Origin of the sequence: Paenibacillus albicereus, from assembly GCF_012676905.1 — a bacterium.
Classification (GTDB): domain Bacteria; phylum Bacillota; class Bacilli; order Paenibacillales; family Paenibacillaceae; genus Paenibacillus_O; species Paenibacillus_O albicereus.
Window position 1 is genome coordinate 4,275,001 of record NZ_CP051428.1, and the last position, 115,343, is coordinate 4,390,343.

The 115,343-nt window shown below is 64.6% G+C and carries 95 protein-coding genes and 4 pseudogenes (1 of these 99 running past the window's edge); 20 read left to right on the forward strand and 79 right to left on the reverse strand.

All coding sequences use genetic code 11. The features are described 5' to 3' along the window. Nucleotides 1-12 precede the first annotated feature (12 nt). The gene (locus HGI30_RS19305; RefSeq protein ID WP_168909012.1) at nt 13-981 is read left to right on the forward strand and encodes a methyltransferase domain-containing protein; all 969 of its coding nucleotides are present in this window, start codon (nt 13-15) and stop codon (nt 979-981) included. A gap of 88 nt (nt 982-1,069) precedes the next feature. Here HGI30_RS19305 and HGI30_RS19310 read toward each other — a convergent pair whose 3' ends face one another. From HGI30_RS19310 to HGI30_RS19335, 6 genes are all read right to left on the reverse strand, one after another. After that, entirely contained in the window at nt 1,070-8,107 is a 7,038-nt protein-coding gene (locus tag HGI30_RS19310; RefSeq protein ID WP_235680459.1) for a glycoside hydrolase family 3 N-terminal domain-containing protein, read from the reverse strand. A 274-nt stretch (nt 8,108-8,381) separates the two neighbouring features. Next, nucleotides 8,382-9,281 (reverse strand): hypothetical protein, encoded by a 900-nt coding sequence (locus tag HGI30_RS19315; RefSeq protein ID WP_168909013.1) that lies wholly within the window; start codon nt 9,279-9,281, stop codon nt 8,382-8,384. 1,122 nt (nt 9,282-10,403) lie between these two features. After that, nucleotides 10,404-10,973, reverse strand: a complete 570-nt coding sequence (locus tag HGI30_RS19320) for an SLOG family protein (RefSeq protein WP_407944996.1) — start codon at nt 10,971-10,973, stop codon at nt 10,404-10,406. Between the two features lie 102 nt (nt 10,974-11,075). Then, complete coding sequence (gene rmuC / locus HGI30_RS19325; protein ID WP_168909014.1) at nt 11,076-12,404, reverse strand: DNA recombination protein RmuC; 1,329 nt, start codon at nt 12,402-12,404, stop codon at nt 11,076-11,078. Between the two features lie 42 nt (nt 12,405-12,446). Continuing rightward, nucleotides 12,447-13,571 carry an N-acetylmuramoyl-L-alanine amidase family protein gene (locus tag HGI30_RS19330; protein ID WP_168909015.1) on the reverse strand — a complete coding sequence of 375 codons (1,125 nt, stop codon included), beginning with the start codon at nt 13,569-13,571 and terminating at the stop codon, nt 12,447-12,449. Continuing rightward, nucleotides 13,568-13,882 (reverse strand): HesB/YadR/YfhF family protein, encoded by a 315-nt coding sequence (locus HGI30_RS19335; protein ID WP_168909016.1) that lies wholly within the window; start codon nt 13,880-13,882, stop codon nt 13,568-13,570. The genes HGI30_RS19330 and HGI30_RS19335 overlap by 4 nt, the downstream gene beginning before the upstream one ends. A gap of 338 nt (nt 13,883-14,220) precedes the next feature. On the opposite strand from HGI30_RS19335, the gene HGI30_RS19340 reads away from it, so the two are divergent. Beyond that, nucleotides 14,221-14,721, forward strand: a complete 501-nt coding sequence (locus HGI30_RS19340) for a sigma-70 family RNA polymerase sigma factor (RefSeq protein WP_235680460.1) — start codon at nt 14,221-14,223, stop codon at nt 14,719-14,721. Next, the gene (locus tag HGI30_RS19345) at nt 14,711-16,444 is read left to right on the forward strand and encodes a DUF4179 domain-containing protein (RefSeq protein WP_168909018.1); all 1,734 of its coding nucleotides are present in this window, start codon (nt 14,711-14,713) and stop codon (nt 16,442-16,444) included. Before HGI30_RS19340 ends, HGI30_RS19345 begins: the two co-directional genes overlap by 11 nt. 144 nt (nt 16,445-16,588) lie before the next feature. On the opposite strand, the gene HGI30_RS19350 is transcribed toward HGI30_RS19345, so the two are convergent. Continuing rightward, entirely contained in the window at nt 16,589-17,458 is an 870-nt protein-coding gene (locus HGI30_RS19350) for an aminoglycoside 6-adenylyltransferase (protein ID WP_168909019.1), read from the reverse strand. 315 nt (nt 17,459-17,773) lie between these two features. Between HGI30_RS19350 and HGI30_RS19355 the strand changes: the two genes are divergently transcribed. Continuing rightward, a complete protein-coding gene (locus HGI30_RS19355) occupies nt 17,774-18,073 on the forward strand; it encodes a hypothetical protein (protein WP_168909020.1) in 300 nt (99 codons plus the stop codon). Nucleotides 18,074-18,082: 9 nt separating this feature from the next. On the opposite strand, the gene HGI30_RS19360 is transcribed toward HGI30_RS19355, so the two are convergent. The 22 genes from HGI30_RS19360 to HGI30_RS19465 all read right to left on the reverse strand — a co-directional run bounded on the left by HGI30_RS19360 (nt 18,083) and on the right by HGI30_RS19465 (nt 44,875). After that, the gene (locus HGI30_RS19360; protein ID WP_168909021.1) at nt 18,083-18,892 is read right to left on the reverse strand and encodes an inositol monophosphatase family protein; all 810 of its coding nucleotides are present in this window, start codon (nt 18,890-18,892) and stop codon (nt 18,083-18,085) included. Beyond that, a complete protein-coding gene (locus tag HGI30_RS19365; RefSeq protein WP_168909022.1) occupies nt 18,889-19,902 on the reverse strand; it encodes a phosphotransferase family protein in 1,014 nt (337 codons plus the stop codon). The genes HGI30_RS19360 and HGI30_RS19365 overlap by 4 nt, the downstream gene beginning before the upstream one ends. A gap of 257 nt (nt 19,903-20,159) precedes the next feature. Beyond that, a complete protein-coding gene (locus HGI30_RS19370; protein ID WP_168909023.1) occupies nt 20,160-21,275 on the reverse strand; it encodes a C40 family peptidase in 1,116 nt (371 codons plus the stop codon). 143 nt (nt 21,276-21,418) lie between these two features. Beyond that, a complete protein-coding gene (locus HGI30_RS19375; RefSeq protein ID WP_168909024.1) occupies nt 21,419-21,940 on the reverse strand; it encodes a hypothetical protein in 522 nt (173 codons plus the stop codon). 527 nt (nt 21,941-22,467) lie between these two features. Further along, nucleotides 22,468-23,577, reverse strand: a complete 1,110-nt coding sequence (locus tag HGI30_RS19380; protein WP_168909025.1) for a dipeptide epimerase — start codon at nt 23,575-23,577, stop codon at nt 22,468-22,470. Between the two features lie 19 nt (nt 23,578-23,596). Next, nucleotides 23,597-24,595 (reverse strand): S66 peptidase family protein, encoded by a 999-nt coding sequence (locus HGI30_RS19385; protein WP_168909026.1) that lies wholly within the window; start codon nt 24,593-24,595, stop codon nt 23,597-23,599. After that, a complete protein-coding gene (locus tag HGI30_RS19390; RefSeq protein WP_168909987.1) occupies nt 24,592-26,208 on the reverse strand; it encodes a peptide ABC transporter substrate-binding protein in 1,617 nt (538 codons plus the stop codon). The genes HGI30_RS19385 and HGI30_RS19390 overlap by 4 nt, the downstream gene beginning before the upstream one ends. 94 nt (nt 26,209-26,302) lie before the next feature. Next, on the reverse strand, nt 26,303-27,553 hold the full coding sequence (locus HGI30_RS19395) for an ABC transporter ATP-binding protein (RefSeq protein ID WP_168909027.1): 1,251 nt from the start codon (nt 27,551-27,553) through the stop codon (nt 26,303-26,305). 2 nt (nt 27,554-27,555) lie between these two features. Next, entirely contained in the window at nt 27,556-28,446 is an 891-nt protein-coding gene (locus HGI30_RS19400; protein ID WP_168909988.1) for an ABC transporter permease, read from the reverse strand. Between the two features lie 26 nt (nt 28,447-28,472). Then, the gene (locus HGI30_RS19405; RefSeq protein ID WP_168909028.1) at nt 28,473-29,411 is read right to left on the reverse strand and encodes an ABC transporter permease; all 939 of its coding nucleotides are present in this window, start codon (nt 29,409-29,411) and stop codon (nt 28,473-28,475) included. 37 nt (nt 29,412-29,448) lie between these two features. Then, a complete protein-coding gene (locus tag HGI30_RS19410) occupies nt 29,449-30,273 on the reverse strand; it encodes a M55 family metallopeptidase (protein WP_168909029.1) in 825 nt (274 codons plus the stop codon). A gap of 139 nt (nt 30,274-30,412) precedes the next feature. Next, nucleotides 30,413-30,769 carry a DUF3870 domain-containing protein gene (locus tag HGI30_RS19415; RefSeq protein ID WP_168909030.1) on the reverse strand — a complete coding sequence of 119 codons (357 nt, stop codon included), beginning with the start codon at nt 30,767-30,769 and terminating at the stop codon, nt 30,413-30,415. A 128-nt stretch (nt 30,770-30,897) separates the two neighbouring features. Next, nucleotides 30,898-32,091: a serine hydrolase domain-containing protein gene (locus HGI30_RS19420; protein WP_168909031.1), complete on the reverse strand. Its 1,194-nt coding sequence runs from the start codon at nt 32,089-32,091 to the stop codon at nt 30,898-30,900. Between the two features lie 132 nt (nt 32,092-32,223). Beyond that, nucleotides 32,224-33,483 carry a bifunctional diguanylate cyclase/phosphohydrolase gene (locus tag HGI30_RS19425; RefSeq protein ID WP_235680201.1) on the reverse strand — a complete coding sequence of 420 codons (1,260 nt, stop codon included), beginning with the start codon at nt 33,481-33,483 and terminating at the stop codon, nt 32,224-32,226. A gap of 817 nt (nt 33,484-34,300) precedes the next feature. Continuing rightward, the gene (locus tag HGI30_RS19430) at nt 34,301-34,888 is read right to left on the reverse strand and encodes a DUF5317 domain-containing protein (protein ID WP_168909033.1); all 588 of its coding nucleotides are present in this window, start codon (nt 34,886-34,888) and stop codon (nt 34,301-34,303) included. A gap of 297 nt (nt 34,889-35,185) precedes the next feature. Further along, a complete protein-coding gene (locus tag HGI30_RS19435; protein WP_235680461.1) occupies nt 35,186-36,010 on the reverse strand; it encodes a carbohydrate ABC transporter permease in 825 nt (274 codons plus the stop codon). Nucleotides 36,011-36,083: 73 nt separating this feature from the next. Continuing rightward, on the reverse strand, nt 36,084-36,959 hold the full coding sequence (locus HGI30_RS19440; RefSeq protein ID WP_168909034.1) for a carbohydrate ABC transporter permease: 876 nt from the start codon (nt 36,957-36,959) through the stop codon (nt 36,084-36,086). Nucleotides 36,960-37,053: 94 nt separating this feature from the next. Then, nucleotides 37,054-38,391 (reverse strand): extracellular solute-binding protein, encoded by a 1,338-nt coding sequence (locus tag HGI30_RS19445; protein ID WP_235680202.1) that lies wholly within the window; start codon nt 38,389-38,391, stop codon nt 37,054-37,056. An 85-nt stretch (nt 38,392-38,476) separates the two neighbouring features. Continuing rightward, entirely contained in the window at nt 38,477-40,114 is a 1,638-nt protein-coding gene (locus tag HGI30_RS19450) for a helix-turn-helix domain-containing protein (protein ID WP_168909035.1), read from the reverse strand. Continuing rightward, nucleotides 40,111-41,895, reverse strand: coding sequence for a cache domain-containing sensor histidine kinase (locus HGI30_RS19455; RefSeq protein ID WP_168909036.1), 1,785 nt, complete (start codon nt 41,893-41,895; stop codon nt 40,111-40,113). The genes HGI30_RS19450 and HGI30_RS19455 overlap by 4 nt, the downstream gene beginning before the upstream one ends. 1,046 nt (nt 41,896-42,941) lie before the next feature. Beyond that, nucleotides 42,942-44,192 (reverse strand): MGDG synthase family glycosyltransferase, encoded by a 1,251-nt coding sequence (locus HGI30_RS19460; RefSeq protein WP_168909037.1) that lies wholly within the window; start codon nt 44,190-44,192, stop codon nt 42,942-42,944. A 218-nt stretch (nt 44,193-44,410) separates the two neighbouring features. Continuing rightward, a complete protein-coding gene (locus tag HGI30_RS19465) occupies nt 44,411-44,875 on the reverse strand; it encodes an acyl-CoA thioesterase (protein WP_168909038.1) in 465 nt (154 codons plus the stop codon). Nucleotides 44,876-45,078: 203 nt separating this feature from the next. Here HGI30_RS19465 and HGI30_RS19470 point away from each other — a divergent pair, with 203 nt between their 5' ends. From HGI30_RS19470 to HGI30_RS19480, 3 genes and pseudogenes are all read left to right on the forward strand, one after another. Further along, nucleotides 45,079-45,714 carry a DUF1989 domain-containing protein gene (locus HGI30_RS19470; protein WP_168909039.1) on the forward strand — a complete coding sequence of 212 codons (636 nt, stop codon included), beginning with the start codon at nt 45,079-45,081 and terminating at the stop codon, nt 45,712-45,714. A gap of 43 nt (nt 45,715-45,757) precedes the next feature. Continuing rightward, nucleotides 45,758-46,384: a LysE family transporter gene (locus tag HGI30_RS19475; protein WP_168909040.1), complete on the forward strand. Its 627-nt coding sequence runs from the start codon at nt 45,758-45,760 to the stop codon at nt 46,382-46,384. A gap of 189 nt (nt 46,385-46,573) precedes the next feature. After that, nucleotides 46,574-47,293: pseudogene (locus HGI30_RS19480) on the forward strand (YqcI/YcgG family protein); the annotation flags it as partial. A gap of 326 nt (nt 47,294-47,619) precedes the next feature. Here HGI30_RS19480 and HGI30_RS19485 read toward each other — a convergent pair. The 9 genes and pseudogenes from HGI30_RS19485 to HGI30_RS19520 form a co-directional block, all read right to left on the reverse strand. Further along, on the reverse strand, nt 47,620-49,002 hold the full coding sequence (locus tag HGI30_RS19485; protein ID WP_168909042.1) for an amino acid permease: 1,383 nt from the start codon (nt 49,000-49,002) through the stop codon (nt 47,620-47,622). 106 nt (nt 49,003-49,108) lie between these two features. After that, entirely contained in the window at nt 49,109-49,924 is an 816-nt protein-coding gene (locus HGI30_RS19490; RefSeq protein ID WP_168909043.1) for an AAC(3) family N-acetyltransferase, read from the reverse strand. Between the two features lie 100 nt (nt 49,925-50,024). After that, complete coding sequence (locus tag HGI30_RS19495) at nt 50,025-50,561, reverse strand: spore coat protein (RefSeq protein WP_206109951.1); 537 nt, start codon at nt 50,559-50,561, stop codon at nt 50,025-50,027. Nucleotides 50,562-50,705: 144 nt separating this feature from the next. Then, on the reverse strand, nt 50,706-50,912 hold the full coding sequence (locus HGI30_RS19500) for a CLC_0170 family protein (RefSeq protein WP_168909045.1): 207 nt from the start codon (nt 50,910-50,912) through the stop codon (nt 50,706-50,708). A gap of 13 nt (nt 50,913-50,925) precedes the next feature. Then, the gene (locus HGI30_RS19505; RefSeq protein WP_168909046.1) at nt 50,926-52,131 is read right to left on the reverse strand and encodes a Ger(x)C family spore germination protein; all 1,206 of its coding nucleotides are present in this window, start codon (nt 52,129-52,131) and stop codon (nt 50,926-50,928) included. Then, on the reverse strand, nt 52,124-53,242 hold the full coding sequence (locus HGI30_RS19510) for a GerAB/ArcD/ProY family transporter (protein ID WP_168909047.1): 1,119 nt from the start codon (nt 53,240-53,242) through the stop codon (nt 52,124-52,126). Before HGI30_RS19510 ends, HGI30_RS19505 begins: the two co-directional genes overlap by 8 nt. Continuing rightward, on the reverse strand, nt 53,235-54,278 hold the full coding sequence (locus HGI30_RS19515; protein WP_235680203.1) for a spore germination protein: 1,044 nt from the start codon (nt 54,276-54,278) through the stop codon (nt 53,235-53,237). Before HGI30_RS19515 ends, HGI30_RS19510 begins: the two co-directional genes overlap by 8 nt. 61 nt (nt 54,279-54,339) lie before the next feature. Continuing rightward, nucleotides 54,340-54,867 (reverse strand): annotated as a pseudogene (locus HGI30_RS23355) (spore germination protein); the annotation flags it as partial. Between the two features lie 193 nt (nt 54,868-55,060). Next, nucleotides 55,061-55,702 (reverse strand): DUF2087 domain-containing protein, encoded by a 642-nt coding sequence (locus tag HGI30_RS19520; protein WP_168909048.1) that lies wholly within the window; start codon nt 55,700-55,702, stop codon nt 55,061-55,063. A 300-nt stretch (nt 55,703-56,002) separates the two neighbouring features. Between HGI30_RS19520 and HGI30_RS19525 the strand changes: the two genes are divergently transcribed. Beyond that, nucleotides 56,003-56,662: an HAD family hydrolase gene (locus tag HGI30_RS19525; protein WP_168909049.1), complete on the forward strand. Its 660-nt coding sequence runs from the start codon at nt 56,003-56,005 to the stop codon at nt 56,660-56,662. Nucleotides 56,663-56,836: 174 nt separating this feature from the next. Here the strand turns inward: HGI30_RS19525 and HGI30_RS19530 are convergent, their stop codons facing one another. From HGI30_RS19530 to HGI30_RS19560, 7 genes are all read right to left on the reverse strand, one after another. Next, nucleotides 56,837-57,394: a coiled-coil domain-containing protein gene (locus tag HGI30_RS19530; RefSeq protein ID WP_168909050.1), complete on the reverse strand. Its 558-nt coding sequence runs from the start codon at nt 57,392-57,394 to the stop codon at nt 56,837-56,839. Nucleotides 57,395-57,499: 105 nt separating this feature from the next. Then, nucleotides 57,500-58,888: an RsmF rRNA methyltransferase first C-terminal domain-containing protein gene (locus HGI30_RS19535; RefSeq protein WP_168909051.1), complete on the reverse strand. Its 1,389-nt coding sequence runs from the start codon at nt 58,886-58,888 to the stop codon at nt 57,500-57,502. A gap of 116 nt (nt 58,889-59,004) precedes the next feature. After that, nucleotides 59,005-60,090 carry a glycosyltransferase family 4 protein gene (locus HGI30_RS19540; RefSeq protein WP_168909052.1) on the reverse strand — a complete coding sequence of 362 codons (1,086 nt, stop codon included), beginning with the start codon at nt 60,088-60,090 and terminating at the stop codon, nt 59,005-59,007. A 192-nt stretch (nt 60,091-60,282) separates the two neighbouring features. Further along, the gene (locus HGI30_RS19545) at nt 60,283-61,014 is read right to left on the reverse strand and encodes a hypothetical protein (protein ID WP_168909053.1); all 732 of its coding nucleotides are present in this window, start codon (nt 61,012-61,014) and stop codon (nt 60,283-60,285) included. Between the two features lie 18 nt (nt 61,015-61,032). Further along, nucleotides 61,033-61,713: a bactofilin family protein gene (locus tag HGI30_RS19550; RefSeq protein ID WP_168909054.1), complete on the reverse strand. Its 681-nt coding sequence runs from the start codon at nt 61,711-61,713 to the stop codon at nt 61,033-61,035. Nucleotides 61,714-61,824: 111 nt separating this feature from the next. Continuing rightward, a complete protein-coding gene (locus HGI30_RS19555; RefSeq protein ID WP_168909055.1) occupies nt 61,825-61,998 on the reverse strand; it encodes a hypothetical protein in 174 nt (57 codons plus the stop codon). A 210-nt stretch (nt 61,999-62,208) separates the two neighbouring features. Next, nucleotides 62,209-63,309: an ion channel gene (locus HGI30_RS19560; protein ID WP_168909056.1), complete on the reverse strand. Its 1,101-nt coding sequence runs from the start codon at nt 63,307-63,309 to the stop codon at nt 62,209-62,211. A gap of 111 nt (nt 63,310-63,420) precedes the next feature. On the opposite strand from HGI30_RS19560, the gene HGI30_RS19565 reads away from it, so the two are divergent. After that, the gene (locus tag HGI30_RS19565) at nt 63,421-63,567 is read left to right on the forward strand and encodes a hypothetical protein (protein ID WP_168909057.1); all 147 of its coding nucleotides are present in this window, start codon (nt 63,421-63,423) and stop codon (nt 63,565-63,567) included. Nucleotides 63,568-63,788: 221 nt separating this feature from the next. Here the strand turns inward: HGI30_RS19565 and HGI30_RS19570 are convergent, their stop codons facing one another. From HGI30_RS19570 to HGI30_RS19605, 7 genes are all read right to left on the reverse strand, one after another. Then, on the reverse strand, nt 63,789-66,089 hold the full coding sequence (locus tag HGI30_RS19570) for a LamG-like jellyroll fold domain-containing protein (RefSeq protein ID WP_168909058.1): 2,301 nt from the start codon (nt 66,087-66,089) through the stop codon (nt 63,789-63,791). Between the two features lie 240 nt (nt 66,090-66,329). After that, entirely contained in the window at nt 66,330-67,307 is a 978-nt protein-coding gene (locus tag HGI30_RS19575) for an ROK family protein (protein ID WP_168909059.1), read from the reverse strand. Continuing rightward, the gene (locus HGI30_RS19580; protein WP_168909060.1) at nt 67,304-68,215 is read right to left on the reverse strand and encodes an N-acetylmannosamine-6-phosphate 2-epimerase; all 912 of its coding nucleotides are present in this window, start codon (nt 68,213-68,215) and stop codon (nt 67,304-67,306) included. Before HGI30_RS19580 ends, HGI30_RS19575 begins: the two co-directional genes overlap by 4 nt. After that, nucleotides 68,212-69,381: a dihydrodipicolinate synthase family protein gene (locus HGI30_RS19585; protein WP_235680204.1), complete on the reverse strand. Its 1,170-nt coding sequence runs from the start codon at nt 69,379-69,381 to the stop codon at nt 68,212-68,214. The genes HGI30_RS19580 and HGI30_RS19585 overlap by 4 nt, the downstream gene beginning before the upstream one ends. 22 nt (nt 69,382-69,403) lie before the next feature. Next, entirely contained in the window at nt 69,404-70,306 is a 903-nt protein-coding gene (locus tag HGI30_RS19595; RefSeq protein ID WP_235680205.1) for a carbohydrate ABC transporter permease, read from the reverse strand. Between the two features lie 12 nt (nt 70,307-70,318). Next, nucleotides 70,319-71,209, reverse strand: a complete 891-nt coding sequence (locus tag HGI30_RS19600) for a carbohydrate ABC transporter permease (RefSeq protein WP_168909061.1) — start codon at nt 71,207-71,209, stop codon at nt 70,319-70,321. A 78-nt stretch (nt 71,210-71,287) separates the two neighbouring features. Then, a complete protein-coding gene (locus tag HGI30_RS19605; RefSeq protein WP_168909062.1) occupies nt 71,288-72,694 on the reverse strand; it encodes an ABC transporter substrate-binding protein in 1,407 nt (468 codons plus the stop codon). A gap of 232 nt (nt 72,695-72,926) precedes the next feature. On the opposite strand from HGI30_RS19605, the gene HGI30_RS19610 reads away from it, so the two are divergent. The 3 genes and pseudogenes from HGI30_RS19610 (at nt 72,927) to HGI30_RS23695 (ending at nt 75,696) form a co-directional block, all read left to right on the forward strand. Further along, complete coding sequence (locus HGI30_RS19610) at nt 72,927-73,853, forward strand: response regulator transcription factor (protein ID WP_168909063.1); 927 nt, start codon at nt 72,927-72,929, stop codon at nt 73,851-73,853. An 890-nt stretch (nt 73,854-74,743) separates the two neighbouring features. Beyond that, a pseudogene (locus tag HGI30_RS23690) lies at nt 74,744-75,256 on the forward strand (sensor histidine kinase); the annotation flags it as partial. Between the two features lie 173 nt (nt 75,257-75,429). Further along, entirely contained in the window at nt 75,430-75,696 is a 267-nt protein-coding gene (locus HGI30_RS23695; RefSeq protein WP_407945046.1) for a sensor histidine kinase, read from the forward strand. Nucleotides 75,697-75,764: 68 nt separating this feature from the next. Here HGI30_RS23695 and HGI30_RS19620 read toward each other — a convergent pair whose 3' ends face one another. From HGI30_RS19620 to HGI30_RS19675, 12 genes are all read right to left on the reverse strand, one after another. Further along, nucleotides 75,765-76,559: a Nif3-like dinuclear metal center hexameric protein gene (locus tag HGI30_RS19620; protein ID WP_168909065.1), complete on the reverse strand. Its 795-nt coding sequence runs from the start codon at nt 76,557-76,559 to the stop codon at nt 75,765-75,767. Further along, nucleotides 76,556-77,464: a TolB family protein gene (locus HGI30_RS19625; RefSeq protein WP_168909066.1), complete on the reverse strand. Its 909-nt coding sequence runs from the start codon at nt 77,462-77,464 to the stop codon at nt 76,556-76,558. Before HGI30_RS19625 ends, HGI30_RS19620 begins: the two co-directional genes overlap by 4 nt. A gap of 58 nt (nt 77,465-77,522) precedes the next feature. Next, nucleotides 77,523-78,221 (reverse strand): SDR family oxidoreductase, encoded by a 699-nt coding sequence (locus HGI30_RS19630; RefSeq protein ID WP_168909067.1) that lies wholly within the window; start codon nt 78,219-78,221, stop codon nt 77,523-77,525. A 27-nt stretch (nt 78,222-78,248) separates the two neighbouring features. After that, nucleotides 78,249-78,698 carry a VOC family protein gene (locus HGI30_RS19635; protein WP_168909068.1) on the reverse strand — a complete coding sequence of 150 codons (450 nt, stop codon included), beginning with the start codon at nt 78,696-78,698 and terminating at the stop codon, nt 78,249-78,251. A 217-nt stretch (nt 78,699-78,915) separates the two neighbouring features. Next, nucleotides 78,916-79,905: a metallophosphoesterase family protein gene (locus HGI30_RS19640; RefSeq protein WP_168909069.1), complete on the reverse strand. Its 990-nt coding sequence runs from the start codon at nt 79,903-79,905 to the stop codon at nt 78,916-78,918. A 173-nt stretch (nt 79,906-80,078) separates the two neighbouring features. Continuing rightward, nucleotides 80,079-80,723, reverse strand: coding sequence for a hypothetical protein (locus HGI30_RS19645; RefSeq protein WP_168909070.1), 645 nt, complete (start codon nt 80,721-80,723; stop codon nt 80,079-80,081). A gap of 83 nt (nt 80,724-80,806) precedes the next feature. Continuing rightward, nucleotides 80,807-80,986, reverse strand: a complete 180-nt coding sequence (locus HGI30_RS19650) for a hypothetical protein (protein ID WP_168905843.1) — start codon at nt 80,984-80,986, stop codon at nt 80,807-80,809. Between the two features lie 470 nt (nt 80,987-81,456). Further along, nucleotides 81,457-82,206 (reverse strand): ABC transporter permease, encoded by a 750-nt coding sequence (locus HGI30_RS19655; RefSeq protein ID WP_235680462.1) that lies wholly within the window; start codon nt 82,204-82,206, stop codon nt 81,457-81,459. A gap of 522 nt (nt 82,207-82,728) precedes the next feature. Continuing rightward, on the reverse strand, nt 82,729-83,559 hold the full coding sequence (locus HGI30_RS19660; protein ID WP_168909071.1) for an ABC transporter ATP-binding protein: 831 nt from the start codon (nt 83,557-83,559) through the stop codon (nt 82,729-82,731). A 15-nt stretch (nt 83,560-83,574) separates the two neighbouring features. Then, entirely contained in the window at nt 83,575-84,618 is a 1,044-nt protein-coding gene (locus HGI30_RS19665) for an ABC transporter substrate-binding protein (RefSeq protein WP_168909072.1), read from the reverse strand. Next, nucleotides 84,615-86,072 carry an aryl-sulfate sulfotransferase gene (locus HGI30_RS19670; protein WP_168909073.1) on the reverse strand — a complete coding sequence of 486 codons (1,458 nt, stop codon included), beginning with the start codon at nt 86,070-86,072 and terminating at the stop codon, nt 84,615-84,617. Before HGI30_RS19670 ends, HGI30_RS19665 begins: the two co-directional genes overlap by 4 nt. 61 nt (nt 86,073-86,133) lie before the next feature. Next, complete coding sequence (locus HGI30_RS19675; RefSeq protein WP_168909074.1) at nt 86,134-86,895, reverse strand: MarR family winged helix-turn-helix transcriptional regulator; 762 nt, start codon at nt 86,893-86,895, stop codon at nt 86,134-86,136. A gap of 306 nt (nt 86,896-87,201) precedes the next feature. Between HGI30_RS19675 and HGI30_RS19680 the strand changes: the two genes are divergently transcribed. Beyond that, a complete protein-coding gene (locus HGI30_RS19680) occupies nt 87,202-87,642 on the forward strand; it encodes a DUF1284 domain-containing protein (protein ID WP_235680206.1) in 441 nt (146 codons plus the stop codon). A 182-nt stretch (nt 87,643-87,824) separates the two neighbouring features. On the opposite strand, the gene HGI30_RS23485 is transcribed toward HGI30_RS19680, so the two are convergent. Continuing rightward, entirely contained in the window at nt 87,825-87,956 is a 132-nt protein-coding gene (locus HGI30_RS23485; RefSeq protein ID WP_268957813.1) for a hypothetical protein, read from the reverse strand. Between the two features lie 134 nt (nt 87,957-88,090). Here HGI30_RS23485 and HGI30_RS19685 point away from each other — a divergent pair, with 134 nt between their 5' ends. Together HGI30_RS19685 and HGI30_RS19690 are read left to right on the forward strand one after the other, a co-directional pair. Continuing rightward, on the forward strand, nt 88,091-88,912 hold the full coding sequence (locus HGI30_RS19685) for a methyltransferase domain-containing protein (RefSeq protein WP_168909075.1): 822 nt from the start codon (nt 88,091-88,093) through the stop codon (nt 88,910-88,912). 230 nt (nt 88,913-89,142) lie between these two features. Continuing rightward, nucleotides 89,143-90,021, forward strand: coding sequence for a radical SAM/SPASM domain-containing protein (locus tag HGI30_RS19690; RefSeq protein ID WP_168909076.1), 879 nt, complete (start codon nt 89,143-89,145; stop codon nt 90,019-90,021). Nucleotides 90,022-90,402: 381 nt separating this feature from the next. Here HGI30_RS19690 and HGI30_RS19695 read toward each other — a convergent pair whose 3' ends face one another. From HGI30_RS19695 to HGI30_RS19715, 5 genes are read right to left on the reverse strand one after another with little or no spacing between them, the layout of a single operon-like run. After that, nucleotides 90,403-91,464: a BtaManbiosPhlase gene (locus HGI30_RS19695; protein WP_168909077.1), complete on the reverse strand. Its 1,062-nt coding sequence runs from the start codon at nt 91,462-91,464 to the stop codon at nt 90,403-90,405. A gap of 58 nt (nt 91,465-91,522) precedes the next feature. Then, on the reverse strand, nt 91,523-92,461 hold the full coding sequence (locus HGI30_RS19700) for an MTP-1 family protein (protein WP_168909078.1): 939 nt from the start codon (nt 92,459-92,461) through the stop codon (nt 91,523-91,525). Nucleotides 92,462-92,504: 43 nt separating this feature from the next. Then, complete coding sequence (locus HGI30_RS19705; RefSeq protein WP_168909079.1) at nt 92,505-93,344, reverse strand: carbohydrate ABC transporter permease; 840 nt, start codon at nt 93,342-93,344, stop codon at nt 92,505-92,507. Continuing rightward, nucleotides 93,331-94,206: a carbohydrate ABC transporter permease gene (locus HGI30_RS19710; RefSeq protein ID WP_168909080.1), complete on the reverse strand. Its 876-nt coding sequence runs from the start codon at nt 94,204-94,206 to the stop codon at nt 93,331-93,333. Before HGI30_RS19710 ends, HGI30_RS19705 begins: the two co-directional genes overlap by 14 nt. A gap of 15 nt (nt 94,207-94,221) precedes the next feature. Next, on the reverse strand, nt 94,222-95,556 hold the full coding sequence (locus tag HGI30_RS19715; RefSeq protein ID WP_168909081.1) for an ABC transporter substrate-binding protein: 1,335 nt from the start codon (nt 95,554-95,556) through the stop codon (nt 94,222-94,224). Nucleotides 95,557-95,844: 288 nt separating this feature from the next. On the opposite strand from HGI30_RS19715, the gene HGI30_RS19720 reads away from it, so the two are divergent. The 3 genes and pseudogenes from HGI30_RS19720 to HGI30_RS19730 form a co-directional block, all read left to right on the forward strand. Then, a complete protein-coding gene (locus HGI30_RS19720) occupies nt 95,845-96,864 on the forward strand; it encodes a LacI family DNA-binding transcriptional regulator (protein WP_168909082.1) in 1,020 nt (339 codons plus the stop codon). A 348-nt stretch (nt 96,865-97,212) separates the two neighbouring features. Further along, a complete protein-coding gene (locus HGI30_RS23360; RefSeq protein ID WP_235680207.1) occupies nt 97,213-98,991 on the forward strand; it encodes an esterase/lipase family protein in 1,779 nt (592 codons plus the stop codon). A gap of 491 nt (nt 98,992-99,482) precedes the next feature. After that, nucleotides 99,483-100,780: pseudogene (locus tag HGI30_RS19730) on the forward strand (catalase); the annotation flags it as partial. An 82-nt stretch (nt 100,781-100,862) separates the two neighbouring features. Here the strand turns inward: HGI30_RS19730 and HGI30_RS19735 are convergent. After that, on the reverse strand, nt 100,863-101,120 hold the full coding sequence (locus HGI30_RS19735; RefSeq protein ID WP_168909083.1) for a hypothetical protein: 258 nt from the start codon (nt 101,118-101,120) through the stop codon (nt 100,863-100,865). A gap of 316 nt (nt 101,121-101,436) precedes the next feature. After that, nucleotides 101,437-105,276: an AAA domain-containing protein gene (locus HGI30_RS19740; RefSeq protein ID WP_168909084.1), complete on the reverse strand. Its 3,840-nt coding sequence runs from the start codon at nt 105,274-105,276 to the stop codon at nt 101,437-101,439. Between the two features lie 270 nt (nt 105,277-105,546). Between HGI30_RS19740 and HGI30_RS19745 the strand changes: the two genes are divergently transcribed. Beyond that, on the forward strand, nt 105,547-107,133 hold the full coding sequence (locus HGI30_RS19745) for an SIR2 family protein (RefSeq protein WP_168909085.1): 1,587 nt from the start codon (nt 105,547-105,549) through the stop codon (nt 107,131-107,133). A 263-nt stretch (nt 107,134-107,396) separates the two neighbouring features. On the opposite strand, the gene rlmD is transcribed toward HGI30_RS19745, so the two are convergent. The 4 genes from rlmD to HGI30_RS19765 form a co-directional block, all read right to left on the reverse strand. Further along, a complete protein-coding gene (gene rlmD, locus HGI30_RS19750) occupies nt 107,397-108,980 on the reverse strand; it encodes a 23S rRNA (uracil(1939)-C(5))-methyltransferase RlmD (RefSeq protein ID WP_168909086.1) in 1,584 nt (527 codons plus the stop codon). A 703-nt stretch (nt 108,981-109,683) separates the two neighbouring features. Continuing rightward, on the reverse strand, nt 109,684-110,601 hold the full coding sequence (locus HGI30_RS19755; RefSeq protein ID WP_168909087.1) for a diacylglycerol kinase: 918 nt from the start codon (nt 110,599-110,601) through the stop codon (nt 109,684-109,686). Between the two features lie 8 nt (nt 110,602-110,609). Continuing rightward, nucleotides 110,610-111,413, reverse strand: a complete 804-nt coding sequence (locus HGI30_RS19760; RefSeq protein ID WP_168909088.1) for a sirohydrochlorin chelatase — start codon at nt 111,411-111,413, stop codon at nt 110,610-110,612. After that, a complete protein-coding gene (locus tag HGI30_RS19765) occupies nt 111,413-111,703 on the reverse strand; it encodes a YerC/YecD family TrpR-related protein (protein WP_028598701.1) in 291 nt (96 codons plus the stop codon). The genes HGI30_RS19760 and HGI30_RS19765 overlap by 1 nt, the downstream gene beginning before the upstream one ends. A gap of 672 nt (nt 111,704-112,375) precedes the next feature. Here HGI30_RS19765 and HGI30_RS19770 point away from each other — a divergent pair. Continuing rightward, complete coding sequence (locus HGI30_RS19770) at nt 112,376-112,987, forward strand: hypothetical protein (RefSeq protein WP_168909089.1); 612 nt, start codon at nt 112,376-112,378, stop codon at nt 112,985-112,987. A 194-nt stretch (nt 112,988-113,181) separates the two neighbouring features. Here the strand turns inward: HGI30_RS19770 and HGI30_RS19775 are convergent, their stop codons facing one another. The 3 genes from HGI30_RS19775 to HGI30_RS19785 form a co-directional block, all read right to left on the reverse strand. Further along, nucleotides 113,182-114,183, reverse strand: coding sequence for an inorganic phosphate transporter (locus HGI30_RS19775; protein ID WP_168909090.1), 1,002 nt, complete (start codon nt 114,181-114,183; stop codon nt 113,182-113,184). A gap of 21 nt (nt 114,184-114,204) precedes the next feature. After that, the gene (locus HGI30_RS19780) at nt 114,205-114,813 is read right to left on the reverse strand and encodes a DUF47 domain-containing protein (protein ID WP_168909091.1); all 609 of its coding nucleotides are present in this window, start codon (nt 114,811-114,813) and stop codon (nt 114,205-114,207) included. A 209-nt stretch (nt 114,814-115,022) separates the two neighbouring features. Beyond that, nucleotides 115,023-115,343, reverse strand: partial view of a DUF3048 domain-containing protein gene (locus HGI30_RS19785; protein ID WP_168909092.1) — the end only. Its footprint extends 759 nt past the window's final position; the window shows 321 of its 1,080 coding nt (coding positions 760-1,080); the start codon falls outside the window, past its right edge; its stop codon occupies nt 115,023-115,025.

A 115,343-nucleotide genomic window follows, 5' to 3' on the forward strand; every position in this document is an offset into this window, starting at 1 on the left:
GGATGAGATGATGTGAGGATCGATCTGGGCTGCGGCGAGGCCAAGCACCCGGGCTGCCGGGGAATCGACAGGCTGGAGCTGCCGGACGTCGATCTCGTGCACGACTTCGACGCTCCGCTGCCCTTCCAAGACAATTCCGTCGAATTCGCGATGCTGTCGGACAGCCTGCAATATTCGTCAAATCCGTCGCGGCTGATGGAAGAGCTGTACCGCGTCTGCCGCCACGGAGCTGTCATCTGCGTGTCGGCTCCCTACGCGCACGCCTCGGCGCATCTGGCCAACCCGTCCTATCGCTCGCTGCTGAGCGAGCAGTCCCCCCGCTACTGGACGTCCCATCCGGCCTGTTACGTAGACCGCGAAGAATACCGCTTCTGCGCGGAGCGGAGCTGGTCGCTGGATGCCGGGGGCGGTCTCGACCTGCGGCTCGTGCGGCTGGAGTTCTTCTACTTCCCGCAGTATGAAGGCATGTATGAGCCGCATGAGCTGTCGCTGCTGCGGCAAAGCCAGATGAACGTCGCCCATCACTTCATGATGCACCTGATCGTCGTCAAGCAGGAAGTATCCGAGGACGAAATGCAGTGGCTCGCCGTTCAGCCGATGGAGGAGCCCTCCTACGTCGAGGAGCTTCGGTTCCCGATTCGCGGAGGGAGCGATGAGCCGTTCCTGTATCCGGGTCCCATGGAGCCGATGATGGCGGCTGCCGCAGCCGCAGCGAACGAGGCGGAAGCGGAACTGGACCCGGATGAGGGAGCTGCGGAAGGCGCGATCGCCGACGACGTCCGCTCGGAAATCGACGCCGAGGCCGCCGGCGGGGAAAGCGAGGCTTGGAGCGAGCCGCGACGCGACGAAGCGGCCGCACCGGCCGCGACGCGCCCCTCGCGGGCGGGAGCCCCGTCCCGCTCGAGCCAGCGGAAAGGGAAGCGGGCCGGAAGCAAGCCGGCGCCCCCCAAGCGCAAGCGCCTTTCCTCCAAGCGAGTCTAAGCGGTTCGCCCGCTCGATGCCGAGTCTGACGCGGCCATAAAAAAGAGCCCATTCCCGAACCAACGGGAATGGGCTCTTGGCGTTGCGGTCAGCCGATGCGGCCGAGCAGGCGATGGAGCATCGCCGCCGTCTCCGCGCGGCTGGCCGTGCCTTGCGGCTTCAGCGCGCCGCTGTCGCCGCCGACGATGCCGGCCTGGACGAGAGCCGCCGCGCTATCGGCCGCGTACGGAGCGACGGAGCCGCTGTCGCGGAAGGCCGACAGGCTGGAGAGCGGAGCCTGCTCAAGCGGCTCTCCGGCCAGGGAGGCCGCGCGGGCGATGAGCGTCATCAGCTCCTGGCGGCTGACGGGAGCGAGCGGATCGAAGCGTCCGTCCTCGCGTCCTTGGGCCAGCCCCAGAAGCTTGGCGATGCGCGCCGCCTCCTCATAGTAGGCTCCCGCCGGGATGTCGCGGAAGGATGCCTCTCCGTCGGCGGAGAACTCGAACGCGCGCACGAGCAGCAGCAGCAGATCGCCGCGGCGGAGTTCAGCCGCCGGCTGGAAGCGCTGCTCGTCCACGCCCTGGACGATGCCGCGGGCAGCCAGCGCTTCGATCGCCCGCAGCGCCCAGGCGTGCTTAGTCAGGTCGCGGAACTCGGTCGCGGAGAAGACGGCCGCATACGTTCCGGACGCCCGGACATCGAATTCCATGCTGCCGCTGCCGGCGACGGCCCCGGCGGCGTAGCGGCCGCTCGGAACCGGGATGGACCGGCTGGCGTCCAGCAGCCGCACTCCGATGCGGTGGGAGGCGGGGATCATCTTGCCGTCCAGCTTGGCCGGCACGGAGACGCGTGCCGCAGGATGCGAGGCGGCCGGCACGACCGGCTTGCCGCCGCTTTCCAGGCCGATGCGGTAGACCGGGAGGCCTGCGGAGGCGGCTTGCTGCGCCGCGGCGAGGCCGCTGCGGTCCGCTTCCGCCAGCGTCAGGCGGACGTCGTCTCCGGCAAGCTCCGCGCCCTTGAGCCAGCCGGCCGGCAGCAGCAGCGTGCCGTTCGGCAAGCGAAGCTCCAGGCGGGAGGCGCCGCTGCGCAGCGCTTCGGCCGGCAAGATGACCGCGTAGCCTGACGCCCCTGCGGCGGATGGGACGTTGATCGTGATGTTGCCGCCCGCTGCCCCGGCCTGGTCGAGCTCGGCCCGGCTGACCGTGACGGAGGCGATGCCGGACGGAACGTCGAGCTTCGGCACGCCGGAGGTCAGATTGCCTCCGGGAGACGCGGTCGGCGCGGCGCTTGGAGACGCGCTTGGCGCAGGCGTCGCGATCGGACCATAGGTCGGCATCGGCGTGGCCGTAGGGCCGGCGCTCGGCGTCGGCGACGAGCCCGGCGACTCGCTCGGTTGTGGCGATGCGCTCGGATTCGTGCTCGGCTGCGGATCGGCCGGGCCGGTCACATAAGTGAATGCGGACACGTAGCTGGCGTCCATGCCGTCCTTGACGGCGATCGCGCGGATGACGGCCGTGCCCTCCACGAGAATCGGACCGTCGGCGCGCTTGCCGCTTTCGGCGGTCGGCAGGCTGCCGTCCAGCGTGTAGTAGACGGCGGCATCCGTCGTTCCGCCGGCCAGCGTCACCGCTTGCGGCTTGGCATACTTGCCGGCTTTGAGCGTGGCTTTGGCGATATCCGCCCGCCTCAGCTCGGCGACCGGCTCCTCGTCCGTCGGCGCGAGGCGCAGCCAGTCGAGGTTGAAGCCGTCGCCCTGAATCAGCACCGACAGCTGCTGCGGTCCGGCCGCGAGGGCGACGATGCCCGATGCCTCGCGGTAATTGCCCCAGCCGCCGGTGGACGGAAGCGATGCCGTGCCGACGGCTTGGCCGTCCGCGAGCAGCGCCGCGGATACGCCCGGCTGCTGCGTCGCATAGCGGTACGTGACTTTGTAGCGTCCGGCCTGCGGCACGTCCACTCCATAATGAAGCTTGTTGCCCGCATTGGTGTAGCCGACATTGGCGGTGCCGGCGCTGCGGTTCGTCTCAATGGCGTTGCGGTCGCCGTCGAAGTAGCTCTCCGCCTCGAGCTGCAGCGCTCCGTCCGCTCCCGCCGCCTGGAGGCGGAACGGCTCGATCGCCAGCGAGCCGACGTTGAAGCCGCTGGCGTTCGCGGCGAGACGGAGCGTCTGCTCGCCCGCCGGCAGATCGATCGTCTTGCGCACCGCAACCCAGTTGTTGTAAATCTGCGGCACGTCGTACGTCGCCAGCACGGTTTCGCCGAGCTTCAGGCGGAACGCGCCGATGCCGCCGCTTTGCGACTGGAGCTCCAGCGTCACCGTATAGCGTCCGGCCTCCGGCACGGACAAGCGATAGTCCGCCCAGTCTCCCGCATCCGACTCCCCGAGCTGGCGGCCGTCGGCCGATCCGCCGGCTCCCGGCTTGAAGCCGGACATCGCGGCGTAGTCATCGGCGGAGGCCGTTCCCGGCACGGCGATGAGGCGAGGGTTGTTCTTCACCTGAAGCACCGGACCGAGCTGCACCCAATCCAGCGCGAGCGGCCCATCCGCCGCGGTCAGCCGCAGCTGCTGGGAACCCTGGCTCAGCTGGATCGTGCCCGATGCCGTCGTCCACTCGGACGAGGCGAGCAGCGCGTCGCTCCGGATCGGGCTGCCGCCGTAGACAGACCAGGCTACCGTGGCGCCGGCCTCGGACTCCGTACGATAACGGTACTGCAGCTGGTACAGGCCGGTTTCCGGGGCGGCGATGCGGATATTCAGCTCGCTGCCGCCGTGCAGGCTGACCGCGTCCTTGGATGCGCCTGCCGGAGCCTCGAGCAGCAGCGCATGCGCCGTGCTGGAGGCCGCTTCGGCCTCGACGCGCTGCGGCAGCGCCGTCTCGCCCGCCGCTGGCTGCAGGCGCAGCTCGCGCAGCCGGTAGCCGGTGCCTGCGGCTTCGAGGCGCAGCTGCTGGTTCCCGGCCGGCAGGTCAAGCCGGACGCGGACGGCGGCATATTCGCCGTACGTGTCCCGCGTCACCGGCACATGGGCAGCCGTCGCGCCGCCAGCCTTCACCGTGACCGAGGCGTCCGCAGGCTGGCCCGCGTAGCTCAGGTCGAGCGTGTAGCGCCCGGCCTTGCGCACGTTCACGCCGTAGTCGAAGGCGGCCTGGCCTTGCGCCGGGTCGGCGTTCAGGCCGTCGACGACGCCCGTCGCCGCATCGGCGGCGTACGACCCTTCGGCCTGGTCGAAGCTCGCGGCCGCGAAGCGGCCCGGGGCGGTGCGGCCCAGCTCCGGACGGGTCCAGCGGTAGGTGGCGACGGACTTGGCCGGCACGACCGCGCTGATCTGCGTGCCGTCGCTGAGCAGCTTGACCGGCTGGTCGGACGCCGTCTGGTTGACGATCACCGCGACGATCGTCTTGCCGTCCGGACTGCGGAAGGCGACGTTCGTGACGGTGTCCTTGCTGCCGTAATTGCTGTCGATGCGCTCATAGCCCGGCAGGACGAACTTGGAGAACTGCGCCATCAGGTACGTCTCCGGCGCGAGCCAGTAGCGGTCGCGGTCCGCGGAGTCCTGGATGACCGGCGTCGGATCCGGCACGCCCGTCCACTGGTGGGCGCGGATGTCGCTGTCGAGCATGACGACCCACGAGTTGTAGCTGCGCGCCCAGTTGCGGAAGTACTGCGCGATGCGGTCCGCTCCCTGCGTGCCCCATACGGCGCGCTCCGTCAGGTAGACGTTCTTTTCCGGGAACAGCTCCTTGAGCCGGGTCATCTCGCTCAGCTCTCCGCCATAGTCGTGGAAAGCGGTGCCGTCGACGGCCTCGTAGGCGGCCGGATCGCGCAGCAGCTGCGCCGGATACGCCATCGTGTCGCCCGGGTTGTGGTCGAAGGTCAGGATCTTCACTCCGCCGAAGCCGGCGGCGTCGAGCTTCGTCCGCAGCAGCGCGGCCAGACGGCCCTGCTGCTGCCAGCTCATCTTGGTGCTCGGATACTCGATCTCGAGCAGCGGCTCGTTCTGCATCGTCAGCATCTCGATCGGAATGCCTTCGTCGCCATACGCCTGCACGAATTTCACCAGATAATCGGCATAGACCGGCAGGTAAGGCTCCATCACCTCGCCCTTGATCATGCTGCCCGTCGTCTTCATCCAGCCCGGCGCGCTCCACGGCGAGCCGAAGAACTTGACGTCGGGGTTGATCGCCTGAATCTCCTTGAGCGTGGAGATGATGCCGAGATCGCGGTCCTTCTGGATCGAGAACTTCTTGAGCTCAGGGTCGGTCTCGCCCGGCGGCAGGTCATTGTAGGAATAGAACGGCTGGCCCGTGAAGTCCGCCGTGCCGATCGTGACGCGCACGAGGCTCATGCCGGCTCCCTGCTCCTTGTCGAACAGCTGGACGAGCAGCTCATGCCGCTTTTCCGGAGACATCTTCATCAGATTGCCGACCGTCGATTCCTCCATGGAGGAGCCGATGCCGAAAATGGACTGGTAAGCGGTGTCCGCGTCCAGCTCGATGACCTCGCCCTTCGCTTCGTTGGGCTTCACGACGTCAAGCGGAGCCTGGGGGTCCAGCTTCTTGTCGCCTTCCTGCCAGCGCGGAGCGTAGTACCAGCGGATGTTGCCCGGATCGCGCTCGCGGCTGATCCAGCTCTGCACGGCGTCCTCCTGCACGACTTCCGGCTCGATCGGCGTGCCCGGGTTGCCCGGCTCCTCCGTGCAAGCCACGGCCGTCGGCGCCGGCGCGTCGCCGGTGCGGGTCAGCTTCACCCAGTTGAGGTTGAGGCTGCCGCCGAGGAACGAGAGGCGCAGCTTCTGCTTGCAGGGTCCCCCCGGCAGCTCGACATCCTTGGCCGCAGCCGAGCCCCAGTCCTGGTAGCTGTTGATGCGCGGCAGCGGAATCGTCGCGCTCGCCTGCTTGTTGCCGTCGACGATCCGAAGGCCGGAGCTGTCTCCCCAGCTGGCGTAGCGGACCTCGACGTCATACAGGCCGCCTTCCAGCTCGACCTCATACTCGGTCCAGTCGCCATCGTCGATGTAGCCGATGTTGTCGCCGCCGCCCGCATCCTGCGTCTTCTCCGTCTGGATGCCGGACTGGGCGACGAACGATTCCGCCTCGATCTGCAGGTAGCCCGGATTTTCCGGCGTCTCCGGCTGCGGAGCTTCCGGCAGCTGCGGCGTAGCTTGAGATTTTTGGAGACCATATCCGGTTTGGAAAAGAAACGCTTCCGCTCCCGGATCGGGCTTGGCGTACGCGCTCAGCTCGAACGGCCAGCGGATCGGCAGCTTGCCCTCGAACTCGCGCGAGCCGAGCAGCACATCGGCTACGCCCGCGCCTTCCGTGCCGGGCAGCCAGGCTGCGACCAAGCCCTGCACCTGGTCCAGCTGCTTCGTGACCGTCATCGGACGTCCGCTGACGAGGACGAGCACGATCGGAAGATCCGGATCGGCCGCACGGATGTTGTCCAGCGTCGCCTGGTCTTCCACGTCCAGGTCGAGGCTGGAGGCGTCCCCGCTACCCTCCGCATACGGCTTCTCGCCGAGCACGACGATGGCGGCGTCCTTGCCGGCAGCGCCGCGTCCGTGCTCATTGAACGTGACGGCCGCTCCGGTTGCCTTGGCCGCCGCCTGCAGCCCCTCGAGGATCGTCGTGCCGGGCGTGATCGCGCCCGACGAACCCTGCCAGGTAATCGACCAGCCGCCGGACTGGCGGCCGATGTCGCTGGCGTTCTTGCCGGCGACGAGCAGGTTCTTCATTGTCGGGAGCAGCGACAGGATCGGCGCCTCGCCCCCGTCCGCCCCGCGTACGAAATCGTTCTTGAGCAGGACGAGCGAGCGCGACACCGCCTCGCGCGCCACGGCGCGGCTCGCCTCCGAGCCGAACGCCTGCTGCATGTCGCGGTCGGCGTAAGGCTGCTCGAACACGCCGGAGCGGAACTTCACCGTCAAAATGCGCGTGACGGCGTCGTCGATGCGGGACATCGGCACGGCGCCTTCTTCGGCAAGCGCTTTCAGTTCCGTGTAGACCTGCTTCCATTTATCCGGCTCCATAATCATGTCGACGCCGGCGTTCACGGCCGTGCGCACCTGGGCCTTCAGCCCGCTGACCGCTGCTCCCGAGGAATCCCGCGTAATCTGGTCGATGGCGTTGTAGTCGGAGATGACGAAGCCCTTGAAGCCAAGCTCGCCCTTGAGCTTGTCCTGCAGCAGCCGCTTGTTGGCATGCATCTTGAGCCCTTGGATGCTGTGGTAGGAAGCCATGACGGTGCCGACGCCGGCTTGGACGGCCGCTTCATAGACCGACTTCTCCCGCTGCCAGATTTCTTCCTCGCTGTAAGCGGTGACGTTGCCTTGGTTGACGCCGCCTGCCGTGTAGCCTTCCCCCACAAAATGCTTGGCGGTGGCGACGACATGCTCCCGGTCGGCAAGCTGCTCCGGCTTCTCGCCCTGCAGCCCCTTGATGTAAGCCGCTCCAAGCCGGGCGGCAAGCGCCGGATCATCGCCGAAGCCTTCGTAGGTGCGGCCCCAGCGGATATCCTGCACGACGGCGAGCGCCGGCGCGAACGTCCAGTTGACGCCTGTCGCGCGAATCTCAGTCGCGGCCGCTTCGCCGACCTGCTCGGCCAGCTTGACGTCGCCCGCCGCCGCCAATCCGATGTTATGCGGAAACAGCGTCGCTCCCTTGACGTTGTTATGGCCATGCACCGCATCCACGCCGTAGAGCAGCGGAATGCCCAGACGCGTCGACAGCGCGCCGTTCTGGTAGCTCTCGTACAGCTCCGTCCACTTCTCCAGCGTGCTGTCGGCCTGCTTGCCGCCCGGGAACGAACCGCCGCCGCTCAGCACGGAGCCGAGATGGTACGTGCGCACGTCCTCCGGCGTCACCGAGGCGCGCTCCGCCTGCACCATCTGGCCGACCTTCTCCTCGACCGTCATGCGGGCGAGCAGATCCTCGGCGCGCTTCTCCGGTGTCAGCGCCGGGTTGAAATAGGCCGGAAGCGAGCTCGCTTCCGGAGCCGCCGACGCATACGCCGGCAGCATTCCCGCTGCCAGCGTCGCCGCCGTAAGCGCCGACAGCCAGCGCTTCGCCTTGCCTCTTCTTTCTTCCGGCGGCCTGGCGCTGCCGGCTCCGGATCGGCGCTGCTGCGGAGAAGGAATACTCGGTTTCATCACTCCATGAAGCCTCCTCTATGAATGTAATCGATACCATGACCGAGCATGCGGAGACGCTTTTCTGTAATCGTTTACAGAAAAGCATGCTTAGAGTCGTGCTGCCTGCGCCAGGATGCCGCTCCCATGCCAGCGATCGCAAGCCAAGTATAGGACAAGGATGTGCCGAAGGGGAATGCTCCTCCGGCACATTCTTGAAAAAACAAACGTCAAACCTGAAGTAACACCCGGTCGCGGGTGATAGCGCGGGTGATGGCGCAAGTGATAGCGCAGCTCATGGCGCGGGTGATGGCGCGGGCAGTACGGCCTTGAGCGGCTTCGGCGCAAGTGCAGGCCGCATAGGCGATGGCAGCTTGGGCGGTGCAGGCAGGAGCGGCGCGGGCAGCCGATAGGCCGAGGCAGTGAATTCGTCCTGCCCGATCCGGGCCCAGTCCGCGCTTACCGTATATCGCAAGCCGGGCGTGAAAGCGAAGCCGGGCGGAAGCCGGAAGCGCGGCGCCTGGCGGGCGGAGACGAGCTGCGTGCCCGGAATATACGCTGCTTCGAGCGTCCGGCCGCGCTCGGGCGAGATGCGCACGGACAGCCCTTCAAGCGGCGGCACGATCTGATAATAGCGTCCTTCGAACACGTTGTCGGCGCTCAGCTCGAAGCCGCTCCCGGCGAGTTCCGGCTGGAGCGCCGCCGCCACTCTTCCTACGTCGACCACGGCATCGCCGAAGGAACAGGTCAGCTCGACCGTATCGTAGGCGCAGGCGACGGCACGGCGGAAAAAGATCCGATCGACGCCGGCGCGGAAGCCGAGCTTGTCGCCGCCCCGGAACGAGCAGGCGTAGCGCTTGCCCGGCTGCTGGAGAGCCGTCGGCACGATGTAGGTTGCGCGGGAGCCGTGCTTGAGCCTCGGGCAGCCTGTCACCCGAAGCCCCCCGCTCAGCTTGAGATATGCCGCGGCTTCTTCCAGCTCCTCCGGCGCGAGCGGCTTGCTGAAGCTGAGCTGCAGCGACACCGGACTGAGCGCCTCCGCTCCGACCAGCTGCTTGGGCACGTATTTGGGCGGCTTCTCCGTCCTGGCCTTGCCCTTGCGGTTCATGAGACGGGACAGCAGCGGACGCTCCGTGCTCGTGGGATGATGCCAGCCGTCCGCCGGCTGACCGGATGTATCAATTTCGCTTTGCACGGCCCTGCACCTGCCCCGGGTGAAATGGATTCTGGCCTTACTGTATGCCGACCGGCTTGGGCAAGGTGAAGGACTGCGAGCGCTTCGTCTTGCGAGGCGCTTGGGCCGAGATGCAGGACTGCGAGCGCTTCGTTTCGAGGCGCCTGGACCGAGGTGAAGGACTGCGAGCGCTTCATCTCGCGAGGCGCTTGGGCCGAGGTGAAGGACTGCGACGCTCCGTTTAGAGGCGTTTTAGAGATCGACGCAAGTCATAGGGGGCCGGGGAATGCCGGGAGGATTGGAATGTCGGGATGACTGGAATACCGGGAGGCGAGCCTTTGTGCGGTTGGCGGAATGCCTGCTCCTTTCGCTGAATGAAGGCAGTCCGGACTCCTTCAACGCTCGCCCGCCTGCTCTACTCTGCGAATGAAGGTAGTCCGGACCCCTTCAACGCTCTCCCGCCTGCTCTACTCTGCGAATGAAGGTAGTCCGGACTCCTTCAACGTTCGACTGCCTGCTCTACTCTCCCAATGAAGGCAGTCCGGACCCCTTCAACGATCGCCCACCTGCTCTACTTTGCGAATGAAGGCAGTCCGGACCCCTTCAACGCTCGCCCGCCTGCTCTACTCTCCCAATGAAGGCAGTCCGGACTCCTTCAACGCTCGCCTGCCTGCTCTACTCTCCCAATGAAGGTAGTCCGGACCCCTTCAACACTCGCCCGCCTGCTCTACTCTGCGAATGAAGGCAGTCCGGACTCCTTTAACGCTCGCCCGCCTGCTCTACTCTCCGAATGAAGGCAGTCCGGACTCCTTCAACGCTCGCCCGCCTGCTCTACTCTCCCAATGAAGGCAGTCCGGACTCCTTCAACGCTCGGGAACGGGTCGCTATCAAAGTCAAAGTCTAAGTCGACTGACCTTTTGCGACGAGCACTGCCCGCAGGTTAACCATCTCTAAGCTACGAGTGCCGAGAGGGAGGACGCTTAAATAGCCGTAGCTTGCAACCAGGTAGACTAGTTGATCTTGAAAAATGAAAATCCAAGGCACATGACTGCCTTGGATTCGTAGATTCGGCCTGACATTCAACCTCCAAGGCAGAGAACTGCCTTGAATTCGCAGCGTCGACGGAACGGCGCAGCGCGTCCTCTAGTCGAACGCCGCGCTCCGCGCGTCGTCGGCGATGCTCTGCACCGTCTCCGCCGAAATCGTGAGCAGCGGATACTCGTCGCCCGCCTCCTGGCGCTTCAGCGCGCGCTCCTTGAAGTAGCGCGGACTGCCCTCGCCCATCTCCTCGTCGTAAAAGAGCAGCATGGCGTCGCTCTTGCGCACGAGCAGGCTGTCGCGGGCGGTCAGCTGCCAAACGCCCTCATACGGCTGCTTGCTGACGCTGGCATGGTGGTCCACCCGCCGCAGAAGCTCCTCGTAATACAGCTTGCGGTCGTCCTTCCACTTCTCGTCGACGTTCGCGTAGGCGGTCAGAATCGATATCTTGAGCTGCGGATAATCCCGCTTCAGCTCCAGCGCCGCTTCGACCGCCCACAGGTCGAAGCCGTAGCCTCCCGGCGACAGCAGCCACTCGAGGCCGTCCTCCAGCAGCGGCACGAGCCGGCTCGCCGCCGCCGCCTTGATGTAAGGGATCGCCTCATGCTTCTGGTTGAAAATGTTCAGCTCATGCGCCCGATACCCGGTCGCGAGCAGATTCACGATGCCGCCCATGCGCAGCGCCCCCTCATCTCCGGCCTGCCCGGGCGTCGGCTCATCGCCGGCCGCCAGCTGAACCTAGGCGGGCTGAACGCCGCAACCGCGGCATGCCGCCCGCTAATCACCGGCCGCCTCGAGCAGCAGATCCGGCGCTTCGCCGGCCGGCAGCTCCTGCACCTTGCGCAGCTTGCGCTCGATCGCGCGCGAACGCACCGAGGCGGCATCGATCGAATTGCTCGCCTCCTGCAGCTTCTTCTGCGTCTTGTCGAGCAGGTCGCCGAACTTGCCGAATTCCGTCTTGACCGCGCCGAGCACCTGCCACACCTCGCTCGAGCGCTGCTGGATCGCCAGCGTCTGGAAGCCCATCTGCAGGCTGTTGAGCAGCGCCGTGAGCGTCGTCGGACCGGCGATGACGACGCGATGCTCGCGCTGGACGTATTCCCACAGGCCCGGCCGCCGCAGCACCTCCGCGAACAGCCCTTCCACGGGAAGGAACATGATGCCGAAGTCGGTCGTGTTCGGCGGATCGAGATATTTGGCCTGGATGCTCTTGGCCTCCGCCTTGATGCGGGCGTCGAGCAGCTTGGAGCATTCGGCCGCTGCCGCGTGGTCGTCGGCGTCCAGCGCGTCGAGCAGCCGCTGGTAGTCCTCGATCGGGAACTTCGAGTCGATCGGCAGGTACAGCCACTGCTTGGGGTTGTGCTTGTCCGGGATGCGCACCGCGAACTCCACCCGCTCGCTGCTGCCGCGCCGCGTGGCGGCGTTGCGCTCGTACTGCTCCACGGTCAGCGTCTGCTCCAGCAGGTTGCCGAGCTGAATCTCGCCGAGCGTGCCGCGCGTCTTGACGTTCGTCAGCACCTTGCGCAAGTCGCCGACGCCGCTCGCCAGGCTCTTCATCTCGCCGAGCCCCTGATGCACGAGCTCCAGCCGGTCGCTGACGAGCTTGAACGACTCGCCGAGCCGCTGCTCCAGCGTCGCGTGCAGCTTCTCGTCCACGGTCGCGCGCATCTGCTCGAGCTTGCGTCCGTTGTCCTCCTGCAGCTGGCGCAGCTTCTCCTCCACCGTGCCGCGCACGAGCTCCAGCTTGGTCTCGCTGACGCGGGTCAGCTCGGAGAGCCGTTCGGAAAAGTGATCCAGCAGATGCTTCTGCTGCTGGGCCATGTCGTTCATATTGGCCATGAGCATGCGGTTCGTCGCATTCAGCGCGGCGGCCAGCTCCTCGCGGCTCTGCCGGGCCGAGGCGGAAGCTTCCTGGCGCGCCTGCGCCGCCTGCTCCAAGCTCTCCCGGCGCAGCTCCGCCCGCAGCCGCTCCAGCTCCGCGCGCAGCTCGCGGAGGAGAGCCTCCTGCCCGCCCCGGCCGCTGTTCGGGCGCCGAAGCAGCAGCAGGGCGATGCCGGCCAGCACGAGCAGCTGCAGCGCCGCGATGAGGATCGTGTTCATATCCATCGGTCCGACCTACCTTCTGTAATCAGCCGCGCCGGACGGCGCTCAGCTGGACTTGCGGGCGAAATAATCCTGCAGCCCCTCGGCGATCGCCCTGGCCGCGGCCTTTTGGTAGGAAGCCGTACGGGTCTCCTTTTCGTCCGTGGCGTTGCTGAGGAAGCCGAGCTCCAGCAGGACGGCCGGCAAGCGGTTCTCCCGCAGCACGTGATAATCGCCGAAAGCGATACCGTTGCTGCGGAGGCTCAATCCTTGCAGCCGCTCCTCCACCGCATGAGCGAGCGGAGCGTCCTTGCTCTTGGAATAATAGAACACCAGCGTGCCCGACGCCTGGTTCTTGGCGGAATTGTAATGCACGCTCACGAACGCGTCGGCCGCCGCTGCGGCTGCCGTACGGACCCGTTCGGCCAGCGCCGGCTTCTCGCCGTCCTTGACGCGCGTCAGGACGACGCGCGCGCCGAGCGAGCGGAGCTCCTCGGCCAGCAGCTGGGACGTGCTGAGCGTAAGGTCCTTCTCCTCGGTGCCATGCGTCGTGCCGATCATGCCTGGGTCGTTGCCTCCGTGCCCCGGGTCGATGGCGATGAGCTTGCCTTGAAGGCTGCCGCGGGAAGAACCCGCCGTCGGACCGAGCCCGCTGCCGGAGCTGACCGCGACGCTGCCTCCGATGTACTGGCTGCTCATCCAGGCCGTCTGGCCGCTCTCGGTCGTGACGCGGGTCCAGCCGCCCTCTTGCTTCAGGACCTTGACGCGATCGCCGGTCGTCACGCTGCCGAGGATGCCATAGCCCGTTCCCGGGCCGCTCCGCAGCCGCACGCCGCTGCCGGAGATCGATTTCCAGCCGCTGTCCTTGGATGTGGAAGCCGTCGTTACGGACGCGCCGGAGCCAGACGAGCTGGCGGAGCCGGAAGCCGCCACCAGAAAATGCGCGGCCGCCCAGCCCTTCAGCCCGCCGCCGCTCAGCTTCGCCCAACCGTACTTCTCCTCCGTCACCTGCACCGTCGTTCCCTGCTTCAAATACCCCTTCAAAGCGGAGCCGCTGTCGGCATCCTCGCGCACGGCAAGCGAATTCGTGCCGACCTTGTAGCTCTTGCCGGCCGCCGTCGCCGCTTCCGCGCTCCAGAACGGAAGCGCGAGCAGCAGCGCCAGCAACGGCAGCGTCAGCCTGCGAATCATTCGGCTCCTCCTTTCATCCGAGCGTCCCGCACCTCGATCACCGCTTCGCGCTCCGCCTCGTCGTAGACGAGATGAAGCTCCTTGGCGTCGAGATACCACAGCTGGTCCTCCTCCATGAAGAACACGAGCCCTTCCCGCTCCTCCCGAAGGCCCGGTGAACGCGACTCGTCCTTCATGATGCCGAGCGACAGCCCCGGCTGCACGCTTCCGCAGCCTCCGAGCCGCACGAAGACGCGCAGCTGCTCCCCATCATCCAGGCCCAGCTCCCGCTTATACCAGCGAGCCGCTTCCGGCTCTACGACCAGTCTCATGTCCCGTGCTCCTTCCTTACCGCGCGGGGACTTGCCTCCCGTTTGCCCGGCAATCATGCTACTAGTATTTGCTAGATTCGAAGATAGTATAACAAAGGCGGACTTGCTAGAGCCAGCCGAAAGGCCGTCCATGAATAAACTCTCATCGAATGGCTCGGGAAGGAAAACCGTTCGCCCCTCTCGCGGGTCTAATAGATAGGAGCCCCTGACTAACGGCAAGGGGCCGCCGAACGGGAAGCCCCGGATAAGGAGCGCTTATGATTGCACTAGACTCGGAAGAAAAAAGGAAGCTCGCACGACGGGCCGCCGCCGGCGATGAGGAGGCCTTCCTCGCGGTGATGGATGCCGAGCGGCACCGGCTGCGGCGCATCGCCTCGGCCTGCCTGCCCGGAGAGCACGACGTGCTCGAAGCCGTGCAGGAAACGGTGTGCCGGGCCTGGCTCAAGCGTCGCGAGCTGAGTCACCCGGATCACATGGGCACCTGGCTGGTGCGTATCCTGCTGCGCGTCTGCGCCGACGAGCTGAAGCGCAGCCGGAGGCAGCCGGCGCGCGCGGAAACGTCGGAGCTACTGGAGCGGCACAGCCAGGAGGCCGGCCCCCAGACGGACGAAGTCCAGGAGGCCGCTCTGCGGCTCGACTTGGCGGCGGTCGTCGATTCGCTGGAGCCGCCCTATCGGGATGTCGTGCGCATGAAATACCACCGCGACATGACGCTGGCCGAAATTGCCCGCGCGCTGGAGAAGCCGCCGGGCACGGTGAAGACGTGGCTGCACAAGGCGCTCGGACAGCTGCGCGGACAGCTGCAGGGCAAAGGAGAGGAGGGCAAGCATGGCGGATGATGGAAGGGCTAGAGGCCGAAAAGCGGAAGAACAAGAGGCTGTCGGGCAAAAGCCGATGGAGGCGGGCGACTCGACCAGGGGCGACAAATGGAGCGAACGGATGACCGTCGCAAATCTAAAGGAGCCCGCAGCGGGCGAACGGCTGACTGGAGCCGGGTCGGCGGTGTCTGCGGCGGGCGGCGAGCTTCGGACTGGAGCCGGGTCGGCGCAGTCTGCGGCGCGCGGCGAGCTTCGGACTGCAGCCGGGTCGACGGAATCTGCGGCGGGCGAACGGCTGACTGGAGCCGGGTCGGCGGTGTCTGCGGCGGGCGGCGAGCTTCGGACTGGAGCCGGGTCGGCGGTGTCTGCGGCGGGCGGCGAGCTTCGGACTGGAGCCGGGTCGGCGGTGTCCGCGGCGAGCGGGCCGATGCCGGGTTCGGAGCCGGCGGAGCTTGCAGCGGACGCGCGGCTGCATGCCGCGATCCGGGCGGGACTGGAGCGAGGCAAGCGCCGTTCCCGGCCGCGCCGCAGACGCCGGCTCGGGCTTGCCCTTGCGGCTGCGCTGGTCTCGCTGCTGGCCATGACCGCCGGAGCCGCCAAGGTCAGCCCGGCCTTCGCCGCCGCGCTGCGCAGCGTGCCGGCCCTCTCCGGTTTCTTGCGGCTGATCGGAGAAAGTCCCGCGCTGCTCAGCTCAATCGACCGCGACCTGCTGCAGGTCGTCGGCCGCACCGCCGAAAAGGACGGCAAGCGGCTGACCGTCGAGGCGCTCGTCGCGGATGAGCGGCGGCTGGTCGTGTTCTACCGGACGAACTTGCGGATGGAAGGGCTTGAGCCGACTCGGCTCGACGTCAAGGATGCGCAAGGCAAGCTGATCTCGGCTTCCTACGGCCATTTTTCCCCCGATGCGCAAGATGGGCCGGCAGACGAAGCCGGCGCCCGACCGGATATGATCGACGTGCAGATGAGCCCGGACGAGAGCCTGCCGGAGCGGGTCCTCATCGAGGCCGAGCAGGACGGCGTCGTGCTGCAGGTGCCGCTCGACATCGATCTGGGCAAGACGGCGGGCCTCGTGCGCGAGTTCCCCATGAATCGGACGCTGGAAGTCGACGGACAGAAGCTGACCGTCGTTTCGGCCCGCCAGACGCCGCTGCAGCTGGAGCTGCGGCTGCACAAGGATTCCGCCAATACGATGGATATTCGTAATTTGCTGAATCTCCGCCTGACGGACGAATCCGGGCGCGAGTGGCGCAGCACCGGCGGCTTTCTCGGCGACGAGCCGGTCCTGTTCTATCAGAACGGCTACTTCCAGAAGCCGAAGTCGCTGACGCTGCGGGCGGACGGCTTCGTGATGTTCGCCAAGGGACAGAAGATCGTCGTCGACTCGGAAAAGCGCCTCGTGCTGAAAGCGCCGGACGATCGGCTCTCGCTGACAGCGCCGGAGACGTCGCTTCATCACGGACAGCTCGACGTGTCCAACGTGCTCGCCTTCCGCCTTTCGGGCCTCGATGAGCGGGAGAGCAAATACGGGTACAATCTCGTTTCCAGCACGTTCACGGACGGGTCCGGGAAGAAATGGGAGGAGGTTGGCACGGATCGTATGATTCGCTCGTCCATGACGTCCGAAGGCCAGACTTATTATGTAAAGCTTCCGGCGAAGAAGCTCCCGCAGCCGCTCACCTTTGACGTGGAGGGCTACCCGGGCTACGCGCTGCATCCGATCGAGCTGGAGATGCGTCCGGAGTGAGCAAGTCCAGGAAAAAGAACGCTTAAAAAACGAAACCCGCCGGAACGGTGTCCGACGGGTTTCTTGGCGCGCTCTCGGTGCCGTTTGATTGCTGCGTATGGCGCATCAAGAGGTCAGATTCCGCTCGTCGCGCCAGGGTCCGCTTCAAAACCGCGTCGCATCTGCGGGGAGCGACTGCACCTGGCGCAAGTAGGACGTCATGCGCTCGTCCTCCTCCGCCGGATAGCGGCAGCCGAGCCGGGTCGCCACTTGTTCTCCTGAGCGCCGGAACAAGCCGACCGCCGCGAAAAGCGATTCCCAAACTTCCTCCTCGCTGCCGCCAGGAAAGGTCTGCAGCAGTCCTTCCCATTCGTCGACCTCCAGCCACCGCCGGATCCGCTTGCGGTTCTTGCCGACGCTGACGGAGAAGCCTGTCCGATAGCCGACCTGCCACTCCAGCATCTGCAGCAGCATCGGCCGCAGGATGCCGTTCAGATGGTCCATCGCGAACAGGATTTCCCGCCGCCATAGCCCTTTGGCGACGTAGGTCGAGACCATCCAGAATTCATTGCGGCAGTCGTGGAACGAAGCCTCGCTCGGCGGACGCACCCGGTACTCCTCGTCTGTAGGCGGCTGGACGTCCGTCAGCAGGCCGTCCTTGTCGAGCAGCACCTGCAGCAGCTTGTCCTCCTCCGAATACGCTTGCGCCTCCTCCAGCGGAATGAGCGTCAGGTCGAGCTTGTTGCCGTCCTCGAACAAGATCAGGTACGAGAAACGGTCGCCCAGCTCCGCCGGGAACAGCTCCATCGACTCCGGCGTCTGAAGCCATAGCCGCGATCCGAAGCAATCGATCCAGTCCGGATCGTTTCGGAAGGAATCCATCTCCGAGACGAGATACGAAATGTCATAGTCCTGAAACAGATCCCGGGAAGCGTTCGAATCGGTCCGCGATCCTTCCAGCGTAACCGCCCGAATCCTCTCGTCCCTCCTCGCGATATTCAGAAACAAGGCCATCATGTCCGCTTCTCCGCGCATCGTCGCCGCCTCCCTCATCAAATCTCCCACTACGTGCGAGGTCGAACGGCTCCCCGCGCCGAGTCGCTTCCGCCTCGCTCGATCCGCTGCAGGCATCGCAGCCGAGCTGCGGCACCGCGCGCTGGCCGCCCCCGCATTCTCCCCCACCGCATGCAGCTTGGTCCCTTTGACAACTGCTCGCTCTCCGACGTCCCTCCCAAGCGGCCCTCTCTATCCTTTTCTTTTAAGTTAATCCAAGAAAAGTAAAGGAAGGAATGAGGGTCGCGGAGAACCATATAGAAACCGTAAAATCTCGTTCCGGAGAGGAGAAACCCGATGCAGCCTCCCCCTGTCGCCCTCGGCCGACTGGCCGCCCGCTGCTCCGCGATCGGAGCCGCCATGCTGTGCGCCGGAGCCTTGCTTTGGCTGCCGATTTCCCACCTGCACGATCCGCAATGCCCGTTGTTCTGGCTGGTCGGCACATGGAGATTCGTGCTTCCCTTGTCAGGAGGAACGCTGCTCGCGCTGGGCCGTTCGATCGCCGTCATCTCCAACGTCGTTTTGGACGAATGGGATTCCTTGCACGAGGAGCTGAACCGGGTCGAGCAGGAGCTGAACCGGCTAGGCATTCGCTGAAGCCGGCCGCTAGAGTCCAAGCCCGCCGCGCACGATGCCGATCAGCTCCGGCAGATGCTCGGGATGTGCGGCGATCAGGTACGGCTCGGCACTCATCCCTTGGAAAGGCCCGCCGTTGAAATCGACGACCGCCGCTCCCGCCTCGCGGGCGAGCAGCAGCCCGGCGTACAGATCGTCTCCCTCCGAATTGTACAGCACCATCGCGTCCAAGTCGCCGCGCGCGAGCATGCACCACTGCACCGCCGGCGCCCACAGGCGGAGGACCCGCTTGAAGCTGCCCTCCAGCCGGGCCTTGAGCGCGAGCACGCGCTCGTCCTTGCCGACGGCATGCCCCTGAATCCAGCCGACGGTCATGCGCGGCACGGACGGGCAGCGGCCGATCGAGATCGGAGAACCGTCGACGAAGGCTCCTTTCCCCTTTTGGGCCACGTACAGCCGATCCAGATGAGAGTCGCAGATGACGCCGAGCAGCGGCTCTCGCCGATAAAGCAGCGTGATCGACACGCCGTACACCGGCAAGCCGATCGCGTAGTTGTTCGTCCCGTCGAGCGGATCGACGAGCCACAGCCAGTCGCCCGGCGCTCCGTGCCAGCCCGTCTCCTCGCTGCGGATCTCATGGTCGGGGAATGCCGCGCGGATATGGCCCAGGATGATCTCCTCGGCGAGCGTATCGGCGACGGTGACGAGATCGCCGCTGTCTCCCTTGTCCTGCACCTGCTTGTCCCGCGTGAAATACTCCCGCGCCAGCGCCGCCGCCTCGCGGGCGGCGAGCTCGGCCACCTCCCGGGCCTGGGCCAGCACCGCCTGACGGTCGGTCATGGCGTCTCTCCTCTCGCTGCCGCCAGCCAGCCGGCCAGGTCCGCCTGCCAGTCGGCCGCCCAATCCCGGAACGTCCGCTCCTCGGGCCAATCGGCTGCTCCCATCGCCTTGAGGCAGCCCCAATCGAGCACGTTCTGATGCAGCAGATGGACGGCGAGGCGGGCTTCCCAACCGCGATCGGCCTCCATGCCCTCCGTGCAGGCGCGGAGGAACCGCGCCGCCCGATCATGCCGGCCGCGGCTGCGGTAATAGACGAGCAGCTTGGGCAGATCGGCCAGCGGATCGCCGAAGTAGCCGTTCGTCAGGTCGAACAGCCCGCTCAGGCGCATCCCGCCCGGCTCGTCCTCCAGCAGGAAGTTGCCCGGCTTGAAGTCGCCCATGCACATGGAGGCGCGCTGCAGCTTGGCGAAGCCGAGCTCCGCCTGACGCAGCACGCCCTCCGCCCACGCCTCGTCCTCCGCTCCGATGTCGGAGAAGCGCGCGGCGTCCTTGAGCCAGTAAAGCACCCGATGGGAGAGCCAGCTGAAATAGCCGCCCTCGAACGGAACGATCCGGCCGTTCCGCGGATCGTACTCGCCGAATGCCGGCTCCGTCCAGGCATGGATCTGGCGCAGCGCCTCGGCGGCCGCCTGCGCTCCAGCCTCGCCGCCGTCATCCGGCAGGTCGCCGAGATGCCGTCCCGGCAGGCAAGGCATGATCGCGTAGCTCCAGCCGAACAGATCCGTCCGCTCGTCCATGACATAGGGAACCGGAAGGGGCAGCTTCGTCCGGGTGGCGAGCTGCTCGGAGAACCAGCGCTCCTCTTCCAGCTGCCCCGGGTAGAGCGGGTTTCCTTTGAAAATGTATGCGCCTGTGTCCGTCTCGATCCGCAGCGTCTGGTTCATCGCGCCTTGGCCGGTCCGGCTCCAGGCAAGCAGCCGGCCGAGTCCGTGCCGATCCAGCATGCGCTGCAGCTGCTCGCCGTTCGTCTCGCCTAAGCGAGGTGAGGAAAAAAAAATGGCTGTCGTCATCGTCGTTCCTCCGGTTCGAACGCATGTTCTATTCTCCGTCTATCATAAAGCATTGGAATCATTTGGACAAGCATTCGGCGGAAAGCTCACAGGGCCGGTTGGCCGCGGCAAGGACGATCGACTCCTTGAGCGCTTCCCCTGGACGAGACGAGCAAAGGCGCTTCGGATCTCCGGACAACGCCAGCCGGCCCGATCTGCATGGGATGCGGATCGGGCCGGTACCGCCGCCATGCGTGGAGGCCATAGGCAAAAGCGCCCTAGCTCCAGTACCGGCGGCTGGCGCAATGCTCGCGGTACAGCTCATAGCTCTCGTCGAACTTGACGAGCTCGACGCAGCGGCCTGTCCGGGGCGAGTGGATCATCCGTCCGCCGCCCGCGTAGATGCCGACGTGGTGGACCCGGCCCAGGCCCTCCTCATAGGCGAAAAACAGCAAGTCGCCCGGCGTGAGCTCCTCCCTGTCCACCGGCAGGCCGTTCCGCGCCTGATCCGAAGCATCGCGGGGGATGGCGAAGCCGGCCGCGCGGTGCATCGCATAGGCGAGCCCGGAGCAGTCGTAGCCGAAGGAGGAGATGCCGCCCCATAGATAAGGAAGGCCGAGGTAGCGCTTGGCCTGCTCGACGATGATCCGGCCGGCATGCCGGCCTTCTCCGGATCCTGCCGCCCCTTTTTCCGGCCCGATCAGCCGGATGTCGCTCCGTCGCAGCAGCCCGCCTCCCCCGTGGGGCAGGGAGACCTCGACCCACTCACCCCGCTCGGCGACGGCAGGCAGCTCGGTGAGAAAGCTGAGCTCGATCCATGGCTGCGGCTCGCAGGCGGCGCCAGGCTCGGCGGCCTCTGCCGCTATGTCGCTTGTTTCGCAACTGAAGGCTGCCGCTGGCGCGGCGGCCTCTGCCGCTGCCGGGCCTGACCCGCCGGTCCAGGCAGGCGCGGACGCGGCCTGATCCGCCGCGCTCCCGACGGGGATGCCTCCGCGATGAAGCCACGCGCTCTCGGCCGTGACGACCGCGCGCAGAGCCGCATCGCCGCGCTCCGGAACGCTCACCGTGCCGTCAAACACGAGCTGCACGAGCGGCATCCAGCCCGGATAGCCGCCCGCCTCCTTGGCCGTCGTCTGGGCGGGCGCATGGATGCGCGCCCAGCCGTCCTTTTCCTCCGCGACGAGCACCCGCTCGCCCAGCAGCAGCTGCGTCTGCAGCCGGTTGCCCTCGCACAGGTCAAGCCGCTGCTCGAAGCCCATGCTGCCGAGCCAGCCCCTCACGTCCGCCGGGGACGCCAGCGCCGGCGCGTCCTGCTCCCGCGCATGCGCCGGGCTCGTCCATACGCCGGCCACGCTGACCGCCACGCGCGCTTCCTTTCCGCTCGCCTGCTTCATGCCGCCATGCCTCCTTCAACGATTGAATTCGCCATGCGTTGACTTGCATTCCAGAGTTCTGCTTCTACCTTCTCCACCAACAGTCTCCGATCCTTTGCATCGAACAAAAAACCCGATCATCGTGCATGATCGGGAATGACAATTCACGAGCCGACGAAATCGGCTTTTTGGCTCAGCTGCCGCTGAAATGCAGCCAGTTTGTTTACGTTCTCTGGGTGCAGCGTGCCGTCCTGCTCCATCAGCATGGCATGCTGAAGGGCAATTTCATGAAATAGCGCAGCGGCCTCTTGCATGAACACGGCTTGTTCGGCCGTCAGAGGATTGCGGTCCAGCTGATGGTGGACCAAATAGTCCAGCATCCTGCCGCCCACATGAAAATCGGTGATTCTGTCATCCGTCATTTCTCTTAAAATGGTGGACTCATTCTCATATTTAATCAGCATCAAACGCATCGCCTCAAAGGAAACGATGTTTCCCTCTTTCGTCGCCTTGAATAACTCCCTTAATTCGAGAGCAGATCCTCTCGCCAGTGTGGAATTGACACTAAAAAGGTCTGTTCCAGATTTTCGCTCCCAATCGTTCTTGTCCTTAATTGTCACAACAAGAGCAAAAACTAATCCTATAAGAACAACAGAGACCACTATTTGAATAATTTTCCTGATCATTTTAGTCCTCGTTTCAATTTCAGAAATTTTGATTAAAATAAGTCTCCACTTTAGGAGTGACAAAAAATACCGGGGAGCTATCGACATAGCACAAGTAAATTACTTTTGCTTTGACAAAAACTTTAGCCGTGGTATCAACATCTTCTGTGACAGGATAGTAGAAACCGAGACCGCCCTCCGTTAGATCTGCAGCCGCGGTTACACCTTGTGTTTTGGAGGGCAGATCTGCATTTTTATCAATTGGCCCATTAAATCACTAACCAAAGCTAATTCCGCTTTGTACGTCTAGCTGTCTGCACGCACGGCCGGAGCAAAGCCTGCGCCGACACTTCCCAAAACCAAGATCGCTGCCAAGAAGAAGCCAACAGCACGAATCGAGATCATCCTTTTCATCATATGAAATCAAACTCCTTTTCATCCATTTATACCCGATTTATACACTTATACCTAATTTATCTATCAGCACAAAATGGAAAAAAACCAGAGCCGGATTCACCTTCGAATCCAGCTCTGGCTTCACCAAAAACCTACGAAACCGCAACGCCCGCTCCCGGACGGATGATGCGCACGCCGCGGATGCCGAGGCCCGGCGCGTCGGGGAACGTCATGACGCGGCCGTCGTAGCGGACGCCGCCGTCGACGATGTCGCTGCCGATGAGCAGCGGCGCGTCGAAGTCGAAGCGCGTGATGTTCTTCTTGCTCGCTGCCAGATGGGCCGCCGCCGTGACGGCGACGCGCGACTCGATCATGCTCCCGACCATGCACTCGACGCCGTGCTGCTCCGCGAGCGCGTTGATCTGCTGCGCCTTGTAGATGCCACCCGACTTCATCAGCTTGATGTTGATGAGGTCGGCCGCCCGCAGCTGCAGCACGCGCAGCGCCTCCGCCGGCGAAAAGACGCTCTCGTCCGCCATGATCGGCGTCTGCACGGCGTCGGTGACGGCCTTGAGCCCCTCGACGTCATGGGCCCGCACCGGCTGCTCGACGAGCTCGACGTCCAGCCCGAGATCCTCCATCCTCCGGATGGCGCGCACCGCCTCCTTGACGCTCCAGCCCTGGTTGGCGTCGAGCCGGATGCGCACGTCCGGACCGACGCGCGCCCGGATTCCCTCGATCCGCCGCACGTCGAGATCGGCCTCGTCCTTGCCGACCTTGACCTTGAGCACGTCGAACCCGCCGCGCACGCTCGCCTCCGCATCGCGCGCCATCTCCTCCGGCTCGCCGACGCTCACCGTGAAGTCGGTCTCCAGCACGTCCTTGTATCCGCCGAGAAATTGGTACAGCGGCAAGCCGCAATGCTGGGCGACGAGGTCGTAGATGGCCATGTCGAGCGCCGCCTTGGCGCTCGGACTGCCGACCATCGCGCCGTGCACCGTCTGCAGCAGCCGCTCGTAGCCGAGCAGGCTCTGCCCGATCAGCGGCGGCGCGAGCGTATGCTCGATGGCCGCCTGGATGCTCTCCAGGCTGTCGCCGGTAATGACGACAGTGGACGGAGCCTCGCCCCAGCCGATCCGCCCGTCCCGGTCGCGGACGCGCACGATGATCGACTCCGCCTCGCGCACGGTGCGCAGCGCGGTCCGAAAAGGCTTCGCCATCGGGGTCGACTGCCGCATCGCCTTGATGCTCTCTATAATCATGCCGGATGTCCTCCTCAACCTAGCCTCTCTCGCTGTCCGTCACCGATCCGCTCCCCGTCTCGTCCTCTGCCCAGCCCGGGTCCGTAAAAACCAGCCGGCGCTCCGCCGTGCTCAGCCGCGCCTCTACGCCGAGCGGCACGACGAGCTGCGGCGAGCCGTGGCCGATGCGGAAGCCGGCCAGCGCCGGCTTGCCCGCCGCGCCGAGATGCTCCTGCAGCACCTCGTCCAGCGTGAGCGACGCCTTGCGCTTGGCCGGGCCGCAGTTGTGGAAATCGCCGACGATGACGCCTGCGGCGTCGTCCAGCTTGCCCGCCTGCCGCAGCTGCATGAGCATGCGGTCGACGCGGTACGGCTCCTCGTCGACGTCCTCCAGCAGCAGCAGCCGGCCGCGCGTGTCGAGCTCATAGCGCGTGCCGAGCGTGCTGACGAGGAGCGACAGGTTGCCGCCGACGACCGGACCGCTCGCCTCTCCCGGCACGATCGGCCGCAGCGGTCCGTGCTCTTCGCCATAGCTCGGCGCATGAGGCTCCAGCAGCTGCCGATACGCCTCCAGCGTCACCGGATGCGGCCGCGCATGGTCGAAGCCGCCGCTGCCGGCCGGCTGCTCCCGCAGGTCGATCATCATCGGCCCGTGAAAGGTGACCAGCCCGGCGAGCCGGCCGATCGCCGCGTGCAGGAACGTGATGTCGCTGTAGCCCCAGAACGCCTTGGCGTTGGCGCGGATGACGCCGTAGTCGAGCCGGTCGGCGATGCGCGCCGTGCCGTAGCCGCCGCGGGCGCAGACGATGCCGGCGATCGACGGATCAACGAACATCTCCATCAGCTCGTCCGCGCGCTCCTCGTCGCGGCCGGCGAGGTAGCCCCGGCGCAGCGATACAGTGCGGCCGAGCCGTACCTGCAGCCCGAGCCGCTCCAGCTGCCGCGAGGCCGCCTCGATCTGCTCCGGATCGCCGGGACTGGCGAGCGCGGGGATGCCCACCGTGTCGCCGGGCTTCAGCGCCCGGGGACGCAGCATCATTTCAGCTCCGCCCACTTGAAGTCGATGAATCCGAACGCATGGCGCACGACGCCGGACAGCTTGTCGCTCTCGAGGTTGACGCTATTATAGTAGTAGAGCGGCAGGATCGGCGCGTCGTCCATGAGGATCTTCTCCGCTTCGTGCATCATCTCGTAGCGCTTCTTCTCGTCGGCCTGCTCGTACGCGCCCTGAATCAGCTCGTCGAACTTGGCGTTCTTCCAGCCGGTACGGCTGAACGGATTGTCGGACTGGAAGCCGTCGAGGAAGTTGATCGGGTCGGCAAAGTCCGGCAGGAACGACGAGCGGGACAGCTGCAGCTGCAGCGCCTTCTGCTCGGAGACCATCACCTTGCTCTCCTTGCTCTCGAGCTTGACGTCGACGCCGAGGTTGTCCTTGAACATCGCCTGCATCGCCTGAGCGACCTTCTGGTTCACGTCGTTGGTGCTGTACGTCAGCGTGATCGGCGGCAGCGCCGAGTAGCCTGCTTCCTTCATGCCAGCCGCGAGCAGCTCCTTGGCCTTGGCCGCGTCGAAGCCGATCAGGTCGCCGCCGACATCGCGGAAGTCGCCGCCTGCCGCGTCCTCGAGTCCCGGCGAGACGAAGCCGACCGCCGGCTGGTGCTTCTGGCGCAGGACGAGATCGACGAGCTGCTGGCGGTCGACCGCGGCGACGAACGCCTGGCGGATGCTCTTGTTGGTGAACGGCTCCATCGTCGTGTTGAAGCGGTAGAACGCCGTTCCGGCCGATTCCTCGACCTTGACCTTATTGTCCGCGAACAGCTGGTCGGCCATGTCGGCCGGGATGCTGCCGGTCGTGTCGAGCTCGCCGGTCGAGAACAGCTGATAGGCCGTATTCGTATCGTTGACCATCTTGTATGTGACGCCGCCGAGCTTCACCGTATCGGCATCCCAGTAGTCCTTGTTCTTGACCATCTTGAGCTCTTCCTCGTGCTTCCACTCCGTGATCGTGAACGGACCGTTGCTGACGATCGTCGACGCCTCGCCCGCCCACTGGGCGTTCCCTTCCACCGTCGCCGGATGCACCGGGAAGAACGCCGGGCTGGCCGTCATCTGCACGAGCCATGCCGCCGGATGGCGCAGCGTGATCTCGAGCGTCTTGTCGTCCTTCGCCTTGATGCCGACGGCGTCGGCCGAGCCTTTGCCGGAATTGTAGTCCTCCGCGCCGACGATCGGGTAGGCGAGGAACGCCGCGTCGGACGCCGTCTCGGGATTCAGCAGCCGCTTCCAGGCGAACTCGAAGTCGGACGCCTTGACGGGATCGCCGTTCGACCATTTCACCCCGTCGCGCAGCGTGAACGTGTAGATCAGCCCATCGTCCGAAGCTTTCCATTCCGCCGCCATCGCCGGCTCCGGCTTGTCGTCCTTGCCGAGGCGGGTCAGCCCCTCGAACGCGTTGTTCACGATGTCATAGGAAATCTGGTCGAAGCCGATCGGCGGATCGAGCGATGTCGGCTCCTTGCTGTTGTTGTAGCGGAGAATCTTGCCGGACGCCTCCCCGTCGCCGCCCTCCCCGTTGGATGTGTCATTGCCGCAAGCCGCCAGCACGCCTCCCGCCAGCAGCACGCTCATCAGCAGCATCGAAAGCTTCTTCATCCCCATTTGTCCGCTCTCCCCTTCGCTTCGTTTTCGGTAGCTTCTATGTGGAAACGGCTCTCCGCCCGCAAAGGGGCGGACAGCGCCGGGCCCTCTATCCGATGGCCGTGCGCGCCGGCTCGCCCGGCGTACCGGTCCCCGCTCCGGCGCCGGAGGCCGGCGGCCTCGCCGCGCGCGGGTCCTGCAGCCAGCACGCGACCGCATGCGTGCCGCCAAGCTCTGCCATCTGCGGCCGATGCAGCCGGCATACCTCCATCGCATGCGGGCAGCGGGCCGCGAACGCGCAGCCCGGCGGCGGCGCGAACAGATCGGGCGGCGTGCCGGGGATCGGCACGAGCGAGCGCCCGCGCTCCCGGTCGAGCCGAGGCAGCGCCGCGAGCAGGCCTTGCGTGTACGGATGCTGCGGGCGCCGGAACAGCTCGGTGACCGTGCCCGACTCCACGATCTCGCCCGCGTACATGACGCAGACGCGGTCGGCCGTCTCGGCGACGACGCCGAGATCATGCGTGATGAGCACGATCGCCGCTCCGGTGCGCTCCTGCAGCATCCGGAACAGGTCGAGAATCTGCGCCTGGATCGTCACGTCGAGCGCTGTCGTCGGCTCGTCGGCGATGAGCAGCGACGGGCTGCACGAGGCCGCGATCGCGATCATGATGCGCTGGCGCATTCCGCCGCTGAACTCGCCGAGGTACTGCTTCATCCGCGCCTCCGGGCTCGGGATGCCGACGAGCTCCAGCATGTCGACGGCGAGCCGCCGCGCCTCGGAGCGCGGCACCTTGCGGTGCAGCGCGATGCCCTCGATCAGCTGCTCGCCGATCGTGAGCGTCGGATTGAGCGCCGTCATCGCGTCCTGGAAGATCATCGCGATCTCCGCTCCGCGCAGCTTGCGCAGCTCCTTTTCCTTGAGCCTGGTCAGCTCGCGCCCCTTCCAGCGGATGCTGGAGCCGGCTCCCAGCTCGGACGAATGCTCCGGCAGCAGCCGCATCAGGCTGCGGGCGGTGACGCTCTTGCCGCAGCCGGACTCGCCGACGACAGCGAGCGTCTCGCCTTGCCGCAGCGAGAAGCTCACGCCGCGCACCGCCTGCACTTGCCCGCCGTGCGTGCGGAAGCTCACCCGGAGGTCGTCGACCTCCAGGATGACCTCGCCCGGAGGCCGGACCGGGCGCCCCGACAACTCGTCCCGCTGCGCCGGACTGCCGCTGTCGGCACGCTCCGGCAACGTACCGGTCCGGCCCGAGGCGCCGATCCCGCCGGCCCGCTCCGGCAGCGCGTCTTCGCGTACCGGAGCGGGCGGCGCGGCCGCGGCCGACAGCTCCGCCTTTTGCCTCCTGCTGCGTCCCCACATCGTCACGACCTCCTCTGTCTCGGATTGAAGATGTCCTGCAGCCCGTCGCCGAGCAGGTTGAACGCCAGCATCGTCACGGAGATGAAGAGAGCCGGGAAGAACAGCCGCCACCACTGCCCCGACAGGATGACCGACAGGCCGTCGCTCGCCATGACGCCCCAGCTCGCGAGCGGCGGCTGGATGCCGAGGCCGAGGAAACTGAGGAACGCCTCGGCGAAGATCGCCGACGGCACGGAGAACGAGATCTGCACCAGGATGACGCCCATCGCGTTGGGCACCAGATGCTTGCGGATGATGCGCCAGCCGCCCGAGCCCATCGAGCGCGCCGCCAGCACGTATTCCGACGACTTGAGCGTGAGCACCTGCCCGCGCACGACGCGCGCCATGCCGATCCAGCCGGTCGCGCTCAGCGCGACGATGATCGTGGCGAGGCCCGGCCCCATGACGACCATGAGCAGGATGACGATGAGCAGGTACGGCACGCCGTACAGCATGTCGACGAAGCGCATCATGACGTTGTCCGCGCGGCCGCCGACATAGCCGGCGATGCCGCCGTAGACGATGCCGATGACGACATCGATGAGCGTCGCCGCCAGGCCGATGAACAGCGAGATGCGCGCCCCGTAGACGATGCGGGCGAACACGTCGCGGCCGAGCTCATCCGTGCCGAACCAGTGCTGCGCCGACGGCGCGAGGTTGATGTCCTCCAGCACCTGCTTGTCGTAGCTCTGCACCGGCAGGTACGGGCCGACCGTCGCCAGCAGCGCCAGCAGCACGATGAGGAATGCCCCGGCGAAGGCGAGGCGGTTTTGCTTGAGCCGCCGCCACGCCTCCTGGGCGAAGCTGAGACGCGGCCGCACGATCGCCTCCGCGTCGACGGCGTCGCGGTTCATCGGGACGAACAGGGAATCGGGCACGCTCACGGCCGTCCCTCCTTCCGATGCAGCTTGATGCGGGGATCGATCAAGCCGTAGACGATGTCGACGAGCAGCATCATGACGAGCAGCAGCGCGCTGTAGAACACGGTCGTGCCCATGATGACCGAGTAGTCGCGGTTGTTGATGCCGTCGACGAAGTACTTGCCCATGCCCGGGATGGCGAAAATCTTCTCGATGACGAAGCTGCCCGTCAGCACGTTGGCGACGAGCGCGCCGAGCAGCGTGACGACCGGCAGCACCGCGTTGCGCAGCGCATGCTTGAAGACGATGACGGCCGGATGCAGCCCCTTGGCGCGGGCCGTCTCGATATAGTCGGCGGTCAGCACCTCGACCATGTTCGCCCGCGTCATGCGGGCGATGATGGCGAGCGGACCGGTCGACAGCGCCAGCGCCGGCAGCACCGCATGCCGCCACGTGCCCCAGGTCGCGACCGGCAGCAGCCGCCACTCGACGGCGACGTACTTGATGAGCAGCGTGGCGACGACGAAGTTCGGCACCGCGATGCCGATGACCGCGAGCACCATCGCGAGCTGGTCGATGAGCCGGTTCTTGCGCAGCGCGGCGACCGTGCCGAGCGCGATGCCGCAGACGATCGAGATCGACAGCGCCAGCAGGCCGAGCTGGAACGACACCGGGAAGCCGCGGCCGATCATGTCGTTCACCGTCGTCGGGAAATGTCCGATCGACGGGCCGAGATCGAACGTCAGCAGCGATTTGAGGTAGAGCACGTACTGCACGCCGAGCGGCTCGTCCAGGTGATAGTACGCCATCATGTTGTCGACCGCCGTCTGGTTCGTGTTCCGGCCCTCCTTGTCGAACGGGCTGCCGGGCACGGAGTGCATGAGGAAGAAGGTGACCGTAATGATGAGCCACAGCGTGACCGCCATGGAAATGAACCGTTTCAGGATGTAGGAAGCCATAGCCGTGCGACGCTCCTTTCGAAGGCTGGGGGATCGGTCAGCAGAACTCGGCGCGCGAGGCCAGCTCGGTCATGACGAGCATGGCGCGGTACGCCTCGAGCATGTCGGCGGCGGCGAAGGTGACGACCGGGCTGCCGCTGTCGAGCTCGGTGCCCGGCATCAGATGCGCCCATTCGGCCTGGCCGTAGTTGGCGAACTCGATCGACAGCGCCGGCTTGTCCGGCGGCGCGAGCGGCTGGACGCGGCCGCGCGAGCCGAGCGCCTCCCGCGTCTTCTCCCGCAGCAGCTGGCCGCTCTTGTCCGGCGTCAGGCAGAGCGCGGACGTGCGGGAGACGTAGGTCTTGACGACCGCTGTCGTCACGCCGGGGATCAGCGCCTCCGCCTCCACCGCCGTCCGATCGTCGCCGGCGACGAGCAGCACGGGCACGCCGTAGTAACCCGCGACATATGCGTTCAGGCCGAGCTCGCCGACCGCTTTGCCGTTCAGCCACATGCGGTGCGCGCCGAAGATCATCGAGTGGCTGAGCACGCCCGGGGTCGGCGCCATCGTATGGTAGCCGATGAACGCCGCGCCCGCGAACGAGCCGTCGAGTCCCTGCACCATCGAGTACGGCTTCACGTCGCCGCACAGGAGCTGCGCGTCGGGATGGAGGCGCTCGATCAGCAGGTTGTTCATCTTGGAGTGGCTGTCGTTGACGACCACCTCGGCGCAGCCCTCGTCGAACGCCGAGGCGATCACGTGGTTGGCCTCGTCGGTCATGATCTGCTGGCCGCGAGCGTAGTTGTGCTTGCCCGGGAAGACGAACGAGCTGTCCACCATGCCCGTGATTCCTTCCATGTCTACCGATACGTACAGCTTCATCTTTCTTCCTCCCCTGCATGAATATGGAGCCTCCAAGGACGAAAAAACCCAGCCGAAGCTCGCCATCGAGGTGGCGGCAAGGGCTGGGTTTTATTTACGTGCCGGGCGCCGGAGCGCCCGAGCGGATAAATAAAGCAGCTTACACGCTGCCGGAAGTGGGCTGTTCCCGCTCTTCGCGGCCGTTGCGTGTGGATTTGAATTTTTTGGAGGCGTCCTTGAACGCGACGATGAGAGCTTTCTGCGAGGAGCCGTGATAGCGCCGCCGGATCTCGTCGCTCACCGCTTCGACATCGAGCACGCTGCAGCCGACGAAGATCGACTTGACGAACTCCGAGGTAAGCGGAATCGTGGAGGAACAGCCGGCATCGACGATGACGCCCGTATCCGGCTCGACGACGAGTCCGATGAAAAAGGCGCTGTACTGCTGGGTAATCGGATTGTTGACCGAGGACTGGGCGTCGCCGATCACGTAAAGCGTGCTGCGATCATACGGCATCGTGATAACCCCTTGTAAGCTTTGTCTCTTCCATCCGGTCTGATGTAAACCATTCTAACATCGACAAGCTCCTCTGTAAACGGGGAAAACACGCGAAATCCGTCGGTTTTCCGGCGCGAGCGGCGCGGCTACCTTTTGCGGAAAATATCCGTCATCGCCTGCGCCAGCTCCGTCTCCGCAGCGGTGAACACATGGCCGTCCTTGGCGTCGTCGAGGCCGTTCATCGCGTAGACGAAGCCCGTGCCGGTCTCCGGCTCGACGTACATCCCGCTCTTGAGGCCGTAGGCGTCGCCCGCGTGGCCGAGCATCAGGCGGCCGGGGAACAGGTCGCGCGTCCGCTGCAGCTGCAGTCCCCCCTCGCGGTAAAAGCCCTCCTGCGGATCGCGGACCCAATGCTTGTCCATCATGTCGCGCACGGTCCGCGCCTTCAGCAGGCGGACGCCGTTACGCTCGCCGCCTGCGGCCAGCATCTCCAGCCAGCGGGACAGGTCGGCGATCGTCGTGCGCAGTCCGCCCTGCGGCGAGAACAGCGAGCCGTTGACGCCCGGCACGTAGTCGCGCAAAGCGGCGTTCGGCGGCGGCAGGACGCCCCGAAAATCATCCATCGCCGGAGTCCACGCGCCGTCCGCTCGCTCCCGCTCGTACAGCACGGCGATCCGGTCGGGGTCTTCGATGTCGTGCAGCAGGAAGCTGGAGTCGCTCATGCCGAGCGGCAGCAGCAGCTGCTTGCGGCAGTAGCGGTCGAACCGCTCTCCGCTCAGCCGCTCCACGATCGTGGCGAGCACGATCGCCCCGAGGTTCGAGTACGCGTAGCCGGCCGGATCGCCCGGAGCGAGCTCCCCCCATAAGCGGAGGGGATGATAGGCCCCTCCCGGCAGCAGCAGTTCCGACAGCGGCAGCATCGGCTCCTCGCGCGAGGCGGCCGCGAACGACGCATATTCGTCCTGCAGGCCGCTCGTGTGCGTCAGCAGATGGCGGAGCCTGATCGGCTGCTCCGGATGCAGCGGGTGGCGCAGCGGCAGGCCGAGCAGGCGCCCCGCGTCGTCGTCGAGCGAGCACAGGCCGCGCTCCGCGAGCTGCAGGATCGCGGCCGCTCCGACCGTCTTGGAGATCGAAGCGATGCGGAACACGGTGCGCTCCGTCACCGGTATCCGCCGCTCCCGGTCGGCCAGCCCGAGGCTGCCTTTCCAGACGACGCGGCCGCGGATGAGATAGGCGCAGGAGAGGCCGAGGATGCTGCGGCGGTCCGCCACTTCCTGCAGCTTCAACAGCACTTTGTCCGGCTTGGCGATCTCTCCCATCTCCTCTCGTGTCGAATTCATGAGACAGCGTTTACAAGTGTCCTGATTATCGCCTTCCGAGGCGCGGTTCGTCAACCCTCGGCAGCGCTCCGCGAATGGAAAAGGCGCTGCAGAAGCCGCAGCGCCTTTCTTTTTCTTGTTAGGAAAGCATCGTCAAGCCTCCAGCTTGCGCTGCTGCTCCATCGCCTCCAGCGCTTCGTCCGGGATGTCGCCCAGCTCGATCCGCCTCTCGATGTAGCGGATGAACGGCACGACGAGCTCCGGATCGAACTGCGTGCCGGTGCAGCGGTGCATCTCGTCGAGCGCTTCTGCAAACGATTTCGTCCGCTGGTAAGGCCGCTCCGTCGTCATCGCATCGAACGAGTCGATGATGCAGAGCATACGGGCCAGCTTCGGAGTCTCGGTCCCTTTGAGCCCATGCGGGTAGCCGCCGCCGTCGTACCGTTCGTGGTGCAGCTCGACGAGCGGCACCAGGTCGGCATACTTGCCGGTCGCCAGCAGGAACTCCTTGCCGAACGTGACATGCTTCTTGATGAGATCCCATTCGTCCTTGTCGAGCTTCGAGCGCTTGGTGAGCACCTCGCGCGGCACCTCCAGCTTGCCGATGTCGTGGATGAGCGCCCCGAGGATGAGCGTGCGCCGCTCCTCCTCGCCGAGCTCCAGGATGCCGGCCATGTCCACCGCGTACGAGAACACCCGCTTGGAATGCTTGAAGGTGTACACGTCCTTGGAGAGGAAGATGCGGATCTGCTGCTCCAGCTCGTTGATCTCATGCTCGAACTGCTGCGGCAGATAGGTCTGCTCGCCGTAGACGGTGACGACGTTTTTGCCCTTGGACTTGGAGATGTACATCGCCCGGTCGGACAAGCCGACCAGCTGGGACTTCTCGTAGGTGTCCGCGCTCATCTCGATGATGCCGGCCGAGAAGGAGACGCAGCCGTGCGGCAGCACGTCGACGCCGTCGAACGGCGCGTTGTTCACCCGCTTGCGGACATGGTTGACGAATGCCCTCGCCTTGTTCTTGTCCAGCTCCGGCATGATGATGGCGAATTCCTCGCCGCCGTAGCGGGCGGACAGGTAGCCGTGAGGCTCGCACTCCTCCTTGATGATGGAGCCGACGAAGCCGAGCAGCTTGTCCCCCTGCGGGTGGCCGTACATGTCGTTGTATTTCTTGAAGTCGTCCAGGTCGATCATGGCGAAGGAGAACGGCTTGCCTTCTTCGCGATAGCTTTTAATATATTCATCCAGCTTCTCTTCGAGGTAGCTGTGGTTGAACAGCCCCGTCCGCTGGTCTTTATTGGCTTTGTCGTTGATTTCGTGGTACATGAGGAAGAGCTGCTTGAAGACGTGGGAGAGCAGGACGGCGATGATGAGGAACAGAAGAATTCCGAAGAAACCTGTCTTCAAGACCATAATGACAAGCACTAGGGAGAACAGCAAGATTCCAATATAGGCAAACAGCGATTCACGAACGAATAAAGCCAAGACTGGAATCAACTGGTTGCGATAAAGCAAGAAAAAGTAAGATGCCACCAAGAGAATATTTACACAGAAATATGCGACCAAAGCGAGGACAAAAGCATACATTTCGCCGACGATAAAAGATCCCGTGGTCCCGCCCATCCATTGAAAAGCCAAATGAGCGCCTATAATCATCGCGGAGTATGTAATAAAATTATAATAATGCTTCCACCATGCCACAGTTTTGCGATTAATAACAATTATGATTGCACTTACGAGTAATACCATTAAGGAAAATTTCACGCCATAAATAAACAGGGAGGAAAGAAAGATCGTCGAATCCATGGATTGATGATTACCTTCTGGAGGCAGCTTGTACATAAAGTATTCGAGTACTATAGCCCCTGCTACCATTGCATAGAAGATGACCCAGTCCTTACGATCCAGCGAAAATCCATCAGGCCAAAAGAACGACAAGAACAGCAATGTGCCCATGAGGCAAATCGCCACGACTAGCCACTCTTTTGGTTTTAGGAGTCCAATTAACCGTTGTTGACCGCCCATGTCGTTACTCCCCCAAAAAGATATAAAAAAGGAATCAGAAGAGTTGTTCTTCCGACTCCTAATTGTTCGGTTTGTATTAACCTACTCTAAAGCCCGAAGTCAGAGCTACGGCTACGGATGCGAGAATGGAAATATTGAAGAAAATAACTTTCAGATTCGCTTTCTTCATAGTTTGCCCACCCCCTTTCCTAGAGTATAAAATTGATTAAGAAGACTCTTGGGACAAGGCGACAAAATTCTTTGATTTCTTTCCCATCAACTGGCAGAGAAAGAAGAACGCCCCGACATTGATTACCACGTCTCCGATGCTGATTGCCTGCGTCCGAGGATAGGGCGGCGACAGCGGAATGATATCGCCTAGAAAGTATAGCCGGGTAGACTCGTCCATCAGGAAATGCTTGCTTACGGCGTCGCCACTTTTAAGCATTTCCAGATAGATCGGGTCCAGCACGGATGCCGCTTCGATAGAGACCGGCATTCGGCCTCCGTTCACCAGCATGACGAGAAAATTCAAAAGCACGCCGGCAAAGATGATTCCGAGTCCTTTTTGATGCCGGTTGATCCAGAGCAGAGAAAGCCCGACCGCATAAATGATCATATAAAAGTATCCATTGAACTGAGCGAAGAATGGAAGGTCTTCCTGCAGGAAGAAAAGCAGGAACTGGACGATGAGCAGGACCGGGAAAACCCATCCTCCCTTGATGCGAAGGTTGCCGATCGCAATCAGTCCATTCTTCCACCCTGCGCGGATGAATCCGACGATCAGTCCTAGAAGGATCCCATCATATACCATTCGCCTTGCTCCCTCTCGACGGCATTATCATTATTCCAGTAAAAATCTACAATTACCAACATTTGCACACGGTCATTATAAGACGGGCTCATGAACCTAGTCAATATGATCTAAGTAGCATATCCTAGGAAGAGTTGCACAATGGTCCTATTGACTTCAGCGTAAAAAGCCGCCTTTTTGTCGAAAAAAGCGGCTGATTTATGATCGGAAAGACCCAAAGTCATGTGATTAAGCGCATGGCACATTAAAAATGCCTAAGCGATTAAATCCATTTCCTAACAGATGAAAAAGGTCGAATCATCCCTTAACGGCGCCGGCGGTCATGCCTTTCATGATCTGTTCCTGGAAGATGAGATAGGCGATGATCGTCGGCAGCACGGCGATGGCCATCGCGCCCATCGTCAGGCTGTAGTCCGTGCCGAAGCCGTCGGAGAACAGCGACAGGCTGAGCGGGAGCGTCTTGAGCGCTTGCGAGTTGATGAACACGAGCGCGAACGCGAAGTCGTTCCAGAACCGCAGGAAGGCGAGGATGGCGACGGTCGCCAGCGCCGGCTTGCACAGCGGCAGGATCATGCGGAAGAAGACGCCCCACCAGCCGTTGCCGTCGATCAGCGCCGCCTCCTCGATCTCCCGCGGGATGGACGACAGATAGGCGATGACGACGAAGATCGCGATCGGCAGCTCGAAGGCGGTATACGGCAGGATGAGCGCGGCGTACGTGTCGAGCATCCCGATCTTGTTCATGAAGATGAACAGCGGCACGAGCGTGCTGTGGATCGGCACGAGCATGCCGATGACGAACAGCCCCAGCGCCAGCTTGTGCAGGCGGAACTGGAAGCGCGAGAGCACGTAGGCGGCCAGCGTCCCGAGCAGCAGCGTCAGGGCGACCGAAATCGAAGTGACAATGGCGGAGTTGAGCATGGCTCTCCCCATGTTGCCGAGGTCCCAGGCGCGGGTGATGTTGGTGAAGATCCACTCGCTCGGCAGCGAGTACGGACGGGCGAAGAAGTCCTCATTTGTCTTCATGGCGCTGATGAACAGCCAGTACAGCGGATACAGCGTGCCTGCCGCGTAGAGCAGCAGCACCAGCTTGAGCGCTCCGCCGCCGATGAGGCGGCGCAGCCGGCTCCGCTGGCCGCCGGCGATGTCGGCGTGCGGCGCGGTGGTCGTTTTCACAGTCGGCACTCCCCTCTCGTCAGCTCGATTTGCGGCGGGTGACCGCCATGTTCAGTCCGATCAGCAGCAGGCTGATGAGCAGGATCATCGTGGAGACGGCCGATCCATAGCCGTAGCGGTAGACGGCGAACGTGCTGTTGTACATATAGGTGGCGAGCAGCTCGGTCGACTTGGCCGGTCCGCCGCCGGTCATGACGATGACGTGGTCGAATGCCTTGAGGCTGCCCGCGATGCACAGCACGATCGTGACGACGACGGTGCCCCAGATCATCGGCAGCGTGACGCTGACGAGCTTGCGCCAGCCGGTCGCCCCGTCGATGGCCGAGGCGTCGTGGATCTCCGAGGAGATGTTCTGCAGCGCGGCGATGAAGATGATGAGGTACGGCCCGATGTTGCTCCAGTTGATCGGGATCGATACGGCGTACATGTTGAGCTTCGGATTGGACAGCCACGCCTGCGTCCAGCTCTCGAGGCCGAGCAAGGTGAGCGCCTGGTTCAGCAGGCCGAACTGATAGTTGTAGATATAGCCCCAGATCATGCCGATGACGACGGTGGACAGCACCATCGGCATGAACAGCGCGGAGCGGATCAGCCGGTTGAACCAGGTGTTCGCCGTCAGGAGCAGCGCCCCGGCCAGCGCGATCGGGATCTGCCCGACGATGGCGGAAACGACGAGGATCAGGTTGTTGCGCAGAGCCCGCCAGAAGACGGGGTCCTGCAGCATCTCCCGGTAGTTGCCGAGGCCGATGAACTTGGCGTCGCCCATGCCTTTCCACTGGAAGAAGCCGTAGTAGATCGACCAGAGGATCGGCAGGACCGCGAATAGGACGAAGATCAGCAAAGCGGGCAGCAGGGCGATCAGGATGAAGCGGTTGCTGCGAAGCGATGAGGGCATGGCGGATTCGCCTCCTTAGGAGAAGGAGACCCTCCCCGCGAAGCGCGGAGCGGATCTCCCGGATGTGGCAGAGGGACGGACGTTGGTCTTGCGCTTACGGGTTGAGCGAGCGGGCTTGCGCGTCCTGCAGGTTTTTGGCGACTGCGTCCGGGGCTGCGCCCATCATGATTTCCTGCAGGCCGTTGTTGATCGCCTCGCCGGCTTCGGCGGACAGGTACGCGTCATAGACCGGCGTGATGCCGACCGTCTTGACGAGCTCGAACGCCTTGTAATAGAGGGAAGTGACCTTCGCTTGATCGACGTCGGTCTTGTACATGACCATCGAGTTGCTCTCGGCGATCGCCTTCTGCGCGTCCGGACCGCTGATCGCGTAGATCAGATCGAATGCCGCCTGCTTGCGGTCGCCCTCGACCTTCTTGCTGAGCGCGAAGCCTGCGCCCGGGCCGCCGGAAATGGTGTTCGGATCGCCTTTGCCGTTCGGGATAGCCGGCAGCACGGTCACTTCGATCTTCTTGAGCGTGTCCTCCGGGGTCGTAGCCAGGTTCGTCAGCGTCCATGCGCCGCTGACCATCATCGCGGCCTTGCCTTGAACGAACACCTGCTCCGCTTGCGTGTTGTCGATCGTGTTGGCGCCTTTGTCGAACGCCTCCGCGTCGACGAGCTGCTTGAAGTAGCCGAGCGCTTCGACGAACGGCGCATCGGTGAAGGCCGCTCCGTCCTGGGCGACGGCTTTCTTGAACCAGTCGGTGCCGGTGACGCGGTCCGCGAGCGAGCCGAGAATCGTCGACTGCGCGACCCAAGGCGCCTTGTTGCCGAGCGCGATCGGCGTGATGCCGGCTTTGTTGAACGTCTCGACGGCCGCCATCAGCTCGTCCCAGGTTTTCGGAACGGAGACGTTATGCTGCTGGAACAGCTCCGTGTTGTAATACAGGAAGGATGTGGCCGACATCGCGAGCGGCGCCGTGTAGGTCGCGCCTTCGAACGTGGAGCCGTCGAACGCTCCCGGAAGGAAGCTTCCCTTCCACTCCGGCTGGGCGTCCAGCAGCTCTTGAACCGGCTGCACGAGGCCCGATTCCTGGAAGCCCTTGATATGGCTGCCCGCGTAGGAAAGGAATACGTCCGGCATCTCGTCGGCTGCAGCGACGGTGCTCAGCCGCTGGCGATAGCCGTCGACCGGAATGGCCTGGGCATCCAGCTCGATCTCCGGATGAGCCGCGGCGAATTCGTCGATCTTGGCGCGAACCGTCTTGGCGCGGGCGTCGTCGCCGGCGAAGTTGTGCCACAGCGTCAGCTTGACTTTGCCTCCGCCGCCGGATCCGGAATCGTTCGTGGAAGCGCCGCCATTTTCTTCCGCTCCGTTGCCGCACGCGCTCAGCAGCGCCATCGCCATTACGGAAGCCAGTGCCGTCTTGCCGAATCTGTTCTTGTACATGCTCGCATCCCCCTGTCCTGAATTGCTTTCAGTATAATAAAACCCCCGCTCCCGCCGCAGGGGAGATCCTTCGGGAGGAGGGGGGTCATCGTTCGTGAAGCTGGCGGTATTCGGTCGGCGTCAGCCCCGTGTCCGCCTTGAACAGCTTGTTGAAATACTTCGCGTCCTCGTAGCCGACCTCCGAGGCGATGCTCGCGACCTTGGCCGGCGTCTGCAGCAGCAGCTCCCTGGCCCGCTCGAGCCGCTCGCGCGTGACGAACTCGAGGTACGTCTGCCCGGTCTCGCGCTTGAACAGCTCGCTCAGGTAGGTCGGGTTCATCGGCAGGCTGCGGGCGACCTGCTGCAAGGTCAGGCTCTCGCCGAGATGGGCGCGAATGTACTCCGCCGCCTGGCGGACGGCGGAGTGGCCTCCGCGCCCCTGCTCCGCCCAGCGGCGCGAGAGCAGGCGCAGCTCGGCAATCAGCGCCTCGCGCGGGCGCTCCTCGAGCTCCGCGGGCGACGCGCCTTCCGGCATCGGCGGCAGCTCCCGCCCGATGGACGCGGCCGAGCGCTCGAGCGAGCGCCGAGCGGCCGCGAGCAGCGAGTACAGCCACGCGGTCATCGTGGCCGGAGTCGCTTGCGCGTCGCCCTGCGCCAGCTCCAGCAGCGCGTCGGCGCCGCGCTCCAGCTCGTCTTCGCCGCCCGCCTGCAGCAGCCGGATCAGGCCGCGCTCCTCCTCCGGCGTGCAGACGGGGCGCATGCCGGTCCGTCCGGCGACGTCATCGTGGCAGACGAGACCCGAGCGCGCCGCCAGATGGCGGAAGGCGAACGCATGGAACGCGGTCTGCCGCGCCCGGCCGAGGCCGCTCCAATCCGCGGCCGCCTCGCCGCAGGCGGCGAACGCCGGCCGGCCGCGCTCGGCCAGGCGGCGCAGCCCCGCCCGCAGCAGCGGCTGCAGCTGCTGCGGCGTCTCGACGGCGGCCGCCGCCAGCCAGCCGGCGCGCGCGTCCGGCACGACGGGGCAGCCGAGCGAGGCCGCGAGCGCGACGGCGTCGGCCGGCTCTTCCGCCGGCGAAGGCGTCCGCTCGCCCGCCGCTGCGGCACGGGCGGCGGCTACGGCGCGCGCCACCGACGCCTCGACGCGGCCGGGCGCGAGCGCGCCGTCCGCGCTCGGCGCGGGCAGCTCGGCCGCCGCCAGCCGCCATAGCTGCAGCTGCCGGCCGCGTCCGACTCCGGAGAGCTGCGGATAGGCCGCGATCGCCCGGCGCAGCAGCTCCTCGTCCGGCTCGCCGCTGCCGAGCATCAGCCGCGAAAGCAGCTGCTCGCGGTAAGCCGCCGACTCCCGCGCGCTCGTCTGCGCGCGCCGCTTGCGCTCCTGCCAGCGCAGCCGGGCGCGATCGGCTGCTTCGAGGATTTCGCCGGGGCGGCTCGTCTTGAGCAGATACTCGCTGACGCCCTCCCGCACCGCCTGCTGCGCGTACGCGAACTCGTCGTAGCCGGACAGCACGATGATGTCGAGCTCCGGATAGTCGCGCAGCGCCTGGGCCGCGAGCTCCAGCCCTGACGCCCCCGTCATGCAGATGTCCGTCAGGATGAGGTCGGGCCGCTCCAGCGGCAGGCGCAGCAGCGCCTCCTCCGCGGACGCCGCCGGCTCCAGCAGCTCGAAGCCGCGCTCCTTCCAGGGCAGCACGGTGCTGAGGCCCGTACGGATGATGACTTCGTCGTCGACGATCAGTACCTTCATGCTTCTCCCTCCTTGCTTGGCTCCGGCAGCCGGAAGCTGACGGTCGTCCCGATGCCCGGCGCGCTGTCCAGATGCAGCCCCGCCTCCGGCCCGTAGTGCAGCAACAGCCGGTTGTGCACGTTGCGCAGCCCGTAGCTGCCGTAGTCGCCTCCGGTGTCGGCGTCGAGTCCCGGCAGCATGCGCCTGCCGAGCAGCGTGCGGAGCGCGTCCAGCTTGGCCTCCGGAATGCCGACGCCGTTGTCGCGCACGATGAAGCGGATCGCGCCTTCGTCCGGCTCGGCCTCGACCTCGATGCGGCCCAGCTCCGGCCGCTTGAGGATGCCGTGCAGCAGCGCGTTCTCGATGAGCGGCTGCAGCAGCAGCTTGAGCATCGGCCGCTCCAGCAGCTCCTCGGACACGGAGGCGGCGAGCTCGAAGCGGTCCGGATAGCGGATCGACTGCACTTTGACATAGCTGTCCACATGGCTGAATTCCTGCGCCACCGTGCAGTACTCGCGCCCCTTGTTGAGGCTGAACCGCAGGAAGTCGCTGAGCGCGCCGACCATCTCGGCCGTACGCCCGTCCTGGTTCATGAGCGCCATCCATTGCACGGACGACAGCGTATTATAGAGGAAATGCGGGTTGATCTGCGCCTGCAGCGCCAGCAGGTCCGCCTCCTTCTTGAGCGATTCGCTGCGCTTGACCTCCTCCGTCAGGTTGGCGATCTTGGCGCTGAGCCGGTTGTAGCTGATGACGAGCTGTCCGACCTCGTCGATCGTCGTCACCGGCAGCACCGGCAGCGGCTCGTCGGGATGGGCGTGCCGGAGCTGGCGCGTGAGCGAGCTGAGCGGCCCCGTCACCTTGCGCACGATGAAGCCGACGACGACGATGACGAACAGCAGCGCGATGCAGACGGCGATCGCCGCCAGCGTCAGGAAGTAGCGGTTTTGCGAACGGTACTCCTCGAACGGAATGACGCCGGCGAGCTTCCAGTCCGCGCTGTTGAGGGAACGATAGAGAATCGTCGAGCGGCCGTCTCCTTCGCCGTACGTCAGCGAGCCCCCGTCCCCCGCCATCGCCGGCAAGCCGGGCAGATAGTCGGTGATCGGGCGGTTGAGCTCCCACTGCGGAGGACCGGCCATGATCCGGTTGTCGGCGTCCAGCAGCACGACCGAGCCGGAGCCTTGCAGCTCCGACTGCCGCAGCTGGCGGGCGATGATCGACTGGTCGAGGCTGATGCGGAGGATGCCGATCGGCTTGTCGAATTTTTTCGTGCTGCGGATCGGGCGCGAGAGCGTGAGCACCTGATGGCTTTCGAGGGAGCTGTCCTGACGGTAGACGGTCGACCAGAACTTGCGGGCGGGATCGTAGTGCTCCGGGTCCTCGGCCCGCAGCACGTCCAGCCCCGAGCTGACGACGGAACGGATGCTGTAGGCGGCGCGGCCGTCGTTGCTTTCAATGACGATGTTGCTGATGTACGGCTTGGAAAAAGCCAGGTCGGTCAGGAAGCTGATGATCGAGGTCTGCTTGCGGAGGTCGGACTGCCGGGCCTGCAGGTCCTGCTGCACGTTCTCGTTGCCGATCAAAAACAAGGACATGTTCTCCACGTCGCGGACCATGTTGTCGAGGTAAGCCTGGAGCAGATCCAGCGTCTTCATGCCCTCGGTCTTGGCCTTCTCTTCCGATAGGCCTTCCGCGATGGAATAGGAAAGAAGCCCGAGCGAAAAAAGGGGGACGAGCACCGCCAAAATCGTAAGGAGCGACAGCTTATGCTTGAGCGAGCGACCGAGCCAATTTTCCATCGGGATGCCTCCTGCTGAAAACCTAAGATGCGGATAAGCTTCATGGCATGTTTTCTATCATGATAGTGAAGGTTGCGGATAGAATCCAGTCTTTTTTTGAGCGGGATCGGTTGCTCCGAATGATGATTTCCTTCATTTTCATCGAATTCCAGGTTGAAGAAATGAAGATGCCGATCGTTCTTTTTTCCTATGATAGCGCATTCAAGTTGAAAGGGGAAGCGGCTGGCCGGGCGTCGGATCCCCTCTTAGCATCGGGTACGGGGGATGGCTTTGGCGGGCGCTGCTTCATCAGGGCGCCGGCCCGGCCGCATCCTCCGCCTCATCCTCCGCCTCATCCTCTCCTCGTCCTCGTCCCACCCTCGCGCTTCTCCACGCTTGCCGCTTGCAAGTTCTGTGATGCGCTCAGGCTGGCTCATGCTGTGCTATGCTCGTGCTCGTGCTCGTGCTCGTGCTCGTGCTCCAAAAAGCTTACGACTCTTCCGAGGGTTAAAAGCCCTATTCTCCCTTTTCTTTCAAGCTAACGACTCCTCACACTCTTACACCTCCAATTCTTGCGATATAGACCCTGTTGCGCCTTCTTTTCGCTTCTAAGCCTCTCCCGAGTCGTTACATTTTCGGGTAAGCTGATTTTCCACCTGCAGCAGTTTGATTCGTCGTTAGCTTGCTGTCAGCGGGAAAGGGACGGACGATTGGCATGAAGGCAGTCCGGACCCCTTCAACTAGCGAAGGACCCTCCCTGCGAGGCATGAAGGCGGTCCGGACTCCTTCAACTAGCGATGGACGCCACCCTGCGAGGCATGAAGGCAGTCCGGACCCCTTCAACTAGCGATGGACGCTCCCATGTGAAGCATGAAGGTAGTCCGGACTCGTTCAACTAGCGATGGACGCCACCCTGCGAAGCATGAAGGCAGTCCGGACCCCTTCCGCGCAAGCGCAGCAGCCGGTCGATGAGGCCGCATCCGGCGAACGGCAAAAAGGAGCAAGCTAGGCCTGCTCCTTCGTTCCGGTCGTTGCCACCGCGCAGTGCCGCGGCCATCGGCCGCGCCTCAAGCCTGCGCCACGGCAGCGGCGGAGGCTTGCAGCGCGGCGCCGCCGACAACGGCCGCGGCGACCGCAGCGTCCAGCGCGGGCGCCTCCGCAGCCGTCGGAGCGCTGCGGGCATCCCGCAGCTCCAGGATCGCCTCGAGCGCGCGGCGAGCGCCGGCGACCGGCTTATGGCGCTGGGCGTTGCGGCGCAGCCGGTCGCGCAGCGCCCCATGCACGAGCACCGCGCGCAACTGATCCATCAGCTCCGCGCGGCTGCCCGCTTCCAAGGCCGCGCCGAGGCCGGCCAGATAAGCGGAGTTCTCCTGCTCCTGCCCCGGAATCGGCTTGAACAGGATCATCGGCAGCTCCTGCGAGAGCGCCTCGGAAACCGTCAGTCCGCCCGGCTTGGTGACCATGACGTCGGCCGCCGCCATCAGCTCGTGCACGTACGGCACGTAGCCCAGCACGAGGATGCGATGCCCGCCGCAGGCGCCCGGCAGCCGATCCTCCAGCTGGCGGCGCAGCCGCTCGTTGCGTCCGCAGACGATGACGAACTGCGCGCTCGGCAGTCCGCCCTGCTCCTCGACGAGGCGCATGACGCTGCGTCCGATCAGGCCGTCGCCGCCGCCCATGACGAGGATCGTCGGCAGCTGCGGGTCGAGGCCGTGCTTGCGCCGCAGCTCCGCGCGGTCATGGCGCTGGCCGAACTGTCGGCGCACGGGGATGCCCGTCGCGACGACGCGCGACGGCGACACCCCGCTTGCGATGAGCGCCTCGCGGATCGGCTCGGCGCCGACGATGTAGCGGTCGGTGCCGGGATGGATCCAGTAGCTGTGCCGGGCGTAGTCGGTGAGCACGGTGACGGTCGGCACGCGCGTCAGACGGCTGAGCCGCAGATGGGACATCGCAGCTGCCGCAGCCGGGAACGTGCAGACGACGACCGTCGGCCGCAGCTGCTCGAGCAGCTGCAGCATGCGCTCCGTGCGGAACGTGCGCAGCTGCTTGAACAGCAGGGACAGCCGATTGTCCTCGCGCGTCGCCCGGTACAGGACGCCGTACGCCGACGGCATTCCCTTGATGCCCTGCATGTAGCAGAAGCGGCCGACCGAATGGAGCTTCGGATGCGTCCATTTCATATAGTCCACGACCGTCACCTCGGCGCCGGGGGCGGCTCCCGCGGCCGCCTCCGCGATCGCCCGCGCGGCCTGGTTGTGGCCTTCGCCCAGCGTCCCGGTCAGGACAAGAATTCGATGCTGGCTGCTCGCGTGCACGTACGCTTCCTCCTCTGGCTGCGGCCGCCCTGCCGGAGACTTTCCCCGGAGCCTGGAGCGGCTCGCTACGATATACATACGGGACAAGGGCGAGAAATAGTCTGCGAAGCTTTCCGCCGCCACATGATGTACGATTGTTCCTGAAGAAAAGCTTACCTTGGCGGGCGTGCCTCCGCCTTCGGGCCGCAGCCGGTTCTTGTACCTGGACCTAAGGCGGGCTACTCCTCCAGCCGAGGTCCCTCGAAGCGCCGGATCGCCTCGCGCGCCCGCTCGGGGATCGGCGTCGGACGGCCGCCTGCGGTGTCGATCAGGACGATCGCGCCGCGGCCGGAGGCCTTGAGCTTGCCGTCCACCGTCAGCGCGTAGTGGATGTCGATCGACGAGCGGCCGAGGCGCGCCGTCTTGACATGCAGGCGCAGGGCGTCCTTGAGATAAATCTGATCCAGGTATTGGCACTCCAGGTCGGCGACGACGGATACGTTCTTCTGGCTGAATAAATCTTCCGTCAGTTCCAAATTCTCGAAGTACTCGATCCTTCCCTGCTCGAAGTACATGAAATAGCTCACATTATTGACATGCCCCAGCATGTCCGTCTCGCAATAGCGGATCTTCAGCGGAATCGAAAACGAAAACGAGTCCAGCCATGCTTGCCGGTCCTCTCCCATGAATGCGCCCTTGCTCATGATGCACGTCTCCTTTGCTTCCGTCGGCGCAAGGCCGATCGGACTTGTCATCAAGCAGGATAGCATGCGGCCGGCACGCCGCACAACCGGCGCGCCGGCCGCATGGAGCGGGACGGCGCCAGCCATACTGAGAGGATGGGGCCTTCGCTGCCGCCTCGCTCGCGCGGAAGGCCTACTTTTCCCAGATGGAGGCGAACCCGCCCATGCAATCCCTCGACCGGCTCGTGCCCGCCACGGAAGGCTTCGGCTTCCGCGTCCGCCAAGGCCAGACGATCCGCGTCACCGACGTGCAAGGCGAGCAGGTGGCCGACTTCGTCGTCTACCGCGCCGACGACCCGTCCGAGCGCATCGATCCCAACGTCACGATGGACGCCCTGCACAAGATGAAGGTCGTCCCGGGAGACATCCTCTACTCCAACAAGTACCGCCCGATCCTGACCGTGCTGAGCGACGACTGCGGCGTGCATGACTTCATCAACGCCGCCTGCCGGCGGGAAATGTACGAGGTGCTGTACGCCAAGAAGGACCACGCCAGCTGCCACGACAACCTGAGCCGGGCGCTCGCCGCCTACGGCCTGCCGGAGCCGGACCAGCACTACCCGTTCAACCTGTTCATGAACACGGTCATCGGTCCGGACGGCAGCATCGCCGTCAAGCGTCCGACCTCGCGCGCGGGAGACGCGATCGAGCTGCGGGCAGAGGCGGACCTCATCTGCGCCATCTCCGCCTGCCCCTGCTCCGAGAGCGAATGCAACGGCTACGTCTGCACGCCGATCCGGGTCGAGGTGTACGATCCTCCGGCAGCAGGCATGAGAAGGGACAGCCCCGGAATACAATGAGCTTGACCAGGCAGGCCTGGTCGACTCCGGGGAGGGATGCAAGGTGAATGCTTTCTTGACGTATGTCGTGCTGGGCTTGTCGCTGAGCGCGCCGATCGGGCCGATCAACGCGGCCCAGCTCGACCGGGGAGCCCGCTTCGGGTTCCTGCATGCCTGGCTCGTCGGGCTCGGCGCGATGGCGGCGGACGCGCTCTACATGCTGCTGATCTACTTCGGCGTCGCCCACTTTCTCGATACGGCGTTCATGCGCACGCTGCTCTGGTCGTTCGGATTCTTCGTGCTCGTCTACACGGGCATCGAGACGATGCGGTCCTCCTCCGCGCCGCTGGCCGGCCGAGGTTCGGAGGTCGCCTCGCGCCTCGGCTCGCTGCGCTCCGGCTTCCTCATGGCGCTGCTCAACCCGCTGAACATCCTGTTCTGGCTCGGCATCTACGGCTCGATCATCGCCGGCAGCTCCGGGCAAGGCGGGCTGTCGATGCTGCTGCTGCACAGCACCGGCATCTTCGCCGGCATCCTGCTCTGGGACGCGGTCATGGCGACGCTCGCCAGCTCCTTGAAGCGCTTCGCGAGCGCAAGGCTGCTGCAGGGCATCTCGGCGGCGGCCGGATTGTCGCTGCTCGTATTCGGCCTGTACTTCGGCTGGAAAGCGCTCGCCGAGCTGGCCGCCTGAGCGGGGTCCTCGGCCGTTCCGCCTCAGCACCGTCGAAAGAGGGGGAGCAGACCGATCGCGACAAGCGGCGTAAGCAGGTCGACGCGCTTCGTCCGTGCTTCGCCGGCGCGCCGGCATCCGGGCGGACGTACACCTCCCTTCCGCTCCCGTCATACGATGACGGGACGGAAGAAGGAGGAGCATGGACAGATGACGACGCTTTACGACAAGCGCACCCTCGACGAGATCGGCCCCCGGCTGGAGCCCTGGCAGCTGGCCGCCTGGCGCAGCTTCGGCGAGATGGTCGCCGACGATGCCGACACCTACCCCTGCGTCCCGGGGCGCCAGGGGTATTTGAGCGGCCAGCTGCGCTACGGCTTCGCGGCCGATCCGCGCACGCCGCAAGCCGTGCGGGATCTCGCCTCGCTGCTGGAGCAGTACGGCCCCGTGTCGCGCGCTACCGGCAAGTATGCCTCGCTCGCCGTCTTTTTCCATACGCCGCCCGCGCTCGCGGGAGCTCCCGTAAAGCGGTTCGAGTCGCTGTTCTGGTCGCTGATGAGGCGCGTCTCGCTCCAGGACCGCCAGCCTTGGCCCGAAGGCATACCGCGCGATCCGCATCGCCACGACTGGGAATTCTGCTTCGGCGGCGAGCCTTACTTCGCGTTCTGCGCGACCCCGGCGCATCGGCTGCGGCGCAGCCGGTCGTTCCCGGTCATGCTCGCCGCGTTCCAGCCGCGCTGGGTGTTCGAGGCGATCAACGACGGCACGTCGCTCGGCCGCAAGATGAAGACGCTCATCCGCTCCCGCCTGGCCGACTACGATGAGATTCCCGCTCATCCGGCGCTGAAGTGGTACGGCCAGACCGACAACTACGAGTGGCAGCAGTACTTCCTGCGCGACGACGACAGCGCGCTCTCCCGCTGCCCGTTCCTGAGCGGGCGGCTGGGGCGCGGCGAAGAGGCGGGGGCTCCCGCGTCGACTGCCGCCGGGTCGTCCGCTCCCGACCTTCCCGCTCCGGCGAGCGGCGCTGCGGAACAAAGCGCATCCGGACTTGATCGTCCATCCGCTCCGACTGGGCCGATCGCCAAGGTCAGCTCCTTCCTCCCCGACGCCCCTGACGCCGAGAAATGAACCCCCGCGGGGTCTCGGCAAGCGTCGTCCGAGCCAAGCCGAACAAGCCGCCCGCCGTCCTTCTTGGACGGCGGAAGCGGCTTTTTTCGCGTCCGTCCGAAAGCCCGGGCCACGACGATGCCTGCTCACCGGGCTCCCCCTCCTGCCCGGCCGCCCGGAAAGCGGCGGCGGCTACGGGCATCGTCGCGAAGCCGCTGCCGCTCGGCGGCGGCCGTCCAGCGCCGGTGCATGACGAAGGTCGCGGCGGCGACGGCGGCCGCGATGCCGAGGCTGGCGTAAAAACCGGGACGTCCGGCGGGCTCGGACAGCGCTCCGGACGCCGCGGCGGCCATCAGGACGATCGCCGTCCAGGATTTGATCCGCCCCCATGCTCCAGGACGCCCCAGCTTGAGGTACGACAGCACGATGATCGTCCAGACGTAAAGCAGGACAAGGCCGCCCGCCGTCGCCAGATGCTCGAACAGGCTGCGCGGCAGCAGCAGCGCCAGCACGACGGATACGCCCATCCCGGCGGCGTTGACGAGCAGCGCGGCCGCAGGCAGCTTGCGCTTGCCCCAGGTGCGCCCGGTCCAGGCGGGAGCGTCTCCGCCTTGCGCGAGCGTGACGAGCATCGTCGAGACGCCGTACAGCGAGGCGACGAGGATGCTGAAGCCCGATACGATCAGCACGCCGTTCAGCGCATGGCGCAGCGCGGTCAGGCGAAGTCCGTCCAGAGCCAGGATCAGGGGGCTCGCGTCCGGCTTCATCGAGGCGGCCGGCACGAGCAGCATGGCAAGGGCGATGGAGCCGATGTACAGCACGGCGATCAGCGAGAGCATGAACGCGCCGGCCTTGGGCGCTTGCTCGGGCTTGCGCAGTCCCGCCGCCATGAAGCCCATCACCTCGATGCCGCTGAACGCATAGAACCCGTACAGCAGCCCTCTCCAGACGCCTCCCCAACCCGGCGAGGCCGCTTCCCGCCAGCCGTTCGGCGCTTCCGAGGGAGAGGCCAGGCCGCGCAGCAGCCACCAGGCGCACACGCCGATGAAGCCGATGACGGCGGCGATCTTGACGACGGCGAACAGATTCTCGGCGGCGTTGATGCCTTTGGAGCCGAGCACGACGACGAGCAGCGCCAGCACCGCATAGCCGCCGGCGAACGCCCCCAGCGGCACGGAGGGCAGCCAGGCCTGGCTGAACAGCCCGAGCGCGGTCAGCGTGCCGCCGAGGATGAGCAGCTCCGAGAACCAGTAGATCCAGCCGGTGCCGAAGGCGGCCCAGCGCCCGTAGGCCTGTCCGGCATAGGTGCGGAACGAGCCTTTGTCCGGATGCTCCGCGGTCATCCGGGCGAGCGCCTCGTAGACGAAATAAGTGGCTAGGGCCACGGCCGCGAATACGGGCAGCGCCAGCCAGCCGCTCGTGCGGACCGCGATGCCCGAGCCGAGGAAAAACGCGGTGCCGATCGTGCAGCCCGCTCCGAACAAGGACAGCTGCCACCAGGGCAAGCCTTTTGCTTCCTGCTCTGCCATCTCGATCCCTTCCCTTCCCGGGTAGGGTAGCCCCGTGCCGCCGTTCCTATGCCTGGCCCGAAGCCAAAAGAGGCCGGGAGCGGTCGTACCGCTTCCGGCCTTGCGATTATCGGTCTAAGCCGGGGCGGCGCCGAGCCATCTTCTCCGCCGCGAAATCGACGAGCGCCCGCATCGGCATGAGCCGGGCGAGACAGGCCCCGATCGTGGCCCGCCGCGCTTGCGGATGCGAGGCCTCGAACGCTTCGCCGATCGCCTCGAAGTCGCTGTCGTCATAAGCCAGCTCCTCGTATTCGACCCAGCGCCGCTCGCCCGCTTCGAGCATCGGCGCTCCCTGGCGGATCATCCTTTTGCCCGGCCAGTCGGCCCGGTGCTCCGCCAGATGGAGCGAGGTGCTGTTGACATGGCCGACGCCGAGCAGCAGCACATGCGCCCCGTGCTCGTACAGCCTTCCGAGCGGGGACGATTCGCCGAGCGGAGGGACGAGCGGATGCTCTCCGACGATCGCTTCGGCGAGCGGTCCGCGAGCCGCGAAGCTCAGCTGGGGATGAGCGCTCCTCCGCGCCCCCTCGCGGCGCCGGAACGCCTCGACGACCGCTCCCATCGCCCGCGTCGGCGTCAGGTCCGGGCGGAACGGCGGCATCTCCTCGCGGATGATCGGCCACCACGATTCCGGCACCGGCGGATGAATCCAGTTGGACGGCTCGGAAAGGTCGGCCGTCTGAGTCGGCATGACGAGCGTGCCGGTCGGCCCGACCGCCTCCTCCAGCGCTTCGACGACCGCCTGGCTGCCGCCCGGAATCCAGCGGCCGAACGATTTCAGCGACGAGTGGACGAGCAGCGTCATGCCTTCGCTTACGCCCAGGGCGTTCAGTTCTTTTCGAATACCGCTCTTCGGGAGCGGCGGATAGGCGTAGATGTCCATGTATCTCCCTCTTTCCTCCGCCTTAGCTTACCGCAGCTTCAGCCATAGACGAAAGGGAAAGAATGAGTGTAACCGTTCCAGCGCGGCCGGAGTCGGGGCGTCAGCGGCCGGAAGCTCCCGCAGGCCGAGGCTGCGGCGCGAAGGAGGAGGCGATCCGCTGCGCCTCCGCGTCCGGAAGCGCGGGAACTTGGTACCAGCCCCGGCCGTTCAGATAGAGGAACGCTTCATAGGCCATCTCGATATAGTCCGGCACCTGCGCGGCCACGACGCGGCGGCAGACCGGATGCGCCAGCTCGAGGCTGGTCATCGCCAGCAGCGAGGCCTGGCTTTTCAGCAAGCCCAGCGCATAGCCCGCGATGCCCTTGTCCGTCAGCTCGGAAGGCTGGGCGATCGGGGCGGAAGGAGCCGCCGGAGACGTCCCGAACTTCACCGGTGGCAGGTTCGGAATGAGATAAGCCTGCGTGTCCCGATGGGGCTTGCGGCCGGCGGCGAAGCTTTCCAGCGTCAGATGGTAGTGCTCCAGCATGAAGCGATGCTGGCGGTCCAGAAGCTGCTTGAGCTCCGGATCGAGCGCAGCCTCCCGGAACAGCACGAACTGGTCCAGCACCGCGACCATGCCGGACAGAATCTCCTGCATGTCCCGGCCCTCATGCTGTCCGTGCCGCGAGGCGTCCCTAGAGCTCCCTGTCATATGCGCATCCCTCTTCTCTTCTCGATTCATCTTCTCGATCTCGTCGCGAACGACGGCTCTAGTCTTCGCCAGGGGGGCGACGCCTATGCCTCAGCGGAACAAGCGCCAGGCGCCCAAGTCGATCCCCGCCAGCAAGCTGGCCGCGATCAGCGACCAGCCGAGCGCTCGGGCGCCGCGCTGCTCCCTCTCCATCCGCAGGAAGCGGCAGATCGGCGCGTCGACGGCGATCAGGATCAAGCCCGTCATCGACATCCATACCAGCAGCAGGGACAGGGACAGCAGGCGGGTCATCAGCATCTCGCGATTCCTCCTAGTTCGTTTTCAAGCCTTCGCGGCGGATGTAGATCTCGCAGCCGATATCGAAGCGCGTCTGGGCATAGAGGCTCTCCCAATCGCTCTTTGTCTCGATATGGCGGTTCCAATACCTCGGATACTGCCCGCGCAGGGCTTCTCCGAAGCCGAACGGGTCCGACTTCAGCTGCTGGGTCGACCGGATGAATCCGCGCAGGATCCGCGACACATTCTCCTCCAAGTGCTCCTCGATCTTGCGGTAGTCGGAGGCGGTGTAGGCGTCGGACTCGTTGTCCAGCCGCTCCTCGATGCGGGTGTCGAGCCGCACCTTGATGCGGATATGAGGGACATCGTCCTCGATCCTGATATCGGTCTCGGCCTGTCGGCGGAACGTAGTGAGCATGAGCGTTCCCACGTCCGGCACTTGGATGAAGTTCGAGTAGCCGCCCGGATTCATTCCTTTGAGCGCCATGTAGGCGCCGATCTCGATCGGCTCGGTGTGGCCGACCATCCTGCCTCCGCTGAACAGGGCGATTCCTTTGAGCAGGATGTTCTCCTTTTGCCGGATGGAGATGTACGGCAGGAACTCGTCCTGCCCCTTGCTCGACTCGGCGGTCCAGAAGCTGCCGATGTACTCCTTGGGGAATTTGCCCATCTCCATCGATTTCTCGATCATCGACAGCAGGTAGAGACTGGGGATCCGTTCCAGCGGCGGGGCCACGCCCATCAGCCTGTCCGCTTCGATGTCGGAGACGAGCAGCCAGGTGGAGCGGCGGACCTCCGAGTTTCGACGGAAATAGTCGTTGAGGTCCTCCACGCCTCGCCGGGCGATCTTTTCGCTGATGACGATGACGCGCAGATGGATCAGGCTCCGCGGATCGGCAATCTCCTGCTGCAGGTTGTTCAGCGCGTCGTCGATCGAGTATCCGGTGACGCGAACGACCCAGACGGGCATGCCCCCCTCCTTGCCGCCGCCCCCGCTGTCGCTCGGTCCGAGCGGGACTCTCCCCGGTATGGCGATCTGCGCCGTAATGCGGATCTTCTTGCCTTTCACCGTCGGCGGCGGGGTCAAGTGGGTCGCATGCTCGTCCTTCTCGTCGCCATCCGCCTCGTCGATCGCCATCCCGAGGATGAGCGCGCGGTCCTCCAGCTCCTGCCGGTCCCAGCAGCCCGCCAGCAGCAGCCCGCCCGCCAGCGCCAGCGCCGCCAGCAGCAGGCTACGCATGGCCTTCCGCCTCCTCGGTCCGCCGGCCGCTTCTCCGGATCAGGGACAGGAGCAGCAGCAGCGCCGGATACCCGGCGAACAGGATGGCCCCGTACAGGTTGAGCCGTTCCGACCAGCGGTACAGCTCGAAGATGTTGGCCGGCAGAAGCGCCGCCGCGTAGACGAAGGGCATGCCGAACGTGGCGATCATCCTCTGGTCGCGCAGGCCGAGCAGCTCCCTCGTTCCGTACGCGCAGAAGTAATAGGTCGAGTAGACGGAGGTGAAAATGGAGATGACCCACACGATCAGGAACAGCGCGTCGAGGCGCTGGCCCGAGCCGAGCGAGGCGCTGCGGGCCGTTTCCAGCGTCGGGTAGGTCAGCAGCTTGACCTCTTCGGCGCCGAAGACGGCGATCGTCGCGACGACGATCGCGGTATAGAGCAGCGTCACCAAGACGGCGCCGAGGGCCGTCGCCGCCACCGCCCGGCGAGGCCGCCGCAGGATCGGGCCGAGCAGGACAATGACGAACGCGATCTGAGAGGCGGCTGCGATCTGGATCAGCTCGCCCCCCCAGTCGAACGAGCGGTTGCCGAGGACCGGCAGCAGATTCGCCATTTCTGCGTTCTGCATCGATACGGCTACGACGACGATACCGGGCAGCAGGATGAACGGAAGGTAGAATTGATGCACGAAGACGAACTTGAGCCGATCCCGGCGGCACGACAGTCCTGCCAGCAGGATCAGGAACGATACGACGATCTCGATCGGCGTCTTTTGCAGCAGCACCTGCACGACCGCTTCTCCGAACTGGCGTGCGGTCATGCCGCTGACGAACAGAAAATAAAGGATCAGCAGCCCGTTGAGGACGCGCGCCGCCCCCTTGCCGATCAGCTGCTCGCTGAAGCGGAACAGGCTCTGTCCCGGATGGCGGCTCATCAAATAAGCGAGAGCTGCAAGGAAGAGCATGCCGCATGTCATGCCGGCAAAGACGAGCAGCGGAGCCCCGCTCTCCACCGCTCGCGCGGCCAGGCGGGGCAGCGTCAGGACGCCGATGCCGACGATCGAGCTGGCGACGACGGCGCCCAGCTGGAACGATGAGATCATGCCGCTCGTGGCCCGGGAATCATTCATGCCGCTGCGGCCCCCTTCTTCCTCCGGAGCGAAGCACCCGCTCCATCGGCAGGCGCGCGGAATCGGGCGGAAGCCGGTCGGAATCCTGCGGATGCAGATGCGACGGACGCTTGCGCAACCACCAGATCGGCCCCCGGACGAGCATGTCCTTCATCCCCTGCCAGCTTCCCGGCACGAACGGCGACAGGTACGGCGCTCCGAACGATTCCAGCGCGAGCATGTGGTTGGCGATGAACAGCACGCCCATCATGACGCCGAACAGCCCGAACGTCCCTCCCAGAACAATGAGCGGAAAGCGCAGCATCCGCAGCGCCGTGGCCGAGTTGTAGGCGGGAGTCGCGAAGGAGCCGATCGTGGTGAGCGCGACGATGACGATCGTAATCGGGCTGGCGAAGCCCGCCGATACGGCGGCCTGCCCGATGACGAGCACGCCGACGATGCTGAGCGCTCCCCCGATCAGCTGCGGCAGGCGGATCGTCGCTTCCCGCAGCACCTCCATCGAGACCTCGATGATGAGCACCTCGACGAAGGAAGGAAAGGGCACCCCGGCCCTTCCTCCGGCGACCGCCACGGCGAAGTCCGTCGGAATCAGCTCCGGGTTGAACGAAATGAGCGAGACGTAGAGGGCGGGAAAGATGAGCGAGGAAATCAGCGCGACCAGCCTCACGATCCGGATCAGACTGCCGATGAGGAACCGTTCCGTATAGTCGTCGAGCGACTGGTAGAACTGGGTGAAGAACGTCGGCACGATCAGCGCGAACGGAGAGCCTTCCGCCAGGATCGCTACTCGTCCCTCCAGCAGGGCGGCAGCCGTCTTGTCCGGGCGCTCCGTATTCTGAATTTGCGGAAACGGCGAGAACGGCTGGTCCTCGATGAACTGCTCGATATAGCCGGCGTCTAGGATGGCGTCCGTATCGATCTTGGAGACGCGCTGAAGCACCTCGCCGACGACCGCCGGATCGGCGATGCTCTTCAGGTAGCAGACCGCCGTCCGCGTCTTGCCCCGCTGGCCGAGCGGCGCGAGCTTGATGCACATGTTCCGTCGTCTGCAGCCGGCTGCGCAGCAGCGTCAGGTTCGTATCGAGCACCTCGATGAAGCCCTCGCGCGGGCCGCGGATGACCTGCTCGGTCTGCGGCTGCTCGATCGCCCGCTTCTCCACCTTCCGCGTCTGCAGGATGATCGCGTCATGGGAGCCGGCCAAGCAGAGCAGCGTCCGGCCGGCGGAGATCGCCTGCAGCATCGGAACGACGTTGGATTCGGCGTAGGCGTTGATCTCGTGCAGCTCCTCGCTGAGCACGATGTCGATCAGGCGGCGGGTGCGGAGTTTCTCCAGCCTGGCGGGGGCAGGCTGCTCCATGAGCGGGCGCATGAGATGGTCGTTGAGCACCTGCTTGTCCACCATCGTATCCAGAAAAACCGCCGCCGCATCGAACTCCCCGAACAAGCGCAGCTGGCGGATCGAGAGGTCGTCCGTCTCGGCGTAAACCTCCTTGACGATCCGCAGCATCTCGTCCAGCCGCGGGGAGCCCTTCATGCTGCCGTACTGGTCCAGGACATCGTCGAGGACCGGCACCGATGCGGGCTTGCGCACGCGCTTGTCGATCTGGCTCCAGCTTCCGGCCATGCCGCCCCCTCCTCTTCCTCGCTTGGCAGATTCAGGGCCTAGTATGGCCGACGAATAAACGGATTATGTGCCTGCCCATCGATCGGACAAGCGGAAAAGCCCGCCGATGAGGGCGGGCTGAACGGCTTTCGATTCCGCTTGGCCGAAGCTTCGCATTCGCCGCGTCGGGCGAAGCGGCCGCTGCATGGCCGGGTCAGGACAGCTCCGCCCAGCGCGGCCACATTTCGACCGGGTTGAGCTCGTAGACCTCCTTTTCGCGGAACAGGAACTGGTGCATGATGAACTCGCGTCGAAGCGTGGCGAAGTCCGGATGGACCTCGCGGATGAAGGCGTTGATCTCCTTCTCCGGGTACTTGCGTCCCGGCTCCAGCTTGCGCGCCAGCTGCTCCAGCACGACGAGCTTCTTCTTCAGCTGGGCGGGAATGCTCTTCAGCCTGCCCTCTCGGTCGAAGAAGCTGCGCAGCACGGCGCTCCGATACTTCTCCAGCTCCTCCTGGCGCGCCTGCTCCTCGGCTGGCCTCGATTCGTCCATGTCCGTCTCCTCTCTCTCCGCTCCTGCGCGCGACCGCAGGATCAGCTCCATCGCGGCGTCCGCGCCATCGCGCAGGAAGTATTCGTTCAGGGAAAAATAGATCGCGTTCTTCTCCCGCCGCTCTCCGATCAGCCCGGCTTCCCGAAGCTTGGCGGCATGATGGGTGATCGTCGCCGGCGCGAGCGACAGCCTCTCGGCCAGCGCCAGGCCGTTGCGCTCCCCATCCGCCAGCAGGATCAGCATGCGGATGCGGGTCGGATCGGCGAGCGCCTTATGGTAGGCGACGACTTTTTCCAGCTGCATGACGCTCCCCCTTTTATTATTAGATGTAAATCTAATTAGATCATAATCTAATATATAAAACGCGTCAAGCGGAAAGCCGGAGGTTGCGGCCATGCCCTCGGAGCGCGCAAAATAGGAGAAGGCCGGGCCGGAAGCTTGCCGCAGGCGCGCGTCTACGGCTAGGCGCCGGGCGCGGAGAGCAGGGTAGGCTTGAAGAACGAAAGGTCACGCAACGAGCTGTGGATCCCGATCGTCGGGCGGACGGCTGGAGACGGAACGGCGAGCGATGGCCCGCACAACTAACAGAGGAGAGAGACCCTTATGACACGGCAAGCCTTTTTGTTCGACATGGACGGCGTCATCATCGACAGCGAGCCGCTGCACTTCGAGGTGGACATCGAGACGGTCAAGGCGCTCGGCGCGGAGATCGACCAGCATGGACTCGAGCCTTACGTCGGCATGACCAACCCGGAGATGTGGAAGCTGCTGCGGGAGCAGTTCGGCTTCGAGCCTTCCATCGCCGAAATCATCGAGCTCCAGATGAACCGCAAGCTGGAGGCGCTGGCGGCGAGCGGCCTGACCGCGATGGACGGCATCGCGGAGCTGACCGACCGTCTGCTCGCCGCCGGCGTGCGCATCGGCGTCGCCTCGTCCTCGCCCCGCGTCTTCATCGAAGCGGTGCTCGGTCAGTTCGGCCTGCTGGACAAGTTCGGCTGCATCGTCAGCGGGGAGGAAGTGCCGATGGGCAAGCCCGCGCCGGACGTGTACCTGGAGGCGGCCCGCCAGCTCGGCGTCTCGCCGGACGCCTGCGTCGTGCTGGAGGACTCCCGCAACGGCGTGCGTGCCGCCAAGGCGGCGGGCATGCGCGCGATCGGGCTGCGCAACCCGAACTCCGGCCAGCAGGACCTGTCCGAAGCCGATTGGATCGTCGACTCGGTCCGCGACATCCCGCTGGCGGAGCTAGGGCTTGGCCTGGGCTGAGAAGGCCGCGCCAATTTGCGAGGATTCGCCGTCGGATGAACGATGAAAAAGGCTGTTCCTTCCGTCTGCTGGACGGGGAACAGCCTTTTTCTGCTTGGCACGAGGAGACAATCGAGGCGGAAGGCCAGCGGAAGCAATGGCAGGAATGATGCCCTCGGCTAGGCTGAAGCCCGATCAAGCGTGCTGCTTTTTGAGGAAGAACATCTCCTTCTCCACCTGCATGATCTTATGATCGTGAAATTCCACGGTTCCGCGGAGGCTGATGATCTCGCTCAGCAACTTTTCGTCCGCAGAAATATTCTCCAGATGGTAGGCGTCTACTTTTTCATGGAGGTCGAACACTTGACCACTCAAGGCCGTGACCTGGGTCTGGACCGAATCGACGACTTCTTCCAGACGGCCGAGCCGCTCGTCCACGACGTCCAGGCGCTGCTCGAACGTATCCAGACGCTCGTCCATTTTGTCTAAACGACCGTCGATCGTTTCCAGACGCTCGTCCATTCTGTCTAAACGACCGTCGATCGTTTCCAGACGCTCGTCCATTTTATCCAGACGACCGTCCATTTTGTCCAAGCGCTCGTCCATTTTATCCAGACGACCGTCCATTTTGTCCAAGCGCTCGTCCATTTTATCCAGACGACCGTCCATTTTGTCCAGACGACCGTCGATTCGATCGAACCGCTCGTCCATGCCCTCCAGCGCCGAAAAGATCCGCTGCAGCATCTGCTCCATCGCTCCGCCCTCCCGATTGCCTGACTGTGTCCAGTATAACCTGCGGAGGCGCAAATGACCAGTCGCTTTTCGAACATTTGTTCCCTTTTTGAACCGAGATTCGAGCTAATCCGACTGAACCCCCGTCCAGCGCAGGCCTTTCGGAAAGTGGTTCTTCAGCTGGCCGTCGGCAAGCTTGCCCCAGCCGATCGAGTGGCCCGAGGCGAGCACGAGCTGCCAGCCCTTGGCGCCGCCCGCCGCGATGACTTCGCCGCGCAAGTAGGCGGCCAGCTCCGGAGAGCCGAGCGGCAGATCGACGGCATGGCGCGCCTGCCCGGGCTTCAGCGTGAGCGCCAGCGCGTGCGAAGGCTCGAAGCGGTTCTTCTTGAGCGTGCCGAGATGCAGGCCGGGCCGCAGCACCTTCAGCCCGGCAAGCTCCGGCATGCCCTCCGGCAGCGCGTACAGCTGGTCGCCGAACGGAAGCAGGATGCCCTGCGGCAGCTCGGCGAGAGCTTCCTCGGCGAAGCGCGTGAACGGCTCCGGCAGCTTGTCCCGCCGCAGGCCCGTCTCGTGCTTCAGCTTGCGCCCGCCTGCGGACGCATCCTCCGCCTTGCGCAGCACGGCCGCAAAGTGACCTTCGCCGCGCACCCGGTGCGGCCAGATGCGGACCGTCCGCTCCAGTCCGGGCGCAGGATCGGCGATCCAGTCCGGCCGGCCGCTCCCGAAGCCCTCATTGAGATGCGCGGCCGCGATGGAGAACTCGGGATGCTCCCGCAGGAAGCGGCTTACCGCTCCTTCGTTCTCCTCCGGGGCGAACGTGCAGGTCGAGTAGACGAGCGTGCCTCCCGGCCGCAGCATGAGCGCCGCATGCCGGAGGATGTCGTCCTGACGCGCCGCGCACAGGAGGACGTGATCCGGGCTCCACTGCGCGCAGGCGTCCGGGTCCTTGCGGAACATGCCCTCGCCGGAGCACGGAGCGTCGACGACGATCCGGTCGAAAAAGGCCGGAAAGCGCGGCGACAGCCGGTCCGGCAGCTCGCTCGTCACGACCGCATGGCGGACGCCCATGCGCTCCACGTTCTGCGACAGGATCTTCGCGCGCGCCGGATGCGGCTCGTTCGCCACGAGCAGTCCCTCGCCCCGCATCAGCTGGGCCAGATGCGTCGACTTGCCTCCCGGCGCGGCGCACAGATCGAGCACGCGCTCGCCCGGCTGCGGCGCGGCCAGCTCGGCGACCGCCATCGCGCTCGGCTCCTGGATGTAGTAGAGGCCGGCCTCATGCCAAGGATGGCGGCCGGGACGGTCTTCCTCGCCGTCATAATAGAAGCCCGCCGGAGCCCACGGCACCGGCTCCAGCCCGAACGGCTGGACGGCCAGGAATTCCTCGGCCGCAAGCTTGAGCGTGTTGACGCGCAGCGCTTGTACCCTCGGCTGCTCGCAGCTGTGGCGAAACGCCTCGTATTCGGTATGCAAAAGGTCCTTCATGCGCGATTCAAAGGAAGCCGGAAGCTTCATGATCCATCACCTCGGGTCGGTTCCTGGCGGCGAGCCGCCGAAAAAAACTACGACCCATTCTACCGAACGAAGCGCCCGCGACGCAAGGGCGGAGCGGCGCATCGTTTTGTCGAACGTCAAGGGCGCTTGGGCCGGACCGCCTGCATCGCCTGCAGCATCGCTTGGAAATGGTCGACGTAGGCGGATGCGGAAAAGCGCTCGCGGATATGGCGCTCGCCCTGGATGCGGATCAGCTCCCGATACGCCGTGTCCTTCATGAGCCGGTATGCGCCTGCGGCCGCGGCCCCGATATCGCCGAGCGGGTAGAGCTCGCCCGTCCGAAGCGGCTCGATGAACCGCGTCACGCCGCCGGAGTCGGTCGCGAGCACCGGACACCGGCACAGCATCGCCTCGGCGACCGCATAACCGAAGCCCTCGCGGATCGAGCAAGAAACGAGCGCTCCGCCCGAATCCCCGATGAGGCTCAAATAGTCCGCCATCTGCGAATGGGGAACGTTGGAGCGGAGCGTCAGCCGGCCGGCGAGGGGAGACGCTTGCCGCCAGCCGTCGAACGCCTGACGCTCGGCCGGATCGTACAGCGTGGCGTCCTCGAACATCCAGAGCGCGAGCGCCGGGAAGGACGGCACGAGCGCTTCCGCGATCGCGACGAACTCGCGCCAGTTCTTGTTGGGCTCGATGCGGCCGATCCACCCGAGAATCGGGTACGGCACGATCGGAAAGCGCGAATAGCCGAAGCTGTCCGTGTCGAGCGGATCGTCGAAGCAGAACTGCGGCAGCTCCGGACAGGCGCCGCCGAGCATCGCCTGCAGATGGTCCGTCACAGGATAGAGCAGGCCGTCCGCGCAGTGGCGCAGCACGCTGCCGTAATCGCGTAGAAATTCCTCCGCCTGCTGCGGCGTGCCGAGGCCTTGGACCTCGAAGACGAGGCGTCCGGCGTACCCGCTGAGCCGGATCTGCTCCAGCAGGACGACATGCGAGCAGACGACGATCACGTCGTATCCTTCCCGTCGGATCAGCGCCAGGATGTCCGCGATCTCGCGGTAGACGAGCACGGTGTATCCGCCGGCGTTCTGCAGGCCGCTGCCATCGTTCGTATACAGCACATGGCAGTCGACGCCGCTCGCGGCCAGCGCTCGGGAGCGGATACGGTTGAGCGTCTCCATGCCCCCGCTCGGGGTCGAAAAGACGAGCAGCAGCTTCATCGCTCCGAGCCTCCGCCTTGGCGGATCGTATTCACGAGCTGGTGGACCATGGGGTCCGCACCTCCAATGGAAGAAATCGGTTGCTGCCAGTATATGCTCGGCTGCGGGCCGCCCGTGCGGGAGCGGGACGTCCGCATGGCCGCAGGGTCCGAGCGGGAGCGAACGAAGGCAAGCCAAAAAAGCGGTCGGCTGTCACATCCGCCGCCGCTCCTTCACGACCGCGCCGGGATGCACGGTCAGCTCCTCCGTATAGTCCACCCGTCCGATCTCGCAGCCTTCGCCGATCGTCACGCTGCCTCCGCGCACCGTGTCGGCCCTCGTGCGCTCCAGCCGGACGACGGCCCCCTCGATGCGGCGAGCGTCAAGACGGGCGGGGCGGACCGATCGGAAGACGGTACCGAACAGCCGGGCGAGCCAGCCCGGCCGGCTCACCTCGACGCGCCGTCCGACCAGCTCGCCGATCGACGAGTCGCGATGCAGCTGCAGCATGATGCTGCCGGCGTCGAGCTTGCCCGGCACAGCGGCCCGGCCCTTGATCCGCACCTCCGAAGCGGAGCAGCTCGTCGCCTGCAGCTCGCCGCTTAGACGGATGCAGTCCGCTTGCAACGACTCCTGGGACGCGAACGAGCCGGAGCCAAGCAGCTCCCGCACGGTCGCGGCGTCCCGAGAGACCAGCTCTCCGGTCAGCCGCAGCCGGCCGACAGACAGGCCCTCGGCCGAGACGGTGCCGGTCACTCTCGCGTTGAGCGCGTTCAGCTCTCCGTGCACGCGCAGCGAGCCGGTGACGGCGAGCTGCACGCAGTCCAGGCTCCCGTGCACGATGCCGTCCCCAATCACGCGAGCTTTCGCGTAGCTGCCGCCGCCGGATACGCCCGTCCCGGTCAGGGACAGGCGACGCGCAGCGGATTCGGTTTTCGCCGCCATGCGGCATCCCTCCTTTTGTCAGCCGATCCGGGCCTCGCTGTCCACGCGTGCGTCCGCATGCCGCTCGAACCGCTCCGTGTATTCGACCCGGCCGATCTCGCAGCCAGGGCCGATCCGCACCCTCGCCCCGCGCACGAGGCTCGCTGTCGTGTCCTCCAGGACGATGTCCTCGCCCTCGATCGTCTGCGCCAGCAGGCGGTTCTGAACGACGGGCAGCGGCAGCAGCTTCTGCCAGCCCAGCAAGCCGTCGCTTGGAGCCGATGCTTCCAGATAGCGGACCGACAGCTCGCGGACGCTGCTGCTGCCTCGCAGCTCCAGCCTAGCCTCGTCGCCGCTCAGCGCGTCGAGCTGGAGCTTGCCGTGCGAGAGCAGGCGGCCGATCCGGCAAGGCCCATGCACCGTGAGGCTGCCGTTCACCTTGGCCTCCTCCGCATCGAGCGATTCCTCTACCGTCAGCTTGCCCTCCACGCGGCACGTCTCCGTCCGCAGCCCGCCTTCGATGCCCGCCAAGCCGTTGATCTCCGCGCGTCCGGCCAGCACGGAGCCCTTGAAGGTCGCCTGGCCGTTCACGATCACCTTCTCGCTTTCCAGATCGCCCGTCACCTTGCCCATGCCGTCGATGATCGCGCGGTCGACCTTGCCGCCCTCTACCGTGCCGATGCCCGCCAGCCGGATTTCCTTGCCTGTATCGTTCTTCAAATGGACATGCTCCCTTCCTTGGTCTTGTATGGACTCAGCTTATCATGCGGCCGGATGCCGGACATCGGCCCGCAGGCGGAGCCGGATGTCGGGCAGAGGACGGGGCGGCGGCTACGCCTGCGGGCGATCACGGCGTTCACCGCCCTTGCGCCTGCTTCGGTTCCGGACGGCTTCCTCCAGCCGCTTCAGCAGCGGCTCTCGAATCCCCTCCTCTACCCCCAGCTGATCCAACGCCTCTCGGACATCCAGCTCCATCCGACGCTCGCCATTGCTGTCGCTGCTCATTTCCCTAGTCCTCCTTCACCTTCTCCCCCTTTGCTCCTGTCGGCCCTTATTCTACAAAAACGTCCGTTTTTTCCCTCTCGGATCACTTTTATCGCGATGAAGCAATGCGGTGAAAAGAGGGAAAAGGCCCATCCGCAGAGGATGGGCCTGAATGAAATGCGGAAAAGCTGATGACGTCATTCGCTGAAGACGGTTCCGATGCCTGGCGTTCTAGCCGCCCGTCCGACTCAGCGCCTCATACGTCACGGAGTCGGCGATGACGAACAGCCGGGCCTGCTCCGGGATCGTGTCGCCGAGCCGGCGGATGATGCCCGTGTCGTCGCCGTCCGCGACGAGCAGCGCGCCGCGCGCCTTCAGCCATTCGTAGGCGTCGTTGTACGTGCGCCATTCCGGGCGTTTGGCGATGCCGTACAGCTCGTCCCCGCTGTCCTTGCTCATCAGGTTCATGAACAGGCGCGACGAGCCCTGGTTCACCGTCGAGCTGGCGATGAGATGGGAGATCGACTGCTGCGACAGGATCAGCTCGTCCACCTTCGCATGGCGGAAGCTGTGGCGGTGGCTTTCCTTGAGTATTTCCGCGATCGTGTAGATCTCCTTGCCCTGGCGGGCCGCGTAGCTCTCCAGCGTCGTCGCGATCAGCAGCGTATGGCCGTCCGCCAGCGAGGCATTCGGCACCCCCTCCGGGGAAAAGATGACAACCGCCTTGCACGCGCAGACGTTCGCCCGGTCCAGCGTCGCGTATTCCGTGGCGTCGCCCTGAATGTAGTGCACGCGCTCCTCCGCCATCGGCGTCTTCGCGAGCTTGGCGATGAGCACGACCTCGCGGGCCGGATCGGCGAGCAGCAGCTCCTCGATCATGTCGCGAATTTTCTCCTCCGACCAGCCGATGACGACGTAATGATCCTTGCCTTGGTAAGCCAATCTGCCTTCCTCCCTCTGCTTCTTCCAGCTGACGAAGTTCTCCGTCGTCTTGCCGACGATGGAGCCGATCAGGAACAATCCGATGAAAATGACGACGATGCCGAACGCCATGCCCGGCGCCGTCACCGGGAAGTAGTCGCCGTAGCCGACCGTCGTCGCCGTCACGATCACCCACCACAGCGAGCGGAACCAGCTCGTGAACTTCTCCGGCTCCAGCGCCTGGATGACGAATGGGCTGAGCAGGAAAAAAAGAGCCGCGAACGCGGCGAGCGTCCGGCCGTCGAGCTTGGCGATCTTGCGGAACGCGTTGTAGAAAAACAGCATGGAACCCTTCCTTTCGGCAAGCTGGATGCAACTGGATATACGCGTGATAAAAGGTATGCGTGCCACGTTCGGATACCTTTCGAAAAAAAAGACCGGAATTCCTTCCTGCCGATGCCGGAAGAGGAATTAATCCCTATTGCGACGGGGACACTAGGAGCCGCGAAAGGAGGGAGATCCATGTCAGGACGCAACAGCAAGCCGAAAAACGACGGGCCGTCCAGCAGTCCGGGCCGCCTCGACCAATACGGAGACAAGCTGGCTTCGCTGAACGAGGAGGAATTCCAAGCCTCGGTTCAAGAGGCGATCGAGGAAGAAGAGAAGTAGGACGGGTTAGACGCCGAAACGCGACGAGAGGATGGGGATGCCGTCCTTTCGGCGCGTTTTTTTTCGTGAGGCTACTTCTGTCATTTTCAATGGATGCCCCTAGCTTAGGCGATTCTATGTCCGCGACCCTGAGGCCAGAAAAGAAAAAAGCGTCCCGCTCCGCGCGTTGCGGGGCTGGACGCTTTTATGTCGATTACGAGACGGTAAGACTCTCTCTTCAATTAGGGAGACTCCACCCACGCCTTGTTGAACTTGGCGAGGGCGATCTTCTGCCCGGCCGGCTTCTCGTAGAAGACGAAAATCGACTTATTCGGCGAGACGGCGATGTCGGAGTAGCCGTTGGTGCCGGGATAAATTTCCTTGGAGCGGTACCACGTGGACCCGTCGTCGGCGCTCATGCGGATCGTCATGCTTGTGCGCGTGGAGACGTTCGCCGGATTGGTGAACAGGATCGTCGAGGCGTCGTAGCGCTGCAGGCTGCCCTGGCAGACCGGGTCCGGCAGCGCCAGGTCGGAGTACGGCGTGCTCCAGGCTCCCGTCACGCCGGAGCTGACGGAGACGGCGCGGTAATCGCTGCCCGGGTTGCGCATGTTGGTCATGAGGCGTCCGTCGGACAGTTGGATCATCATGTTCTCGTGGATGCGCCCGTAGCCGGAAGGATTAGGCACGAGCGGGCCCGCCGACCAGGTGGTGCCGCCGTCGGAGCTGTAGATCGCCGCGACGGTGCTGTTCGACCAGCCGCTCACGGTCAGGTAGATCGGCACGACGAGCTTGCCGTCGGCCAGCTGGATCGCATGGCCCGGGCCCATGCCGGCCCCGGCCAGGTTGGCGAAGTAGCTCGGGCTGGAAGCGGACTTGTACGCATCCAGCACAGAGGTGATGTCGCGGGCCGCGCCCCAGGTGGCGCCATGGTCGGTGCTCGTGCGGATGAAGAACTGGCAGGCGCCCCATTTCCAGCGGCTCCACAGCAGATGCACGCGCCCGCTGCCGGATTCGGCGAGCAGCATCGGGTTCATTTCGGCGTAGCCCTGAGACTTGCCCGGCGAGAGGATGACGTTGGCGCCGAACGTCTTGCCGCCGTCGGTGCTGCGGCGCAGGACGAGGTCGGTCGGCGTCTGGTCGCCGCCCTGGCGGCCTTCCGCGACGGCCAGGATCGTGCCGTTGGATGTGGAGACGATGGACGGAATGCGGTATTCGCCGTAGCCGAGCCCGTCCGAGGTGTCGAACAGGATCGTCTCGGAGAACGTCGCGCCGACGAGCGCGAGCTGGGAGGCTGTCAGCACGGACGGATAGACGGCGACGGCGTCGATGTCGCCGGCGAAGTACCACTGGCCGCCGCCGCTGTCGACGTTGCGACCGGTCCAGAGGCCGTCGAGCTCGGTCACCGAGGCGAAAAAGGCCGCGTTCGCGGATGAGCCCCGCAGCTCGCCGTCGACGTAAAGGCGGGTGCCGCCCGCTCCCGCGGTGACGACGGCCGTGTGCCACTCGCCGTCGTTCCAGCTGCCGCTCGCGCTGATCTGCGCCGAGTAGGCTCCATTGTCGCGCGCTTCATAATAGACGGTGCCGCCGTTCAGCGACAAGGTGACGTTGCTGGACGGGTCGCCGCTGTCCGATGCGCTGAGCAGCGTCTTGGCGGCCGCGCCGCTCGTCGTGCGGAAGCGGGCGGCGATGCTCCCATGCGCCAGCCCCGACACCTGACCCAGCTGGGCCGTGCGGTCGGTGTAGTCGCTCGTGCCGTTGAAGGCGCGTCCTTCGCGGAACAGCGCCGCGGAAGCCGGCAGCTGCCCGCCGTCCTCCTGAATCTCCAGCTGCGACAGCGGACGGCTGTACACGGACAGCTCGGCGATGTCGCCGGCGTAGAACCATTGGCCGCCGCCGTTGTCGACATTCCGGCCCGCCCACAGCCCGTCCAGTCCAGTGACGGACGAGAAGAACGCCGTGGACGCGCTGCTGCCGCGCAGGCTGCCGTCGACGTACAGCTTCGTGCCGGAGGCGTCTACGTTCAGCACGGCGGTATGCCAGGCATTGTCGTTCCAGCTGCCGGAAGCGCTGATCTGCGTGGCATACGTTCCGTTCTCGCGGTTTTCCGCATAGACGGTGCCGCCGTTCAGCGTGAGCGAGAAGTTGCTCGACGGGTCCTGCACGTCCGAGGTGCTGAGCAGCGTCTTGGCCTGGGCCGCGCTGCTCGTCTTGAAGCGTACCGAGATGGCGCCTTGGGCGAGCGAGGCGACCGCCGGGAGGCTGGCGGTCAGGTCGGTGTAGTCGCTCGCGCCGTTGTACGAGCGGTTCGGCGTACTGTACAGCACGCGGCCGTCCGGCGAGGCGGCGTAGGCCGGCTCGCTTCCCGCAGGAAGCAGCACCGGCAGCAGGAGCGCCAGCGCCAGCAGGAGCAGGGCGAGGCGGCGAGGACGGATGGCCCTGCGGGAGGCAGCGCGCGCTGGGACGGACGAGGCTGGAGAAAGCCTGGCTGGAGTGGAGGGCAGGATTTTTCGGCGGGCGCCCGCTTGTCCGGGATGGTTCATCTTGATCTCTCCTTTTTCAGGTCGATGATGGCCTTCCTTCCGACATCTTGCTTGACGAATGAAGCTTCGTGTCGGAACGTTCACTCGGTCTGCCGGCGCTGTGCCGGCCGGGCCTCGCCTCCTTTCGGGATCGTCCGCCCCTGCTCCGCCCCTTCGGCCCGTCGGGCAGGCGGATGGATCAAGGCGCTCCGGACTCCTTCTCCTCGCTGATTCTTTTAAGTGCATGTCCGGCTCCCTCACCTAGCTGAATTCGCGAGAGCCTACGCCGATGGCCCCGTCCTCCCACAGCTGCAGCGCCGCCCCGATCAGGCCGCTGTCGCGGCCGCGCACAGCGGGCAGCAGCTCGACTCCCGCCGCCAGCGACGGCATCGCATGCTCGCGGAACCGCGCCTGCAGCGCGGCGAAAAACGGCTCGCCCGCATCGGCGACGCCGCCGCCGATCAGGATGCGCTGCGGATTCAGCGCATGCGCGAGCGAAGCAGCGGCCGCGCCGAGCGCATCGAGCGCGTCCTCGACAGCCGATGCGGCATGCACGTCGTCGCCGGCGAGCCAGCCGGAGACGGCGGCGCGCGCATCCGCGCCGTCCGCCGGCAGCCCGGCCGCCTCGAGCCGCCGCTTCAGCCCGGCGGCGATGCCCGTGCCGGAGGCATACAGCTCCAGGCAGCCGCGGCTGCCGCAGATGCAGCGCGGTCCGTGCCGGTCCACGCTCAGATGGCCGAGCTCGCCCGCGCCGCCCCAAGCCCCGCGCATCAGGCGGCCGCCGGACACGACGGCTCCGCCGACGCCGGTGCCAAGCGCGACGCAGATGAAGTCGCGGCAGCCTCTTCCCGCGCCGAGCCGAAGCTCCGCCACGGCCAGAGCGTTCACGTCGTTGTCGACGAGCGCGGGCAGCCCGAAGCGATCCTCCAGAAGCTGGCGCAGAGGCGTTCCCGTATATCCGGGCAGCAGAGCGGAGGAATGGCGGATCGAGCCGCTTCTCCACTCGACCTGCCCCGCCGTGCCCACCCCGATGCCGCGAACCGGAGGCAGCGCTCCCTCGGCCCCCAGCGACTCGATCGCCTCCACGATGCGGGCGCATGGGTCCGCTTCGCCGGCCCTCGTCGGCAGCTCCATCCTCCGAAGCACCTCGCCCGCCTCGGAGATCAAGCCTGCGAGAATCTTCGTTCCGCCGACGTCCACGCCGACGGCGAGCGAGGAGCGGCCGTCATGGACGATCATGACGCGCCCCGCTCCTGCGGCTGAACCGCTCCGGCTGCTGGCGCAGCGTCCGCCTCCGGCTTGCCGTTCTCGTCCATCGCCTCCGGCAAGCCCGTTCCTGCGCCGGCTGCCTGCGCAGCGTCTGCCTCCGGCTTGCCGTTCTCGTCGGCCGCCTTCACGAAGCTCACGCTTCCTGCGAAGGTATCCGCATCGCTTGAATCGACGCCTGCGGCCCGGCCCTGCGCGCTCGCGCCGGACGCCAGCGCGGCAGCGAAGCGCGCCGCGATCCGCTGCGGCCGCGTGATCGCGCTGCCGACGACGACGGCATGCGCGCCGCAGGCGAGCGCGGCGGCGGCCTCCTCCGGCGTCCAGATCCGCCCTTCGGCGATGATCGGCACCGTCACTTCCGCAGCCAGCTCCTCGACGAGCCGCAGGTCCGGCCCCGGCAGCTGCCGGCTGTAGGGCGTGTAGCCCGCCAGCGTCGTGCCGACCAGGTCGGCGCCCATCCGCGCGGCGGCCAGCCCTTCTTCCAGCGTGGACACGTCCGCCATGACGAGCAGGCCGCGCGACCGGGCCAGGGCGATCAGCGCCTGCGCCTGCTCCAGCCGGCCCTCCCGGTCGGTGACGTCGAGCGCGACGATGTCCGCGCCGGCCTCGGCGATGCGCCCGATCTCCTCGGCCGTCGGCGTGATGAACACGTCCGAGCCCGGCATCGTCCGCTTGATGAGCCCGATGACCGGTACGTCGACCGCCTCGCGGATCGCCCGGATGTCGGACGCTCCGTTGCAGCGGATGCCCGCCGCGCCGGACTGCACGGCCGCCCGCGCCATCTTGACCATGGCGTCGCCGCCATGCAGCGGCTCGCCCTCCAGCGCCTGGCAGGAGACGATGAGCGAGCGGGGCGGAATAAGAAAGCCTGCCCCGCTCATCTCCGCCCCTCCCGCGCGCCGTCGGCAGCGCCCGAGGCGGCGCGCGCGGCCAGCTCGGCGATCCGGGCGTTCAGGCTCGCCGCCCGGGCCAGATCGGCTTCGCTCTCGACCGGCCGCAGCGGCCGCCGCGGCTGGCCGGTCTCGATGCCGCGCAAGCGCAGCATCGCCTTGCACCCGCCGTACAGCGACGGGAAGCGCAGCAGCTCGGCGATGATCGCATTGATCTCCGCCTGCCAGAATCGGGCTTCCGCCAGCCTGCAGGCGGCATAGCACCGCTCCAGCGCCAGGAACAGCTCCGGCATGACGCCGTACGTGCCGCCGATGCCGCCGTCCGCCCCGATGCTGCGGCCCGCCAGGTACTGCTCGTCGGGACCGTTCAGCACGAGGAAGCGCCCGGCGCCTAGGAGCCGCCCGCCCCTCGCCTCGTCGTCGCCGCCCTCGCCCGCAGCCTCGGCCTCCGCCACAGCCTCCTGCTTCGCCCGCTCGCCCGCCGCCTTGAACTGCTGGAGCTCGAACGTGCTCTCGGCGGAAATCTTGACGCCGATCACCTTGTCCTGGCGCGCCATCCGCTCCAGCAGCGGCAGCCCGAGCTGGAAGCCGGTCGTCTGCGGGATGTGGTAGATCAGGAACGGCAGCTCCGTGCTGTCCACGATCGCCTGCCAGTGCGCCTCGACGCTCGCCTCGGACAGCCGGTAATAGATCGCCGGCACGGCGGACACCGCGTCCGCCCCGGCCCGCTCCGCATGGCGGGCGAGCTCGACGCTCTCCCGCGTCGAGGCCGCGCCGACATGGGCGGTGACGGCGAGCTCGCCGCCGACCTCCTCCAGCACCGCCTCCAGCACGAGCTTGCGCTCCTCGGCCGTCTGCAGCATGCCCTCGCCGGAGCTGCCGCCGACGTAGAGGCCGCTCACGCCGGTGCCGGCATAATGCCGCGCCAGCCGGCGCGCCGCCTCGGCGCTGACCTCTCCGTCCGGTCCGTAGGCCGAGTACATCGCGACGGTGACGCCCCGGAACCGCGACAGCCGGTCAGCGGCCGCGGCTCCTTCCATCCCCAGTTCCATCCCCAGTTCCATCCCCAGTTCCATCCCCATCCCCAGCCCCATCCCCGGCCGCGCCTGCGCCTTCCCCTCCATGCCGACCGCTCTCCTTTGCCCAGCTGTGTCCATATCCTTTCTCCTCCTCGGCAGGTCAGCCCTTGACGGCGCCCATCGTGATGCCTTGCGTGAATGCCTTCTGGAACAGCAGGAAGATCGCGATCATCGGCAGCGACGCGAGCGCCGCGCCGGCCATCAGCACCCCGTACGGGGTCGTGTACTCGCCCTGCAGGGTCGCGATGCCGAGCGGAAGCGTCATCATCGGCGTCGAGCGCGTCAGGATGAGCTGGCTGAAGTAGTCGTTCCAGGCGTTGATGAACGTGAAGATGGCGAGCGCGCCGAGCGCCGGCTTGAGCAGCGGCAGCACGATGCGCACAAACAGCCTCGCCTCCGAGCAGCCGTCGATCTTGGCCGCCTCGATCAGCTCGGACGGAAGCGTCTGGGCGAACTGCTTCATCAGGAAGACGCCGAACGGCCAGCCGACGGCCGGCAGGATGAGGCCGCGGTACGTGTCGATCCAGCCGAAGTCGGCCAGCATCGTGAACAGCGGCACGAGGATGACCTGCTTGGGCAGCGCCATCGCGGCGACGAACAGGATGAAGATCGCCTGCCGGCCGGGGAAGCTCCGCTTGGCGAGCGCGTAGCCCGCCATCGAGGCGGTCAGGCAGACGAGCGCCATCTCCGAGCCCGCGACGAAGAAGCTGTTGAAGCCCCAGCGCCACACCGGGTTCGCGAACAGCGCCCGGAAATTGTCCAGCGTCGGGTCGAGCGGGAACCACTCCGGCGGGATGGCGACGGCGACGTTCTGCACCTTGAAGGCGCCGGTCACGATCCAGTAGAACGGAAAGACGAACAGCAGCGCCAGGACGAGCAGCAGCGCCTGCGACAGGATGCCTCCGATGCCGAGGCGGGCGTTGCGGACCGCTCCCTCGGGCCTCGCGCGCCGGGTCAGCCCCGGACGGCGGACGGACGGCATGGTTTCGGTGTTTTTGCTCATGCGATGATCCTCCTAATACTCCACGTCGCTGCCGAGGAAGCGGAACTGGATGAACGAGATGATGCCGATGACGACGGCCAGCAGCACGCCCATCGCCGAGGCGATGCCGAAGCTGCCGAGCATGAACGCCTGCTCGTAGACGCCGTACATGACGGTGGAGGTGGCGTACATCGGCCCGCCCGACGTCAGCAGCTGCACGATGGCGAACACCTGGAACGTGTTGATGGTCGTGATGACGATGATGTACAGGTTGGTCGGCATGAGCATCGGCCAGATGATCTTGCGGAAGATCTGCCCCTCCGTCGCGCGGTCGATGCGCGCCGCCTCGAGGTAGGATGTCGGGATGTTGCCGAGCGAGGCGATGTAAAGGATGATCGGCTGGCCGACCGACGTCGTGATGAGCACGACGACGAGCGCGAGCAGCGCGGTGCGCGTATCGCCGAGCCAGACGACCGGCTCCGCGCCGAACAGGCTCGTCACATAGTTGAGGATGCCGTAGACCGGATGGTAGATCGACGCCCACACGACCGTGATGCTGACGACGGAGGAGACGGCCGGCAGGTAGAAGATGCCCCGGAACAGCGAGCGCACCCACTCCTGCTTGCGGTACACCGCCATGGAGACGAACAGGCTGAAGCCGATGACGACCGGCACGGCGATGAGCACGATCAGGATCGTGTTGAGCATCGACTTGCGGAAGCCGGAGTCCTGCAGCAGGAACCGGTAGTTGTCGAGGCCGGCGAAGTCGAAGCGGCTGAGCGAATAATGGAAGAAGCTGATGTAGATGCCCTTGAGCATCGGGTAGGCGACGAACAGGAGGAAAAACCCGAGCGCCGGCAGCACGAACAGATAGCTGGTCAGCCAATCGCGCCAGATCCTTCTTGAGTTGAGGACAGCCTGCATGGCCGCACTTCCTTTCCCGGCAAAAAGAAAGAGCAGCGCACCGCGGCGCGCTGCTCCTGGCTTCCTGCCCGTTGAAATTTACTTGGAGCCCGACTTGGCGGCAGCGATGGCCGCATCGGCCTTGGAGGCGAACTCGTCCAGCGCCTGCTTGCCGCTGGAGGAGCCGAGCAGCGCGGACTGCAGCGCCGGGAACCAGAACGTGCGCACTTCGGCATAGCCGTCGGCGATCGTCGGCGGGTCGGTGATGAAGGCGCGCGCCGTCTCCGCGTACTTGTACTCCGCGTCGTCGTACAGTCCCGTGACGGAGTTGCGCACGGACAGGCCGCCGGTCTGGATCAGGTTCTTCTTGCCCCACTCCGCGTCATTCGCGATGAAGTCGATGAGCTTCTTGGCCGCGGCGATCTTGTCCGGGTTGTCGTTGTTGAAGATCGCCATGCCGCCCAGGTACGGCTCGAGCTTCGGCTTGGAGCCGTCCGCCGTCGGATACGGCAGCAGCACGTCCTCGAACTCGGCCTTCTTGAGCGTGGCGTTCTGGGCGCGCAGCACGGCGGAGTAGTTGATCGTGAAGGCGAGCTTGCCCTGCAGGAACAGGTCGTTCACGTCCGCCGCCGCCAGCGAGGCGGCGCCCTGCACGATCGTCTTGTCCTTGGCTGCCTGCGCGATCCAGTCCAGCGCCTGGCCGGCCGGGTCGGTGTTGATCGCGACCGCGCTGTTGTCTTCGTTCAGGAAGCGCGAGCCGCCCAGGTTGGCGAGGAAGGCGCGCGTGCCCTGGTCGCCCGCCTGGCTCTTGGCGTAGAAGCCGAGCGGCGTGACGTCCGGCGCCTTGTCCTTGACCGCTTGAAGCGCTTTCTTGAATTCGTCCACCGTCCAGGTGCGGTCGGGCCGGTCCAGGGGCAGCAGGTCGAGCTCGCCGATCTTCTCGAAGACGGTCTTGTTGACGCCCATCAGGAACGGAGCCGTGTTGACCGGGTACAGGTAGGTCTTGCCGTCGACCGTCGACTGCTTCCAGAACGCCTCGTTGATGTCGGACCTGACGTCCGGCTGGATCATGTCGTCGAGCGGCGCGAGCAGGTCCTTCTTGGCCCAGTCGATGATACGGCCCGGCGCGTCGTAGATCAGGTCGGGCGCGGAGTTCGTGGCGATCGCCACGTTCAGCTTCTGCGGACCGCCGTCGAAGGTAATCATCTCCAGGTTGACCTTGATCTCGGGGTATTTCCGATTGAACGCCTCGAGAATGCCCTTCTCGTACTTGCCGACCTCGCCGTCGAGCGGCTGGTACGTCGGAAAGTTCCACCACGTGATCTCGACCGGCTTGGCCGCAGCCGCCTCTCCGCCGCTGCTGTTCGTCGCGGCGCTCGGCGCCGGCGACGCCGACGGAGCGCCGGCATTGCCGCCATTGCCGTTCCCGCCGGAGCAGGCTCCCAGCATGCTGATCGCCGCCACCGCCGCCAGCAGAGCGCCGGCACGCTTCGCTTTTCGTTGCATCGTCTCATCCCCCTGATTGTGCCGCTGACCGGCTCTTGTCTTGCTGCTACCCAGCTTAGCCCGGGCGGCCGGTGCGAGGGAATCCCTCGGATTTGACCTTTGGGGTCCATTTTTGACCTGTTCGGTCCGCCGTCCTTCGTTTGGCTTTTCTTTCCTCCTTTCTCCATCCCGCATGCCGTATAATAGGCTCATCCAAGCCGACAACGCATCTTGACCGATGGAGGATGAGCCGATGTACAAGCTGCTGATCGTAGAGGACGAGCCGGTCATCCGCGAGGGACTGAAGCATTACCTGGACTGGCCGGAGCTGGGCGTGACCGACATCCGGGAGGCCGCGAACGGCCGCGAGGGCCTGGAGCTGGCGCTCGCCGCCAGGCCCGATCTGATCGTGACGGACATCCGCATGCCGGAGATGGACGGGCTGGAGATGCTGGAGCGGCTGCGTCCGGAGCTGCCGAACACGGCTTTTGTCGTGCTGACGGGGTACGGGGACTTCGCGTATACGCAGCGGGCGATCCGCCTCGGCTGCATCGAGGACTACCTGCTAAAGCCGCTGCTCTACGAGGAAAGCCTCGCCGCCGTCACGCGCTGTCTGGAGGGCGTGGAGCGCCGGCGGCAGGAGCAGGGCGCGCACGAGCGGGCACTGCTGGAAGCAGGACGGCAAGGCGCCGACTCGTGGGAACCGGCATTGGAGGAGGCGGCGGCGCAGAGTCTGCGCGAACCGGCCTCGGCGGAGGAACAAGCCCTGCAGGGGCAGGCCGCGCTGGGGCAAGGCGTGCGAGAGCCGGCCGCGCTGGGGAACGGGCCGGCCGTCTTGCCGGCGGAAGGCCCGACGCTGTTCGAGCAGATCGAGGCGTTCATCCTGGAGCGACTCGCCCAGGAGGTCACGCTGCAGATGGTGGCGGAGCGGTTCTATTACCACCCTTCCTACCTCAGCCGCCTGTTCAAGGCCAAGCTCGACCAGAACTACCTCGCCTTCGTCACCGGCATCCGCATCCGCCACGCCCAGAAGCTGCTGCGGGAGTCGCGCCATCTCGTCGCCGACGTCGGCCAGCTGTGCGGCTACAAGAGCTACAAGCACTTCGCCAAGACGTTCCGCGAAGGCTGCGGCCTCAGTCCGACGGAATACCGCAAGCGCACGGGGGCGTGGAGCGGTTGAGCGCCCTGACGGGCGCGATCGGGCGCGTCCTGCGCCTCCATCAGGTGAACCGGCAGATTCTGGCGCTGGCGCTGCTGCTCGTCACGCTGCCGCTCGTCGCGATGGCCGGCACGGTATATTACGCCGCGCTGCAGGCCGCCAAGCATGAATACCAGAACAGCTCGGGCCTGCTCCTCAACAACCTGCGCTTCAACATCGACCAGTACTTGCAGAGCATCGAGAAGGGCACCTACTCCGCCCAGCTCGACGCCCAGCTGCAGGGCGCGCTGGAGCAATCGGCCGCGCATCCGGAGGAGGACCGCAGCCTGCTCTACCGGCCGGTCATCGAGCAGTTCATCAGTACGATCGAGATGACGATCAAGAACGTCGACAGCGTGCAAATCTACGCCGGGCAGCGCATCTTCTACTCGGCCGACTTCAACCGCTCGAGCTACAGCGACACGGACGTCTCCGGGGAGGAGTGGCATCGGCGCACGCTCGCGGCCAAAGGAGCGCCCGTCATCTTCGGCACCCACCGTCCTTTCCTGCGGACGGATACGACGGCGGAGGTCATCTCGATCGCCCGCGTCATCAACAAGACCGGCACCAAGACGCCGCTCGGCCTCATCCTCGTCGACATCCGGCTCGACTCGCTGCGCGAGATTCTGAGCCTGTCGGAGAACAGCGACCGCCGCTTCCTCATCGTGGACGGCGAAGGCGGCTTCGTCTACGCCTCGGACGGAGCCGCAGGCAGGCAAGGTTCCGGGATGGAGGCGGTCGATCTCGACCGGGTGCTCGGGCAAGCCAGCGGCGACTTCTACGCGCCGGTATCCGGCCGCGACTCGTACCTCAACTTCGTCACCTCTCCCTACTCCGGCTGGAAGGTCATCCAGTCCATCGAGGAGTACCGGATGACCCAGGACGCCAAGCAGCTGCGCCTGCTGCTGCTCGGCTTCGCCTTCGCCACGGCGGGAGCCGCGCTGCTGTTCCACTACCTGCTGTCCGAGCGGGTCACCAAGCCGATCATCGTGCTCAGCCGCCACGTGCGGGCCGTCGGCGTCGGCAAGTTGCCGACGGACCTGCGCAGCGACCGCAAGGACGAGCTCGGCGTTCTGTACAACGGCATCCGGCGCATGGCCGAGGACCTGCAGGCGCAGGTCGAGCATTCCTCGACGATGCTGGCCCGGCAGAAGATGGCGCAGTACGGCGCGCTCAAGAGCCAGATCAACCCGCACTTCCTGGCCAACGCGCTGGAGTCGATCCAGATGCAGGCGATCGTCGCCCGCCAGCGCGGCATCGCCGAGACGATCGGCATGCTCGGCCGCCTGTTCCGCCTGCATATCCAGACGGGCAAGGAAATCGTGCCGCTGCGCGAGGAGCTGCAGCACATCCGCCTGTACGTGCAGATCCAGCAGATGCGCTTCGGCGGCCGCATCGCCTACACGGAGCGGCTCGCTCCCGGCGCGGAGGACGCGGCCGTGCTTCATTTCTCGCTGCAGCCGCTCATCGAGAACGCCTTCATCCACGGCCTCGAGCCGCTCAGCCGGGCCGGCTGGAGGTCGAGGCGTCCTTCGGAGACGGAGCGCTGCGTGTCGTCATCCGCGACGACGGAGCCGGCATGGAGCCGGAGGAGCTGGCCCGGCAGAGGGAGCGGCTCGAGCGGCCGGCGGTCACGCTCGGCATGGAGCATATCGGGCTGCCCAACGTCCAGGACCGGATCCGGTACTATTTCGGCGACAGCTACGGCCTGGAGATCGAGAGCGCTCCGGGCGCGGGCACGGCCGTGACCGTCGTCGTGCCCGGCTCGATGGCGCTCGCCGCTCCCTCCGCCAATCCAAAAGAGGCTGCCCCGGCCGGTCGATGAACTCGACCTCGGGACAGCCTCCTGTTCATGCGGAAGCCCCTGCCAAGGGGGCTTCGGGCTTCGCCTGCTTACAGGTACAGGTAAGGATCGCCGCTCGCCGCATACGCGACGGGCGCGCCGCCGAGCAGCGGGGCGATCCATTCGGCCAAGTAGTCCATGCCGACGGACTCGCTGTGGAAATGCCCGACGACGAGCAGCGCCCGCCGCCGTCCGAGCAGCGCCGCGTCGCGGACGTACTCGGCGGTCATCCACTCCACCGTCTCGCCGCACAGCACGGCGTCGACGTCGTCCCGCATAGCCGCCTGCATCTGCCGCTCGCCTCCGGGAGCGCCGACCTGCATCGCGATGCGCGAGACGATCCACTCGGAATCGCCGACGACGCGCACATGCGAGACGCCGAGCCGCTCCTTGAGCTGCCGGACGACCTCGCGCAGCGGCTGCTCCGGCAGCTGCACGACCGCGCCGTGCCCGCCATCCGCCGGAGCCGGCCAGCCGAGCCGGCGCAGCATCCCTTCCTGGATGCCGTCCGGCCGTCGGCGATGCCAATCGTCGTGGAAGCGCCAGATGGCGAGGCCGTGCCCGTCGACGAGCGCCCGCTTGGCGAGATACACCGGATCGTCCTCCAGTCCTTTCGTCTCGTCGAGATGGCTGTACCAGGTCGGCTCGTGGGTGACGATCAGGTTCGCCCCGCAGGCCGCCGCCTCGCGGATGACGTCCGCCGTCGCCGTGAAGCAGACGAGGACGCCGCGCAGCGGCTGCGACGGATCGCCGGCCTTGAGCGTGTCGACGGTGTCTTCTTGCGGCTCGACGCCCGACGCGGTCTGGATGCGCCGGATCGCCTCTCCGATCGTAAGTCCGCTCATGCCTCTCCTCCTGTTCGGATGCCTCCCAAAGGACGGTAGCGGACGAAGGCGAGCTCGCGGCTGTCGGGCGACCACGAATGCACGTTGATCGTCCCTTGTCCGCCGAACAGCTCCGCCAGCAGCCGGGACTCGCCGCCCTCGGCCGGCAGCAGCCGCAGCTCGACCTGCCGGTTCGGCGGATGGTCCGCCGGCTCGACGTCTCCCCGGCGGTAGGCGAGATAGGCGACGAGCCGCCCGTCCGGCGAGGGATGCGGGAACCAGCTGTTGCGGTCGTCGTCGAACGTCATCTGGCGCTGGCCGCTGCCGTCCGGCTCCATGCGCCACAGCTGCATGAGTCCGGTGCGCGTGCTGTTGAACCAGAGTCGGCCGTCCGGCGCGTACTCCGGCCCGTCGTCGAGTCCCGGCGTATCGGTGAGCCGCCGCTCCTCGCCGCCCTCCGTGCCGATGACGTACACATCGTAGGTGCCGCCGCGCTCGGCGCAGTACGCGAGCGTCCGACCGTCGGGCGACCAGCCGTGCAGATAGCTCGGCCCGAGCGGCGTGACGAGCCGCGGCTCCCCGCCCTCGGCCGGAAGGATGTACACGCGCGAATGGCCGTCGCCCTCCGTATGATGGCTGACCGCAAGGCTCCGTCCGTCCGGCGACAGCACATGGTCGTTGTTGCAGCGGACCGCGACGCCGCTCGGAATTTCCTCGGCCGCGCCGCTTTCCAGCTCGTAGGCATACAGCCTCCCGCCGCAGTTAACGATCAGCCGCTTGCCGTCCGGCGTCCAGTTGGGCGCCTCGATGAGCGCCTCGAACTCGCCGAGCGCGCGCCGCTCCCCCGTCGAGACGTCGATCGTCTCCAGCACGCTCGCGACGCCGCGCTCCCGCGCCTGGCGCCGTCCTTCCTCGTTGCCGATCATGCTCGTCCTCTCCTTCCGTGCTCCCCTGGAAAGCTCTCCTGCTCCGCTTGCCTGCGCGTCAGATCGCCATCGGCCTGCCCTTGTAGTCGACGAAGCGGAACCCCTCCGGCACCACGATCCGCCGCTCGATCAAGTCGGCGATGCCGCGGGCGCTCTCGCGCGGATCGAGCTTGGCCTGCTCGCCGCCCATGTCGGTGCGCATCCAGCCCGGATGCACGCTCAGCGCGATCGCCCCGCGCTCCGCCAGCACGCGCGCCAGCTGCTCGGTGAGCAGGTTCATGGCGGCTTTGGACAGCGTGTAGGGATAATCGCCGGGATAAGCGTTCGTCAGGCTGCCCGCCTCGGAGGAGATGTTGACGAGCGCCGCGTCGAGCTCGGTCAGCAGCGGCAGCAGATGCTTGGCGACGCGCATCGGACCGTACAGGTTGATGTCCATCGTCGACTCCATGAAGGCCAGGTCGAGCCGCTCGATCGGCGTCTCGCGCGCCTCCAGCACCGCCGCGTTGTTGACGATCGCGCCGAGCGGCCGTCCCTGTCCGCTCAGCCGCGCGGCCAGCTCGGCGATGCCGGGCTCGTCCGACACGTCGAGCCGGACCGCCTCCAGCCGCTCGCCATGCTTGGACGCCAGCGCTCGGAACGCCTCCCCCGCCTCGTCCGGCCGCCTCAGCCCGGCCAGCACATGATGGCCGCGCTCCAGGCACTCGGCCGCCAGCTCCAGCCCGAGCCCGCGGCCCGCGCCCGTAATCAGGATGTTCATATGGCTTGATCCTCCCTTGGTTCCGATCTAGTCGTTCTCCAGCAGCTCGACGAGCACCTTCAGGTCCGGCGCCGTATCCATGTAGGCATACCGGCCGCCCGTGTATTCGCCCTTCTGCTGCAGCGGATATCCCTTGCCCTCCAGCACGCGGATCTTCTCCGCCATGCCTTCGATCTGGAACGCGATGTGGTGGACGCCCTCCCCGTGCTCGTCGAGGTGGTTGCGCCACGTGCTCGGATGGGCGTCCGGCTCGATCAGCTCCAGCTGCAGGGAGCCCATATTAAAGAACGCCAGGCGGGCGCGAGCCGGACTCGGCGCGCCTGCGAATTCGGTGCGCGCGATTTCCGGCGCGTCGGTGAGGATCGGCGTTGGGACGTCCAATCCGAAAAAGTCCGCGTAGACGCGGCTCGTCTTGTCGATGTCGTGGACGAGAAGGCCGATCTGGGCGATGACGCTGGTGCCGAGCAAGCTGGACATGGTGTTTCCTCCCTTGGCGTGCTAGTAGTTAGGCTCGGTTTGGCGCATCCGGCGCCGTCCGAGCCTTTGTTCTGCGCCAGTATAGCATAGCGGCAGCGCGATGATAACGGTTTCTTCTCTAGACGAAAGAGCTGCCGCCGAAGACGGAACAGGCGGCTCCGCGCTCCACGTCCGCCGCCTTGCCGCTTGCGTCTGGGGCGTCTTCATCTTCGCCGGCTTAGGCCTCCTCGCCTTCAGCCTGCCGCTTCGCGGGCGCTTGCCGGACCTGCTCCCCGCCCTCCAGCCGCAGCCAGGTGTCGAACTCCCGTCGGCCCTCGTTCAGCCGGATGACGCGCGCGCCGCGAGCAAAGCCTTCCTTGCCGTAGGTCGCATATCCGGTCGCCCGGCCGTAGCCGAGCAAGATGCCGTGCAGCTCGCCGACGTAGTCGTTGATATGGTCGTGGCCGACGAAGACGCCGCCCACGTCGCCGCCCTCCAGCAGCGCCGCGAACAGGCCGCCGTTCACTTGGGCGCAGCAGACCGCCTCGTGCCGCTCGCCGCAGCAGCCGTGCGCCTCCCACGCCTGCGCATGCTCCGGCAGCGGGATATGGAAGAACATCATCGCGGGAGGCGCGCCTGTCGGCCAATCCGCTGCCTGCGTATCCCGCGCCTCCTGCATTTCCTGCATGTCCCGTGCCCGGCGTGCCCCCTCGCGGGCATGCGAGGCGTACCACTCGACCTGGTCGCGCGCGAACCAGCTGTAGCCGGGCACGGCCGGATGCCGGGAGTAGTCGCCGCTGTCGAGGAAATAAAGCGTCGCCGCCGCGCGGCCGTCCGTCCCGGCGAGCTCCAGCGCATAGTTGCCGCAGCCGGTCAAGCCCGGCGTATCGCCGACGAGGCTGCCCGGCAGCGCCAGGAGCGTCCGGTGCAGCTCCGCGCGCGTGACGCCCGCTTCGGCGTCGTGGTTGCCGAGCACGGCCGCCCACGGGATGCCGCTCGCGCTCGCGGCCGCTGTCGCCTGCCGGATCGACTCCAGCGGCGCCTCGCAAGCCTCGCTGTAGATGAGATCGCCGGTGAACACGATGAGGTCCGGCCTCTCCGCCTCCAGCACGCGCTCCATGAGCGCGCGCGTCCGCAGGTCTCCCTCTTCTCCATTTTGCCAATGCAAATCGGTGAACTGCACGATCGTGAACGTGCCGTCTTCCCGGAACTTCAGCCCGCTGTCCATCCCGCTCCGCCTCCCGATGTCCTCGTCCGAGGATGCTGATGAATGCCTACGGGCCTCATTGTATCCGGTTGCAGCGGCGTTGTCAGGCATCAAGAGGAGATCAAGGATGCGAAAAAGGAAGCCGAGGCCTGCGCCGGCCCCGGCTTCCTTGATTCTGCTTCGCGCCTAGCGCGCTATTGTCCCATCGCTTCCATCGCGTCCGGATAGACGACCGTCTGGAACACTTCGCCCGACGCCTGGTCCTGCATCTTGACCGTCACCTTGTTCTGGTCCTGCGGCACGCCGTCGAACAGCCGGTAGTACATCGCGGGCAGCGCCACGCCCATCGCCGCGAACGCGTCGAACGAGCCCTCGAACGCCGCCTGGTCGACGATCAGCGTGAATTCCGAGAAGTCCTTGCTGTGCTCGATGTCCTTGACCGACTTGAACGTCTCTCCCGCCTTCAGCTCCTCGATCGACTTCATCAGGCCGCTTTCCATCTCGTCCATCATCTTGCCGTGCACGCTGCGCGGCATCTTGTAGGTGACGGAGCCGTCCTCGTTGCGCTTGACGTCCGTCACGCCGCTTTTCTTCGCTTCCGCGATGACCGCGTCGAGATCCTGGCCTTCAAAAAAAGAAGCCGGCAGCGTAATCTCGTGGTTCAGAAGCCCTTTGTCGACTTCGACGCCTTTGCTCGGGGATGCGGCCGGCGCTGAAGACGCAGCCGGGCTTGGCGCCGGACTTGCCGCTTTGTTCGCGGCATTGCCGCCATTGCCGCCGCATGCCGCTGTCGCGGCTAGCAGCAGAGCCGCAGCTGCGGCTCCGATCGTTCTTTTCATTTCCGTAGACCCTCCAGGCTGATGTGTTCGGCCCTCCGCGATGCGGCGGGCCTCCCTCTCTATCGGCAGATCTGGAGAGAATTTCAATCTTTATACGGATCATGCTCGTCGGCTCGGGGCATGCAGACGCGGATCGGCCGCAGCCGGTGCAGCACCTCGACCGTGCCGGCATGGGCGTCCAGCACCTCCTGCTGGACTGCTGCATCACGACGCGTCGGGTCGCTCCAGACGGACACGCCGTCGATGACTTGATACGCCAGCAATGAGTTGATACACCATGACACCAAGAATTTCGACCATCCGAACGGAAGCGCAGCGCCGCTGCTTGATTTTGAGGCAGGTCCTTCCCCGGTATCAAGCGCTAACGAACCTCACAAGCGCTATTAGCGCCAAATCGGGCAAATGAAACCTCTAACGAACCTCACAAGCGCTATGGGACGATAAATCGACGAAATGACCGACTCCGCGACGGAATAACGCTCGTGGGGTTCGTTAGATTAAATTAAACGTCGATTGCAGCGAAATAGCGTCGCTCAGGTTCGTTAAACGGGCTGCGGGCCTCATACGGCCAAGATGGATGGGCAGCTGAATTCCGTCCATGGGGATCATTCGGCACGCATGAGCGCATCCGCGAACGCGGGCGTTGATTGCCGAAGTCCTTTTCGCCTGCAGTAGCTCTCGCAGCAAAAAAGCGCATGGAAGCTCCGTGCGCTTTTTTTGCTGCAGACTCTCCCTACCGCCGCAAGCTCCCCGTGCTCACGACGCCGTACCGGCCGAGCAGCCTGCGCCCGAGCAGCGCCACGACGCGGTCGGTGACGAAGCCCATGAGGCCGAGGCTGATAAGGCCGACGAAGATCCAGTCGGTGCGGAAAAACAGCCGCGAGTTCCAGATGAGGTAGCCGACGCCTTCGTTGGAGGCGATCATCTCCGCGCCGATGATGGCCATGAACGACGTGCCCATCGCCAGCCGGATGCCGGTGAACATGTACGGCACGGTCGCCGGGACGACGACATGGCGTACGATCTGCCAGTTCGAGGCGCCCATCGTGCGGGCCGAGCGGATCCGATCCTCCTCCACCGACAGCACGCCGGTGAGCGTGTTGAGCAGCACGATGAACAGCGTCGCGTACAGGATGAGCATCACCTTGGACGTCTCGCCGATGCCGAACCAGATGAGGAACAGCGTGATGAACGCGATCGGCGGGATGAAGCGGATGAAGTTCAGGAACGGCTCCGCGAACACGCGGATCGTCTCGACCCGGCCGATGAGCAGGCCGAGCGGAATCGCGATCATGCTGCCGAGGCTCCAGCCGAGCAGCACGCGCGTGAAGCTGATGCCGACATAGCCCGGCAGCGTGCCGTCAGCCAGCAGCTCCCAGCCGCCGAGCGCCGTCTGGCCTGGGCCCGGCAGGATTTCCGGGCCGTAGAGCGAGGCCAGCCCCTGCCACAGAGTCAGCAAGGCCGCCCAGAAAGCCGCCTGCAGGACGGTCCGCTTCGTCCGTCCGGTCCAGATGGAGCGCCTCGCTGCGTCCGTCCGGCTCTCCGGCAGGTCGCTTCCGCTCCGCCTGCCCACAGCAGGCGGCTCCGTCCCGACAGTCTGCGCCTGCATGCCGAGCGGCTCCGTCCCGGCAGCCAGCTCCTGTACGTCGGGCGGCTCCGTGCGGGCAGCCGGCGGCTGCATGCCAGCGAACTCCGTCCCGGCAGCCGGCGCCTGTACGCCAGCGAGCTCCGTCCCGGCAGCCGGCGCCTGTACGCCAGCGAGCTCCGTCCCGGCAGCCGGCGCCTGCATGCCAGCGAGTTCCGTCCCGGCAGCCGGCGCCTGTACGCCAACGAGCTCCGTCCCGGCAGCCAGCTCCTGTACGTCGGGCGGCTCCGTGCGGGCAGCCGGCGGCTGTACGCCGGGCGACTCCGCCTCCGCCGGCCCGCTGCGCCTTTCGGCCTGCAGCGTCCGTCTCGCTTGCGCCGCCCTGCCGCCTGCGGTCTTGTCGATCATCGTCCTCTCCCCCTATTCGTCGAAATGCCCCTGGACGCGGGCGTACAGCTCATGGAAAGCCGGATCGGCGAGGTCCCGGGGGTACGCCAGCGGCACGTCGTAGATATGGCTGATGCGCGAGGACGGTCCCGGCGACATGATGCCGATGCGGCCGCCGAGCAGCAGCGCCTCCTGGATGTCGTGCGTGACGAAGATGACCGTCTTGCCCGTATCCCGCCAGATGCGCACGAGCTCGCGCTGCATCGTGCGGCGCGTCATCGCGTCGAGCGCTCCGAACGGCTCGTCCATGAGCAGGATCGCGGGATCGTTGGCCAGCACGCGCGCCAGCTGCACGCGCTGCTTCATGCCGCCGGACAGCTCGCGCGGGAACTTGTCCTCGTGGCCCGCCAGACCGACGAGCCCGATGTAGCGGTCCGAGACGGCGCGGCGCTCGGCGGCCTTGCGCTTTTTCATCCGCAGCCCGAACTCGACGTTCTCGCGCACCGTCAGCCAGGGGAACAGCGACGAGTCCGCCTGTTGGAATACGACCGCCCGGTCCGGACCCGGCCGCTCCACCTCATGCCCTCCGACAAGCAGCCGGCCGCTCGTCTTGGAGACGAAGCCGGCGATGAGGCCGAGCAGCGTCGACTTGCCGCAGCCGCTCGGACCGAGCAGGATGAAGAACTCCCCGCCCTGCACCGTCAGGTCGACCTCGCGGAGGATGTGCTGCGCCTCTCCCCCCGCCGCATGCGGGAAGCTTTTGCTCAGCTGATGGATGTCGATCTCATGGCTCGGCTCCGCCGTGAGCGGCCGCTGCGCCGCTGCCGGCTCCGATCCGCTTGCTGTCCTCGTCGCTGTTGCCATCGCCCTTCGCCTCCTCTAGTTCTGCCCCAGCTCGATGACGCGGTCGGGAAACGCCTTGCGCACGAGGTCGAGCTTCAGCTTGTCGTCCAGGTTGAAGTCCTTCTCGATGATGCCGTTGTCGACCATGTATTTCTTCTGGCCTTGCAGGCCCGCGTACGCCTTGTCGGTGAAGCCGATGTTCCACGGGTTTTTCGGCAGGTCCTTGAGCGTCGCTTCCTTGGGCTGCTTGACGGTCTTGTACAGGATGTCCGCCGCCTCGTCCGGGTTCGCCTGGGCATACGCCGAAGCCTCGTCGAGCGCGCGGAGGAATCCGGTCAGCGCCTCGGGCTCCCGCTGCAGCAGCTCGCTGGCCGCGATCAGGCCGGTGCCGAGCCGGACCGGCGTCCGGGACATGTCGCTCAGCTCATGCACGCCGTCGATGGCGGAGAACTTCTCGTGGTTGATCGCGCCGAATACCCACACTGCGTCGATCTCGCCCTTGCGCAGCGCGACATACGCCTCGTCGAGGCCGCCCTGGCCGATCAGCTTCACGTCATCCAGCTTGAGACCCTGCTCTCCCAGGTAAACGTCCCACAGGTACGGCAGGAACGTGCCGCGCAGGAAGCTCAGGTTCTTGCCCTTCAGATCGGCGCCGGTCTTCACGTCCGGCCGCACGAACAGCTTCCAGTCGCTGGCGCTGAGATCGGTCGCCGTGCCGGAGGAGGCGAAGATCGCGTAGTCGCCCTTGCTCGCCGCGTTGAGCAGCGGGAAGTCCGCGCCGAAGGCGACGTCCACCTGCTTGATGAACAGCGCGTTCACGCCTTCGGCCGGCGTCGCGAACGTCACGAGCTCGGCATCGACGCCATGCTTGGCGAAGAAGCCCTTCTCCTGCGCCACGCGGAACGTGATGTTGGTGGAGATGTCGGCGATCTTGAGCTTCACCTGCCCGCCGCCGCTGCCCTCCGCCTCCCCGCCGCAGCCTGCCAGCAGCAGCGCCGCCAGCGCCCCGCCGAGCAGGAGCAGCCCTATCCGGGTCCATCGGTTCGATCGGTTCCATTGATTCCATCGGATTGTCGTCATGGCTGCTGCTCCTTCGTCTCTTCCTTGGCGATCGTCTCGTCGCTGCGGGCGACGCACAGCGCGCCTTCCCCGTACTCGGCCGTGCCGTCGACCTCGACGACGGCCGCCGGCCCGCGTCCGGCCGCTCCCGGCAGCCGGAAGTCCGCGACGTCGAGCGGCTCGATCGCCGTCTCTACGGGGCGTTCCGCCTGCGGCGCCCATTCGTAAGGCGCGCGGTAGGCGCGGTAGACCATGTTGGAGTTGCGCTTGTTTTTATAAGGGGAGATGTACTCCCAGACGAGCTCATGCCCGCGCGTCACCTCGAAGATGCGGCCGTCCGCGCCCTCGGTGATGAGCGTATTGCCGTTGGGCAGCCGCTGCGCGCTGCTGATGTACGGGCTGTAGAACCGGTACGAGTCGAGCGGAGCCTGGAAGCCGGCCTCGGTCGGCGTGTACTGCCACTCGATCTCGAGCGTGACCGGGTTGATCTCCAGGATACGCGAGTGGTCGCGGCGGGCGACCTTCACGCCGTCCGGCGCCTCGGCGTTCGGCGCGCCGTAGCCGCCCCAGCCGCCGTTGTCGAAGATCAGGATGTTGCCTTCGCCGGGCAGCCCCTGCGGGATGAGATGGGCATGGTGCTGGCCGATGATCCAGCCGATATGCGCCAGCTCGCCGGAGAAGTCGGGACCGAGCTTCCACACGATGCCGCCGGTCTGCTTGTCGATGATGGCCGTGATGTTCGTCTCCCGCGCGTCCCAGATGATGTTGTCCGGGTGGAACCGCTCGTCCCCCGCGTCATAGTGCTTGTTCGGGCCGAGCACCGACGCCGAGTTGATGTGCATCCAGTCGCCGGCGAACGTGCCGAAGCCGCGCGTGTTCGGGTCGCGGCAGAGGGCTTCGCGGGCCGCTTCGTCGAAGCCGAGCGCCTCGAAGTGGTCGCTGACCGCCCACTCCCAGACGATGTTTCCCTCCCAGTCGACCTCGATGATCGTGTCGTCGAGCAGCTCCTTGTCGGAGATTTCCGGACGGGTCACGTTCTTGTGCGCCAGGATGATCGTCGTGCCGGAGTCCGTCTTGGGCTCCAGCCCCGGCGCGTAGTAGCCGACCGGATTGCCCTCGCGCTGGTAGTCGTGATGCTGGCGGGCCATCCACTGCGGCGCGTTGTCCGGGTCCTCGATGAACTCGTAGCGGTCGAACTTCCAGACGACGTTGCCGTCCCAGTCGACCTGCACGAGGTTCTTCTCGTCCTGGAAGCCGTAGCGCGGATCGCGCTCCGCCGTGCTGCCGAGTACATAGCCGCCGGGGAACAGCTTGTTCGGGAATCCCCGCAGCCCTTTCCACAGCCGCACCTCGCGGCCGTTCATGTCGATCAGCAGCGCGCCGGTGTCGGCCGCCTGGAAGATCGTGTAGCCGCTCCAGGCCTTCTCGGGCAGGTAGACCGTCGTGCCGGTCGGATAGATCGTCGGATGTCCCATGTTCATTCTCCTTGTCGTGTGGGGGTGGGGGCGATGCCTTTGCCTTTGAAGCGCGTGCGTTTCAGTAGTGGATGAAAGGACTGCGCCGCTGCGGCGCGGCCGGCTTGGCCGGCGGATCGGGATCGTGCGGGTCGGGCGCCGCTGCGGCTTCCGGCACGGCCGCCGGCTCGGCGACGGCTTGCAGGGGGGCCGGCATGGCGACCGGCATGGCGACGGATTGCTCATGCCGCTCCGTCACCCGCTCGGCGAAGCCGTCCAGCCGCTGCAGCAGCTCGCGGAACAGCCCGATGCGGCTCTCCAGCTCGGCCGGCTCGAGGCCGCCGAAGAGCAGCTCGACCGTGTAGGCGCCGGCCGAGCGGGTGCGCTCCAGCAGCTCGCGGCCCGCCGGCGTGATGCCGAGCGCCACCGAGCGGCGGTCGGAGGGACTGCGCCGGCGCTCGGCGTAGCCGGCGCTTTCGAGCTTGTCGCACAGCGCGGTCACGGCGCCGGAGGTGAAGTCGAGCCGCTCGGCCAGCTCGCCGAGCCGCTGCTCGCCCTCCCGCCGAATCGTGCCGAGCACGAGCAGTCCCGGCAGCGATACGCCCTCGAGCGCGATCTTGTCCCGCTCCTTGACGAAGCGCCGGACGAGCTTGCGGAACAGCCAGTCGGCCTCAAGCTTGAGCTCCTCGCGGTCCAGTGCGCGGGGGGAATCGGCAGAGGCGGAGCGGATTCCAGCCGGGGCGGCAGAGATTCCGCGGCTTGCGAGCGGCGTGTCGTCTTCGCGGTCCGGGATGGGCCTCCGCCCTCCGCCTTCTGCATGGTTGCAGGTGTCGTGGTCGCTCATGCCGCTCCTTTCCACCGACGGACGGATGCAAAAAGGCTCCCGCTCCATCCCCGAGTTCGGGTGAAGGAGCGAGAGCCTCTGGCGGTCCAGTCGGCATCCGATAGTAGTTTAAAGATAAGATAACGAACGTTCATTGAATGATCGTCCATTAGATGAACAGCGGTTGAATGAAGCTTGAAGCAAGAATAAAACAAGTTATCCCAGTTGTCAACTAGGAATTCAACAAACCCTGATCGCCTGACCGTTCGTCAACTATCCGTGGTATCATGGAAGTTGACTATTCGCACGAAGAAAGGCGGACTGCCCATGACCCCCATGTCCATTGAGCTCCGAGGCCATCATCTGCTCTGCCTGCTCGGCTATCGCGGCAAGGGCTACTCGGACGGCTTCTGCGCCAACATGACCGGCATCTACGAACGGCTGCGCCGGGAGCCGGAGACGGAGATCCGGCTGATCGTCGGACCGGATGACGTCTGCGCGGCCTTCCCCTCCGACCAGCCGTCCCACTGCGAGAATGCCAGCGTCTATCGGAAGGACAGCGAGATCGCCGGACTCATCGGCATGCTTCCCGGCGACACGCGGAGCTGGTCGGCGATCTGCGAGGCGGTCGCCGCGCGGGTGCGCCCGGACGACGTCGCGACACTCTGCCGCGACTGCCGCTGGGAGCCGTACGGCATGTGCCGCGAAGGCGTCGCGCACATCCATGCGGCTGCGGACCGGCGGCTGCGGGAGCTGCCGCAGCCGTAAGGCAAAGCCCATTTTCTTCATTTCAAGCAATTGATATAACCAAACCCAGTAGGTGATTTTATTAAAATCTTAAACTTTTTTATGAACAGTTTTGTCTTTATCGTAACCTTCCTCATTCTTTTCTTTTTCCTTCGTCTTTTATTCGCTCAGTTTGATGGACTAAATTCCACAATGAATGTCATTCAAATCATTGCTATTGCAGCAATAATAATCGTCTCCTTCGTTATTACCGCATTCATCGCTGAAAAAAGAAGGACATAAGCGAAAAAAGCAACCATTAGGTTGCTTTTTTCGCTTATGTTTTGCGCCTCCATGACTGACTCGCCTCCGCGCCCCAGTCCACTCCCGCTCAACCGGCGGTAGAGCCGCTCTCCCGGCTCGACGACGGCGTTATTGCCGCATGCGGAGGCCATCCTCTACAATCGGAGCCAGAAGGAGCGTGAACGCCATGAAAGAGCAAGTCGCCCGCAACATCCAATCGTACCGCAAGGAAAAAGGACTGACCCAGGACGGGCTCGCCCAGCGTCTCGGCGTCTCGTATCAGGCCGTGTCGAAGTGGGAGACGGCGCAGTCGCTGCCCGATCTCGCCCTGCTGCCCGAGCTGGCTCGGCTGCTGGACGTCAGCGTCGACCGGCTGCTCGGCTATGGCGCGGGGGACCGCAGCGTCACCCTCTACGAGGAGGCGTACCGCGCCAGCGAGGACTACTATTGGGGAACGGAGCCGAACGAAGCCTGCTTCAAGGTGCTGCGCCTGGCGCCCCCCATCCGCAGGCTGAAGCTGCTCGACATCGGCTGCGGCGAGGGCAAGGACGCGGTGTTTTTCGCCCGCAACGGCTACGAGGTGTCCGCCTTCGACGTCACCGACGCCGGCGTGGAGAAGACGAGGCGCCTGGCCGAGCGGACCGGCGTGCGGGTGAACGCCTTCAAGGCGGACGTGAACGACTTCCGGCCCGAGGAGGACTTCGACATCTGCTTCTCCAGCGGCGTGCTGCATTACATCAAGCCCGACGTCCGGCAGGAGCTGTTCTCCAGCCTCAAGCGCCGCACCTCGCCCGGCGGCCTGCATGTCCTGAACGTATTCGTAGAAAAGCCGTTCATCGCTCCCCCGCCGGAGCCGGAGCCGTACGCGTTCCCGTGGCGCTCGGGCGAGCTGCTCGCGCAGTATCACGACTGGCTCGTCGAGGACAGCGCGGAAATCGTCTTCGACTGCGACTCCTCCGGCATCCCGCATCAGCATGCGATGAGCACGCTGATCGCCCGGCGGCCGTAAAGGCGCAAGCTGCCGAGCCGCCGGCAGCACCCGTCTCACCCCCCAGCGGGACCCGGACGCTGACGCCGGACGTATCCGGCTCATCCACGCAGCCCGGCCGCGCCGCTGGCAGCGGAATTCCGATGCCGGATCGGCCCCGAGGTGGTATGATACACGAGGGCTCTGCATCCTTTCCATCATCCGCAGCCGCCCCGCCATCCTTCCGCTTATCCGAATCGAGGCCCGCATCCATGAAGAAATTCCAGAAATTCTATATCGAGATCACCAGCGTGTGCAACCTCGCCTGCACGTTCTGTCCCCCGACGCTGCGGGAGAAAAGCTTCCTGAAGCCCGAGGACTTCGCCAAGCGGCTCGACGAGATCAAGCCGTATACGGACTCCGTCTACCTTCATGTGAAGGGGGAGCCGCTTCTCCATCCCAAGCTCGACCAGCTGCTCGACATCAGCCACGAGAAGGGCTTCAAGGTGAACATCACGACCAACGGCACGCTGATCGAGAAAAACAAGGCCAAGCTGCTCGGCAAGCCGGCGCTGCGGCAGATGAACTTCTCGCTGCACAGCTTCGACGGGCATGTCGGCTCGACCGACAAGGACGCGTACGTCACGACCATCCTGTCGTTCATCCGGGAGGCGCTGGCGTCGACGTCCGTCCTGTTCTCCCTCCGGCTGTGGAACCTGCGCAAGGACAACGCCACCAACCTGGAGCTGAAGCGCAACCGGCAGGTGCTGGAGATCATCGAGCGGGAGCTCGGCCTGACGGAGCCGATCGAGGAAAGGTTCCAGCGCGGCTCCGGCCTCAAGCTGGCCGATCGGTTCTATCTCAACCAGGACCACGAGTTCGAATGGCCCGACCTGAACGCCGAGGAGGACGACGGCAAAGGATTCTGCCACGGCCTCCGCAACCAGGCGGCCATCTTGGCCAACGGTACCGTCGTCCCGTGCTGCCTCGACGGCGAAGGCATCATCAATCTCGGCAACATCAACCAGGCGAGCTTCTCCGACATCATCGAGGGCGAGCGCGCGAAAAAGCTGTACGACGGCTTCTCCCGCCGGGAGGCGGTCGAGGAGCTGTGCCGCAAATGCGGCTACCGCAAGCGCTTCGGCACGTAGGCCGGGCCAAGCTTCGCAGGAGCGCGCCCGATCCTGCTCGTCTGCCGCCTGCGGATCGGCAAGCACGGGCGCGCTGCTCGTGCGCCGCCGCCCGACAAGGGCCGGCGCGATCGATGCGCGCCGCCAGCCGCCCGACCGGCGCGGCGGCAAGGCGCAGCGCCCGAAGAGACGGCGCAATTCAAACAGGCATGGCTCCCCCTCGGGGGAACCATGCCTGTTCGATTTACCTGCAGATTCGGCTTGCCCGTCGCCCGTGCCTGCCGCTTGCCCGTCGCCCGTGCCTGCCGCTTGCCCGTCGCCCGTGCCCGCCGCTTGCCCGTCGCCCGAAGACGCGGCTCCGGACGGACGCCCTGGCCGGACGGCGCGCAAGCCCGCTCCGTCTCAGACCGGCTCGAGGCCGTCCAGAATCTCGGCGAGGCTGAGCTCCGCGCACGCCATCGACGTATCGGCCGCTCCGTAATACATGCGGACGACATCGCCGTCGACGAGCGCGCCGCAGGAGAACACGACGCCGCCGAAGAAGCCGTCCGCCTCGTAGGCGGCATCCGGCTCCAGGATCGGCCGGCCCGAGCGGGCGACGACCCGGGACGGATCGTCCAGGTCGAGCAGCACCGCGCCCATGCAGTAGCGGTGGTCCTTGGTCGCGCCATGATACAGCTCCAGCCAGCCGCGCTCCGTGCGGATCGGCACCGCGCCGCCGCCGATGCGGCCGCTGTCCCACATGCCGTCGCGCAGCCCGATCAGATGCCGGTGGTTGCCCCAATAGAGCAGGTTGTCCGACTCGGCGATCCACATTTCCGGACGGCCGCAGCTTTTGGTCGTCGGCCGGTGCAGCGCGTAGTACTTGCCGCCGATGCGCTCGGGGAAGATGAGCACGTCCTTGTTGTCCGGTCCGAAAATCATGCCGTGATGCTCCACGGTCTTGAAGTCCTTGGTCGAGACGAGCGACTCGCCGATGCCGACCGGCGACACCGCCGAGAAGTAGATGTAGTACGTATCGCCGATCTGCGTGATGCGCGGATCCTCGATGCCGAAGCTCTCCAGCGGCTGCGACGGGTAGACGAACGGCTCGTCGTCGATCGTGAACGTCCGTCCGTCGCGGCTGCGGGCGATGCGCAGGTAAGACAGCGACGTCAAGTACTCGAACGCCGGAGCCTGGTCGCGCCGCACGATGACGCGCGGGTCGGAGAAGTCGTAGCTCTCGTCGTCCTTGCGGATCGGAACGAGCTCGAGCTCGCCTTTCTCCACGTTGTAGACGGGGGCCAGCACGACGGACGGGTCCGGACTGATCGGACGCTCCGCCACGCGCAGCAGCAGGATGACCTCGCCGCCGTATTCCGCCACTCCGGCGTTGAAGGCGCCGATCACCTCGAAGTCGTCGCGGTGCGGCTTCACGTCGGCCGGCGTCACCAGCGGATTTTGCTCATATCGGTAAACATTCATGCGTAGCAGCTCCTTCGTGGTCTAAGCTGTGCAGGCTCTCGCTGCATGCCGCCGGGCTTCAGCGCCCGGCGAACGGATCGGGGATGTCCAGCGCCTGCGCGTCGGCATCGCTGATGCCCGCGTACAGGACGGCTCGGCCGTCCTCGCCGCGGATCAAGCCGCCGCTGAAGACGACATCCTCCAGATCGGGCCGCTTGGCCGGCCCCGGCAGGAAATCGCGGCGCTCGCCGATCAGGCGCAGCCCGCTCCAGGCCTGCGATGCCGGATCGAACTCGAACGCCATCGGATAATAGTGGCGGTCGCCCGCTTCATCGAAGCAGGCGATATGGCCGAGCACGCCGATGCGGCCGTCCGGCAGCGGATGGGTCTCGTTCGCCCCGCCCCATTCGCCCTCGGCGAACTGTCCCTCCAGCAGCGGAGCGCCTTGGATGGCCTCGACCGTCAGGCCGTCCAGCGAGCCGACGCGGACGTAGCCGATCTTGCCCCGGCCGCCCTTCTCGCCCTGGGGCCGCGTGAACACGCCGACGCCCCCGTCCGCAAGCTCCGCGAGGCGGATGTCCTTCATGCCGTCCGGTCCTTCGAAAAAGCGGCGCAGGTCCCGCAGCCCCTGGCCCCGGTAGAATACGGTACGCCACATCAGCGCGTCGGCCCGCTCGGGATGCGGGAACACCTCCACGCCGCCGAGGACAAGCTCGCCGCCGATGCGGGCATGGAACGGGTCCTGCAGCCGCAGGACAGGCGTTCCTTCCGCTGGCAGCCAGACGCCGTCCGTCTGTGCGAAGAAGACGATGTCGGACTGCTCGCTGTCGCGCGACTCGACGCGTCCGGCAACAACCGTCCTGCCCTCATCCTCGAACGGAGCCGCGATGTTGTAGACATCCTTGTCGCCGACGCCTCCGAACGGGATGCGGCGCGCCTCCCGCACGGCGCTTCCGGAGGTCCGGTACTCTCTCAGCAGCTCGGCGCATGGCGCCGGAGCCGGTTGCAGCTGGCTCATGATTCCCTCTTCCTCCCGCGAAGCCCGGCCGGAGCCGGGCCGATTATTTCAGGCTGAACTGCATGCCCTCCTGGAACTTCTTGCTGAAGATGAGGAACAGCACGATGATCGGCAGCGTCAGGATCGTCGAGGCCGCATAGAGCGGACCCGGATACGAGCCGTACGGCCCGAACATCTGCGACAGCAGCACGTTCAGCGTCAGCATCGAATCGCTCTTGACGGCGATCATGTCCCACAGCAGCTCCGTCCACCGCTCCATGAGCAGGAACAGGAAGATGACCGTCGTGATCGACTTCGACATCGGCAGCATGATGCGGAACATGATCTTCAGGTCCGAGGCTCCGTCGAGCTTGGCCGCCTCGATGAACACCGACGGCACCGCCTTGAAGAAGTTCGTGTACATGAAGATCGCCCACAGGCTGACCGCCTTCGGCACGATCAGGCCGAGGTAGGTGTCGTACAGCCCGGCCCGCTGGATGATGAGGAACGTCGGCACCAGCAGGATAATGGCCGGGAAGAACATATGGAACAAGACGAAGTTGTTGATCGCATGGCGGCCGAAGAAGTTCAGCTTGGACAGCGCGTAGGCGACCATGATGCCGAACAGCATCATGAGCGCCGTCGAGGCCGCCGAGACGATGACGCTGTTCAGGAACGCGTTCAGCCACGGCCGGGTGACGCCCGCCTCGCCGCCGCTGAACAGCCATTCGTACGATTTCATCGTGAAGTTCGTCGGGAACAGCTGCTTGTCGATCTGCGTCCAGTCCGCGAACGAGCTCAGCACCATGTACAGATACGGATACACCATGACGAGCAGGAGCAGGGCGGCGAGCGTGTAGCGGATGGCCCGCCTCGAGCCGCTGCGGCTTTTAGACCCAACCATTTCGCTTCCCCCATATCTCCAGAATTTTGCGGATGGCGAAGATCGAGATGAACGTCGCCACGGATGCCAGCAGCGCGACCGCCGAAGCATAGCCGACCTGCATGTTGGAGAACGCCTGCTTGAAAATTTCCATCTGCCACGTGTTCGTCGCGTTGCCCGGTCCGCCGCCCGTCAGCTGGTACACCTCGGTGAAGATGCCGAACGTGACGCCGAACGCCAGGATCAGCGTCGTGTACAGCGACGGATACAGCAGCGGCAGCGTGATGCGCCAGAACCGCTGGCCGTCCTTGACGCCGTCGATCGCGGCGGCCTCGTACACTTCCTTGTCGATGCTCTCGAGGCCCGACGTGAGGATCAGGGCATAATAGCCGGTGAACTTCCAGGCGAGGATGAGGCCGACGACGAACAGCGCCGAGAACGGCGATCCGAGCCAGTTGATGTCCAGGCCGATGCCGCGCAGGAACTCGTTGACCGGGCTCGTGTACGACAGCAGCCCTTTGACGATCAGCGCCGACACGACGCCCGAGCTCAAGTAGGGCAGGAAAAAGCCGATCAGGAACAGTCCCTTGAAGCGGGGCAGCCCATGCACGAGCACGGCTACCGCGATCGCCAGCGCCGTCACCAGAGGTACGAAGATCATCATGAACTTGTACGTGTTCCAGAACGCGGCGTGCACGCTCGGGGAGCGGAGCGCCTCGAGGAAGTTCTCGAAGCCGACCAGGTTGAACGTTGGTGCGATCAGGTCCCAGTCCGTGACGGACAGGAAGATCGACCAGATCAGCGGAATGAAGAAGAACAGGATCGAAAAGATGAGGTAAGGACTGGCGAACAGCCAGCCCAGCTTGTTGTTGCGTTGGTCCATGACGGAAGACCTCCCTTAGTTCAGGGCTTTCTCCAGCGCGGCCTTCATCGCCGCCCAGCCCTCCGCAGGGGCGATTTCGCCCTTGACGACTTTGTTGAACGCCTCCGTGCCGATGATCGTCTGGAGGTCGTTGTACTTCGCGTTGTCCATCGGCGGCACGGCGTTCGGAACGTTTTCCGCATACGGCTTCAGCTGCGGGCTCTTGTCGAGGACGGCCTGGAACGACTCGTTGGTCGACAGGTCGTCGCGCGCCGGCGGCAGGTTCGTCTTCTCGAACCACGCCGCGTCGTTCTTGGCGTCGCCGTACACCCACTTGATGAAGTCGATCGCCGCCGCCTGCTGCTCCTTCGTCGCCGAGGCGTAGATGACGAGGCCTTTCGTATCCGCGAACGTCTTGCTCTGGGCCGGGTCCATGCCGTCCGGCACCGGCGGCATCGTCAGCGCATACGTCTCGTTGTACTTCAGGTCCGGATACTTCTCCGCCCAGGTCGTGAACGTCCACGGACCGACGTCGGTGAAGACGCCCGTGCCGGTCTCGAACGGATCGGTCACCTGGCGCGCGAGCAGGCCGTTCTCCTTGCGGAGATCGTCGACGAACGACAGCGCCTCGACGCCCGCCTTCTCGTCGCCGGTGAAGGCGTCGCCTTCGATGAACTTGTTGCCGCCCGACGCCGCATTATACAGCATGTAGAAGTCGAACCAGCGCTTCCAGGCGGTCGGATCGGCCAAGTCCGGCTTGGCCCACAGGTACTTCTTGTCGCCGTGCTCGGCCTTGAGCTTCTTGGTCAGCTCGATGATCTCGCCATACGTCTGCGGAGGCTCGCTGTAGCCGAGGTCCCGGATGATGTCGAGGCGCCAGCCGAACAGCATCGGATTGGAGTAGATCGGCAGCACGTACTGATGGCCGTCCGCGAACGTCCACGGCTCGATCGTCTGGCTCATGCTGCGGCCCTGCACGATCTCGTCGAAGCCCTCCAGCGTATCGAGCGCCACGAGCGCCTGGCTGTTCGACAGCTGGGCGGCGAAGCCGCGGTTGATGTTCTCGGACATCGTCGGCGCGCTCTTGGCGGCCAGCGCGGACTGGATGCTCGCCTCCGAGGTCGGCGATTCCTTGATCGCGCTGACGTTGATCCTCACGCTGTCGTTCTGCGCCTCGTAGGCGTCCGCCATCTCCTGCCAGAACGCCTGCTGCGTCGGATTCGGCGCCGCCCAAAACTCGATCGTCGTCACGCCGTCCGCGGCTGCGCCTCCGCCTTCGTTTGCCGTCTGGCCGCCTTGGCCGGTAGAGCAGGCGGACAGCAGGCCGGCCATCAGCGCGACGGACAGGACCATAGGGACTCGTTTCTTCATCTTTGTTATGCCTCCCTTAAATTGTCATGCTTTCTGTAAAGTTGTAAAGATATAGTAATGCAATTTGTAAGGGGTTACGGGGTCCATTATGGGCTTGAAAACGGTTAATGTCAAGTGACAAACTCATGTAACAGCATGATTTCAATGGAATTACAGGATTTACTTTTTCTTTTTGTAACGTTACAATAGAAGGAGGACAGCCCGTTCCGCGTCCAAGCTCCGTCTTGCCTTGACAGGCCGGCGCGCAACCGGAACAATGAAGCTAGTCCGTAACAGGGGTTGACGAACGTGAAGACTAAAGTAACGATGCAAGCGATTGCCGACAGGCTTAATCTTTCCAAAAACTCCGTCTCGCAAGCGCTGACCGGCAAGGCCGGCGTCAGCGACGAGACGCGGCAGCTCATCCAGCAGACGGCGGAGGAGATGGGCTATACGTATAGCCGCCGCGGCCAAGCAGCTCCGGCGCCGGAGCCGGCGGCGCGCACGATCGCGCTGCTCGCCTCCGATTTCGCCTTTTCCAAAAAAGGCTTCTTCGGCGACATCTATCTGAGCATCGACCGGGAGCTGAAGCGAAGCGGCTGCGAGCTCGTCATCCAGTCCGTCAGCCCGAGGGAGGCCGAAGCGCTGGATCTGCCGGCTTTCCTGGAGCAGAAGACCGTCGACGGCGTGCTCATCCTCTCCCATATCACCAACGACTATCTGAAGGCCGTGCTCGGCACCGGCATCCCTGCCGTGCTGATCGATCATCACCATCCGGAGCTCGCCGCCGACTCGATCCTGACCAACAACCGGTTCAGCGCCTACGAGGCGGTGCGCCATCTGCACGGTCTCGGACATCGCCGCATCGGCTTCGTCGGCAGCATCGACTTCTCCCCGAGCTACTACGAGCGGCTCGAAGGGGTGCGCATGGCGGCTTGGGAGCTCGGCCTCGAGCTGCCGGAGGCGTGCCTGCTGACCGACGCCGCCGAGGACAGCGACGAGGTGAGGCGGCGGCTGGAGCCGGCGGCGCGCCTGGCGACCGCCTGGTTCTGCGTCAACGACGGCTACGGCTTCATGACGAGCTCCGCCCTGCAGCAGCTCGGCCTGTCCGTGCCCGGCGACGCGTCGGTCGTCAGCTTCGACAACGGCTATCTGTCGCGGCTCGCCACGCCGCCGATCACGACGATCGACGTCGATCTGCCGCTCTATGCGAGCTGCGCGGTCGAGCAGCTGCTTCGGCGGCTCGACGATCCTGCGCGCCCCGTCACCGAGACGCTCCTGTCGACGCGGCTCATCGAGCGGGAGTCGACCGCGCCGCCGGCACGATGATGCCGAGGCAGTAGATGTCCTGCCTCCTCCGCTGCCCGATTTCATGCGCGGATGGGCCAAGCCGCACCTGCCTCTTGCCGGAGCCGGCGGCCGGAGCGGCTTCTCCGATCCAGCGGCGACAAGCCTGCTCCGAGCGCGTTGGCGCGGAGCAGGCTTGTTCGGCATTTTCGTTTATGTAAGCGGATACATATTAGGGAGCCGACTTTCCGCTTTATTTTTTGCCGCGGCGTTCACGACAGATCGGGGACGGGTCTTTACTTGTTTTTCATCCGCCGCATATCCCGTATTGACGATGGTCCCTGAATATGGAAAGGCAAGCATCCTTCCTACGAAAGGGGAATCGCCTTGATGTCCATTCGCCGCCTCTCCGCCTCCGTCCGCTCCAAAGCGCCGCTCGCCTCCGCTGCCGCCCTGCTCGCCCTCAGCGTGCTGCTCGCCGCTCCGGTCCACGCCGCTCCGCCCGCTCCCCAGCTCCACCTGGAAAACGCCGCCGGCCAAGCCGGCAACTGGTACACCGGGGCCGTGCCGCCCCAAGCCTCGACCAAGCCGGTGCTGCTGTTCGTCCAAGGGCTGCACTCCACCGTCGACCGCTGGACGCTCGAGGACAGCTATTACGAGGCCGCCTACAACGCCGGCTACCGCACCGCCTTCGTGCAGCTGAAGGACGCGGACGGCGACGGCGGCAGCATGTGGACCAACGGCGCGCTGCTCGCCTCCGTCATCCGCAAGGTCGCCGCCTACTACAACGTGCCCAAGCTGAACGTCATCGCCCACTCCAAGGGCGGCATCGACACGCAGGCGGCGCTCGTCCATTACGGGGCTGCGCCGTATGTGAACGTCGTCCATCAGCTGTCCACGCCGAACCTCGGCTCCGAGCTCGCCGACATGGCCTACGGCAGCTGGACCTCCTGGCTCGGATCGATCCTCGGCCAGCAGGACGATGCCGTCTACTCGCTGCAGACGTCGTACATGGCGGGCTTCCGCTCGCAGACCGATACGCGTCCGGAGGTTCAGTCGACCCGCACTTACATGTCCGGCGGCATGGGCGACGACGGCGTCTTCACGAGCTACTGGTTCGCGCATGCGGTGCTGCCCGGCGAGGACGACGGCGCCGTCTCGCTGTACTCCGCGCTCGGCCTGCCGTACGGCATCCAGAGCTTCACGAAAAACATCTCTCACAGCGCGATGGCGCGCGCGTCGCAGACGTGGAGCCTCGTGCGGCCGAAGCTCGCGCTCCCGACCGCCTCGCTGGCCGGCGGGCTGCAGGCGTCCGGCGGCGCAGCGGCCGCGGTCGGAAGCGAAGCGATGCCGGAGGCAGCGGAAGCTCAGGCGGCGGCTCAGACGGAAGCTCAGGCGGAAGCTCAGGCGGAAGCTCAGGCGGCGGCTCAGGCGGAAGCTCAGGCGGCGGCTCAGGCGGCGGCTCAGGCGGAAACTCAGGCGGCGGCTCAGGCAGCCGCGAGCCGTCAGCCGGCGGCGGCCGAGCAGGCCGGACTCATCCTGCGCGGCGGGCCGCTGGACGGGGCGGCGGAAGCCTTCTTCCCGCTCGAGAGCGGTCTGGCGTCGATGTCCATCGAGGTCATGACCGCCCAAGCGGGCAGCACGGCGCTGCTGCTGTCTCCATCGGGACAGCTGCACGCCGCAGAGGCCGCGCCTGCGGAATCGGCTGCCGCTGACGTGTTCGCCGGCGCCGTGAGGCGCGTGTTCCGCGTCGAGAAGCCCGAGCCGGGCGAGTGGAAGCTGCAGCTCGGCGGCAGCGGCGACGCCTACTTCGCCCTCGCCCGCCTCGACGGTCCCTCCGGAATGCGGGTCGCAGCGCCGAAGAAGCTTTATCGCCCGGGCGAGCCCTTCGCTTTGTCGGTCGACCTCGGCAAGCCGGTGCAAGGGCTCGTCAAGCAGCCGTCGCTGACCCGCTCGATCCCGGGCCGCTCCGCCGCCTCGCTGCGCACGCTGCCCGACGCCACCGTCGCCGGCTCGACCGCCGATGTCCGGCTGACCGCTCCTTACGAGCCCGGCGTCTACAACCTGTCGTTCGATCTGGAAGGCGTGAACGCTCGCGGCGAGCGGGTCGTGCGCTCGGTCAACTACAACTTCGCCGTACTCGACCCGCAGGGCAAGGTCGGACCGTAAGGGACAGCAGGAGCCTGGCCGCTTCCCGTCCGCCTCGCCGCCGCCGGTCCTCCTCGTCCGCATAACGTCCAGGCCGTGCCGCATACACCTTCTTGTCAGGCTAATCCATCTGCGGGAGGCGACACATGAGCGACAGCAACGGGTGGTTCCAGCTGGAGTCGCAGGCTCCATTGAAAAACAAGCCGCCGAACCTTCGGCCAAGAGCGGAAACGGCCAAAGATGCGGCTCGGGCCGAGAACCGGTCTTCCACTGGGGGAGTCGGGGCAGCCCGGACGATTGCGTCGGGAGCGGCGGCGTCGGGAGCGGCGGCGCCTTCCGATGGGCCTGCCGCTCCGGACGACAGCCTCCGGCCGTCGCTGGGCGCAGCGTCTCCCGCGCCGCCGGCAGCGCCGCCGGCCGTCTACCATTCGGCAGCGCCACCGGAAGATCGGCCCTGGAAGTCCGCCGCGAAGGCGTCGGCAGCGCAGGCTAGCCCGTGGGCCGGGGACGTCCCGGCCGAGCTCTACTCCCAGACGGTCGGCCCGCGAGGACCGGTGCTGGAGCAGGACACCGTCCTGCACGAGACGTTGGAGACGTTCGTGCACGAGAAGATCATCGAGCGCCCGGTCCATGTGAAAGGCTTCGGCGCGTTCGGGTACTTTCAGACGCTGCACTCGATGACGCCGTATACGAAGCTGTGCTTCCTTCAGCAGCCGGGGCAGCAGGTGCCCGTCGCCGTCCGCTTCTCGCTCGCAGTCAGCACCAAGGGGACGCCGGACACCTCGCGCAACGTGCGCGGCTTCGCCACGAAGTTCTATACCGATGAAGGTGTCTTCGACCTTATCTGCAACCATCTGCCCGTCTTCTCCGTGCGCGACGCGATCCGCTTCCCGGAGTCGATCAAGGCGTTCCTGCCGTCCCCGGCGAGCAACCTGCTCGACCCCGGCCGCTTCTGGGCGTTCGTGGCGCGCGCGCCGGAGTCGCTGCCGTTCGTCGTGCGGCTCTACTCCGACGAGGGCACGGTCAAGAGCTTGCGCCGCATCCCCGGCCACAGCGTCAACACATACGTCTGGCGCAACGAGCAGGGCGTCCGCCGCTACCTGAAGTACAGCTGGAAGCCGGTCGCGGGCGAGCAGTACATCGACGCTGCGGAAGCGGCCCGGCTGGCCGGGGAGAACCCGGACATCGCGGGTCAGGACCTGCATGACGCGATCGCCTCCGGCACTCCCGTCGAGTACATCCTGTACGTGCAGCTGATGGACCCGGCCGACGAAGACATGCTGCCGTACGATCCGCTCGACGACACTAAGGTATGGGACCCGCGGCAGTACCCGCTGCTGCCCGTCGGCAAGCTCGTGCTGGACCGCAATCCCGACAACTACATGGAGCAGGTGGAGAAGCTGGCCTTCTCCCCGACCAACCTGCTCGATGGCGCCGAGCTGTCCGACGACAAGATGCTGCAGGGGCGGGCGAACGTCTACTTCGACTCACAGCGACGCCGCATCGGCCCGGACTTCCGCAGCGTGCCGGTCAATAGGCAGGCGGACTGGACGCCAGCGGACCTCGTCACGAGCGGCGACGGCCGCCGCGTCGAGGGCAGGCTCACGCGGTCCGACATCCCGAAGCAGGACGACTTCGCCCAGGCCGGCGAGTACTACCGCTCCCTGTCCGAGACCGGACAGGGCATCTCGCCGACAACCTCGCCGGCGACATCGCTAAGGTGCCGAGCGAGACGCAGAGCATCGTGCTCGGCTACCTGCATGAAGCTTCGCCCGAGCTGGCGGATCGCGTGGCGTGGGCCGTCTATTAGCGGATGCCGCTCCTGGCGAGCGCAAAAAAGCCGCCCTGCCGGGGCGGCTTTTTTTGCGTTTGCTTTGTTGCTGCGAGTCGCTTCAGCGCTCTTCTTCCAGCCGAGCGCGGTTCACCCGATCGGATTTCTTCCACCCGAGCTCTCCGGTCTTTTCGCGGCAATAGCGGCAGGAGCAATGAACCTTGCCTTTGGAAAAAGCTCCGGGATGCTTTTCGACCCATCCTAATCGTCGGGCCAGTCGGACTTTCCGGCGAATGACACGCTCCCGGTGATGCCGGTAGTAGCCCTTGCAGCGGCGGCCTGCCTGTTTCCGCTTTCCGTTGACGTGCTTGCGGCTCATTCCATCCCATCCTTCGGATAAGGCCCGGCCTGCAAGGGAGCCGAAGAGGGGAGGTCACACGCTCTTCCCTTGCAGGCCGGGTATCAAAGGATGTCGGAACCGAACGCCGCTTCGGCGGGCTAGGTGCCGGGCGTCGCGGGGCTTCCATAAACGGATTTTACGTCCATCGCTCACCCTCTCCGCCTCCCTCTCTCTCTACGTCTTTTTGTTAGTATGCGGGACAACCCTCCTCGTTGACAGGGCGGAAGTATGGAGAGCCTTCCTGAAGCTAGGCGCGGCGGCTTCGTGCTTGAAGCACAACTCATGATGCTATGCTTCAGAGGGCAAAGCGTTCTTTGACGTAAGCGATGGCTCGTCGGTCCCGGATCAGATAGCTGATTTCTTCTCTCTTATACCCTTTGTTGGCCAGCCAGTTATGAGAGCCGATGAACATGATTTCATCGTCAATCAGCAGGATTTTCGCATGCAGAGGAGCCATATGGGCCATATCCTGCTTCAGCTTCTCGTAGAGCTTTTGAAGCGTTTCTTTGAGCAATCCTTTCGACTCGGGCGTCAGCTGATAGTAGTCTTGCTTCAAGATTTGATGCAAGTCATCGTTCAGAGCCATCTTGCCGCTATATCCGTATCGAATTCGGACGGAGGCTCTTCGGACTTGCATCCGATCCAGCCTTTCAAAGAAGTCCTCATCTACCACACGTCGGCTGATCCAAGGTGATACGATGCCCAAGGACTGCCGAGCATGGTCCAGCGCCAATAGCAGCAGCTCGCGATGCGTCGTCGCTTGAAGCACGATATTTCCCTGAAGCAGCTCTTTTGCTTCCATGAGGAAAGAGGAACCGCCGCGCTCTTCGCCGCTGTCGTAGATCCGATAAGCCTCTTGGCGATGCCCTTCGCTCCGTTCCGATTCCAGCTCGTCATTGAACATGCTATAGACAGCGCCATATTGCTGAATCGTTTGAAGCGCCTTGGAAAGGTAATTGCCGCTCGTCGAAGCCGCTTCCAGATTCCCGATGAGGATGAATTGCTCCTTGGCCCGGGAGAACGCCACGTTCAGCAGATTGGGCTTCCCGCCGACAAAGGCCGCTAATCCCGCATGGTTTCGATGCAAGCCGTCGAGGACGAGGCTGAGCAGGATGAACCGCTTTTCCTTTCCTTGGAACGTATGCACCGTCCCGATGTCCACGCCCGGAACCAGCGCTTGAAGTAGCTCGACCTGATGCTTGAACGGAGCGATGATGCCGATGTCCCCCTTCACTTGTTCCCCATGACGAGCCGCCAGCAGCTCGACCGCTTTGCGGCATGCTTCCGCTTCGGCAGCGTTCTGGTGCCGGGTAGCATCCTTCAATCCGCGAATATCGAATGCCACTGCGTTCGCTCCGAAGAGCTTGCCTCCCTCGTCCGGCTGGATCAGCTTGAGCCATCCATGATAGACATGTTGGTTGGAGAACTGCATGATGGCCGCTTCGCAGCGGCGGTGCTCGTCTAGAATCAGCCCCGCCTTGCTGTCTCCCATGTACTCATAGAAACGTCCTCCCCGGTCGGCATAATCCTGAGCGCTGTTGGTCAGAACGCAGATCCTCTCCTGCAGTTCTTCCGGCACTCCGCTCGACGCCACCAGATCCAGCGCGAACGGACGCACCGGCTCGAGCTGCCGGGGATCGCCGACGATGACCGCCCTTCGGGATCGAAAAAGAGGCGCGCACAGATAGTGAGGAAGAATCTGTCCCGCCTCGTCGACAAACAGCGTGTCGATCAGCTGCGGAAGCAGGTGGAACAGATTTTCCGTAAACGAGTGCAGCGTCGTCGTGACGACAGGAAAACAGAGGAAGAACGATTCCCAGACCGCCCGGATGCCGCTCTGGTCCTCGTCCAGCCGGCTTCCGTTCGGGCTGTAGAAAGACTTGAACCATTTCTGTTCTTCTCCGACTTTCTCGAGGTTGAAGAGGATGGCCTCCCGATGGCGGACGATGTATTGCTCCTGTACAGCCAACGCCTGATCGAACAGCGTTTTCCGTAGCTTCAGCAGCTTCGGCGCGTTGACCAGCGCATAAAACGAGGCTCCGATCAGCGAAGCGCTGGAGCCGATTTCCGTGCGTACGCGCCCTTCGTGCTCAATCAGCTGCTCCAGCCGCAGCTTTTGCTGGTCCCTAAGGATTTTGTCCGCTTCCAGGACATGGAGCTGCTGCTCTGCGTCGGACAATGACGTCTGCAGCTCAGCCGCCTGCCGCGCTGCAATCTCGAGCTCCGTTGCAGCCTGGGTCGCCTCTTCTTCAAGCCGTGCTACAGCAGCGTGCAAGGGAGCGATGCGGGTTTCCTGAAGGTAAGACTCCGACGGGTGATCTTCGAGGAATTTTTTTCTTTTCGGTAGAAAAGAGAGCAGCGACTGAGGAAATCGCCTCCACGCTTTCAGCCGCTCCAGATGCCGGTAAGCCTCTTTCCGAGCGGATTCGCTTGCGCTTCGGTCGCGCTCAACGCTCCGAAGCTTTTCTTTCAGCGCCGTGCAGGCCATAGTCAGCTTCCCTGCTTGCAGACGCAACGCTTCCGCTTGCTCGTTCTGATCCGCATAGGATTGCTCCGCCTCTTCCCAAGCGGTACGGCGGAGAATTGTGAGCTCGCGAAGCTCCTCTTCGGAAGCGAACTCCTCCTGCTCCCTGCAGCTCTGCTGAAGCGTCCAGAAGGCTTGAACGTTCTGCTCTATTTCTTTCAGTGCCGCCATGGATCGCTGAAAGGCCGGTCGAGCGTCCTCCTGCTGCGCTGTGGAATCGTCCGAAAGAAGCCGCAGCCCTTTCAGCAGTCCAAGCAGCTTCTGCTGCTTGAAGGAGTCCATATTCTCTTTTCGTCCCAGCCGGGCGCAGAAGGCGGTTGCCTCCGCTTCTCCGGCGCTTTCAAGAACCCCGCTCATGAACCTGACTTCCCGCAGCAGGTCCTCGCCGATATTGTCGACGGCTTTGTTGTTCGTGCTCGTCAGCACCATGGAGAAGGGGTTGGCTCCGGCGAAAGGCGTCTCGTAATAATCCTTTTTGGACTCCACGCCCTCCGCTCTTCGCTTCAGCTGCCACGGCTCGTCCCAGCGCTCTAGCAGCAGACAAGCCTTCCGCACCATCGTGTCGGCGATCATCTCCTTGATTAAGGTCGTCTTCCCGGTGCCCGGGGGTCCGTTGACCGCCATCAACGAGAGCTCCCGGTACGTTTGCAGCAATCGCCATTGCTTCTCGTTCACGGGATAGTCCGAGGTGTAGCTGCCCCGATGCGAAGTGAACGGAAGCGGCTCCGCCTTGAAGTCGGTGGGGGCGTCATGCCCCGTCACATAATCTTGAAGCAGGGGCGATTCATGCCGCTCCAACCGCTCCATGAGCCGAGCCAATTCCTTGCGGAAAGGGGAGTCGGCCACTTCCTGGTAGTCACTTTTGGTGAGGAGGGCTTTGCGCGTCAGGGTCCAGCCGTCGTAAGCTCGAAAATCCAGCAAACCGCCGTGCTTCCACGTTGGGAGCTGTTCGCGAAAGCTCTGATCGACGAGCTCCAGCACCGTATCGATGGATTCGGCTTTGATATGGTGCAGCCTCGTCTCCAGTCCGGCCAATGTCTCTCTTGCCAGCCCTCTCACCTCTTGCGGCGCGCATCCCTCCGCCTCGGCGACGATGATGTCCATCGCTTTGCTGTTCATCTGAAACGACTGCACCTGAAGCCGAGCGTCTGCGATTCGGCACTCGAACGTGAATACGGGCTGCACCGCATCCTCCCGGCTGCCCTTGAACCGCTGCAGCAGCAGCGGATAGAAGAGGATGAAGCTGTCTTGGTTCTTCAGCTTTCGAAGCCTATCGGCGAATTCCTTGCGCTTGGCGGAGTGGCGAAGCGGGAGGTCGAGAAGGACATCCTCGATTTTCTTCTCCCCCTTCAAAGCCTCCTCTATGGCTTCCTTCCATTCTTTGCGTTGTTCCGGCAAAGAGGAGGCTTTCCTGTCGGAAATAGAGAGCAGCTCATCGAGAAGCTTGCCGCTCTCCTTCTCGTGTATTCTTTCGGTCAGCTCATCCGGCCTCCCTAGCAGCTTCTCGGGCAGCTGCTGACCCTCGACTTTGTTCAAGGATGCATCCATGAACCGGGCATGATCTTCGTAACGGATAAAATAACGTATGCTTTCTCTCAGTGAAGCCTTCATCGTTGTTCCCCCATTGCTTGCTTCTACAACCAGATGAGGATAACTTCTCCAGTCCGCGACTTTTTACCTGCTCCTTAGGAACGAGAAAAAGGCGCCGAGCGGGCGCCTTTAAACATCATTACTCACACGCAACGTCAACACGAAGCATTGAACTTCTCAAGGATAGAGCTGCAGCTATTAGCTTTAAGACAACACTAGAGCTTACATTATTAGATTTTTTTGCTATCATTTAGTTGTACTTAGGCCTGTAGATTTAAGGAGGGATTGAACTTGAATATCTTAGATAAACTTCTTCAAAAAAATGAATATCCCATTGTTTTTATTGGGTCAGGAATTCCCAAAAGGTTTTTAATTAATTTCCCAAATTGGCCTCAATTACTGGAAGAACTCTGGTTAGAGTCCGGATTAACAAATTTCTATGGAGAACTCAATAATCTTCATACAGAAATTAAACGAGAATTCCCTGACTATAATGACAGAGAGGTTGAACATGCAGCCTATATAAGAACAGGCTCATTACTTGAAACAGAATATAACCGTCGTTTTAACGAAGGACTTATCACCATTAAAAATTTCTCTCAGAGGGATGCTTTTTTGAATAAGTTATCTCCTCTAAAAAAGGCAATATCTGAAAGATTCAATAATTATTCTCTATGTAATGAAAAATCCGAAGAATATGAATATTTTATAAAAATGCTGATGAAAACTCAAATAATTCTCACTACAAATTATGATAGTTTTATTGAGGATAGTTACAACAGTTCCGGGATTAATGAAATCACTAAATTTATAGGTCAACGGGGGTTTTTTCAAGAATCTTTTAATTTTGCTGAGTTATATAAAGTCCATGGTTGCATATACAGCCCTGAAGAAATAATTTTAACCAAAAGCGACTATGAGAGATTTGAAAAAAACTCAGTCCTTATAACTGCCAAGATTGTATCAATAATGCTCACTTCGCCTATCATCTTCCTCGGTTATTCTCTCACTGATGTAAATATGAGGAAGATTATTCGAGATTTTATAAATTCCTTGGGTGATTCTGAAATAGCAATGTTGGAAGAACGCCTTATTCTAATTGAATGGAAAGAAGGAGAGCAGGAGCTGATTGAAGAAATTATGTACGATCGGGATTTAGGATGCAATTTAAAATTAATCAAAACAGATAATTATAAAATGGTCTTTGATGCAATTAGTAAGATTGACCAAGGAGTGGCTCCTTCGGAAGTTCGTAAATACCAACATGTAATTAAAAAGTTAATAGTGGATAGCGGCAAAAAAGGCTGCTTGCATACTCTTCTTATAGCTCCAAATCAGCTAGAGGAAATTGAGAAAAGAATTGGGGATGGGAAGTTAATTGTAGCAATAGGGGATGCCACATACATTTTCCAAATGCCAGATTTGCTGGGATACATAAATAATTATTTCTTCGAACCAGAGCTTATTCACACAGATATTGCTTTACGATTTATCGCAAGTCAAATATCAAGTTCAAGAATACCGTTTCTAAAGTATGTAAAGGACGTTGATATCGATAAAACAAATCTACACCAATTTGATAAGGATAAATTAAAACAAAGAATTTCAAATTATACTAATTTAGAAGACTGTACTAAAAGCATTAATGCTTCTTACAAAATTAGGCTAGATTCTCTGTCTGATATTCGCCAACAAAATTTCAATAAAGAAAAGGAATTTGAGGTAGTATCCTATAGTGCGCAGCGAATTAGTTTGAGTGAACTTGAAGATTATGTAAGAGAGCATCTGGATTATTACCAAGAAAAGAAAGCAAGGTCATTGCCAACCGCATTTAGAAGACTTCTCATGGTAATGGACATGATAAAAAATAAAGGTTAGCGCTCGAACCCAAAGTGGATTGACGCTAACCTCTTGATACCTTATTAAGTTACACTCATTATAGCAGGATTATTCCACAAATCAATATATAATTTAACGATTACAACCAAGCGGTTTGAGCAGCTTAAGTGGTCTATATCTCTAACAAGTAAAACAAAGCCCCGTCGGGGGTAAATGGCTTTGATTTTTTTAAACCGGGTAAATTCCGATTCAAACTGTCCTAAATTTCCTTTCTCGCTTCATTGTTCTGCATGCAGACTGTATCATCCTTTGACCAACAAGCAAACCGACTCCACATGACTCGTATGCGGGAACATATCCACCGGCTGAACCTCCACCGTGCGATACCCGCCCGCCTCCAGAACCTGCAGATCCCGGGCCAGCGTAGCCGGGTTGCAGGACACGTACACGACGCGCTCCGGTTGCATCGCCAGGATCGTGTCGAGCAGCTGCTCATCGCAGCCTTTGCGCGGAGGATCGACGACGATGACATCGGGGCGGATGCCCTCCGAGCGCCAGCGAGGAATGACGACCTCGGCCGGTCCCGCCTCGAACGAGGCGTTGCTGATGCCGTTCAGCTCGGCGTTGCGCTTCGCGTCCTCGATCGCCTCCGGCACGATCTCCACGCCGTACACATGTCCCGCCCGGCGGGCCAGGAACAGCGAGATCGTGCCGATGCCGCAGTAGGCGTCGATGACGTTCTCGCGGCCGGTCAGGCCGGCATAGTCGACCGCGGACTGGTACAGACGCAGCGTCTGCGCCGGGTTGACCTGGTAGAACGACCGCGCCGAGATGGCGAAGCGGATGCCGTCAAGCTCGTCGTAGATAACGTCGCTGCCCCACAGCGTGCGCGTCTCGTCGCCGAAGATGACATTCGTCTGCCGCTTGTTGACGTTCTGCACGATGCTCTTCACCTGCGGCAGCGTCTCGCGGATGCCCGCGATCCAGTCCTCGACGCGCGGGATGCGCGGGCCGTTGGTGACGAGCACGACCATCATCTCGCCGGTGACGAAGCCGGTCCGCACGACGACATGGCGCAGGATGCCGCGCCCGGTCGCCTCATCATAAGCGGAGATGCCGACGCGGTTGCCGATCGCCTTGACCTGCCGCACCGCCTCGTCGTTATGCTCATGCTGGATGAGGCAGGCGTCCATGTCGACGATGCGGTGCGAGCCGCGGGCGTAGAAGCCGCCGATCAGGCTGCCGGCCGCGCCGTTTTCCAGGTCCGCCATCGCCATGCCGATCGGAACCTGGGCCTTGTTGCGGTAGCGCCACGGCTCGTCCATGCCAATCGTCGGGTGGACGATGATGCCGCCGTTGCCAGAAGTCGCTCGATCGGCATCCGCTTCGTTCGCGAGTCCCTTGCCTCTCGCATAAACCGCTCGGTCGCCGTCCGCTTCGCTCGCGAATCTCGTACCTGTGGCTTCGACCGCTCGATCGGCATCCCCGTCGCCTGAGCTTCTCGCGCCTGCTCCCGTCCCTGCTTCCTCGCCCCGCACCTGCAGCTTGCCGATCCGCTCCAGCGTATCGACGACATGCTGCCGCTTCCAGACGAGCTGCGCCTCGTAGCTGAAGTGCTGCAGCTGGCAGCCGCCGCATTGCTTGTAGATCGGGCACGGAGCGTCGACACGGTCCGGACTGCTCTGCAGCCATTCGATCGGCTTGGCGTAACCATACGTCTTTTTGACCTTGAGCACCTTGGCCTTCACGCGCTCGCCCGGCAGCGCTCCCTGCACGAACAAGGTGAAGCCGTCGGCGCGGCCGACGCCCTCGCCTTCATGCGTCAGGCCGGTGATGTCGAGCGTGACGGTATCGTTTTTTCCGACCGGTACGGTAGGTTTCATCATTCATTCATCCGTTCTCTATTCGTAGTAAAGGCTTGCAGGCAGCCCGCCGCCGGAAGGAAGCGAGGACGCGTGCAAGCCGTTGGAATTGGATTCGAGCTTCATGGTTCTAATGATTCGTGGTGTCGTTAGCGGCCCTTTTTCCGCCGTCTGCCGAATTTAACGACGAGTGGTGCTGTTAGAGTACCCAATTCGGTTCAACTTTGGAATAAACGGGCTTCCGCACGCGTCTAGCAAGCTCAGGAGTCGTTAGAAATCGGCGCTCCCTCAAAAGGGGCTTCTAACGAGCTGACTCGTCGTTAGACCGCTGGTTCAAGCGGCTACAGGCAATACCCGACCCCTGCGCCCGCAGCCGTCGCCGCAGGAGAAGCGGGGTCGCCTAGCGCGCCCGCGGACAGCGCCGCAGAGAGCCGGCGGGGTACGCCTCCTGCCGAGCACGCGGACAGCGACAGCCGGCGGTGTCGCCCTCCTGCCGCGCCCGCAGCCGTCGCCGCAGGAGCCAGCGGTACCGCCCTCCTGCCGCGCCCGCAATCAGCGCCGCTGAAAGCCGGCGGAGTCGCCCTCCTGCCGCGCCCGCAATCAGCGCCGCTGAGAGCCGGCGGTGCCGCCCTCCTGCCGCACCCGCAATCAGCGCCGCAGAGACCGGCGGGGTCGCCTAGCTGCCGCGCCTGCGGCCATCGCCGCCTCATCGCCGCCCTTCGCCGCCTCAATAATGCGTCTTCCCTTCCTCGTCGACGAAGATGTTCAGATGCGAGGGCAGCATCGTGAACGTGCACGGGAGCGTGCCGCCGTACTCGCCGTCGAGGTTGAGCTGGGCGTAGTCGGGCGTCGTGACGGTGAGGCGGTCGGTCTTGAAGTGCAGGATATGCGAGTCGTTGAAATGCTCGCCGCGAAGCGCGAGCGTGACGATGCGGATGAACTCGGCCAAGTTGCACTTCTTGAGCACGAGCACCTCGAACAGGCCGTCGTCGAGCGTCGCCGCCGGGGCCAGCTTCTCGAAGCCGCCGACGGAATTGCTGTTGCAGATGAGGAACAGCATGATCTCCTCGTGGATATCCTCGATGCCATTGCCCTCGATGCGCAGCTCCATCGGCCGCAGGCGGGTCATCTTCTCCAGACCCTTCATATAATAGGCGAGCTGGCCGATCATCGTCTTGAGCTTGCTCGGCACCTCGTAGGTGAGCTCGGTGAGCGAGCCGCCGCCGGCAATATTAATGAAGTACTTCTTGCCGGCGCGGCCGACGTCGATCGGGCGGGCGTACTGGCGGGTGATGAGCTCGCACGCATACTCCAGGTTGCGCGGGATGCCGAGCGCCCGCGCGAAGTCGTTGGTCGTGCCGACGGGCAGGATGCCGAGCGGCGGGCGGTTCGGCTTCTCGCCGAGGCCGTTGATGACCTCGTACAGCGTCCCGTCGCCCCCGGCCGCGATAATCATGTCGAAGCCGCGGTCCGCCGCGTCGGCGGCGGCCACCGACGCGTCTCCCTCGCCGCAGGTCGCATGCGTGCTCGTCTCGATGCCGCCCCGCTCGAGCAGCGTCAGGATCTCGCCGAGCCGCCTCTTCATCTCCTCGCGTCCGGACGTCGGGTTGTAGATCAGCCGCGCTCTCTTGTATCCGCTCGTCATGCCTTCTCTCATCCTCCTGCTTGTCGCATCCACTGCAGCGCCTGGCGCGCCAGCCAGCGCGGCACCGCCGCGTCCGGCAGCATCGCCCGGCCGTCATATTCATATTCTAACTCTCCGAGCCTCGCGGGAATCACGGTCGATGTGAAATATCCTTGACTAAGGAACGCCGGCACGACGATTACCGTCTCCCCGGGCTGCCGAAGCCGCATCTCGCGCAGCCGGGCGGCCGCCTCGTCCGGCAGCAGCATGGCGGTCTCGGCGCGGGCGAAGCCGCCGCCCTCCCGCAGCCGCTCGCCGAGCCGCCGCAGGCTGTCCCGCCAGCGCTCATGGAACACCGGCTCGATCGAGCCGTGGCCGACGACGAGCAGCGCCTCCCGGGCGGGATCGCGGGACAGGTCCAGCGCCTGCCGCAGCAGCAGCTCCGCGATCTCCGGCTCGTCGTCGATCGGGACGCCGGGATGGATGCGTGCCTCCCCCGTGCGGAACGGCTCGAACTCGCCCTCCCGCAGGCCGGCCGGGGGCTGTCCGAACGCTTGCATGATGTCGTCGACATGCGTGCTGCCCGACGAGACGAACAGCGGCAGCACGTACAGGTCCGTCACGCCGAGCGCGAGCAGCTCGTCGATGCCGTCCTGGATCAGCCTTCCCTCCACGATCTCCAGAAACGACGAAAGGACCGGCACAGGGCCGGTCGCTTGCGTAATCGTTTGCGCTGCGGCCGCTACGGCCTCGTCGACGAGCGCCACCCATCCGGGGTCGCGCGAGCCGTGGCTGATGATTAGGATGCCGGGAACGAGCGGCTCTCTCTCCATCAGCGGTTCAGTCGGTCCAGCGTCATCTTGTAGCCGTCGTTGCCGTAGTTGAGGCAGCGCTTGACGCGGGAGATCGTCGCCGTGCTCGCTCCCGTCTCGGCCTCGATCTGGTTGTACGTGCTGCCCTTGCCGAGCATGCGCGCCACCTCGAGACGCTGGGAGAGGGATTGCACCTCGTTCACCGTGCACAGATCATCAAAGAAAATATAACATTCCTCGACGCTCTTGAGCGTGAGGACCGCTTCGAATAATTGGTCGATTGCTTTATCGTTCAGCTTCTTGAGCTGCATCAACTTCACCCCTGTGAAAGAATCCTACATTTCATTTTATAGTGCCGCGCTAGAGAATACAACTATCACCGTGTTCACGCTTTAGAGGAGCGATGTTTTTTGCAAGCGCTCTCTCGGGACGGCGGGCGAAAGCCCGGCCGAAGAGATTCAGCCTCCTTCAACGAAGCTCGCCGGGAACCGTGTCCACTGGGCGCGTACATGAGTTTACGAGAGTCCGGTATAGGACGCGCATCTATTTTACTACGGTCAAGCCTTTTGCGCTACCTTAAAATTCATGTCGGCCGTCATCGTCCTCTCCTCGCGTACATCGCGTTTGGCCGAGCGCCCTCTCTTCTGGTCCTTCCGTCCCTGTGTTCTGATCCCATGCGCAGCCCAAGCCCATTGGGATACGCGCGTCAGACGCCCCCGAATCCGTAAGCCGTCTGGGCGCCATCGGTTCCCCGAGGCAGCCGCGTTCATCCCCTCGATCGACAGCCTGCGGCCCGGCGCTTGCGCCCAGCCTGCCGGGGGAGGATCGGCAGGCCGCCCTGTCCGCTCTCGGCCCGTGCCTGTCCCGATCTGGGTTTTTCGGCAAAAACCGGGCGAACGTCCAACCCAAATGCCGCTCTAGGCCATACACTGGATCAAACGCGGAGTTCGCCCTCCGCAATCCCACAAGGATGTGAAAGCCAAGTGAATCCGAACTATCCTTCCTATTACCCGCCTGCGCCGCAGCGCAATACGCCTGCCGGTGCGGCGCAGGGAAGCATTTTTCCCGGTCTCGGCGAAGGGTTCCCTTATAACCATCTGCCTGCGCAGTCGCTGTTCGCGCCTCCGCCCTCGCTGATGCCGCCGAGCCCGGCGCCGTCGATCGGCCCGCTCGCTACGCTGGAAGGCGCGGCGCTGCCTGCCGCGGCGGCTGCAGCGGAAGAAAAAAAGAGCAGCCTGTTCTCCCTCGACAAGCTGACCGAGCTCAAGGGCTTCGTCGACCGGATCGGCGGCCTCGACGGCATCCTCGGCACGATGACCAAGGCGCAGAAGATCATCGGCAGCGTGCAGCAGATGGCTCCGCTCGTCAAGGTGATGATGGGCTCCTTCAGCAGCAGCAAGAAGAAGTCCGACAACTCCAAGATGGTCGACCTCGAGGATGACGACTGGTCGCCGCCCAAGAAGAAGCGGACGAAAAAGAAGAAGCGCCGCACGGGCGGAGGCGGCTATGCCAAGGGCGGCCGCAGCCGCAGGCGCCGCACGGGAACCAAGCGGCGTCCCGGCGCCAAGCGCCGCCGGCCGGCGCAAGACGAATAAAGCGGCTCAGCAGGCAGACGGAACCCCCTTTTCTCGGAATGACGCCGCAGCGAGCAAATGGACCGCTCTTCCTCCAAATGGCGATTCAGCAGCAGCCAGCCCGCTTCCTTCGGAACGCCGATGCGCTGAATCGAAAAGCCCGCTTTTCCCTCGCAGAGGGAAAAGCGGGCTTCGTCATGAAAAGGGGACGAACGCTACAGGAACAGCCAGTCGATGATCATGTAGATCAGCGCGGCAAGACCCATGGAGATCGGAATCGTGATGACCCAGGAAATGATGATCCGGCCGGCCATGCCCCACTTGACTCCGGAGAAGCGCTTCGCGCTGCCGACGCCGAGCAGGGAGGACGTAATCGTATGCGTCGTGCTGACCGGGAAGTGCAGCATCGTCGCCGTCAGGATGACGGAGGCGGCGCCGAGATCGGCCGCGAAGCCGTTGATCGGCTCGATCTTGAAAATTTTCGTGCCCATCGTCTTGATGATCTTCCAGCCGCCGACCGAGGTGCCGAGCGCCATCGCCGTCGCCGCGGACAGCTTGACCCAAAGCGGCACGTCCATGTTGTCCTGGAGGCCGGCCGACACGAGCGCGAAGGTGATGATGCCCATCGCCTTTTGCGCGTCGTTCGTGCCGTGCGTGAACGCCTGGAACGCCGCGGTCATGATCTGGCCGGTGCGGAAGCCTTTGTTGATCTGATGCGGGCTCGACTTGGCGAAGATGAGCTTGAGCAGCGACATCAGCAGATAGCCGACGACAAAGGCGATGATCGGCGAGAAGATGAGCGCCTTGATGATGTCCGAGAAGCCGCTGCCGTTGATGGCGCCGAGTCCGGCCGAAGCGATGACCGCACCGGAGAGGCCGCCGATCAGCGCATGCGACGAGGAGGACGGGATGCCGAACCACCAGGTGATGAGGTTCCAGATGATCGCCCCGAGCAGCGCCGCGATGACGATCTCCTCGCCATGCTGCAGCGTGGTCGGATCGGCGATGCCGCCCCCGATCATCTTGGCGACACCGGTGAAGCTGAGCGCGCCGATGAAGTTCATCACGGCCGCCAGCAGGATGGCGACGCGCGGCTTGAGCGCACGCGTCGACACCGAGGTCGCGATGGCGTTCGCCGTATCGTGGAAGCCGTTGATGAAGTCGAACGCCAGCGCCAGGAACACGACGACCGCCATTATTATAAATACTGTATCCATCGTTCAGGTCGTCTCCTGTCTTTAGCTGTTGCGCATGATGATCGTCTCGAGCGTGTTGGCGACGTCCTCGAAGTAGTCCGTCGTCTTCTCAAGCATCTCGTACAGCTCTTTGCGCTTGATCAGCTCGATCGGATCCTTCTGGTTCGCGAACAGCGCCTTGATGCCGACGCGCAGCAGGTCGTCCGCCTGGTTCTCCAGCTCGTTGATCGCGATGTTCGGCTCGCGGATCGCCAGCAGCTTCTTCTGCGTGAGCAGATAGATCGCCTTCTTGACCTGGTGGGCGTTGCGCACGAGGTTGTCCGCGAACAGGCGGATGTACTCGTCCTTGTCCGTCACCTGGTACATCTCGAAGCGGGATGCGCAGGCCTCGATCTCGTCGACGACGTCGTCGAGCGCGGTCGTCAGCGCCATGATGTCCTCGCGCTCGATCGGCGTGATGAACGTCTTGTTGAGCTCGATGATGATCGTATGGGTATAGCGGTCGCATTGGCTTTCATATTCTTTCATCGCCTTGGCGAACTCGCCGACATTCGACAGGTCGTCCACCCCGCGAGCGAAATACTCTACGCTTTCGACAATCGAATCCGCCATTTCTTCCAGCGTTTTGAAGAAGATATTCTTCTTAGCCATGTTCGTCCCCTTTGCTTTCAAAAAAATGGTTAGACAGCCCTTTTCAGGCCTCACTTATCTTATCACAGTTCATCCTTTTGGTGTAAAGGTTTTGTAAAGGCGGACCGTGTGAAAAGATCGAATTTTGTCGAATTTTCGTCCTGGCTCATTATGCCCAGACGGCATGAAAAGACCCTGCCGCAAGCGGCAGGGCCGATCTTCGTCAACCGTCAAGGCAAAACCGAAAGCCGCTGGTCGAGCCCCGGCTTTTCCGGCACGATCAGCACATGCGTCTGGCCGGGATAAAGCGGAACCTCCGTCTCCGACTCGTAAAACCGGATCAGATCCTGCTCCCCGCCCCGCTTCCACTCGACGTCCCGCGCCAAGCCGCGCTGGAACAGCACGGCCCGGCCGCCCTGGTCCAGGTCGACCTCCCGCCGGCCGACGTCGTCGAGCACCCGATGCGGAGCCTCAAGCACGACGACGTTGGCCGCCTCCAGCTGCTTGCCGTCGTTCTGATCGACATGCGGCTCCCCGTTGATCGCCCGCTT

Bases quoted from the DNA above. Each gene is read 5' to 3' on its own strand.
- HGI30_RS19525 (WP_168909049.1), top strand. From the start codon at position 56,003: ATGACACGGCAAGCCTTTTTGTTCGACATGGACGGCGTCATCATCGAC.
- HGI30_RS19420 (WP_168909031.1), bottom strand. From the start codon at position 32,091: ATGAATTCGACACGAGAGGAGATGGGAGAGATCGCCAAGCCGGACAAA.
- HGI30_RS19760 (WP_168909088.1), bottom strand. From the start codon at position 111,413: ATGGAGAGAGAGCCGCTCGTTCCCGGCATCCTAATCATCAGCCACGGC.
- HGI30_RS19705 (WP_168909079.1), bottom strand. From the start codon at position 93,344: ATGGTTGGGTCTAAAAGCCGCAGCGGCTCGAGGCGGGCCATCCGCTAC.
- HGI30_RS19625 (WP_168909066.1), bottom strand. From the start codon at position 77,464: ATGATCGGCAACGAGGAAGGACGGCGCCAGGCGCGGGAGCGCGGCGTC.
- HGI30_RS19740 (WP_168909084.1), bottom strand. From the start codon at position 105,276: ATGAAGGCTTCACTGAGAGAAAGCATACGTTATTTTATCCGTTACGAA.
- HGI30_RS19765 (WP_028598701.1), bottom strand. From the start codon at position 111,703: ATGCAGCTCAAGAAGCTGAACGATAAAGCAATCGACCAATTATTCGAA.
- HGI30_RS19670 (WP_168909073.1), bottom strand. From the start codon at position 86,072: ATGGGACATCCGACGATCTATCCGACCGGCACGACGGTCTACCTGCCC.
- HGI30_RS19450 (WP_168909035.1), bottom strand. From the start codon at position 40,114: ATGAAGGTACTGATCGTCGACGACGAAGTCATCATCCGTACGGGCCTC.
- HGI30_RS19495 (WP_206109951.1), bottom strand. From the start codon at position 50,561: ATGCAGGAGATTCTGTCCGGCATGGTCGCGGTGCTGGACCAGTTCGTG.
- rlmD (WP_168909086.1), bottom strand. From the start codon at position 108,980: ATGATGAAACCTACCGTACCGGTCGGAAAAAACGATACCGTCACGCTC.
- HGI30_RS19485 (WP_168909042.1), bottom strand. From the start codon at position 49,002: ATGGCAGAGCAGGAAGCAAAAGGCTTGCCCTGGTGGCAGCTGTCCTTG.
- HGI30_RS19515 (WP_235680203.1), bottom strand. From the start codon at position 54,278: ATGTGCATCAAGCTCGCGCCGCTCGGCCAGCGGGGCAAGACGCGGACG.
- HGI30_RS19405 (WP_168909028.1), bottom strand. From the start codon at position 29,411: ATGGCTTCCTACATCCTGAAACGGTTCATTTCCATGGCGGTCACGCTG.
- HGI30_RS19710 (WP_168909080.1), bottom strand. From the start codon at position 94,206: ATGGACCAACGCAACAACAAGCTGGGCTGGCTGTTCGCCAGTCCTTAC.
- HGI30_RS19415 (WP_168909030.1), bottom strand. From the start codon at position 30,769: ATGCCGTATGATCGCAGCACGCTTTACGTGATCGGCGACGCCCAGTCC.
- HGI30_RS19320 (WP_407944996.1), bottom strand. From the start codon at position 10,973: ATGGGCGGCATCGTGAATCTGCTCGCGACCGGGTATCGGGCGCATGAG.
- HGI30_RS19355 (WP_168909020.1), top strand. From the start codon at position 17,774: ATGCAGCCTCCCCCTGTCGCCCTCGGCCGACTGGCCGCCCGCTGCTCC.
- HGI30_RS19330 (WP_168909015.1), bottom strand. From the start codon at position 13,571: ATGATTCGCAGGCTGACGCTGCCGTTGCTGGCGCTGCTGCTCGCGCTT.
- HGI30_RS19535 (WP_168909051.1), bottom strand. From the start codon at position 58,888: ATGAAGCTTCCGGCTTCCTTTGAATCGCGCATGAAGGACCTTTTGCAT.
- HGI30_RS19365 (WP_168909022.1), bottom strand. From the start codon at position 19,902: ATGACGACAGCCATTTTTTTTTCCTCACCTCGCTTAGGCGAGACGAAC.
- HGI30_RS19425 (WP_235680201.1), bottom strand. From the start codon at position 33,483: ATGGTCTTGAAGACAGGTTTCTTCGGAATTCTTCTGTTCCTCATCATC.
- HGI30_RS19735 (WP_168909083.1), bottom strand. From the start codon at position 101,120: ATGAGCCGCAAGCACGTCAACGGAAAGCGGAAACAGGCAGGCCGCCGC.
- HGI30_RS19345 (WP_168909018.1), top strand. From the start codon at position 14,711: ATGGCGGATGATGGAAGGGCTAGAGGCCGAAAAGCGGAAGAACAAGAG.
- HGI30_RS19470 (WP_168909039.1), top strand. From the start codon at position 45,079: ATGCAATCCCTCGACCGGCTCGTGCCCGCCACGGAAGGCTTCGGCTTC.
- HGI30_RS19530 (WP_168909050.1), bottom strand. From the start codon at position 57,394: ATGGAGCAGATGCTGCAGCGGATCTTTTCGGCGCTGGAGGGCATGGAC.
- HGI30_RS19555 (WP_168909055.1), bottom strand. From the start codon at position 61,998: ATGAGCAGCGACAGCAATGGCGAGCGTCGGATGGAGCTGGATGTCCGA.
- HGI30_RS19570 (WP_168909058.1), bottom strand. From the start codon at position 66,089: ATGAACCATCCCGGACAAGCGGGCGCCCGCCGAAAAATCCTGCCCTCC.
- HGI30_RS19695 (WP_168909077.1), bottom strand. From the start codon at position 91,464: ATGAATGTTTACCGATATGAGCAAAATCCGCTGGTGACGCCGGCCGAC.
- HGI30_RS23485 (WP_268957813.1), bottom strand. From the start codon at position 87,956: ATGGAGGCGCAAAACATAAGCGAAAAAAGCAACCTAATGGTTGCTTTT.
- rmuC (WP_168909014.1), bottom strand. From the start codon at position 12,404: ATGGATATGAACACGATCCTCATCGCGGCGCTGCAGCTGCTCGTGCTG.
- HGI30_RS19340 (WP_235680460.1), top strand. From the start codon at position 14,221: ATGGATGCCGAGCGGCACCGGCTGCGGCGCATCGCCTCGGCCTGCCTG.
- HGI30_RS19775 (WP_168909090.1), bottom strand. From the start codon at position 114,183: ATGGATACAGTATTTATAATAATGGCGGTCGTCGTGTTCCTGGCGCTG.
- HGI30_RS19690 (WP_168909076.1), top strand. From the start codon at position 89,143: ATGAAGAAATTCCAGAAATTCTATATCGAGATCACCAGCGTGTGCAAC.
- HGI30_RS19510 (WP_168909047.1), bottom strand. From the start codon at position 53,242: ATGAATGATTCCCGGGCCACGAGCGGCATGATCTCATCGTTCCAGCTG.
- HGI30_RS19360 (WP_168909021.1), bottom strand. From the start codon at position 18,892: ATGACCGACCGTCAGGCGGTGCTGGCCCAGGCCCGGGAGGTGGCCGAG.
- HGI30_RS19520 (WP_168909048.1), bottom strand. From the start codon at position 55,702: ATGCAGCTGGAAAAAGTCGTCGCCTACCATAAGGCGCTCGCCGATCCG.
- HGI30_RS19350 (WP_168909019.1), bottom strand. From the start codon at position 17,458: ATGCGCGGAGAAGCGGACATGATGGCCTTGTTTCTGAATATCGCGAGG.
- HGI30_RS19545 (WP_168909053.1), bottom strand. From the start codon at position 61,014: ATGGCGGCGAAAACCGAATCCGCTGCGCGTCGCCTGTCCCTGACCGGG.
- HGI30_RS19685 (WP_168909075.1), top strand. From the start codon at position 88,091: ATGAAAGAGCAAGTCGCCCGCAACATCCAATCGTACCGCAAGGAAAAA.
- HGI30_RS19375 (WP_168909024.1), bottom strand. From the start codon at position 21,940: ATGATCAGGAAAATTATTCAAATAGTGGTCTCTGTTGTTCTTATAGGA.
- HGI30_RS19490 (WP_168909043.1), bottom strand. From the start codon at position 49,924: ATGGACATCTACGCCTATCCGCCGCTCCCGAAGAGCGGTATTCGAAAA.
- HGI30_RS19630 (WP_168909067.1), bottom strand. From the start codon at position 78,221: ATGAACATCCTGATTACGGGCGCGGGCCGCGGGCTCGGGCTGGAGCTG.
- HGI30_RS19665 (WP_168909072.1), bottom strand. From the start codon at position 84,618: ATGACGACAATCCGATGGAATCAATGGAACCGATCGAACCGATGGACC.
- HGI30_RS19400 (WP_168909988.1), bottom strand. From the start codon at position 28,446: ATGAACCGCGACGCCGTCGACGCGGAGGCGATCGTGCGGCCGCGTCTC.
- HGI30_RS19335 (WP_168909016.1), bottom strand. From the start codon at position 13,882: ATGAGACTGGTCGTAGAGCCGGAAGCGGCTCGCTGGTATAAGCGGGAG.
- HGI30_RS19370 (WP_168909023.1), bottom strand. From the start codon at position 21,275: ATGAAGCAGGCGAGCGGAAAGGAAGCGCGCGTGGCGGTCAGCGTGGCC.
- HGI30_RS19465 (WP_168909038.1), bottom strand. From the start codon at position 44,875: ATGAGCAAGGGCGCATTCATGGGAGAGGACCGGCAAGCATGGCTGGAC.
- HGI30_RS23360 (WP_235680207.1), top strand. From the start codon at position 97,213: ATGTCCATTCGCCGCCTCTCCGCCTCCGTCCGCTCCAAAGCGCCGCTC.
- HGI30_RS19430 (WP_168909033.1), bottom strand. From the start codon at position 34,888: ATGGTATATGATGGGATCCTTCTAGGACTGATCGTCGGATTCATCCGC.
- HGI30_RS19645 (WP_168909070.1), bottom strand. From the start codon at position 80,723: ATGAAAAGAACGATCGGAGCCGCAGCTGCGGCTCTGCTGCTAGCCGCG.
- HGI30_RS19680 (WP_235680206.1), top strand. From the start codon at position 87,202: ATGACCCCCATGTCCATTGAGCTCCGAGGCCATCATCTGCTCTGCCTG.
- HGI30_RS19620 (WP_168909065.1), bottom strand. From the start codon at position 76,559: ATGAGCGGACTTACGATCGGAGAGGCGATCCGGCGCATCCAGACCGCG.
- HGI30_RS19540 (WP_168909052.1), bottom strand. From the start codon at position 60,090: ATGAAGCTGCTGCTCGTCTTTTCGACCCCGAGCGGGGGCATGGAGACG.
- HGI30_RS19580 (WP_168909060.1), bottom strand. From the start codon at position 68,215: ATGAGCGGGGCAGGCTTTCTTATTCCGCCCCGCTCGCTCATCGTCTCC.
- HGI30_RS19385 (WP_168909026.1), bottom strand. From the start codon at position 24,595: ATGATGCTGCGTCCCCGGGCGCTGAAGCCCGGCGACACGGTGGGCATC.
- HGI30_RS19715 (WP_168909081.1), bottom strand. From the start codon at position 95,556: ATGAAGAAACGAGTCCCTATGGTCCTGTCCGTCGCGCTGATGGCCGGC.
- HGI30_RS19380 (WP_168909025.1), bottom strand. From the start codon at position 23,577: ATGATTATAGAGAGCATCAAGGCGATGCGGCAGTCGACCCCGATGGCG.
- HGI30_RS19565 (WP_168909057.1), top strand. From the start codon at position 63,421: ATGTCAGGACGCAACAGCAAGCCGAAAAACGACGGGCCGTCCAGCAGT.
- HGI30_RS19755 (WP_168909087.1), bottom strand. From the start codon at position 110,601: ATGACGAGCGGATACAAGAGAGCGCGGCTGATCTACAACCCGACGTCC.
- HGI30_RS19390 (WP_168909987.1), bottom strand. From the start codon at position 26,208: ATGAAGAAGCTTTCGATGCTGCTGATGAGCGTGCTGCTGGCGGGAGGC.
- HGI30_RS19410 (WP_168909029.1), bottom strand. From the start codon at position 30,273: ATGAAGCTGTACGTATCGGTAGACATGGAAGGAATCACGGGCATGGTG.
- HGI30_RS19610 (WP_168909063.1), top strand. From the start codon at position 72,927: ATGTACAAGCTGCTGATCGTAGAGGACGAGCCGGTCATCCGCGAGGGA.
- HGI30_RS19575 (WP_168909059.1), bottom strand. From the start codon at position 67,307: ATGATCGTCCATGACGGCCGCTCCTCGCTCGCCGTCGGCGTGGACGTC.
- HGI30_RS19675 (WP_168909074.1), bottom strand. From the start codon at position 86,895: ATGAGCGACCACGACACCTGCAACCATGCAGAAGGCGGAGGGCGGAGG.
- HGI30_RS19600 (WP_168909061.1), bottom strand. From the start codon at position 71,209: ATGCAGGCTGTCCTCAACTCAAGAAGGATCTGGCGCGATTGGCTGACC.
- HGI30_RS19445 (WP_235680202.1), bottom strand. From the start codon at position 38,391: ATGTACAAGAACAGATTCGGCAAGACGGCACTGGCTTCCGTAATGGCG.
- HGI30_RS19310 (WP_235680459.1), bottom strand. From the start codon at position 8,107: ATGAAACCGAGTATTCCTTCTCCGCAGCAGCGCCGATCCGGAGCCGGC.
- HGI30_RS19605 (WP_168909062.1), bottom strand. From the start codon at position 72,694: ATGCAACGAAAAGCGAAGCGTGCCGGCGCTCTGCTGGCGGCGGTGGCG.
- HGI30_RS19455 (WP_168909036.1), bottom strand. From the start codon at position 41,895: ATGGAAAATTGGCTCGGTCGCTCGCTCAAGCATAAGCTGTCGCTCCTT.
- HGI30_RS19395 (WP_168909027.1), bottom strand. From the start codon at position 27,553: ATGTGGGGACGCAGCAGGAGGCAAAAGGCGGAGCTGTCGGCCGCGGCC.
- HGI30_RS19440 (WP_168909034.1), bottom strand. From the start codon at position 36,959: ATGCCCTCATCGCTTCGCAGCAACCGCTTCATCCTGATCGCCCTGCTG.
- HGI30_RS19505 (WP_168909046.1), bottom strand. From the start codon at position 52,131: ATGCGTAGCCTGCTGCTGGCGGCGCTGGCGCTGGCGGGCGGGCTGCTG.
- HGI30_RS19780 (WP_168909091.1), bottom strand. From the start codon at position 114,813: ATGGCTAAGAAGAATATCTTCTTCAAAACGCTGGAAGAAATGGCGGAT.
- HGI30_RS19700 (WP_168909078.1), bottom strand. From the start codon at position 92,461: ATGAGCCAGCTGCAACCGGCTCCGGCGCCATGCGCCGAGCTGCTGAGA.
- HGI30_RS19640 (WP_168909069.1), bottom strand. From the start codon at position 79,905: ATGGACAGCGGGCTGAAGTTCCGGGAAGACGGCACGTTCACGATCGTG.
- HGI30_RS19595 (WP_235680205.1), bottom strand. From the start codon at position 70,306: ATGAGCAAAAACACCGAAACCATGCCGTCCGTCCGCCGTCCGGGGCTG.
- HGI30_RS19500 (WP_168909045.1), bottom strand. From the start codon at position 50,912: ATGCTGATGACCCGCCTGCTGTCCCTGTCCCTGCTGCTGGTATGGATG.
- HGI30_RS19660 (WP_168909071.1), bottom strand. From the start codon at position 83,559: ATGGCAACAGCGACGAGGACAGCAAGCGGATCGGAGCCGGCAGCGGCG.
- HGI30_RS19635 (WP_168909068.1), bottom strand. From the start codon at position 78,698: ATGTCCAGCTTGCTCGGCACCAGCGTCATCGCCCAGATCGGCCTTCTC.
- HGI30_RS19585 (WP_235680204.1), bottom strand. From the start codon at position 69,381: ATGGACACAGCTGGGCAAAGGAGAGCGGTCGGCATGGAGGGGAAGGCG.